The 110,599-nt window shown below is 72.9% G+C and carries 114 protein-coding genes, 3 tRNA genes, 1 pseudogene and 1 riboswitch (1 of these 119 only partly in view); of the genes and pseudogenes, 61 read left to right on the plus strand and 57 right to left on the minus strand.

What is annotated here, in order from left to right; genetic code table 11:
* Window positions 1-493, minus strand: partial view of a hypothetical protein gene (locus DSM112329_RS17070; RefSeq protein WP_354697760.1) — the 5' portion only. It extends 65 nt beyond the left edge of the window; only the first 493 of its 558 coding nucleotides appear in the window; it begins with the start codon at window positions 491-493; the stop codon falls past the left edge of the window.
* Window positions 494-645: 152 nt separating this feature from the next.
* Between DSM112329_RS17070 and DSM112329_RS17075 the strand changes: the two genes are divergently transcribed.
* The 6 genes from DSM112329_RS17075 (at window position 646) to DSM112329_RS17100 (ending at window position 7,402) form a co-directional block, all read left to right on the plus strand.
* A complete protein-coding gene (locus DSM112329_RS17075; protein WP_354697761.1) occupies window positions 646-1,623 on the plus strand; it encodes a MoxR family ATPase in 978 nt (325 codons plus the stop codon).
* Window positions 1,624-1,632: 9 nt separating this feature from the next.
* Window positions 1,633-2,715 carry a DUF58 domain-containing protein gene (locus DSM112329_RS17080; RefSeq protein WP_354697762.1) on the plus strand — a complete coding sequence of 361 codons (1,083 nt, stop codon included), beginning with the start codon at window positions 1,633-1,635 and terminating at the stop codon, window positions 2,713-2,715.
* A complete protein-coding gene (locus DSM112329_RS17085; protein ID WP_354697763.1) occupies window positions 2,708-4,648 on the plus strand; it encodes a transglutaminase-like domain-containing protein in 1,941 nt (646 codons plus the stop codon). The genes DSM112329_RS17080 and DSM112329_RS17085 overlap by 8 nt, the downstream gene beginning before the upstream one ends.
* Window positions 4,649-4,720: 72 nt before the next feature.
* Entirely contained in the window at window positions 4,721-6,352 is a 1,632-nt protein-coding gene (locus tag DSM112329_RS17090) for a GMC family oxidoreductase N-terminal domain-containing protein (protein WP_354697764.1), read from the plus strand.
* Window positions 6,345-6,704 (plus strand): hypothetical protein, encoded by a 360-nt coding sequence (locus tag DSM112329_RS17095; RefSeq protein ID WP_354697765.1) that lies wholly within the window; start codon window positions 6,345-6,347, stop codon window positions 6,702-6,704. Before DSM112329_RS17090 ends, DSM112329_RS17095 begins: the two co-directional genes overlap by 8 nt.
* A gap of 59 nt (window positions 6,705-6,763) precedes the next feature.
* Window positions 6,764-7,402: a TetR/AcrR family transcriptional regulator gene (locus DSM112329_RS17100; protein WP_354697766.1), complete on the plus strand. Its 639-nt coding sequence runs from the start codon at window positions 6,764-6,766 to the stop codon at window positions 7,400-7,402.
* Window positions 7,403-7,426: 24 nt separating this feature from the next.
* Here the strand turns inward: DSM112329_RS17100 and DSM112329_RS17105 are convergent, their stop codons facing one another.
* The 4 genes from DSM112329_RS17105 to DSM112329_RS17120 all read right to left on the minus strand — a co-directional run bounded on the left by DSM112329_RS17105 (window position 7,427) and on the right by DSM112329_RS17120 (window position 11,495).
* Window positions 7,427-8,608, minus strand: coding sequence for a thiolase family protein (locus tag DSM112329_RS17105; RefSeq protein ID WP_354697767.1), 1,182 nt, complete (start codon window positions 8,606-8,608; stop codon window positions 7,427-7,429).
* Entirely contained in the window at window positions 8,605-9,660 is a 1,056-nt protein-coding gene (locus DSM112329_RS17110) for an LLM class flavin-dependent oxidoreductase (RefSeq protein ID WP_354697768.1), read from the minus strand. The genes DSM112329_RS17105 and DSM112329_RS17110 overlap by 4 nt, the downstream gene beginning before the upstream one ends.
* Before the next feature lie 72 nt (window positions 9,661-9,732).
* Window positions 9,733-10,500 (minus strand): enoyl-CoA hydratase/isomerase family protein, encoded by a 768-nt coding sequence (locus tag DSM112329_RS17115; RefSeq protein ID WP_354697769.1) that lies wholly within the window; start codon window positions 10,498-10,500, stop codon window positions 9,733-9,735.
* Window positions 10,497-11,495 carry a nitronate monooxygenase gene (locus DSM112329_RS17120; protein ID WP_354697770.1) on the minus strand — a complete coding sequence of 333 codons (999 nt, stop codon included), beginning with the start codon at window positions 11,493-11,495 and terminating at the stop codon, window positions 10,497-10,499. Before DSM112329_RS17120 ends, DSM112329_RS17115 begins: the two co-directional genes overlap by 4 nt.
* 34 nt (window positions 11,496-11,529) lie before the next feature.
* Between DSM112329_RS17120 and DSM112329_RS17125 the strand changes: the two genes are divergently transcribed.
* From DSM112329_RS17125 to DSM112329_RS17140, 4 genes are read left to right on the plus strand one after another with little or no spacing between them, the layout of a single operon-like run.
* Window positions 11,530-13,125, plus strand: a complete 1,596-nt coding sequence (locus DSM112329_RS17125; RefSeq protein WP_354697771.1) for an AMP-binding protein — start codon at window positions 11,530-11,532, stop codon at window positions 13,123-13,125.
* A gap of 38 nt (window positions 13,126-13,163) precedes the next feature.
* Window positions 13,164-14,693: an aldehyde dehydrogenase family protein gene (locus DSM112329_RS17130; RefSeq protein WP_354697772.1), complete on the plus strand. Its 1,530-nt coding sequence runs from the start codon at window positions 13,164-13,166 to the stop codon at window positions 14,691-14,693.
* A 10-nt stretch (window positions 14,694-14,703) separates the two neighbouring features.
* Window positions 14,704-15,897 carry an acyl-CoA dehydrogenase family protein gene (locus DSM112329_RS17135; protein WP_354697773.1) on the plus strand — a complete coding sequence of 398 codons (1,194 nt, stop codon included), beginning with the start codon at window positions 14,704-14,706 and terminating at the stop codon, window positions 15,895-15,897.
* Complete coding sequence (locus DSM112329_RS17140) at window positions 15,894-16,712, plus strand: SDR family oxidoreductase (protein WP_354697774.1); 819 nt, start codon at window positions 15,894-15,896, stop codon at window positions 16,710-16,712. The genes DSM112329_RS17135 and DSM112329_RS17140 overlap by 4 nt, the downstream gene beginning before the upstream one ends.
* A gap of 27 nt (window positions 16,713-16,739) precedes the next feature.
* Here DSM112329_RS17140 and DSM112329_RS17145 read toward each other — a convergent pair whose 3' ends face one another.
* The 3 genes from DSM112329_RS17145 to DSM112329_RS17155 form a co-directional block, all read right to left on the minus strand.
* Window positions 16,740-17,756, minus strand: coding sequence for an NADP-dependent oxidoreductase (locus DSM112329_RS17145; protein ID WP_354697775.1), 1,017 nt, complete (start codon window positions 17,754-17,756; stop codon window positions 16,740-16,742).
* The gene (locus DSM112329_RS17150; RefSeq protein WP_354697776.1) at window positions 17,753-18,691 is read right to left on the minus strand and encodes a polysaccharide deacetylase family protein; all 939 of its coding nucleotides are present in this window, start codon (window positions 18,689-18,691) and stop codon (window positions 17,753-17,755) included. The genes DSM112329_RS17145 and DSM112329_RS17150 overlap by 4 nt, the downstream gene beginning before the upstream one ends.
* Before the next feature lie 61 nt (window positions 18,692-18,752).
* The gene (locus tag DSM112329_RS17155; RefSeq protein ID WP_354697777.1) at window positions 18,753-19,679 is read right to left on the minus strand and encodes an AraC family transcriptional regulator; all 927 of its coding nucleotides are present in this window, start codon (window positions 19,677-19,679) and stop codon (window positions 18,753-18,755) included.
* A gap of 135 nt (window positions 19,680-19,814) precedes the next feature.
* Here DSM112329_RS17155 and DSM112329_RS17160 point away from each other — a divergent pair, with 135 nt between their 5' ends.
* A complete protein-coding gene (locus DSM112329_RS17160) occupies window positions 19,815-20,102 on the plus strand; it encodes a hypothetical protein (protein WP_354697778.1) in 288 nt (95 codons plus the stop codon).
* Window positions 20,103-20,255: 153 nt separating this feature from the next.
* Here the strand turns inward: DSM112329_RS17160 and DSM112329_RS17165 are convergent, their stop codons facing one another.
* Together DSM112329_RS17165 and DSM112329_RS17170 are read right to left on the minus strand one after the other, a co-directional pair.
* Window positions 20,256-21,614: a HAMP domain-containing sensor histidine kinase gene (locus tag DSM112329_RS17165; RefSeq protein ID WP_354697779.1), complete on the minus strand. Its 1,359-nt coding sequence runs from the start codon at window positions 21,612-21,614 to the stop codon at window positions 20,256-20,258.
* Entirely contained in the window at window positions 21,611-22,294 is a 684-nt protein-coding gene (locus DSM112329_RS17170) for a response regulator transcription factor (protein ID WP_354697780.1), read from the minus strand. The genes DSM112329_RS17165 and DSM112329_RS17170 overlap by 4 nt, the downstream gene beginning before the upstream one ends.
* Window positions 22,295-22,396: 102 nt before the next feature.
* On the opposite strand from DSM112329_RS17170, the gene DSM112329_RS17175 reads away from it, so the two are divergent.
* The gene (locus DSM112329_RS17175) at window positions 22,397-22,888 is read left to right on the plus strand and encodes a hypothetical protein (protein WP_354697781.1); all 492 of its coding nucleotides are present in this window, start codon (window positions 22,397-22,399) and stop codon (window positions 22,886-22,888) included.
* Between the two features lie 163 nt (window positions 22,889-23,051).
* On the opposite strand, the gene DSM112329_RS17180 is transcribed toward DSM112329_RS17175, so the two are convergent.
* Window positions 23,052-23,124 (minus strand) — tRNA-His (locus DSM112329_RS17180).
* Between the two features lie 164 nt (window positions 23,125-23,288).
* Here DSM112329_RS17180 and DSM112329_RS17185 point away from each other — a divergent pair.
* Window positions 23,289-23,867, plus strand: a complete 579-nt coding sequence (locus DSM112329_RS17185; RefSeq protein ID WP_354697782.1) for a hypothetical protein — start codon at window positions 23,289-23,291, stop codon at window positions 23,865-23,867.
* A 292-nt stretch (window positions 23,868-24,159) separates the two neighbouring features.
* Here the strand turns inward: DSM112329_RS17185 and DSM112329_RS17190 are convergent.
* Both DSM112329_RS17190 and DSM112329_RS17195 read right to left on the minus strand, forming a co-directional pair.
* Window positions 24,160-24,233: transfer RNA gene (locus DSM112329_RS17190), tRNA-Arg, on the minus strand.
* A 70-nt stretch (window positions 24,234-24,303) separates the two neighbouring features.
* Window positions 24,304-24,377: transfer RNA gene (locus DSM112329_RS17195), tRNA-Pro, on the minus strand.
* Window positions 24,378-24,464: 87 nt separating this feature from the next.
* On the opposite strand from DSM112329_RS17195, the gene DSM112329_RS17200 reads away from it, so the two are divergent.
* The 4 genes from DSM112329_RS17200 (at window position 24,465) to DSM112329_RS17215 (ending at window position 27,430) form a co-directional block, all read left to right on the plus strand.
* Window positions 24,465-25,745: a DUF1015 family protein gene (locus tag DSM112329_RS17200; protein WP_354697783.1), complete on the plus strand. Its 1,281-nt coding sequence runs from the start codon at window positions 24,465-24,467 to the stop codon at window positions 25,743-25,745.
* Window positions 25,746-25,840: 95 nt separating this feature from the next.
* Window positions 25,841-26,251: an OsmC family protein gene (locus DSM112329_RS17205; RefSeq protein WP_354697784.1), complete on the plus strand. Its 411-nt coding sequence runs from the start codon at window positions 25,841-25,843 to the stop codon at window positions 26,249-26,251.
* 10 nt (window positions 26,252-26,261) lie between these two features.
* Complete coding sequence (locus DSM112329_RS17210; RefSeq protein WP_354697785.1) at window positions 26,262-26,912, plus strand: CoA pyrophosphatase; 651 nt, start codon at window positions 26,262-26,264, stop codon at window positions 26,910-26,912.
* 167 nt (window positions 26,913-27,079) lie between these two features.
* Entirely contained in the window at window positions 27,080-27,430 is a 351-nt protein-coding gene (locus DSM112329_RS17215) for a hypothetical protein (protein ID WP_354697786.1), read from the plus strand.
* Between the two features lie 4 nt (window positions 27,431-27,434).
* Here DSM112329_RS17215 and DSM112329_RS17220 read toward each other — a convergent pair whose 3' ends face one another.
* Together DSM112329_RS17220 and DSM112329_RS17225 are read right to left on the minus strand one after the other, a co-directional pair.
* Complete coding sequence (locus tag DSM112329_RS17220) at window positions 27,435-27,959, minus strand: hypothetical protein (protein ID WP_354697787.1); 525 nt, start codon at window positions 27,957-27,959, stop codon at window positions 27,435-27,437.
* Window positions 27,956-28,357, minus strand: coding sequence for a hypothetical protein (locus DSM112329_RS17225; protein ID WP_354697788.1), 402 nt, complete (start codon window positions 28,355-28,357; stop codon window positions 27,956-27,958). Before DSM112329_RS17225 ends, DSM112329_RS17220 begins: the two co-directional genes overlap by 4 nt.
* Before the next feature lie 40 nt (window positions 28,358-28,397).
* Between DSM112329_RS17225 and DSM112329_RS17230 the strand changes: the two genes are divergently transcribed.
* From DSM112329_RS17230 to DSM112329_RS17250, 5 genes are all read left to right on the plus strand, one after another.
* The gene (locus DSM112329_RS17230; protein WP_354697789.1) at window positions 28,398-29,558 is read left to right on the plus strand and encodes an acyl-CoA dehydrogenase family protein; all 1,161 of its coding nucleotides are present in this window, start codon (window positions 28,398-28,400) and stop codon (window positions 29,556-29,558) included.
* Window positions 29,555-31,153, plus strand: a complete 1,599-nt coding sequence (locus DSM112329_RS17235; RefSeq protein WP_354697790.1) for a 3-hydroxyacyl-CoA dehydrogenase family protein — start codon at window positions 29,555-29,557, stop codon at window positions 31,151-31,153. The genes DSM112329_RS17230 and DSM112329_RS17235 overlap by 4 nt, the downstream gene beginning before the upstream one ends.
* Window positions 31,154-31,239: 86 nt before the next feature.
* A complete protein-coding gene (locus DSM112329_RS17240; protein ID WP_354697791.1) occupies window positions 31,240-31,752 on the plus strand; it encodes an RNA polymerase sigma factor in 513 nt (170 codons plus the stop codon).
* The gene (locus DSM112329_RS17245; RefSeq protein ID WP_354697792.1) at window positions 31,749-32,366 is read left to right on the plus strand and encodes a methylated-DNA--[protein]-cysteine S-methyltransferase; all 618 of its coding nucleotides are present in this window, start codon (window positions 31,749-31,751) and stop codon (window positions 32,364-32,366) included. The genes DSM112329_RS17240 and DSM112329_RS17245 overlap by 4 nt, the downstream gene beginning before the upstream one ends.
* Window positions 32,367-32,689: 323 nt before the next feature.
* The gene (locus tag DSM112329_RS17250) at window positions 32,690-33,886 is read left to right on the plus strand and encodes an AMP-binding protein (protein WP_354697793.1); all 1,197 of its coding nucleotides are present in this window, start codon (window positions 32,690-32,692) and stop codon (window positions 33,884-33,886) included.
* Window positions 33,887-33,892: 6 nt separating this feature from the next.
* On the opposite strand, the gene trxB is transcribed toward DSM112329_RS17250, so the two are convergent.
* From trxB to DSM112329_RS17265, 3 genes are all read right to left on the minus strand, one after another.
* Window positions 33,893-34,882 (minus strand): thioredoxin-disulfide reductase, encoded by a 990-nt coding sequence (gene trxB, locus DSM112329_RS17255; RefSeq protein ID WP_354697794.1) that lies wholly within the window; start codon window positions 34,880-34,882, stop codon window positions 33,893-33,895.
* Window positions 34,883-34,955: 73 nt separating this feature from the next.
* On the minus strand, window positions 34,956-36,080 hold the full coding sequence (locus DSM112329_RS17260; protein WP_354697795.1) for a lysylphosphatidylglycerol synthase transmembrane domain-containing protein: 1,125 nt from the start codon (window positions 36,078-36,080) through the stop codon (window positions 34,956-34,958).
* The gene (locus DSM112329_RS17265; protein ID WP_354697796.1) at window positions 36,077-36,898 is read right to left on the minus strand and encodes a phosphatase PAP2 family protein; all 822 of its coding nucleotides are present in this window, start codon (window positions 36,896-36,898) and stop codon (window positions 36,077-36,079) included. The genes DSM112329_RS17260 and DSM112329_RS17265 overlap by 4 nt, the downstream gene beginning before the upstream one ends.
* A 120-nt stretch (window positions 36,899-37,018) precedes the next feature.
* Between DSM112329_RS17265 and DSM112329_RS17270 the strand changes: the two genes are divergently transcribed.
* Together DSM112329_RS17270 and DSM112329_RS17275 are read left to right on the plus strand one after the other, a co-directional pair.
* Window positions 37,019-38,017: an SDR family NAD(P)-dependent oxidoreductase gene (locus DSM112329_RS17270; RefSeq protein WP_354697797.1), complete on the plus strand. Its 999-nt coding sequence runs from the start codon at window positions 37,019-37,021 to the stop codon at window positions 38,015-38,017.
* A 10-nt stretch (window positions 38,018-38,027) separates the two neighbouring features.
* On the plus strand, window positions 38,028-40,049 hold the full coding sequence (locus DSM112329_RS17275) for a protein kinase (protein ID WP_354697798.1): 2,022 nt from the start codon (window positions 38,028-38,030) through the stop codon (window positions 40,047-40,049).
* A gap of 57 nt (window positions 40,050-40,106) precedes the next feature.
* Here DSM112329_RS17275 and DSM112329_RS17280 read toward each other — a convergent pair whose 3' ends face one another.
* Complete coding sequence (locus DSM112329_RS17280) at window positions 40,107-40,811, minus strand: FHA domain-containing protein (protein ID WP_354697799.1); 705 nt, start codon at window positions 40,809-40,811, stop codon at window positions 40,107-40,109.
* Window positions 40,812-41,004: 193 nt separating this feature from the next.
* Here DSM112329_RS17280 and DSM112329_RS17285 point away from each other — a divergent pair, with 193 nt between their 5' ends.
* A complete protein-coding gene (locus DSM112329_RS17285) occupies window positions 41,005-41,586 on the plus strand; it encodes an RNA polymerase sigma factor (RefSeq protein ID WP_354697800.1) in 582 nt (193 codons plus the stop codon).
* Between the two features lie 63 nt (window positions 41,587-41,649).
* On the opposite strand, the gene DSM112329_RS17290 is transcribed toward DSM112329_RS17285, so the two are convergent.
* Window positions 41,650-42,372 carry a gamma-glutamyl-gamma-aminobutyrate hydrolase family protein gene (locus DSM112329_RS17290; protein ID WP_354697801.1) on the minus strand — a complete coding sequence of 241 codons (723 nt, stop codon included), beginning with the start codon at window positions 42,370-42,372 and terminating at the stop codon, window positions 41,650-41,652.
* A 150-nt stretch (window positions 42,373-42,522) separates the two neighbouring features.
* Here DSM112329_RS17290 and DSM112329_RS17295 point away from each other — a divergent pair, with 150 nt between their 5' ends.
* From DSM112329_RS17295 to DSM112329_RS17320, 6 genes are all read left to right on the plus strand, one after another.
* The gene (locus DSM112329_RS17295) at window positions 42,523-43,338 is read left to right on the plus strand and encodes an enoyl-CoA hydratase (protein ID WP_354697802.1); all 816 of its coding nucleotides are present in this window, start codon (window positions 42,523-42,525) and stop codon (window positions 43,336-43,338) included.
* Between the two features lie 52 nt (window positions 43,339-43,390).
* Complete coding sequence (gene coxB, locus DSM112329_RS17300; protein WP_354697803.1) at window positions 43,391-44,305, plus strand: cytochrome c oxidase subunit II; 915 nt, start codon at window positions 43,391-43,393, stop codon at window positions 44,303-44,305.
* A 12-nt stretch (window positions 44,306-44,317) separates the two neighbouring features.
* Entirely contained in the window at window positions 44,318-46,036 is a 1,719-nt protein-coding gene (ctaD, locus tag DSM112329_RS17305; protein WP_354697804.1) for a cytochrome c oxidase subunit I, read from the plus strand.
* Between the two features lie 40 nt (window positions 46,037-46,076).
* A complete protein-coding gene (locus DSM112329_RS17310; protein WP_354697805.1) occupies window positions 46,077-46,976 on the plus strand; it encodes a heme o synthase in 900 nt (299 codons plus the stop codon).
* Between the two features lie 138 nt (window positions 46,977-47,114).
* A complete protein-coding gene (locus DSM112329_RS17315; protein ID WP_354697806.1) occupies window positions 47,115-47,348 on the plus strand; it encodes a hypothetical protein in 234 nt (77 codons plus the stop codon).
* A 137-nt stretch (window positions 47,349-47,485) separates the two neighbouring features.
* Window positions 47,486-48,976 carry an acetyl-CoA acetyltransferase gene (locus DSM112329_RS17320; RefSeq protein WP_354697807.1) on the plus strand — a complete coding sequence of 497 codons (1,491 nt, stop codon included), beginning with the start codon at window positions 47,486-47,488 and terminating at the stop codon, window positions 48,974-48,976.
* A gap of 99 nt (window positions 48,977-49,075) precedes the next feature.
* On the opposite strand, the gene DSM112329_RS17325 is transcribed toward DSM112329_RS17320, so the two are convergent.
* Complete coding sequence (locus tag DSM112329_RS17325; RefSeq protein ID WP_354697808.1) at window positions 49,076-49,483, minus strand: CBS domain-containing protein; 408 nt, start codon at window positions 49,481-49,483, stop codon at window positions 49,076-49,078.
* A 146-nt stretch (window positions 49,484-49,629) separates the two neighbouring features.
* Here DSM112329_RS17325 and DSM112329_RS17330 point away from each other — a divergent pair, with 146 nt between their 5' ends.
* From DSM112329_RS17330 to DSM112329_RS17360, 7 genes are all read left to right on the plus strand, one after another.
* Window positions 49,630-50,013, plus strand: a complete 384-nt coding sequence (locus tag DSM112329_RS17330; protein ID WP_354697809.1) for a helix-turn-helix transcriptional regulator — start codon at window positions 49,630-49,632, stop codon at window positions 50,011-50,013.
* 120 nt (window positions 50,014-50,133) lie between these two features.
* Window positions 50,134-51,222 (plus strand): cytochrome c oxidase subunit II, encoded by a 1,089-nt coding sequence (gene coxB / locus DSM112329_RS17335; RefSeq protein WP_354697810.1) that lies wholly within the window; start codon window positions 50,134-50,136, stop codon window positions 51,220-51,222.
* Between the two features lie 10 nt (window positions 51,223-51,232).
* Window positions 51,233-53,185, plus strand: a complete 1,953-nt coding sequence (ctaD, locus tag DSM112329_RS17340) for a cytochrome c oxidase subunit I (RefSeq protein ID WP_354697811.1) — start codon at window positions 51,233-51,235, stop codon at window positions 53,183-53,185.
* Window positions 53,186-53,209: 24 nt separating this feature from the next.
* Window positions 53,210-54,040, plus strand: a complete 831-nt coding sequence (locus DSM112329_RS17345; protein WP_354697812.1) for a hypothetical protein — start codon at window positions 53,210-53,212, stop codon at window positions 54,038-54,040.
* Window positions 54,041-54,065: 25 nt separating this feature from the next.
* On the plus strand, window positions 54,066-54,683 hold the full coding sequence (locus DSM112329_RS17350) for a cytochrome c oxidase subunit 3 (protein WP_354697813.1): 618 nt from the start codon (window positions 54,066-54,068) through the stop codon (window positions 54,681-54,683).
* Window positions 54,684-54,842 carry a hypothetical protein gene (locus DSM112329_RS17355; RefSeq protein WP_354697814.1) on the plus strand — a complete coding sequence of 53 codons (159 nt, stop codon included), beginning with the start codon at window positions 54,684-54,686 and terminating at the stop codon, window positions 54,840-54,842.
* 86 nt (window positions 54,843-54,928) lie between these two features.
* Window positions 54,929-55,465: a PRC-barrel domain-containing protein gene (locus DSM112329_RS17360; protein WP_354697815.1), complete on the plus strand. Its 537-nt coding sequence runs from the start codon at window positions 54,929-54,931 to the stop codon at window positions 55,463-55,465.
* A gap of 83 nt (window positions 55,466-55,548) precedes the next feature.
* Here the strand turns inward: DSM112329_RS17360 and DSM112329_RS17365 are convergent, their stop codons facing one another.
* Entirely contained in the window at window positions 55,549-56,262 is a 714-nt protein-coding gene (locus DSM112329_RS17365) for a c-type cytochrome (RefSeq protein ID WP_354697816.1), read from the minus strand.
* 85 nt (window positions 56,263-56,347) lie between these two features.
* On the opposite strand from DSM112329_RS17365, the gene DSM112329_RS17370 reads away from it, so the two are divergent.
* Both DSM112329_RS17370 and DSM112329_RS17375 read left to right on the plus strand, forming a co-directional pair.
* Window positions 56,348-56,614: a hypothetical protein gene (locus tag DSM112329_RS17370; RefSeq protein WP_354697817.1), complete on the plus strand. Its 267-nt coding sequence runs from the start codon at window positions 56,348-56,350 to the stop codon at window positions 56,612-56,614.
* A 17-nt stretch (window positions 56,615-56,631) separates the two neighbouring features.
* Window positions 56,632-57,117 carry a hypothetical protein gene (locus DSM112329_RS17375; protein ID WP_354697818.1) on the plus strand — a complete coding sequence of 162 codons (486 nt, stop codon included), beginning with the start codon at window positions 56,632-56,634 and terminating at the stop codon, window positions 57,115-57,117.
* 43 nt (window positions 57,118-57,160) lie between these two features.
* Here the strand turns inward: DSM112329_RS17375 and DSM112329_RS17380 are convergent, their stop codons facing one another.
* Window positions 57,161-57,832, minus strand: a complete 672-nt coding sequence (locus DSM112329_RS17380; RefSeq protein ID WP_354697819.1) for a hypothetical protein — start codon at window positions 57,830-57,832, stop codon at window positions 57,161-57,163.
* Window positions 57,833-57,917: 85 nt separating this feature from the next.
* On the opposite strand from DSM112329_RS17380, the gene DSM112329_RS17385 reads away from it, so the two are divergent.
* The 3 genes from DSM112329_RS17385 to DSM112329_RS17395 are packed head-to-tail and all read left to right on the plus strand — an operon-like array spanning window position 57,918 to window position 60,429.
* Window positions 57,918-58,886 carry an ATP-binding cassette domain-containing protein gene (locus DSM112329_RS17385; protein ID WP_354697820.1) on the plus strand — a complete coding sequence of 323 codons (969 nt, stop codon included), beginning with the start codon at window positions 57,918-57,920 and terminating at the stop codon, window positions 58,884-58,886.
* Entirely contained in the window at window positions 58,886-59,671 is a 786-nt protein-coding gene (locus DSM112329_RS17390) for an ABC transporter permease (RefSeq protein ID WP_354697821.1), read from the plus strand. Before DSM112329_RS17385 ends, DSM112329_RS17390 begins: the two co-directional genes overlap by 1 nt.
* Window positions 59,668-60,429 carry an ABC transporter permease gene (locus tag DSM112329_RS17395; RefSeq protein WP_354697822.1) on the plus strand — a complete coding sequence of 254 codons (762 nt, stop codon included), beginning with the start codon at window positions 59,668-59,670 and terminating at the stop codon, window positions 60,427-60,429. Before DSM112329_RS17390 ends, DSM112329_RS17395 begins: the two co-directional genes overlap by 4 nt.
* Before the next feature lie 18 nt (window positions 60,430-60,447).
* Here DSM112329_RS17395 and DSM112329_RS17400 read toward each other — a convergent pair whose 3' ends face one another.
* The 3 genes from DSM112329_RS17400 to DSM112329_RS17410 all read right to left on the minus strand — a co-directional run bounded on the left by DSM112329_RS17400 (window position 60,448) and on the right by DSM112329_RS17410 (window position 62,418).
* Entirely contained in the window at window positions 60,448-61,071 is a 624-nt protein-coding gene (locus DSM112329_RS17400; RefSeq protein WP_354697823.1) for a hypothetical protein, read from the minus strand.
* Window positions 61,072-61,192: 121 nt separating this feature from the next.
* Window positions 61,193-61,975 carry an enoyl-CoA hydratase/isomerase family protein gene (locus DSM112329_RS17405; RefSeq protein ID WP_354697824.1) on the minus strand — a complete coding sequence of 261 codons (783 nt, stop codon included), beginning with the start codon at window positions 61,973-61,975 and terminating at the stop codon, window positions 61,193-61,195.
* Window positions 61,972-62,418 carry an HIT domain-containing protein gene (locus DSM112329_RS17410; protein ID WP_354697825.1) on the minus strand — a complete coding sequence of 149 codons (447 nt, stop codon included), beginning with the start codon at window positions 62,416-62,418 and terminating at the stop codon, window positions 61,972-61,974. Before DSM112329_RS17410 ends, DSM112329_RS17405 begins: the two co-directional genes overlap by 4 nt.
* Window positions 62,419-62,479: 61 nt before the next feature.
* On the opposite strand from DSM112329_RS17410, the gene DSM112329_RS17415 reads away from it, so the two are divergent.
* A complete protein-coding gene (locus DSM112329_RS17415) occupies window positions 62,480-63,706 on the plus strand; it encodes a M28 family peptidase (RefSeq protein ID WP_354697826.1) in 1,227 nt (408 codons plus the stop codon).
* Here the strand turns inward: DSM112329_RS17415 and DSM112329_RS17420 are convergent.
* The 8 genes from DSM112329_RS17420 to rplM form a co-directional block, all read right to left on the minus strand.
* Window positions 63,696-65,090, minus strand: coding sequence for an HD domain-containing protein (locus DSM112329_RS17420; RefSeq protein WP_354697827.1), 1,395 nt, complete (start codon window positions 65,088-65,090; stop codon window positions 63,696-63,698). The genes DSM112329_RS17415 and DSM112329_RS17420 overlap by 11 nt on opposite strands.
* Window positions 65,087-66,172 carry an alanine racemase gene (gene alr / locus DSM112329_RS17425; RefSeq protein ID WP_354697828.1) on the minus strand — a complete coding sequence of 362 codons (1,086 nt, stop codon included), beginning with the start codon at window positions 66,170-66,172 and terminating at the stop codon, window positions 65,087-65,089. The genes DSM112329_RS17420 and alr overlap by 4 nt, the downstream gene beginning before the upstream one ends.
* Window positions 66,172-66,630, minus strand: coding sequence for a CBS domain-containing protein (locus DSM112329_RS17430; protein WP_354697829.1), 459 nt, complete (start codon window positions 66,628-66,630; stop codon window positions 66,172-66,174). The genes alr and DSM112329_RS17430 overlap by 1 nt, the downstream gene beginning before the upstream one ends.
* Window positions 66,627-68,162, minus strand: a complete 1,536-nt coding sequence (locus DSM112329_RS17435; protein WP_354697830.1) for an NAD(P)H-hydrate dehydratase — start codon at window positions 68,160-68,162, stop codon at window positions 66,627-66,629. The genes DSM112329_RS17430 and DSM112329_RS17435 overlap by 4 nt, the downstream gene beginning before the upstream one ends.
* Window positions 68,159-68,533, minus strand: coding sequence for a holo-ACP synthase (locus DSM112329_RS17440; protein WP_354697831.1), 375 nt, complete (start codon window positions 68,531-68,533; stop codon window positions 68,159-68,161). Before DSM112329_RS17440 ends, DSM112329_RS17435 begins: the two co-directional genes overlap by 4 nt.
* 153 nt (window positions 68,534-68,686) lie before the next feature.
* Window positions 68,687-70,021, minus strand: coding sequence for a phosphoglucosamine mutase (glmM, locus tag DSM112329_RS17445; protein WP_354697832.1), 1,335 nt, complete (start codon window positions 70,019-70,021; stop codon window positions 68,687-68,689).
* Window positions 70,022-70,100: 79 nt separating this feature from the next.
* Complete coding sequence (rpsI, locus tag DSM112329_RS17450; RefSeq protein ID WP_354697833.1) at window positions 70,101-70,898, minus strand: 30S ribosomal protein S9; 798 nt, start codon at window positions 70,896-70,898, stop codon at window positions 70,101-70,103.
* Window positions 70,898-71,332, minus strand: coding sequence for a 50S ribosomal protein L13 (gene rplM / locus DSM112329_RS17455; protein WP_354697834.1), 435 nt, complete (start codon window positions 71,330-71,332; stop codon window positions 70,898-70,900). Before rplM ends, rpsI begins: the two co-directional genes overlap by 1 nt.
* A 122-nt stretch (window positions 71,333-71,454) precedes the next feature.
* Window positions 71,455-71,615, plus strand: a riboswitch (cyclic di-AMP (ydaO/yuaA leader).
* A gap of 58 nt (window positions 71,616-71,673) precedes the next feature.
* Between rplM and DSM112329_RS17460 the strand changes: the two genes are divergently transcribed.
* Window positions 71,674-72,894: a peptidoglycan DD-metalloendopeptidase family protein gene (locus DSM112329_RS17460; RefSeq protein ID WP_354697835.1), complete on the plus strand. Its 1,221-nt coding sequence runs from the start codon at window positions 71,674-71,676 to the stop codon at window positions 72,892-72,894.
* Between the two features lie 791 nt (window positions 72,895-73,685).
* Here the strand turns inward: DSM112329_RS17460 and guaA are convergent.
* The 8 genes and pseudogenes from guaA to DSM112329_RS17500 form a co-directional block, all read right to left on the minus strand.
* The gene (guaA, locus tag DSM112329_RS17465; RefSeq protein ID WP_354702490.1) at window positions 73,686-75,269 is read right to left on the minus strand and encodes a glutamine-hydrolyzing GMP synthase; all 1,584 of its coding nucleotides are present in this window, start codon (window positions 75,267-75,269) and stop codon (window positions 73,686-73,688) included.
* Window positions 75,270-75,463: 194 nt separating this feature from the next.
* Window positions 75,464-76,567 (minus strand): annotated as a pseudogene (locus tag DSM112329_RS17470) (GuaB3 family IMP dehydrogenase-related protein); the annotation flags it as partial.
* Window positions 76,568-76,744: 177 nt separating this feature from the next.
* Entirely contained in the window at window positions 76,745-77,707 is a 963-nt protein-coding gene (locus DSM112329_RS17475) for a 1-phosphofructokinase family hexose kinase (RefSeq protein WP_354697836.1), read from the minus strand.
* Window positions 77,704-78,975, minus strand: coding sequence for a D-alanyl-D-alanine carboxypeptidase family protein (locus tag DSM112329_RS17480; protein ID WP_354697837.1), 1,272 nt, complete (start codon window positions 78,973-78,975; stop codon window positions 77,704-77,706). Before DSM112329_RS17480 ends, DSM112329_RS17475 begins: the two co-directional genes overlap by 4 nt.
* A 14-nt stretch (window positions 78,976-78,989) precedes the next feature.
* Entirely contained in the window at window positions 78,990-79,307 is a 318-nt protein-coding gene (locus tag DSM112329_RS17485) for a LysM domain-containing protein (protein ID WP_354697838.1), read from the minus strand.
* A 39-nt stretch (window positions 79,308-79,346) separates the two neighbouring features.
* Window positions 79,347-80,297 carry an orotidine-5'-phosphate decarboxylase gene (gene pyrF / locus DSM112329_RS17490; protein WP_354702491.1) on the minus strand — a complete coding sequence of 317 codons (951 nt, stop codon included), beginning with the start codon at window positions 80,295-80,297 and terminating at the stop codon, window positions 79,347-79,349.
* Window positions 80,270-80,545 carry an HU family DNA-binding protein gene (locus DSM112329_RS17495; RefSeq protein WP_354697839.1) on the minus strand — a complete coding sequence of 92 codons (276 nt, stop codon included), beginning with the start codon at window positions 80,543-80,545 and terminating at the stop codon, window positions 80,270-80,272. The genes pyrF and DSM112329_RS17495 overlap by 28 nt, the downstream gene beginning before the upstream one ends.
* Before the next feature lie 54 nt (window positions 80,546-80,599).
* A complete protein-coding gene (locus DSM112329_RS17500; RefSeq protein WP_354697840.1) occupies window positions 80,600-80,911 on the minus strand; it encodes a hypothetical protein in 312 nt (103 codons plus the stop codon).
* A gap of 23 nt (window positions 80,912-80,934) precedes the next feature.
* On the opposite strand from DSM112329_RS17500, the gene DSM112329_RS17505 reads away from it, so the two are divergent.
* Window positions 80,935-81,078 (plus strand): hypothetical protein, encoded by a 144-nt coding sequence (locus tag DSM112329_RS17505; RefSeq protein WP_354697841.1) that lies wholly within the window; start codon window positions 80,935-80,937, stop codon window positions 81,076-81,078.
* A gap of 69 nt (window positions 81,079-81,147) precedes the next feature.
* Here the strand turns inward: DSM112329_RS17505 and DSM112329_RS17510 are convergent, their stop codons facing one another.
* The 4 genes from DSM112329_RS17510 to DSM112329_RS17525 are packed head-to-tail and all read right to left on the minus strand — an operon-like array spanning window position 81,148 to window position 83,636.
* Window positions 81,148-81,720: a non-canonical purine NTP pyrophosphatase gene (locus DSM112329_RS17510; RefSeq protein WP_354697842.1), complete on the minus strand. Its 573-nt coding sequence runs from the start codon at window positions 81,718-81,720 to the stop codon at window positions 81,148-81,150.
* Entirely contained in the window at window positions 81,717-82,463 is a 747-nt protein-coding gene (gene rph / locus DSM112329_RS17515) for a ribonuclease PH (protein WP_354697843.1), read from the minus strand. The genes DSM112329_RS17510 and rph overlap by 4 nt, the downstream gene beginning before the upstream one ends.
* Window positions 82,460-83,326 (minus strand): glutamate racemase, encoded by an 867-nt coding sequence (murI, locus tag DSM112329_RS17520; RefSeq protein ID WP_354697844.1) that lies wholly within the window; start codon window positions 83,324-83,326, stop codon window positions 82,460-82,462. The genes rph and murI overlap by 4 nt, the downstream gene beginning before the upstream one ends.
* 52 nt (window positions 83,327-83,378) lie before the next feature.
* Window positions 83,379-83,636, minus strand: coding sequence for a hypothetical protein (locus DSM112329_RS17525; protein ID WP_354697845.1), 258 nt, complete (start codon window positions 83,634-83,636; stop codon window positions 83,379-83,381).
* Window positions 83,637-83,753: 117 nt separating this feature from the next.
* On the opposite strand from DSM112329_RS17525, the gene DSM112329_RS17530 reads away from it, so the two are divergent.
* Genes DSM112329_RS17530 through DSM112329_RS17540 form a run of 3 tightly spaced genes read left to right on the plus strand, consistent with a single transcriptional unit; the run spans window position 83,754 to window position 86,520 of the window.
* Window positions 83,754-84,743, plus strand: coding sequence for a glycosyltransferase (locus DSM112329_RS17530; protein ID WP_354697846.1), 990 nt, complete (start codon window positions 83,754-83,756; stop codon window positions 84,741-84,743).
* Entirely contained in the window at window positions 84,740-86,020 is a 1,281-nt protein-coding gene (locus DSM112329_RS17535; RefSeq protein ID WP_354697847.1) for a zinc ribbon domain-containing protein, read from the plus strand. Before DSM112329_RS17530 ends, DSM112329_RS17535 begins: the two co-directional genes overlap by 4 nt.
* Window positions 86,017-86,520 carry a hypothetical protein gene (locus DSM112329_RS17540; protein WP_354697848.1) on the plus strand — a complete coding sequence of 168 codons (504 nt, stop codon included), beginning with the start codon at window positions 86,017-86,019 and terminating at the stop codon, window positions 86,518-86,520. Before DSM112329_RS17535 ends, DSM112329_RS17540 begins: the two co-directional genes overlap by 4 nt.
* Before the next feature lie 208 nt (window positions 86,521-86,728).
* On the opposite strand, the gene DSM112329_RS17545 is transcribed toward DSM112329_RS17540, so the two are convergent.
* A complete protein-coding gene (locus DSM112329_RS17545; RefSeq protein ID WP_354697849.1) occupies window positions 86,729-87,400 on the minus strand; it encodes a histidine phosphatase family protein in 672 nt (223 codons plus the stop codon).
* A gap of 244 nt (window positions 87,401-87,644) precedes the next feature.
* The gene (locus DSM112329_RS17550) at window positions 87,645-88,682 is read right to left on the minus strand and encodes a histone deacetylase (RefSeq protein ID WP_354697850.1); all 1,038 of its coding nucleotides are present in this window, start codon (window positions 88,680-88,682) and stop codon (window positions 87,645-87,647) included.
* A 53-nt stretch (window positions 88,683-88,735) separates the two neighbouring features.
* Here DSM112329_RS17550 and DSM112329_RS17555 point away from each other — a divergent pair, with 53 nt between their 5' ends.
* From DSM112329_RS17555 to DSM112329_RS17595, 9 genes are all read left to right on the plus strand, one after another.
* Window positions 88,736-90,163, plus strand: coding sequence for an FAD-binding protein (locus DSM112329_RS17555; protein WP_354697851.1), 1,428 nt, complete (start codon window positions 88,736-88,738; stop codon window positions 90,161-90,163).
* Between the two features lie 183 nt (window positions 90,164-90,346).
* The gene (locus tag DSM112329_RS17560; protein WP_354697852.1) at window positions 90,347-90,778 is read left to right on the plus strand and encodes a hypothetical protein; all 432 of its coding nucleotides are present in this window, start codon (window positions 90,347-90,349) and stop codon (window positions 90,776-90,778) included.
* A 95-nt stretch (window positions 90,779-90,873) separates the two neighbouring features.
* Window positions 90,874-92,826, plus strand: a complete 1,953-nt coding sequence (locus DSM112329_RS17565) for a hydantoinase/oxoprolinase family protein (protein WP_354702492.1) — start codon at window positions 90,874-90,876, stop codon at window positions 92,824-92,826.
* A complete protein-coding gene (locus DSM112329_RS17570; protein WP_354697853.1) occupies window positions 92,823-94,346 on the plus strand; it encodes a hydantoinase B/oxoprolinase family protein in 1,524 nt (507 codons plus the stop codon). Before DSM112329_RS17565 ends, DSM112329_RS17570 begins: the two co-directional genes overlap by 4 nt.
* On the plus strand, window positions 94,343-94,912 hold the full coding sequence (locus tag DSM112329_RS17575) for a TIGR00730 family Rossman fold protein (protein WP_354697854.1): 570 nt from the start codon (window positions 94,343-94,345) through the stop codon (window positions 94,910-94,912). The genes DSM112329_RS17570 and DSM112329_RS17575 overlap by 4 nt, the downstream gene beginning before the upstream one ends.
* A gap of 260 nt (window positions 94,913-95,172) precedes the next feature.
* On the plus strand, window positions 95,173-98,502 hold the full coding sequence (locus DSM112329_RS17580) for an AAA family ATPase (protein ID WP_354697855.1): 3,330 nt from the start codon (window positions 95,173-95,175) through the stop codon (window positions 98,500-98,502).
* Between the two features lie 21 nt (window positions 98,503-98,523).
* Window positions 98,524-99,420, plus strand: coding sequence for an NAD(P)-dependent oxidoreductase (locus DSM112329_RS17585; RefSeq protein ID WP_354697856.1), 897 nt, complete (start codon window positions 98,524-98,526; stop codon window positions 99,418-99,420).
* Between the two features lie 218 nt (window positions 99,421-99,638).
* Window positions 99,639-100,271: a DUF1802 family protein gene (locus DSM112329_RS17590; protein ID WP_354697857.1), complete on the plus strand. Its 633-nt coding sequence runs from the start codon at window positions 99,639-99,641 to the stop codon at window positions 100,269-100,271.
* A 76-nt stretch (window positions 100,272-100,347) separates the two neighbouring features.
* Entirely contained in the window at window positions 100,348-101,103 is a 756-nt protein-coding gene (locus tag DSM112329_RS17595) for a hypothetical protein (protein ID WP_354697858.1), read from the plus strand.
* Between the two features lie 15 nt (window positions 101,104-101,118).
* On the opposite strand, the gene DSM112329_RS17600 is transcribed toward DSM112329_RS17595, so the two are convergent.
* The 6 genes from DSM112329_RS17600 to moeB form a co-directional block, all read right to left on the minus strand.
* Complete coding sequence (locus DSM112329_RS17600; RefSeq protein ID WP_354697859.1) at window positions 101,119-101,571, minus strand: hypothetical protein; 453 nt, start codon at window positions 101,569-101,571, stop codon at window positions 101,119-101,121.
* A 77-nt stretch (window positions 101,572-101,648) separates the two neighbouring features.
* Window positions 101,649-102,050, minus strand: coding sequence for a M67 family metallopeptidase (locus DSM112329_RS17605; RefSeq protein ID WP_354697860.1), 402 nt, complete (start codon window positions 102,048-102,050; stop codon window positions 101,649-101,651).
* Window positions 102,051-102,117: 67 nt separating this feature from the next.
* Window positions 102,118-102,306 carry a twin-arginine translocase TatA/TatE family subunit gene (locus tag DSM112329_RS17610; RefSeq protein WP_354697861.1) on the minus strand — a complete coding sequence of 63 codons (189 nt, stop codon included), beginning with the start codon at window positions 102,304-102,306 and terminating at the stop codon, window positions 102,118-102,120.
* A 97-nt stretch (window positions 102,307-102,403) separates the two neighbouring features.
* Window positions 102,404-103,378, minus strand: a complete 975-nt coding sequence (locus DSM112329_RS17615) for a cysteine synthase family protein (RefSeq protein ID WP_354697862.1) — start codon at window positions 103,376-103,378, stop codon at window positions 102,404-102,406.
* Between the two features lie 107 nt (window positions 103,379-103,485).
* Window positions 103,486-103,761, minus strand: coding sequence for a ubiquitin-like small modifier protein 1 (locus DSM112329_RS17620; RefSeq protein ID WP_354697863.1), 276 nt, complete (start codon window positions 103,759-103,761; stop codon window positions 103,486-103,488).
* A 72-nt stretch (window positions 103,762-103,833) separates the two neighbouring features.
* A complete protein-coding gene (gene moeB, locus DSM112329_RS17625) occupies window positions 103,834-105,015 on the minus strand; it encodes a molybdopterin-synthase adenylyltransferase MoeB (protein ID WP_354697864.1) in 1,182 nt (393 codons plus the stop codon).
* A gap of 339 nt (window positions 105,016-105,354) precedes the next feature.
* Here moeB and DSM112329_RS17630 point away from each other — a divergent pair, with 339 nt between their 5' ends.
* From DSM112329_RS17630 to DSM112329_RS17640, 3 genes are all read left to right on the plus strand, one after another.
* Complete coding sequence (locus DSM112329_RS17630) at window positions 105,355-106,359, plus strand: sensor histidine kinase (RefSeq protein ID WP_354697865.1); 1,005 nt, start codon at window positions 105,355-105,357, stop codon at window positions 106,357-106,359.
* 85 nt (window positions 106,360-106,444) lie between these two features.
* The gene (locus DSM112329_RS17635; RefSeq protein ID WP_354697866.1) at window positions 106,445-107,077 is read left to right on the plus strand and encodes a response regulator transcription factor; all 633 of its coding nucleotides are present in this window, start codon (window positions 106,445-106,447) and stop codon (window positions 107,075-107,077) included.
* Window positions 107,078-107,095: 18 nt separating this feature from the next.
* Window positions 107,096-107,746, plus strand: a complete 651-nt coding sequence (locus DSM112329_RS17640) for an SCO family protein (protein ID WP_354697867.1) — start codon at window positions 107,096-107,098, stop codon at window positions 107,744-107,746.
* Here DSM112329_RS17640 and DSM112329_RS17645 read toward each other — a convergent pair whose 3' ends face one another.
* From DSM112329_RS17645 to DSM112329_RS17655, 3 genes are all read right to left on the minus strand, one after another.
* Complete coding sequence (locus DSM112329_RS17645) at window positions 107,747-109,192, minus strand: fenitrothion hydrolase (protein WP_354697868.1); 1,446 nt, start codon at window positions 109,190-109,192, stop codon at window positions 107,747-107,749.
* Complete coding sequence (locus DSM112329_RS17650; protein WP_354697869.1) at window positions 109,189-109,683, minus strand: hypothetical protein; 495 nt, start codon at window positions 109,681-109,683, stop codon at window positions 109,189-109,191. Before DSM112329_RS17650 ends, DSM112329_RS17645 begins: the two co-directional genes overlap by 4 nt.
* A gap of 112 nt (window positions 109,684-109,795) precedes the next feature.
* Window positions 109,796-110,539 carry a hypothetical protein gene (locus DSM112329_RS17655; RefSeq protein WP_354697870.1) on the minus strand — a complete coding sequence of 248 codons (744 nt, stop codon included), beginning with the start codon at window positions 110,537-110,539 and terminating at the stop codon, window positions 109,796-109,798.
* Between the last annotated feature and the right edge of the window lie 60 nt (window positions 110,540-110,599).

Genomic DNA, 110,599 nt, shown 5'->3' on the forward strand with positions numbered 1-110,599 from the left:
TCACGCTGGAGCACGGCACCCCGAGGCCATCGGCGATCTCCGAACACGATAGGCCGCCGAGCCGGCTGAGTCCGACGACCTGGGCCGCCTCGGGACCCATGCGGGCGAAGGGCGCGTAGACCTGTCCGCTGTCACGCGCCTCGGACGCGGCGCACCGCTGCACGGTGATGAGCAGCCAGACGACCGCAGGCAGGTCGGAATGCCCGACCGGCAGCCCGCGTGAGGCCGCGACGAAGGCCTGCTCGACGGCGCGTGCGGCACGGTGCGGGTCGAGGCACAGGGCGGCCGCAAGCCGGTAGGCCCGCGGCGCGTGACGGTCGTAGAACTCGGCGCGGGCGGCGCGATCGCCGCGACTCCCGTCCGCGGACAACTCGGCATCCGTGCGTGGGGGCGCTTCGGGGACGACCGTTGCAGCAGCAGACATGGACGGCTTTCGGAGATCCTGCGGGGCCTGCAACACCAGCTCGGCCTGAGCGTCTTTGCGCCAGACCACCCCAGGGTACTCCGGCGGGCGGCGTGAGGGTCACCCCTGCCGCCGGCTCAGCTGCACGCACTCGCCCTCGACGTGCCGGTGAGCGGGCATCAAGGAAGCGCGCTCGGAAGCCGATGCAGGCAGGAGCACTCTTCCCCTGCTCTGGAGCACCTGTGACCGCCGGACCGCTGCACGTCGTCGAGGATCCGATCGAGCGCCGGGCGGCCGCTCACCTGGCCAGAGGCCTCGTCGAAGGCGTCGAGCGGGTCGTGCACGGCCGGCGGCACTCGGTCGAGCTGGTGGCCTGCGCCGTGCTCGCGGGGGGCCACGTGCTCATCGAGGACGTTCCCGGCAGCGGCAAGACGACGCTCGCCCGGGCCGTCGCCCGCACGCTGGGCGGCACCTTCCGGCGCGTGCAGGGCACGGCGGACCTGCTACCCGCCGACATCACCGGCAGCGGCGTCTGGGAACCCGACGAGCACGGGTTCACGTTCGTACCCGGTCCGCTGTTCGCCCACGTCGTCCTCGTCGACGAGCTCAACCGGACACCGCCGCGGACGCAGTCGGCGTTCATGGAGGCGATGGACGAGGCGGCGGTGACGGTCGACGGCGTCCGCCATCCCCTCCCTGATCCGTTCGTCGTGCTGGCGACCCAGAACCCGCTCGAGCAGTTCGGCACCTACCCGCTGCCGGAGGGGCAGCTCGACCGCTTCGCTGTCGCGCTCAGCCTCGGGCCGAACGACCCGGCCACCGAGCGCCGGGTCGTGCGGGAGCAGCTCGAGTCCGCGACCGTCGACGACCTGACGCCCGTCCTGTCGCCGGCTGAGCTCTCGGGCGCCCGGCTGCAGGCGCGGCGCACCCATCTCTCCGAGCCGGTCCTCGACTACGCCGTCCGGGTCGTCGAGGCGACGCGCGGGCACCCGGCCGTCGCCGTCGGCGCCAGCACGCGGGCCGCGCTGGTGCTCGTCCGGACCGCGCAGGCCCGTGCCCTGCTGGACGGACGCGACCACGTGCTGCCCGACGACGTGAAGGCGCTCGCCGGCCCGGTCCTCGGCCATCGTCTCGTCCGGCACGACGGGCAGGGCGGGCCGGTGCACGGGCAGCGCCTCGTGGCGGAGATCCTCGCCGGCGTCGCCGTCACCCTCGCGTAGCCGGCCGGCGTGAGCGAAGCCGTGCCACCCGATCGGCGCTCCGGCACGGGACATACGCGCGCGCTCCCGACGACCGGCCTGCTGCTCGTGCTCACGGCCGGCGCCACCCTGCACCTCCTGGGCCGGACGAGCGCCAGCGGCTGGATCGCCCTGGCCTCGGCGGCGCTGCTCGCGCTGCCCGTCGTGGCGCTGCTCACGCGGCCGCGCCTGGGCGGCCTGCAGGTCACGCGGCTGATCCACGGCCAGCCCGTCGCCGGGCAGCGCAGCGACGTCACGCTCACGCTCAGCAACGCCGGCCGGCGCATGACTCCAGCGACCACCGTGGTCGATCACCTGCCCGGTCACGAGCAGCTCGTCGTCGCTTTCGGAGCCCTGCGCCCGGGGGCCAGCGCATCGGTGCGCGGCGAGCGCCTGGCCGTCCAGCGCACTGCGTCCGAGACGTCGACGGCGACGCTCCGCACGACGTCGCCGGTGGGCCTGATCGGCACCGAGGTCCCCTGCCCCGTCCCCGGACGCGTCGTCGTGCACCCCGAGCCGGCGACGCCGCGCGGGCGGCCGGCCGGCGCCGGTGGCCTGGGCGCCTCCCGGGCGGCCGCCCCGGGACCCGGGACCGAGATCCTCGGGCTGCGCGACTGGCGCCACGGCGAGTCCGCGCGATCGGTCGCCGCGCGCGCCAGCGCCCGTCACGGCCGGCCGCTCGTGCTCGAACGCGAGCGCGAGGACGCGGCCACGCTGGTGATCCTGGTCGGGTTCGGCCACGGTCCGGCCTGGGAGGCCGCCCTGTCGGACGCGGCGTCGATGGCGGTCTCGGCGCTGCGCAGTGGTCGTCCGCTGGCCCTCCACGGGCTGCCGGGCACAGCCCAGACGGCCAAGGGCGTCCTCGACGCATTCGCCGCCGCCGACGACTCACCGGCGCTGCACCGGGCCGCGCTGGACGACGCACTACGGCAGGCCGGACACGGCGGCGTGCTCGTCGTCGTCGCCGGTACGGCGGCCCGCGCCGACACGGACGGGCTGCTCGCCGGCCTCCGCCGGGCCGCCGCTCGCCGGCGGTGCGCGGTCGTCGTCCTGGACGAGCGCGCGGATGACTGAGCGCGTCGCGACGCCGCCGACCCACGTCGACCCGCCGCTCCGCAGCGCGGTCCTCGGCGCCGGGCTCTGCGGGCTGACGGCGACGATGCTGAGCGGGGTCGTCCCCCTGGCGCTGCTGCCCGTCGCCGCGGTTCTGCTGATCGGCGCCGCCCTGCTGGCCGGTGCCGACCCGGAGTGGAGGCAGGGCGCTGAGCGCATCGCGATCGCGGTCGCCGTGGCCTCGGTCGTGTTCTCGGTCCCCGGGATCATGGCCGGCGGCCCCGGCGGGCTCCGCGAGTCGCTCGGACCGCTGCTGATCGGCGTCCAGCTGGCACAGGCGGTGTCGTGGACGACCGTGCGCAACCTGCAGACCGGGCTGCTCGTCGCGGTCGGCCTGCTGCTGACCGGGGCCTCCTTCGCGCCGGACCTCGTGGCCGGGCTGCCGCTGCTGGCGGGCTGGACGGCCTGCCTGGTCGCGGTCGTCCTGCTCGTGGGCCAGCGCGCCCGGGCGTCGGCGCACCTCGTGGCGCCGCAGGCGGCGGTCCTGCCGGCCGGGACCCTGGCGTCGACGGCGGCCCTCGCGGTCGTCATCGGGATGGTGGCATTCCTGCTGGTACCCGTCCCGGTCGACGACACGCTGCAGCGCCGCGCCTCGGCCGGGCGCAGCGATGAGTCCAACGCGGGCCGGGCGCGCGCGTACACCGGCAGCGCCCTCGACACGAGCGTGCGCGGCGAGCTCAGCGACCGGCCGCTCGCGGAGGTCGACCACGCCAGCCCGCGGCTTTGGCGCGACCGCGCGTTCACTGCGTGGGACGGGCGGACGTGGACGGCGACGTCTCCCGAGGTCGGCTATCCCGGGTCGGGGAGCTACCGGCTCTCGGGCGCCGCGATCGGCCGCACCGACACCGTGACGCTCCTGACCCGGGGCGGGACGGTCTGGGCGCCCGGGCAGATCGTCGCCCTCGACGCGGCCGGTCCCTTGGTCGGCGACAGCACCCGGGACGGTGGCTTCCGCCTGCCGCGCGGAACCACCGGGTACCGCGTGAGCACTGCTGCGCAGGACCTGCGCGGACTCGACCGGGACGCGGCCGTGACCGGCGACCCGGCCCTGCTGGCGCTCCCGCGCAGCACGACCCGGCGCACGCGCGAGCTCGCCGCGCAGATCACCAGGACGGCGACAAGCACACACGGCGCCGTCCTCGCGATCGAGCGGTGGCTGGCCGACAACGCGACCTACCGCCTCGACAGCCCGGTGCCGGCGCCCGGCGAAGACGCCGTGGACCGCTTCCTGTTCGTCGACCGGACGGGCTTCTGCGAGCAGTTCGCCGCAGCGGAGGTCGTCCTGCTCCGGGCCGCCGGCATCCCCGCCCGTCTGGTCACCGGCCTGGCCTACGGCATGGACCGCGGTGACGGGACCCGCAGGTTCCGCGAGAAGGACCTGCACGCCTGGGTCGAGGTGCCGTTCGTCCGCGCCGGCTGGGTGGCCTCCGACCCGACCGCCGGAGCGGCACTCGCGGAGGCCGCCAAACGCTCGTTTCGCGAGCGGATCGCCACGGCGATGCGCACCGCCCTCGATGCGACGCTGCGCTTCCCCGGCGGGCGCGACGGGCTCGCCGCCGCGCTGCTCGCGCTCACGGGCGCGGGCTGGCTGTGGCGCCGACGGACCACCAGCCGGCCCGTCGTGGCGAGCACCGTCGCCACGGGCGTCGGCGCCCCGGGCACGGCCCCGCCCGCACTGGCGGCGTTCCTGCGGCTGGACCGCCGCCTGGCGCAGAGCGGGCGGGCCCCCGCCGAGTCGCTCACCGAGCTCGGCGGCCGCCTGGGCGCCACCGGGCAGCGAGCCCGGGCGCTCGCCGTCGTCGAGCAGGAGTGCTACGGCCCCACCGCGCCCGACCCGGCAGAAGCGGTCGCTGTGCTCGACGACTGGAACCCACAGGAAACCGACGCCACGTAGAGCGGATTGACAACACGCGTCGCGAGCGCTTACGGTGTTACTTACCTAGTTAGTTAACATTGGAGAGACACAGTGACCCGCTTCGACAACATCGTGATCGGCGCCGGCACAGCCGGCTGCGTGGTGGCGGCGCGCCTGTCGGAGGACGCGGCCCGCAGCGTGCTGCTGCTCGAAGCCGGCGGCAGCGACCGGCGCCTGGAGATCGTCGTTCCCGCCGCGTTCATCCAGCAGTTCGGGACGACCGTGGACTGGGACTACTGGACCGAACCGGAGCCCACGCTCGACGGCCGCTCGATCCGGTCCCCGCGAGGCAAGACGCTCGGCGGGACCAGCTCCATGAACGCGATGGCGTACATCCGCGGCAGCCGGCTCGACTACGACGACTGGGCCGCGGGCGGCGCCGAGGGCTGGTCCTACGAGGAGGTGCTGCCCTACTTCCGGCGCTCGGAGGACAACCGGGACCTCAACGACCACTTCCACGGCCGGGGCGGCCCGCTGACCGTGGCCCGCGCCCGCTACATCGACCCGGTGACCGAGGCCTTGCTGGAAGGCGCGGTCTCGCTCGGGCTGCCGAGGAACGACGACTTCAACGGCGCCTCGCACGAAGGGGTCGGCCGGATCCAGCTGACCTACCGGGACGGCCGGCGGCTGAACGCGGCGTCGGCGTTCCTGCGCCCCGCGATGCGGCGGCCGAACCTCGCCGTCCAGGCGCGCGCGCTCGTGACGCGGATCGTGGTCGCCGGTGGCCGGACGGTCGCCGTCGAGTACGTCCGCGACGGACGGACCCAGCGGGCCGAGGTCGACGGGGACGTCGTGCTCTGCGGCGGGGCGTTCAACACCCCTGCGCTGCTCCAGCATTCGGGCATCGGACCGGCGGACCACCTCGCCTCCGTCGGGGTGCGGCCGCTCGTCGACCTCCCCGCCGTCGGGCGCCACCTGATGGAGCACCCGCTCGTGTCGGTGCCGTTCGAGCTGGCCGGTGGCGCCGTGGGGTTGGGCGACGCCGAGAACCCGCGCCACCTCGCGCGGTGGTTGCTGCAGCGTCGCGGAAAGCTGTCGTCGAACCTGGTGGAGGCGACGTGCCACTGGCGCAGCGACGCGTCCTGCCCCGCGCCGAACTTCCAGATGATCTTCGCCCCGGGCCACGTCGTCGATCACGGCGCGGAGGTCTGGCCAGTGCCGACGTACACGATCGCACCGTCCTACCTCGCCCCGCAGAGCCGCGGCGAGGTCCTCATCGCGAGCGACGATCCGTCGCGCAAGGCGACGGTCCGCTACAACATGCTCGCGACGGAGAAGGAGGTCGACGAGGTCGTCGACGCCGTGCTGCTGGCGCAGGAGATCGCGGCGTCCGAGCCAATGCGCGGGCTCACCGGGGCCCCGGCCGGCGTCCTCTCCGGGACGCGTGACCGCGCGGCGCTGAGGGCCGGGATCCGGCAGACCTGCCAGCACACCTACCACCCGTCGTGCAGCGCCCGGATCGGAACACCCGAGGACGGTGCGGTCGACAGCGAGCTCCGAGTGCACGGCATCGAAGGGCTTCGCGTCGCGGACACGTCGGTGATGCCGACGATCACCCGCGGCAACACCCAGGCGCCGGCGTACATGATCGGCGAGAAGGCGGCCGACCTCGTGCGGGGCCGGCGAGCCCCGGACCCAAGGACCGCCGGCGTCGAGCCCGCACTGGTGCTCGCCCATGCCTGAGTCCCCGAGTCCAGACCGCAAGGCGACGTTCGTCGGCGTCGGCAGCGGCGTCATCGGTGCCGCGCTGCTGGTCAAGCCCGATGCGCTCGGACCCCTGCTCGGCCTCGCTCGCCGGCGCGACGCCCAACTGGTCGGGGTCGTCGACCTCGCGCTCGCGCCGGGCATCGTGATCGGCCGGCCGCGGTGGCCGTGGATGGCGGCACGCGCCGCGGCGAACGTCGGGATCGCCGCGTTATGCGTCGCCCGCGACCGCGAGCAGCTCGGCCGCCGAGGCCATCATGCAGCGGCCGCGCTGCTCGCGGTCACGCTCGCCGACCTGAAGGTCGCCGGCGACCTCAGGGCCGGGCGATGAGGGGGCGAGGGCGGCGTTTGCCATCATGCCGAGCGTGTCCGCGGCGATAGGTCCACCCGATGGCGCGTAGCCGCGCCACCGACAACGAGGCGCTCGTGCGCGCGGCCGCGGCCGTCTTCGAGTCCCGGGGGTACCGCAACACCACGATCGACGACATCGCCGACGCCGCCGGCGTCTCGCGGCCGACGGTCTACAAGTACACCTCGAGCAAGCGCGCACTGCTGGACCGCGTCGTGGACACCGTCTGCGAGGACCTCGCGGACGACCTGGCCGCCTTGCACCGCGGCTCAGGACCCGCACCGGAGCGCCTGCGGCAGCTCGTGCAGCTGCACGTCACGAGCGCGATCAAGCTGCGGACCTTCTACACGATTCTCTTCAGCGAACAGGCCGAGCTCTCGGACGAGGCCCGGGCGCGCTTCCACGTCTTCTCGCACCAGACCGCCGTCGACATGCAGGCGCTGATCGGGGAATGCCTCGCGCTGCGCCCGGCGGGTCAGGCTCCGGTCGACACGCGGATCGCGGCGAACCTCGTGCTGTCGATGCTCACGTCGCTGTACCGCTGGTACGACCCCGACGGCGAGGTCAGCCCGGAAGCACTCGTGGACGAGATCGTCGGGGTGCTCGCGGGAATCGTTCCGCGCGCCCGCGCCGGCAGGCGGGCGCGGCCACCGGCGCCCCCCCGCGCGGCGGCCGGCTGACCGCCGCTTCCGGGACGGCGCGTCTCAGGCGCCGGCCCGCAGGATCGTGACCGAGGCGACCGCGGCATCGGGCCCGATGTAGCCGCCCGCGTTCTCGGCCAGCCCGATCCGCGCCCCGTCGACCTGCCGGGCGCCGCACCGGCCCCGGAGCTGATCGACGAGCTCGGTCGTCTGCGCAAGACCGGTGGCCCCGATCGGGTGCCCGCGGCTGCCGAGGCCGCCGCTGGGGTTGATCGGCAGGCGCCCGCCGAGCGCGGTCGCGCCGGAGCGCAGCAGCGCCGTCGCCTCCCCGGGCCCGCAGAGCCCGAGCTCCTCGGTGACGATCAGCTCGGCCGGCGAGGCGGCGTCATGGCACTCGACGAGGTCGACGTCCTCGGGGCCGACGCCGGCCATCGCGTAGGCGCGGGCGGCGGTGGCCGGCACGAGCTCGCCGTAGGTGTCCGGCCGCGCGGCCCCGATCACCGTCGCCAGGATCCGGACCGGGTCCGCTCCCCACCGCGCGGCGACCTCCGGCGTGGTGATCACGGCCGCCGCGGCACCGTCGGACATCGGCGCGCACATCGTCAGCGTCAACGGCCCGCTGATCCGCCGCGCGCCGAGGACCTCGTCGACGGTCAGCGTCCCGCCGTACTGGGCCTTCGGGTTGTGCGCGCCGTGGGCGTGGTTCTTGACGGCGACCTGCGCGAAGTCACGCTCGTCGGCGTCGCTGCGCTCCATGTACCACTCGGCGAAGCGCGCGTAGATGTCCATGAAGACCGAGCCGGAGCCGCCGTCCAGATCGGCGCGGATCTCCCCGAGGCGGGTCTGGTCCAGTGCGGACGTCATCGCCAGGAAGGCGCGGGACTTGTCGTCGCTGTTCAGCTTCTCGGCGCCGACGGCGACGGCGACGTCGACCTGTCCGGCGGCGACGGCGAGCCACGCCTGGTTGAGCGCCGTCGAGCCGGAGGCGCAGGCGTTCTCGACGTTGATCAGCGGGATCCCGGAAAGCCCGGCGCTGCGGACCGCGTGCTGACCGCGCACCGACTCCTGGCCCTGGATCAGGCCCGCCGCGGTGTTGGCGTAATAGACGAGCTCCACGTCGGCCGGCCCGGCGCCCGCGTCGCCGAGGGCCTCGCCCACCGCCTCGGCGACGAGCGCATCGAACGAGCGGTCCAGGTGCTTGCCGAAGGACGTCATGCCGACGCCGGCGATCACGACCGGCCTCATGCCGCCACCGCCCGGTCGCGCTGGGCGGGTAGGTGCTCGGCCAGGGCCTCGAGCACCTTCGCGCTGTCCCCGAGCGGGGCGGCGATCAGCAGGTCCACCCCGGCCCGCGCGTAGTCGCCCAGCCGCGCGCCCAGGGTGTCGGGGGTCGCCACGAGGGCGACGAGCCCCAGCAGCTCGTCGTCGATCGCCGCGGCCGCCCCGGCGCGGTCCCCGGCCAGAAAGGCCTCCTGGCAGGCGCGCGCCGCGGGACCGTGCCCGTACCGCTCGGCGAGGTCGACGTAGAAGTTCTTCTCCCGTGAGCCCATGGCGCCGAAGTAGAACGCAACCAGCGGGCGGACCGCGGCGCGCGCCACCTCGATGTCCTCGTCGACCGCGGTCGCCACCAGCGGGGCGACCGTCACGTCTTCCCGTCGGCGGCCGGCCCGCTCGATGCCCTCCAGCAGCGGAGCGGTCAGCAACCCCGAGTGCTCGGGACTGAAAAGGAACGGCATCCAGCCGTCGGCGATCTCCCCCGCCTGCCTCGTGGTCTGCGCCCCGCCGACCCCGAGGTAGATCGGCATCCGCTCCTGAACGGGCGGCGTGATCAGCTTGATCGGCTTCCCCTGCCCAAGGCCACCCTCACGCAGCGGCAGCGTCCAGTGCTTGCCCTCGAACTCGACCGGCCGCCCGCTGAGCGTCCGCCGCACGATCTCCACGTACTCGCGCGTGCGGCCGAGCGCCGCGGTGAACGGAACCCCGAAGAACCCCTCGGAGACCTGCGGACCCGACAGCCCCAGGCCGAGCAGCATGCGGCCGCCCGACAGCAGATCCAGCGTCGCCGCCGCCATCGCCGTCGCCGTCGGCTGGCGAGCCGGGATCTGCATCACCCCGGCACCCAGCCCGATCCGGCTCGTCTGGCCGGCAAACAGCCCGAGCAGCGCAACCGCCTCCTGCCCGTAGCCCTCCGGCGCCCACGCGGAGTGCAGCCCCAGCCGATCGGCGTGACGCACGACCTCGAGCTGCTCCTCGAGCGAGAACCACGGTGGATAGAGAACGGAGACGCCGATGTCCATGGGATGTCCTTTGCTGGGGCGACGGCCCGGGGCCGTCCTGGTCGGTCGGAAGGGTGGGACGGCGGAGCCGCGTCAGCGGCCGGTGAACTGCGGAACGCGCTTCGCGCCGAAGGCGGCGAGACCCTCGGCGAAGTCCGCGCTGGTCGCGTGTTCGGCGACGGCGGCGAGCTCGGCGTTGAGCGCTTCGGCGGCCGGCAGGCGCAGGCCGTCGGCGACCAGGCGCTTCATCCGGGCGATGCCGAGCGGGCTCTTGGCGGCGATCTCCGCGACGAGGGCATGGACGCGCGAGTCGAGGTCCTCGTCGTCGACGAGCTCGCTGACGAGGTCGGTGTGGGCGAGCTCCGCCGCAGGGATCACGGCCGCCGTGTACATCATCCGGCGTGCGGTCCCCGGTCCGACGCGCAGCGGCAGGCGGACGCTGCCGCCGCCGCCCGGAAGCAGGCCGTAGTTGGCATGGCCATCACCGAACGCCGCCGACCGCGCGGCGATCACGAAGTCGCACGCGAGGGCGATCTCCAGGCCGCCGGCGATCGCGAGGCCGTGGACCGCCGCGATGACCGGGACCGGGCTCGCCTCGATCCGGGTCAGCAGCGCGCCGACGTCCGCCAGGAAGCTGCTCAGGCCGCCGTTCCCGACCTGCGTGAGATCGGCGCCGGCGCAGAACGCCGTCCCCGACGCGGCGATCACGAGGACGCGGATCCCGTCGTCCCCCTCGGCGGCGTCGAGCGCCGCATGCAGACCCCGCACGGTGTCCGGCGTGATGGCGTTGAGCGCCTGGGGGCGGTCGAGCGTCGCCCACAGACTCGGGCCCTGCCGCGTGACGGCGACGGCGGCGCTCACGCGAACGTCTCCGCCGCACCGGGGTGCCGGGCGGCGTCGTACTCGCTCGCGATCGCCCCGACGATCTCCGCTGCCGGCTGCGTTCCCGTGACGCCCGACACGGAGTGCCCGGCGCTCACGATGTCTGTCCAGCGCTTCGGCCCCGCCTGCTCGCTGCGTCCGCCGTAGACGGCATCGGCGATCTCGGGCGTGACCTGCTCGTCGAGGTCGTCCGGATCCAGGCCGGCTGCGACGATCGTCGGTCGCAGGTAGTTCGCCGGCAGCCCGGTGAACGCGCGGGTGGTGACGACGTCGTCGATCGTCGACGTGGCCAGCGCCGTGCGGTAGTCATTCCCCGCGTCGCTCTCGGCGGCGGCGATGAAGCGCGTCCCCATGTACCCGAGGTCGGCGCCGAGCGTGATCGCCGCCGCCAGCGACGCTCCGTCGGTCAGTCCGCCGGCGAGGGCGATCGGGCCGTCGTAGAACGCGCGCACCGCCCGGACGAACGCGAACGGGTTCAGCCACCCGGTCTGGCCGCCGGACCCCGCGGTCAGGAGGACGAGACCGTCGGCGCCGGCGGCCACCGCGCGCTCGGCGTGGTGGAGCGTGGCGACGTCCGACAGCACGAACGTCCCCACCTCGTGGAGCGCGTCCAGGACCGGCGCCGGGGATCCGACGCTCGTGATGACGACCTCGACGCGGTGCTCGACGAGCACCGGCAGGTGGGCCTCCACGAGGTCGCGGCGCATGATCAAATTCGCGCAGTGCGCCGCGACGGGCTCGCCCGAGGCGCCGGCGGCAGCCTCGTCCATGCGCGTCAGCCACCCGTCGAGGTTCTCGGCGGTCCGCGCATTCGCGGTCGGGAAGGCGGCCATGGCCCCGGCCCGGCAGGTCGCGATGACGAGATCGGGGCCGGAGACGCGCAGCATCGGCGCCGCGATGAGGGGCACGCGCATGCGGCTGGTCAGGCTGTCGGGCAGGGCCTGGCGGCCCCCGGTCTGGTGTGCGTTCATCATCTCCACTTGCAAAATACTAACTGAGTAGTAAAGAATGCAAGTCGTGATCGAGAACACGACTGTCGAAGGCGCGGGTCCGACGGTTCCGAGCTACATGCGGGTCATCGCGGACGCCCTGTCCCGGTACCCCGACCGGGAGGCGTTCGTGGGCGCGGGCCGGCGCCTGACCTACGCGCAGTCCGCCGACCTGGTGAGCCGCTTCCAGCAGGTCCTCCACGCCAAGGGCCTGCGGGCCGGACAGACCATGGTCGTCCTCAGCCCGAACGCGCCGGAGACCTACTTGGCCCAGGTGGCGGCCGGCCTGAGCGGCTGCCGCTACTCGGGCCTGCACCCGCTCGGCTCGGTGGACGACCACGTCGTGCTCTGCGACGACGCGGACGCCGCGGTGCTCGTCGTCCACCCCGCCTATGCGGAGACCGGCGCAGCGATCGCCGCGCGGGCGAGCACCCTCGCGACGGTGCTGACGCTCGGCCCGGCCGACGTCGGGGAGGACCTGCTCGCACTTGCCGAGCACGTCACCGCCCGTCCCCTGCGCGCCCCCGCTGCCCGGCCCGGGGACGCGGTCTGGCTGCCGTACACCGGCGGGACCACCGGCCGCTCGAAGGGCGTCGTCCACACCCACGCGGCGATGATCGCCGCGATGCACGGGATCGGCACCGCCTGGGAGCTGCCGGCCCGCCCGCGGTACCTGGCGAGCGCGCCGATCACGCATGCGTCCGTGCTCCCGATCGCCCCCACGCTCGTGCGGGGCGGGACCGTCGTCCTGCTGCCGAAGTTCACCCCCGACGAGTGGCTCGCCACCGTGGTCCGCGAGCGCATCGACTACGCGTTCGTCGTCCCCACGATGCTCTACGCCCTCCTGGACCACGCCGCGACGGCGAGCACCGACCTGTCGAGCCTCGAGACCGTCACCTACGGGGCCTCCCCCATGTCCGAGGCGCGGCTGCGCGAGGCGCTCGAGGTCTTCGGCCCCGTCCTGATGCAGGGCTACGGGCAGACCGAGACGCTCGGCCTCGGCACGACGCTGCGCAAGGACGAGCACAACCCCGATCGTCGTCCCGACCTGCTGACCTCGTGCGGGCGACCGGTGCCCGGCGCCCAGGTGGAGCTGGTCGACGCCGCCGGCGATCCCGTCCCCGACGGCGAGGTCGGCGAGTTCCGCCTGCAGGCCGACTTCACCATGACCGGCTACTGGAACCAGCCGCAGCTGACCGCGGACACCCTGCGCGACGGGTGGCTGCACACCGGTGACCTCGCGGTGCGCGACGAGTCCGGCTTCCTCCACATCGTGGACCGCAAGAAGGACCTGATCATCTCCGGCGCCTTCAACATCTACCCGAGCGAGATCGAGCAGGTCCTGGCGGCCGACCCGGAGGTCTCCGCCGCCGCGGTCATCGGCGTCCCGGACGAGAAGTGGGGTGAGGCCGTCACGGCGTTCGTCGTCGCGCGGCCCAGCTGCGCGCTCGACCCCGAGCGCCTGCGGCTGCTGGTCCGCGACCGCAAGGGCGCCCACCAGACCCCGAAGACCGTCCACGTCGTCGACGCGCTGCCCACGACACCCGTCGGCAAGATCGACAAGAAGGCCCTCCGCGCGCGCTTCTGGACCGCCGGCGCGCGCGCCGTCAACTGACCGCTGTTCCGCTGACCCCGTCCCCACCGAGGAGCCCGATGACTTCCCTAGCCGAGACCGACCTGCAGCCCGCGACCTTCGACGTCCGCGCCCCCAGCGATGCGCGCACGATCACGGCCCTGCCCGACCGCAGCGCGGATGAGGTCGCGCAGATCTGCGGTGAGCTGCGCGCGGCACAGGCTGAATGGGAGGCGCTGGGACCGGACGGCCGCGGCCGTCACCTGCTGCGGCTGCGCGACTGGATCCTCGACAACGAGACCCACCTCGTCGACGTGCTGCAGTCGGAGACCGGCAAGGTCCGCCAGGACGCGGGCTTCGAGATCGCCGGCTCGGCGGACGTCATCAGCTACTACGTCAAGCACGCGGGGCGGTTCCTCGCCGACGAGCACCCCCGCCCCCACGGCCTGCTGACGCTCAGCAAGAAGTTCACGATCGCCCGCCGACCGTACCCCTTGGTGGGCGTGATCAGCCCGTGGAACTTCCCGCTCCTCGTCCCGACGGTCGACGCGGTGCCGGCGCTGATGGCCGGGGCCGCCGTCGCCCTGAAGCCGTCGGAGATGACGCCGCTGTCGCTCGTCGAACTCGGCCGCGGGTGGCAGGAGATCGGCGCGCCCGACGTGCTGCGGGTCATCACCGGAACGGGCAGCACCGGTGCCGCGGTCGTCGACCACGTCGACTACCTGCAGTTCACCGGCTCGACCCGGACGGGGCGCAAGATCGCCGCCCGCGCCGGCGAGCGCCTGATCCCCTGCTCGCTGGAGCTCGGTGGCAAGGACGCGATGATCGTCCTCGAGGACGCGAACGTCGAGCGCGCGGTCAACGGCGCGATCTGGGGCGGGTTCTTCAACTCCGGCCAGGTCTGCACATCGGTCGAGCGCGTCTACGTGCACGAGGCGGTCTACGACGAGTTCGTCGCCGGCGTCGCGGCGAAGGCCGGCGCGCTGCGCCACGGGCCCGACACCGTCGCGGGCGACAGCGACGTCGGCGCCATGGCCACCGACAACCAGGTCGGGATCGTCGAGGCGCACGTCGCGGACGCCCTCGCGCGGGGCGCCCGTGCGCTCACCGGCGGCGGCCGTGGCCACGCCAGTGGCTCGTGGTTCCAGCCGACGGTGCTCGTCGACGTCGACCACTCGATGCGCTGCATGCGCGAGGAGACGTTCGGCCCGACGCTGCCGGTGATGAAGGTGAAGGACGCCGAGGAGGCGCTGCGGCTCGCGAACGACTCCGACTACGGCCTGTCCGCCAGCGTCTGGACCCGGGACAGCGCGAGGGGCGAGGCGCTGGCCCGGCGCGTGGAGGCGGGCGCGGTGAACGTCAACGACATGTACACCAACGTCTTCAGCCCGCCCGTGCCGATGTCCGGCTGGCATGACTCCGGCGTCGGCTTCCGCTTCGGCGGCGCGGCGGGCATGACCCGCTACTGCCGGACGCAGTCGATCAGCACCGCACGGCTGCCGATGCGCAACGAGCTGCTCTGGTACCCGTACTCGAAGCCCAAGAGCCGTCTGGCCGCCCGGGTCGTCCGGTTCGCCGTGGGCCGCGGCAAGCGCCGCTTCCGGGCCTAGCGCGGATTCCGTGAGCTCCGTCACCACGGGCGCGCCGCCCTGCATCCTCAGCGACGAGCTCGACGCGTTCCGGGCGAGCGTCCGCGCGTTCGCCCAGGCCAAGCTCGCGCCGGGCTACCTGGAGCGCGCGCTCAGCGACGACTTCCCCGGTGACGTCTACCGCCTGCTGGCCGATCAGGGCCTGATCGGACTCGAGGTGTCCCCCGAGCACGGCGGCCAGGGCGCCGACCACCTGGCCGCGGGAATCGCGGTCGAGGAGCTCGCCCGGGCGGACTTCAGCGCGGCGTACATGGTCTTCGCGGCCACGGTCGAGGGCGGCCTGATCGAGCGTGACCCGACCTTGGGCCCGGAGCTGCTCCCCGCCCTGCTGGCCGGCGAGCTCAAGCTCTGCCTCGGCCTGACCGAGCCCGAGTCCGGCTCGGACGCCGGCGCCATGAAGGCCACCGCGACGCGGGTCGACGGCGGCTGGCTGCTGCGCGGCGAGAAGACATCGATCACCGGGCTGCCGGCCGCCCAGATGGCGATCGTCTTCGCCCGCAGCGCCGGCGGCCCGTCGGCGTTCCTCGTCGACCTCGACGACCCCACGATCACCCGGCAGCGGTTTCGCGACCCGGGGCTGCGCCCGGTCGGCCGCGGGTCGATCACGCTCGACGCCACCTTCGTCCCCGAGACACGCCTGATGGGCCAGGAGGGCCGCGGGCTGGCGCTCGTCCTGCACGAGTTCGACTACACCCGCAGCCTGCTCGGCCTGATGGCGATCGCCACCGCCGAGGCTGCGATCGACATGACCGTCAGGTACACCCAGCAGCGCCGGACCTTCGGGCGGCCGCTGTCGGCCAACCAGGGCGTGACGTTCCCGATCGCCGAGCACCTCACGCAGCTCGAGGCCGCGCGCTGGCTCTGCTATCGGGCGCTCAGCCTGCGGATGGCGGGCCGGCCGCACACGCGGGAGGCCGCCATGGTCAAGTGGTGGGCCCCGCAACTCGCCGTCCGCGCGATCGAGGACTGCGTGATCCTGCACGGCCACGTCGGCTGGTCGGACGAGCTGCCGCTGCAGGCGATGCGCCGCGACGTGTCGGCCTTGCTGATCGGCGACGGCACCCCGCAGATCCAGAAGCTCATCATCGCGCGCGAGACGTTCGGCCGTGAGCCGCGCGGGCCACGCGGAACGGCAGCCGCAACCAGTGACAGGAGAACCGGATGACCGCACAGCCGCAGACCACGCCCAAGCTCGACGGTCTCCTCGACCTCACCGGCCGGGTCGCGCTCGTGACGGGTGGCGGGCAGGGCGTCGGCGCGGCCACGGCCCGGATGCTCGCCGGACTCGGCGCCGCCGTGGCGGTGAACGACTTCCACGCGGACCGCGCGGACCGGGTCGCCGCGTCGATCCGCGACAGCGGCGGGGAGGCGTACGGAGTGCAGGCCGACGTCAGCCACGCGGCCGGCGTCCGCGCGATGGTCGCCGCGGTCGGCCGCGAGCTCGGCCCGGTCGACATCCTCGTCAACAACGCCGGCAACGCCGGCGCCCACCACGACCCGCTCGCCCCGCGGCCACCGTTCTGGGAGTCCGACCCCGCCGACTGGGACCCATGGGTCGCCGTGAACTACACCGGCGTGATGCTGGCCACCCACGCCGTCGTCGGCGGGATGGTCGAGCGCAGCCACGGCCGGATAGTCACCGTGATCTCCGACGCCGGCCGCGTCGGCGAGGCCGACCTCGTCGTGTACTCCGGCGCGAAGGCCGGCGCGGCGGGCTTCACCCGCGGGGTCGCCAAGGCGGTCGCCCGCCACGGCGTCACCGCCAACTGCGTCGCGCTCGGCGCGGTGCGGACACCGTCCCTGGCCGGCATGCTCGATGACCCGCAGGTCGCGAAGCGCGTCACCCGTGCCTACCCGGTGGGCCGGCTCGGTGAGCCCGAGGATCCCGCCGCCCTGATCGCGTTCCTCGCGTCGGACGCCGCCGCCTGGATCACCGCGCAGACCTACCCGGTCAACGGCGGCTACTCCGTCGCGCAGTGAGCGTCGAAGCCATCGCGACCGGCGCACTCACACGGTCGCCCCGGTCACCTCGGTCGCCGGGCGGACGATCGTCTTCCCGAGGTTCCCGCCGCTGAGGAGCGCTATCAGCGCCGCTGGGGCGCGTTCGATCCCGTCGAACGCGGTCACCGGCACGCGAAGCTGACCCGCGCGCATCAGCCGCATGAGCTCGCCCTCGGTCGCCGCCTGTCGCTCGAGGTGGTCGGTGACGAGGAAGCCCTCCAGGCGCAGACGCTTGGTGATCACCGTCGCGATGTTCCGCGGCCCGGTCTGCTCACGGGCGTACCCGGAGATCATGCCGCAGGCGGCGATCCGGCCACCGATCTTCAGGTGGTCGAGGGCGGCCTCGAGGTGATCGCCGCCGACGTTGTCGAAGTACACGTCCAGACCGTCCGGGGCGGCGGCCGCCACCTGGTCTGCGATCCTGCCGTCGCGGTGGTCGAGCACGGCGTCGAGACCGAGCTCCTCGCGCAGGTAGCCGACCTTTCTGGCCCCGCCGGCCGAGCCGATGACGCGGGCGCCGCGGGCACGGGCCAGCTGCGTGGCGACGAGCCCGACCGAGCCGGCCGCGGCGGAGACCCACACCACGTCTCCGGGCCGCACGCGGGCCACGACGTCGATGCCGACCGCCGCTGTCAGGCCCGACGCGCCGAGGGCATGCAGCCACGCGTCCGGTGGCAGCGCCTGCGACGGACGGATCTTCCTCACCGTGTCGCCGGGGACGGCGGCCAGCTCGCGCCACCCGCCGCCGTGCAGGACCCAGTCCCCCACGTCGATCGCGTCGGCGCGGCTGGCCTCGACCCGGCCGACCGCGCGCGCGTCGATCGCCTCGTCGAGCGCGAACCGGGGTGCGTAGGTCGCCACCTTCAGCCGCGGGATCATCGACGGGTCGACGCTGATCGCCACCGAGCGGACGAGGACCTCCCCGTCACGCAGCTCCGGGACCGGTCGCTCGACGACCGCGAACAGCGACTCGTCCAGCTCGCCGGACGGACGCCGCACGAGCTGCACCTCGCGCGAGGTCATGTCCAGCTCCAGTCCCACGTGCCGCCGACGCGATCGACGATGCGCCGCAGGATCGCGTCGTACTCGGCCATCGGGTCCGTGCCATCGGGCAGCCCGGACGTGAGGACCTGGGTCACGAGCTCGGCGGGCGGAGGCGGGACCTCGTCGCCGGCCGCGAGCGCGACCCGCTGCAGGTGGTTGCGGAACAGGTGCGTGACCGGCGACAGCGTCCGGTGGACCGGGTGGCTCATCGCGTCGTCGAGCGGGACGAACTCCACGCCGTCGGCGGCGAAGCGATGAAGGATCTCGCCGAGGACGTCCTGCGCGAGCGCGGTGCCGTGGACGAGCCAGATGAGCGGCAGCTCGGCACCGAACAGCCTGCGCCCGGTCTCGGCGTGCGCGTGCAGTTGGGCCACCGCGGCTTCTACGTAGCTGCCGCGCAGGAACGCCGCCGCCTCGCGATCTCCCGTACCCAGCGCCCGCGCGTACGGGGCGGTCCAAGCGAAGTCGCCGAACCACGCGGTGATCGGCGCGGTCGTGTAGCCGCGCTCCCGCAGGAAGTCCTCGACCTCGCCACGCCGGGCCTCGCTGCGTCCCGTCATGTCCATCGCGTGCCGGAAGTAGCGCGTCGGGGCCGCTTCGAGGAGGTCACCGAGCACGTCCTCCGCGACCCGCACGTCCTCGCAGTACTGCTTGGCGCCGACCCAGTTCAGGCACGCGTGGCAGTGCGTGTGGTTGCCGAGGTGATGCCCGGCGTCGCACCACCGCTCCAGGACCTCGCGTTCGCCCGGACGGTCGGCGACCGGGCTGGTGTGCGCGAAGCCGTACACGCCCTCGATCGCGTGCTCGCGAAGCGCTTGGAGCATGCCGTCGACGACGGTCGTCGCCGTGTAGCCCGGCGGCATCGGCGTGCCGTCCCACAGCAGGAGCTCATCGACGGTCACCGCGATCTTCACCGCCCGAACCTAGGCCGTTCCGTGCGGACCGGCTTGCGGTACCGCGCAGGGTGCTTGCGGCTCAGCGTAAAGCCGGGCGAGCCTCGCTCGGCGTCATGCCGAACCGCTCCCGGAACGCCGTCGAGAACATCGCGTGGGTCGAGAAGCCGCACTCGGCGGCGACGCGCGAGATCGACGCGTGGTGGCCCGGATCGGCCAGCACCGCGCGGGCACGGTCGAGCCGCTCGTCCCGGATGACCTCGGTCATCGTCGTACCGGCCCGGGCGAGCGCCGACTGCACGTGACGCAGGGACCACCCGAGCGCCGCGGCGACTTCCGCCCCGTCGAGTGCGACGTCACCGGCCCGGCCGCGGACCTCGCGCCGGACAGCGGCGACCAGCTCCTCGTGCGGTGCGGACACCGAGCCGGTGTCCGCACCCGCCGCGCCCAGGACCATGAGGTCCAGCAGGCGGTCGCACACCGCGTCGAACCCCGGCCCGTCGAGCGTCTCCCGTTGCTCGACCAGCGCCCCCAGCGTCCCCCATGCGACGCCTCCGAGACCGCCGCGCCGATCCACCCGCAGGACCGCATCCGACACCGCCTGACGACTCCGGACCCGCGCCGCCGGCGCGATGAAGGAGATCGCCTCGCAGACGTCGTCGTGTGCGCAGATCGTGGGCCGGTCCATCGGCACCAGCACCATCTCGCCCGGAACCACCTCCATCCGCTGCCCGCACGACTCGATCCTGAGCACGCCGTGCACGGGGGCGAGGACCTCGCACGTCGCACGCGGATCGGCGCTCAGCTCGGCCTCCTCACGGCTGAGCTGCTCGGCCGCTCCGCGCCAGCGGACCACGCGGTAGGACGGGCTCGCCTGCCACACCAGGCTCCCCGCATACGCGTCGCCGGACCGGCCGCGGACACGCATGGCCCCGTGCAGCATCGACACCGTCGACTCCCACCCCAGCGACGCCGACTCAGAACTGCGGAACGCTCCGACCTCGTACACACGACGATCGTGCCATACCGCGAAGCGCCGGGGGCGACGTGCGGCTAGCCATCGGCGGGGCCACCCGCTCGCAAACCCGACGCGGCAGACAGCCTGTCCCGACAGCATGTATGCGCAGTCGCGTAGGTTGCCGGCATGACCGAGAAGACCACGCCGGCCTCCCCGGTCCTTCGTCCTCGGATGATGGTCGGGGCAAGCTGCGGCTGCGTCGCGGTCATCATCGGCCTGACTGCCGGTGCGCTCTCCGACGCCCGCCTGAGCGCCAGCGCGGGGATCGTCCGCGACGGCGTGACCGCGGGCTGGCAGTGGGCGTTCACCTGCCTCGCGCTCGTGCTGCTCGCGGGCGCCGCGGTCGTCGCCTGGCGCTGCCCACCCCACCCCGTCGAGGACCACGCCCTCGCTGAGCCGGCGGTCGAGCGGTAGCCGTCGACCAGCCGCCTGACCCCGTCGAGGAACTACTCCCCGTCGTCGGCGACCGCGGCGTCGGGCTCGGTCCGTCCGGTCGGAGCGCTGCGCGGCCTCGACTGACGGGTGTGCGAAGAACAATGACCCGCGAACACCACGAGCAGTTCCGCCTCACCGGCGCCCGTCGGCACGATCACCGCCGGGATGGTCAAGGCTGACGCTGAACGTCGTCGCCGTCCGCGGTTCACTGGCGACGGCGACGGTACCGCCCATGCCGGCCACGAGCTCGGCGACGAGCGCCAGCCCCAGGCCGGAGCCGACCGGTCGGTCGCTTCGGAGCCGATCGTGGAGCCAGAAGCGCTCGAACGCGTGGGGCAGCTCATCGGGGGTGAGGCCCGGACCGTCGTCGCGCACGTCGATGCGGCCGGGACGCGCGGTGACGGTGACGGTGCCGGGGGCGGCGGCGACGCGGACCGCGTTCTCGATCAGGTTCGACACGACCTGCAGCATCCGGCCCGTGTCCCCGATGGCCGGCGCCGGCCCGGCTGCTTCGGCGACCAGGGTCACGCCGAGCGCGTCCGCGGCCAGGGCGTGGCGGGCGACGGCGTCCACGACGATCGGGGCGAGGTCGATCCGCTCGCGGGCGACGGTGAAGTCGGCCTGCCGCAGGCGCGCCAGGTCGAGCAGGTCGGCGACGAGCCGCTCCAGGCGGGCGGCCTCCTGGCCGATGACGGCAGCCGCCTGAGCCGACGGGATCGTGCCATCACCGATCGCCTCGGCGTAGCCGCGGACAGCGGTCAGCGGGGTCTTCAGCTCGTGGCTGACGGAGGTCAGGAACCGGCGCTCGGCGTCGCGGGCCTGGTGCAGATCGGCGACCATCGCGTTGAACGAGCGTCCAAGCTGCTGGAACTCGGCCGGTCCCGTCTCGGGGACGGCGAGGTCGGTGCGGCCGGCGGCGACCTCCCCGGCGGCACGGCTGACGGCGGCGACGGGCGCGGTCAGCCGGTGCGTGAGGACGGCGCCGAGCAGCAGCGCGAGGAGCAGGCCGCCGGCACCCGCGAGCACCACGGTCCGGCCGGGCGGCGGACCGGTCAGCGCACGGTCGCCCGACGGGCCGATGAGCACGATGCGGCCGCGGCCCGAGTCGCGGACGGCGTAGACGACCCGGCGTCCGCCGAGGTCCGCAAAGCCCGTCGCGCCCGGGCCGCGGCCTCCGACGGCAGCGAGCACCGCGGCCCGCGCGGTCCCGCGGACCGCCCGCACCCGCGACGCTGCGGCCGTGCTCAGCGCCGGCAGCCGAAAGACGCGAACCCGCTGCGCCGCCCCAGAACCGGACCGGGGGCCGTCGGGGAGCAGCGGGCTGACGACGTCCGCGACACGGCCGATCGAGGCTTTGCGCCGGTCCTGGGCCTGTTGCTCGAGCACGACCGACGCAACCGCCACGGTCAGGACGGTGCAGACCAGGGCCGTGACGGCGAGGGCGGCGAAGACCCGCGCCCGCACCGACGACAGCGGCCCCGTCACGGTCATGAAGCGACCAGCTTGTACCCGACACCGCGGACGGTCTGGATCAGCTCCGGCCGGCCGAGTCGGCTGCGCAGCTGCGCGACGTGGACGTCGACCGTCCGCGTCTGGCCCTGGGCGAGGAACCCCCAGACCGCCTCCAGCAGCTCGTCCCGGCCGACGACCAGGCCGGCGCGGGTCAGGAGGTACGCGAGCAGGTCGAACTCCCGCTGGGTCAGCGTGACCGCGTCGCCGGCAACGGTGACCTCGCGGGCACCCGTGCGCAGCTCGACGTCCCCGGCGCTGAGGACGGCGTTCGCCGCGCCCTGGGAGTCCGTGTCGACGCGGGTCGTCCGGCGCAGGACTGCCCGCACACGGGCGACGAGCTCACGCGGGCTGAACGGCTTGGTGACGTAGTCGTCGGCGCCGACCTCGAGGCCGAGGATCCGCTCGACCTCCTCGTCGCGGGCGGTGAGCATGATCACCGGCAGCCCGTCGGGCAGCCGGCGGCAGACCTCGATCCCGTCGATCCCGGGCAGGCCGAGGTCGAGGATCACCAGCGCGATCGCGTGCCGCGGAACCTCTACGAGGGCGGCTTCGCCGGAGCGGACGAGCACGACGCGGTAGCCGTCGCGCTCGAGGTAGGCGCGCACGAGCGTCCCGATCTGGGCGTCATCTTCGACCACCAGGATCGTCGGGGCGGTCACCGGTCCAGTGTGGCAACGGTCCGCAGGCAGGCGGGACGGAGTTTGCACGCCCCTTACAAACACCGAACCGGCGGCTGACGGAGCGCCTGCACCATGCTGGGCATGACACGCATCCCCACCAAGCTCACCGCCGTCGCGGCGACCTGCGCCGTCCTCGGCGCCGGCGCCGGGACCCTCCTGAGCGCCCAGGCCGCCCCCACCACCGCCAAGACCTCCGCGACCAAGAAGGCGAAATCCGCCAAGAAGGCGAAATCCGCCAAGAAGGCGAAGACCGCCAAGAAGGCGAAGCAGACCGCCCTGACGCGGGCCGCCCGCCGCGCCGTCCACGGCGAGCTGACCGTGGCGACCAAGGACGGCTTCAAGACCGTCACCGTCGATCGCGGGACGCTCAAGGCCGTCACCGGGAACGTGTTGACGATCGACCAGTCGACCAAGAAGCTCACCGGCCGCACCGTCGACGTCACGATCCCGGCCGCGGCGAAGGTCCGCAGTAACGGCAAGGCCGCGAAGCTGACCGATCTGACGGCCGGTCAGAAGGTCGCCGTCCTGCAGCTCCCCCAGCGCACCCTCGTGCGCGCCCACGCCCCGAAGTAGGCGCTGCCCCACCCCGCGACGTCCGCCATGCCGGCTGGCGGACGAGCGGACGTCGGCGTGGGTGTCCGCGACCGGGAGCCTGGTACCTCGTCGGTACCTTGGCGCCGTCGAGAAGAGTCCGTCGCTCGTCGCGACGTCTCCCTCTGCAGTGGACTTCACGAGGGGTGAGCGACGGGACTCGAACCCGCGACCGCCTGGACCACAACCAGGAGCTCTACCAACTGAGCTACGCCCACCGTGCCGACCGGAGGATACCCGGGTCGGGGGCCGCGTGCCCCATGGCCCCCAGGACGTTGCCCGCCCAGGTTCGCGCGCCAGGCGGAACGGTCGTTCCGAGGTTCGGACCACAAGTCGGCAAACTTGAGCGTTAGACCTGCTCAAGGTGGGTAAGTCGAGTGACGTGAACCCAGAGATCGCCACCATCCTCGACGAGGACCCCGACCTGTCGCGGACCATCACCGAGCCCCGGCTTGGCGCCGCTCGACGCGAGTGCCGCGCCGAGATCGTGGAGGTGCCTATCGGCGCCTGGGACGCCGCCAGTGCGCTTGCACCCGTCCGCGGAGGTTACGGCCTGCTCGTGCTCGACGGCGTTCTCGCCCGTCGCGCCGGCCGACGCCGCCGTCACGGTGTCGAGCTCATCGGCCCCGGGGACCTGATCCGGACCGAAGATGCTGCCGCTGACGGCGCGACCCTGCCGTTCGCCGTGACCTGGCGCGCCGTCGAAGGCGCGCGTCTCGCGGTGCTCGACACGGGCTTTGTCCGTCGCTCCGCGCCCTATCCGGAGATCGGCGTGCGCCTCATGGCCCGGGCCACCGGCCGCGCGCGCAACGTGTTGGTACACCTCGCCATCGCGCAGCACGCGCGGATCGACGCCCGCCTCTGGCTGGCGCTGTGGCACCTCGCCGACCGCTTCGGCCGCGTCACGCCCGACGGCGTCCTGCTGCCCCTGCGTCTACGCACGAACTGCTCGCCGACCTGATCGCCGCCCAGCGGCCGTCGGTCACCCTCAGCCTCCAGCAGCTGGAGCGCCAGGGCCGCCTGACGCGCCGCGACGGCTCGATCGTGCTGCTCGGCGATCCGCCGGCCGACGGTCCGATGGCCGCGTCGATGACCCAGGGTGAGGCTCAGCCCGCCTGATCCCTCGGCCGGTCAGGCGGGCTCCCCGCATCGTTTAGGCCGCAAGGCCTGCCTAGGGACTCCGCCTGATCCGGCAGCGAGCCGGGGCGGGTCGGCGCTCGTCCTCGTAGACGGACGCCACATCGCTCGGGCAGCACCCCCGGCAGGACTCGAACCTGCAACCTGGCGGGTAGAAACCGCCTGCTCTATCCAATTGAGCTACGGAGGCGTGGGCGCGCGGCGAAGCGTACCGGCCCACCCTCGCCGGCCGGTGTCCTGCGGCGGGAGCGGACATCGAGTCGGGGCGCCCGGATTCGAACCGAGGACCTCCGCGTCCCAAACGCGGCGCTCTACCAAGCTGAGCTACGCCCCGATGTCCTGCGACCACTGTACGGATCCGGGACCGGGGAGCGCGACGCAGAGCGCCTGATCCCGAGCGCGGGCGATACCGTGCGGGCGGATGGCCGACCTCCAGCCGCTGCGCGCCGTCCGTTACGCGGAGGACCAGATCCCGTCGTTCGCCGCGGTCATCGCACCGCCGTACGACGTCAGCGACCCGGTCCTGCGCGCGCTGCTGCTGCGCCGCACCCCGCTGAACATCATCGCGGCCGACCTTGCCGCCGATCCGGACCTGCCGCTCGACGCCCGCTACGCGCACTCGCCCGAGCTGCTGCAGCGATGGTTCCGCGACGGTGTCCTGGTCCGCGACCCGCAGCCGGCGCTGTGGGCGCTCGAGCAGCGGTTCATGGGTCCGGACGGCCGCATCCTCTCGCGCCGCGGGCTGTTCGGCCGCGTCGGGGTGACCGACTATGGGCCCGGCCTGATCCGGCCGCACGAGCGCACCCACCCCGCCGCCGTCGAGGACCGCCTGCAGCTGACGCGCGACACCCGCTCGAACCTGTCCCCCGTCTTCGCGCTCTACGACGACCCCGACGCGGCCGTCACCGGCCTCTTCGCCTGGATCTTCGCCGCTGCACCGCACGCCTCCGCCATCGACGACGGCGGGACCGAGCACCGGCTCTGGCGTCTCGACGATCCGGGCACCATCGCCGCGCTCCAGACGGCCCTCCGGGGCCGCGAGCTCGTCATCGCCGACGGCCATCACCGCTACGAGGCGGCGCGCCGCTACGCCCGCGGCGGCGGCGTGGCCGCCGGCCGTGCCCACACGCTGATGCTGCTGGTCGCGCAGCAGGACGCCGGACTGATCGTCCAGCCGACGCATCGCCTCGTGCGCGGGCTGGCCGGGGACGCCGGCCGGCACCGTCGCGACGCGCTCGAGGCCGTCCTCGCCAAGCACTTCGACGTCGCCGAGATCGGGCACGCGCAACTGCGCCCCACCGACGAGCCGGGCCCGTTCACCTGTGGCTGGCTGGACGGCTCGAGCGGCCGGGCCTACCGCTGCACGCTACGTACCCAGGCGACGGCGGACGCCGCGATGCCCGGCGTCCCGGACGCCTACCGCCGGCTCGACACCGCCGTCCTGCAGGCCCTGTTCCTGACCGGGGCGCTGGGTCTGACGCAGGAGGACATCGACGGGCTGGACGGCCTCGGCTACGCCCGCACCGACGCGGAGGCCCGCGAGCTCGTCCTGGACGGGAGCTTCGACGGCGCGTTCTTCCTGCGCCCGTGCCCGGTCTCGCAGGTCGCGGCGGTCGCGGCAGAGGGCCTGACGATGCCCGCAAAGACCACCTCGTTCACCCCGAAGGTCCCGACCGGGCTGTTGATCAGCCCGCTGTCCTAGCGCGGGCGCCCGCGTCCGCCGGACACGGTGTGCAGGTTGCGGGTGCGTTCCGCTCCGGAAGGCGTACCATCGAGGGTATGAAGGATCCGGATCGCATGAAGGCAACCTCCACGCGTCAGAGCGCGTTCAAGCAGACGGTGAAGGTGCGCCAGCACCGTCTGCTCGCCGACGAGCCGCTGAACGAGGGCGGCGAGGACGCCGGCCCCTCCCCGCAGGAGCTCCTCGCGGCGTCGCTCGCGTCGTGCACCGCGATCACGATGGAGATGTACGCGCAGCGCAAGGGCTGGGACCTGGGCGCGACCGAGGTCACCGCGCAGTACACCCCGTCCGACCGCGGCTGTCCGACGCGCTTCGACCTGGTGATGCGCTTCCCGGACACGCTCAGCGACGAGCAGGTCTCCCGCCTGCGGGTGATCGCGGCGAAGTGCCCGGTCCACCGCACGCTCGACGGCGAGGTCATGTTCGACGAGCGCGTCGAGCGCGTGGCGCTCGTTCCCTCCGCTTAGTCTGGACGGGGTGACGGACCGCAGCCAGCACGTCGCGCCCGCGGAGCGCGCCGTCCCCACCGAAGATCGCGTGGCCCTCGCCGCCGCGCTCCGCGCGGTGCTCCTCGAGCCGCAGGACGCTGCCGCCCTCGACGTCCACGGCGGGGTCGCGGCCGCGGTGCTCGTCCCGCTCTACATCGCCGCCGACGGTGAGCTGACCGCGGTTCTGACGAAGCGCCGCGACGACATGCGCCGGCACGCCGGCGAGATCTCGTTCCCGGGCGGCCGCCAGGACGAGGGCGAGGACGACCTGCGCGTCACCGCCCTGCGCGAGGCCCACGAGGAGATCGGCCTGGACCCGGCCGGCGTAGAGGTGGTCGGCGCCCTGCAGCCGACGCCGACGATCGCCACGGACTACGCGGTCTACCCGTTCGTCGGGCTGATCGAGCCGGGACTGACCTGGGTCCCGTCCGAGTACGAGGTCGCCGAGGTGCTCGACCTGCCGCTGCGCGCGCTGCGGGACGGGTACGGGCGCCGGCGGTTGATGCGGCGCGGCATCCCGTTCCGCACCGACGTCTACGTCGTCGGCGAGCACCTGGTGTGGGGCGCCACCGCGCGCATGCTGGCCGACCTGCTGGACCGCCTGCCGCCGGAGCTGCTCGGCGCCGCCCGCGTAGCCTGAAGGCAGCCGGAGCGGCCCCGGAATTGCGACGGGCGGCCCGGAGGCCGCCCGGTCACGAGGGATATCGCTGTCATTTCGCGCCGCTGCACGAAATCCTGCACGCCCGCCGGAAAACTTTCTCGGCGCAGCCGTGGCGCACCGACGGCCAAACCGAGGATGATGGTCGGATGGACGACGAGCAGCCCAGCGGCACGGACAAACCGCGCACCGACCTTTCGAGCATCCGCGACCTGCCCCCGCCGGCAAAGCGACCCGAGCGCAAGATCCGCGTCGAGCTGCTGCCCTACGACCAGCGCACCGGCGTCTCCGCCCACGACCGGCTGATGGCCCTGAAGGCCAGCCGCCCGAGCGCCGCGCAGGCGCTCGCGCGGACGCTCGCCGGGTTCGCGGCGGCCGCCGCCGTCCTGGTCGCCATCTTCTTCGCGCTGTCCGCCGTCGACGACGACTCCACCCCGACCGCGCCGTGGGCGAAGCCGGGCGCGCCGATCGTCCAGCCGGACTCCCTCAGCGGCCAGTAGCCGATCAGTGGCGGGGGGCGCCGCCGGCCACCGGGCGGTCGGCCGCCAGCAGCTCCTCGATCGCCGCGCGCGCGGCAGCCGTCCAGCCCGCGACGTCCCGGCCGTCGGCGTCGATCAGGCGGTACGGGATCTCGTTCTTCTCCGCCGCCCACTCGATTTCGTGGACCCCGGACGCGAACGTGGCGTCGTCGAGCGTGCCTGCGGCCTCGTAGACCACACCCCGGACCGTGGTGTCGGTCGTCTTCTCGAGCATCATCTTCAGCCGCGACCCGTGCAGCGCGGCCACGTCCTCCGCGTCGTCCCCGGCCGCGGTGCCGAGGGCCCAGACGAGGATCGTCACGTTCTCCAGGCCGTAGCGGAGCGTCCCGATCCGGTCCGGGGTGCCGATCCAGCACTCGCAGCCGGCATCCTCCAGCTCACCCCGGCGCGCCTCGGTCCGGGTGACCGCACGCACGGCGTGGCCCTCCGCGACCAGGTCGCGCGCGAGCGCGAGGCCACGCTGGGAGCTGCCGACCAGGAAGACCCTCATGCCTGCCCCTCGAGCTCGGCCCGGTACTGGTCCTCGGTGATGGCTGGCAGTCCCTTGCGAGCGCGGCGGCGGTTCTTGATCTCGAGCATCTGGGCGATCTCCTGCGCGGCCGCGTTCTCGTCGGCACGCTCGTGGCTGGCTTTGACGTCCTGGGCGACCGCGAGCCGCATCGATTCCTCGGTGAGCTCGGGCGCGCCCCGCTTGCGGCGGCGGCGGTTGGCGGCTTCGAGCATCTGCTCGAGGTCGTCCACCTCGTTCTGGGCCTCGACCTCGGGCGACCGCGTGGGGTGCCAGTCCAGGATGTCCTGCCCGTTGCCGGGGTAGTACTTCCCGAGCAGCAGGCAGGCGACGATCAGCCCGCCGAGACCTCCGAGGATGATGACCGCAAAAGGGTCCATCGGGCGAGTCTACGGGCACCCCCGCGGATAGGCTCGGGCCATGGACTTCGCCCTGACCGACGAGCAGCTGCTGATCCGCGAGACCGCTCGCGACTTCGCCGACCAGGTCATCGCCCCGCGCGCCCGCGAGAACGCGCGCAACCACCACTTCGACCTCGAGCTCGCGGGCCGGATGGCCGAGCAGGGCTACCTCGGCGCGGTCGTCCCGCGCGAATATGGCGGAGCGGGCCTGGACTACCGCAGCTACGGCCTGGTGGTGGAGGAGGTCGGGCGCGCCGACAGCTCCGCGCGGACCGTGGTCAGCGTCGTGACGTCGCTCGTCTGCACGGCGATCGTCAAGTGGGGCACCGAGGAGCAGAAGCAGCTGTACCTGCCGAAGCTGTGCAGCGGCGAGTGGCTCGGTTGCTTCGCGCTGACCGAACCGGACACGGGGTCGGACGCGGCGAACCAGAAGACGCGGGCGACGAAGGTCGACGGCGGCTGGCGCATCAACGGGGCGAAGATGTGGATCTCGCTCGGGAACGTCGCCAAGGTGGCGCTCGTCTTCGCCCAGACCGACCCGGACCTCAAGCACAAGGGCGTGGCCGCGTTCCTCGTCGACACCGACCAGGACGGGTACCAGCCCTCGCCGATCCACGGGAAGATGGGCCTGCACGCGTCCGACACGGCGTCGATCGCGCTGGACGACGTGTTCGCGAGCGACGACCAGCTCCTGGGCCAGGTCGGGGACGGCTTCCGCGTGGCCATGACCTCGCTGGACTCTGGGCGCTTCAGCGTCGCCGCGGGCTGCGTCGGCGTCTGCCAGTCGTGCCTGGACGAGTCCACGCGCTACGCCACCGAGCGGGAGCAGTTCGGCCGCCCGATCGCCGCGTTCCAGCTGGTGCAGGCGATGCTCGCCGAGATGCGGGTGAAGACGGATGCCGCCCGGCTGCTGGTGTGGCGGGCCGGCTGGCTGAAGGACACCGGGCAGCCGAACACGACCGAGACGTCGATCGCGAAGCTGTTCGCGAGCGAGGCGGCGGTCTGGGTCTCCAACGAGGCGATCCAGGTGCACGGCGGCGCGGGCTACGTGGACGACCACCCGGTGGAGCGGCACTTCCGCGACGTACGCGTGACCACGCTCTACGAGGGCACGTCCCAGATCCAGAAGCTGATCATCGGTCGCGCGCAGACCGGCATCAACGCCCTGGTGCCGTCATGACGGTCGCTGCGCCGAAGGTCCTCGGCGTCGTCGGCGCGGGGACGATGGGCGCCGGGATCGCGCAGCTCGGTGCGCAGGCCGGCATGCGCGTCCTGCTCCACGACCCGGACGGCGCCGCGCTCGGGCGCGGCATCGACGGCGCCCGCGCCGGCATCGCGAAGCTCGCGTCAAAGGGCCGCTTCGACGGTGACCCGGACGCGGCGGGCGCGCTGCTGGAGCCGGCCGCCGCGCTGGAGGACCTCGCCCCCTGCGAGCTCATCGTCGAGGCGGCCCCCGAGCGCCTGGAGCTGAAGCTCGACCTGTTCGCGAAGCTCAGCGCGATCGCACCGACCGCGGTGCTCGCCTCGAACACATCGTCGATCCCGATCACCGCGATCGCGCGCGGCGCCGCGGATCCGGGCCTGGTCGTCGGCCTGCATTTCTTCAACCCGCCGCCGCTGATGAAGCTCGTCGAGCTGATCGCGGCCGTCCAGTCGACGCGGGCGGCGCTGGACCTCGCGCGCGCGGCCGGTGAGGCCATGGGCAAGCGGGTGATCGACGCGTCCGACGGGCCGGGCTTCCTGGTGAACCGGTGCAACCGACCGTTCGGCGGCGAGGCGCTGCGCCTGGTGCAGGACGGAGTGGCCGACATCGCGACGATCGACGCGATCGTCCGCGGCGCCGGGTTCCGCATGGGCCCGTTCGAGCTGCAGGACCTCGTCGGGATCGACGTGGGCTTCACCGTCCAGCAGAGCTTCTACGAGCTGAGCTTCGGTGAGCCGCGCTGGCGGCCGTCGCCCCTCAGCGCGCGGCTCGTCGCGGCCGGGCACCTCGGGCGAAAGACCGGACAGGGCTGGTACGCCTACGACGACAGCGGCCGCCGGACGGACGGCCCGGCCGCGGACGCCGTCCCGTCCCCGTCGCCCACGGGCGGCGCCCGCGGCCTGATCGTCATCGCCGGCGACCTGATGGTCGCCCACGAGCTGCGCGACCTCGCGACCGACGCCGGCTGGGACGTCGCCGAGCCCGGCGACGCCGACGGCGAGGTCCCGTGGCTCGCGATCGACTGCGGTCACGACCCCGAGGCCGAGCCGATCCAGGGCGCACCGCAGGCGATCCTCGTCGCCGACGGGTCGCTGACCCAGCTGGACCAGGGCGGCGGCTGCGTCGGCTTCCACGCGCTCCCGCCGCTCGCCGCCGGCGGGACCGTCGAGCTGACCCGCGGCACGTACACGACGAACGTCGCCGCCGAGCGCATGGCGACGTTCCTGTCCTCCCTCGACCTGCAGCCGCACTGGGTCGGCGACGCCCCGGGCTTGGTCCTCGGCCGGATCGTCTGCCAGCTGGTCAACGAGGCCGCGTTCGCGCTGCAAGAGGGCGTCACCGACGACCCACAGGACATCGACGACGGCCTGCAGCTGGGGCTGAACCATCCGCACGGCGCGTTTGCCTGGGGCGACGCGATCGGCCTGGACCACGTGCTGATGGTCCTCGACGCGCTGCGGGCGGAGCTCGGCGAGGAGCGCTACCGCGCCGCGCCGCTGCTGCGGCGCATGGTCGCCGAGGGCCGGATCGGCATCGCCACCGGCGAGGGCTTCCACCGCTACGAGGACTGACCCCCGGCCCCCGCCCGCGCCCGCTCCGGGAGCGTCGAAGGCTTGATCTCACGTCCGGGCCTTCCGCCACGTTCTACACCGAGACCGTGCCCGCCTCCGCCCCAGCTCCCGCCCCGCCGCCGCACCCCGTCCCGTTCCAGCGGTTCCTCGACGCGCACGCCACGCGCGTCTGGCGCTACCTGGCCGGGATGGTCGGGCCCGTCGACGCCGACGACTGCTTCCAGGAGACCTTCATCGCCGCCCTGCGCGCGTACCCGAAGCTCCGCCGAGGCTCCAACGAGCGGGCGTGGATCCTGACGATCGCGCACCGCAAGGCGCTCGACCACATCAGCGCACGTGGCCGTCGCGCCGTCCCCAGCGACGCGCTGCCCGAGCAACCGCACCACGACCCGCTGCCCGGCGACGACCCGATCTGGGCCCGCGTGCGCGAGCTGCCGCCCAAGCAGCGCGCCGCGGTGACCCTGCGGTACGCCGCCGACCTGACCCACGCCGAGGTCGCCACCGCCCTCGGGACCAGCGTGGAGGCCGCCCGGCGTTCGGCCCACGAAGGACTGAAGCGCCTACGCGCCACCGCTGACGACGAGGGAACCCTCCGATGAACGACCACGACCCCACCCGGCTCCCGCCCCCCGCGATCGACACGACGGCGGCGACCGCCGCCGCCGAGCGGTTCGCCGCCGAAGCCGCCGAGCGCGGCGACGCCGACGTGGCGTACGCCCAGATCGACTCGCCCGTCGGCCGCCTCGTCGCCGCTGCGACCCCGGCCGGCCTCGCGATGCTCTCCTACGAGGACTTCCGCGGCGGACTGGACGCCGTCCTGGACACGCTCGCCGCACGGCTCTCCCCCCGGATCGTCGCCGCGCCGAGGCGACTGGACCCGGTGAAGCGCGAGCTGGACGAGTACTTCGCGGGGACCCGGACGACCTTCGACCTCGCGCTGGACTGGACGCTGACGAGCGATTTCGCCCGCCGGATCCTGCAAGCGACCGTGCAGATCCCGTTTGGCGCAACCGCGAGTTACGGCGAGATGGCCGCCGCCGCCGGGAACCCGAAGGCCTCCCGCGCGGCCGGCCGGGCGCTCGGATCCAACCCCATCCCGATCGTCGTCCCGTGCCACCGGATCATCGGCACGAGCGGCCGTTTGACCGGCTATACCGGGGGAATCGACCGCAAGATCAAGCTGCTCGAGGTCGAGGGGATCAGCCTCGGCTGACCCACGGGCGGCACACCGCCAGCCGGGTCGCATACCCCGAGGTGGGCGTCGTGAATCGAGTTCACCGGAAGGAGAGGCGGCTTCTGTGAGGAACGTCACACGAGGCCGCGGCGTAACACGAGGCCTGTTCAGGCGTTCTCCCTCCAGACCCATCATGAGCACTCACCACTTCACTTACCCCAAGGTCGTCCCGGTCCCCCGGCCCGGCCAGCCCAACTCCGCTGCGCAGAACACGGCAGCCTCGACGGCCGCCGCCGGCACGCGCCGCGCGGCCTAGCGCCGCCGCCGCACCCACTGCAGCCCGTCCGCGCGAGACTGCGCGCATGACGGACGACATTCCGGACACCCCGCCTGCGGGCGACCCCGGTCCCAAGCCCGGCTCACTCGAGTGGCTCGCGGACCAGGATCCCGAACAGGGAGCCACGGTGGAGGCGTCCTCCGGGGCCTGCACCTCGCGAGCCGAGCACGATGCCCTCGCGTCGGGCCTCGCCCGCGGCTTGTCGGCCACGCACGGCGTCACCGCCGGCGACCGCGTCGCGATCGCCCTTCCGCCGGGTCCGGACCTGCTCCGCACCCAGTACGCGCTCGCCAAGCTCGGAGCCGCGCCGCTGCTCCTCTCGCCGCACGCAGCGTCGTCCGCCGGGCGGCGCCTCGCGGCCATCGCCGGCGCCGCCATCCTCATCGCGGACGGGCCTGCGACGACAGACCGGTCGACCGACGGCGACAGCGACGGCGGCCGGCTCAGGGTCGTCCCCCGCTCGGCGCTCGCCGTGTTCGCCGAGCGCCACGCCGACGGCCCGCGGCTGCTGTCCGGCGCCCATCCGCCGGTCGACGGGGTCCAGGTCGCGGCCGCGGGCGACACCGGCGGGCCGGGCCGTGTGCTGGTCCGCGTCCGGACGCCCGACCGCATCGCGCTGCTGGCGCGTCCGTTCGCCGACCTGCTGCGGCGGGTGGCCCTCGCCCCCGGCGCGACGCACCTGCTGGGTCGTCGGGGGCACGCGCCGGAGCCGCAGTTCTGGGCGTCCGTCGCGCTCGTCACCGGCGGCGTCGTGGTCACCGAGCCCGCCGCCGACGCCGCGACCCTCCTGGCGGCGCTCGCCGAGCACCAGGTCGGCTCGACCGTCATGGACCTCGCCACCCTGCGGGCGATCACCACCCTTCCGGACGCGGTCACCGAGGGCGCCGACCTCACCGCGCTGCAGCGGATCATCCTCGACGGCCCGGCCCCGGACGCCGCGCTGGTGACCGCCTGCGCCGACCTCTTCGGGGACGACGTCCTGCACCGCGTGGCGGCCACGCCGCAGACCGGTCCGTACGCCCACGCCGGTGCGGAGGACCTCGCCGCCGACCCGGCCGCGCTCACGCCGCTGGACGGCGTGACGCTGACGCGCTCGCCGGCCGGCGACGTCCATGTCACCTCACCGCTCGCTGCCGATGGCGCGCTCGGCGGCCCGGCCGAGCGCGGCGACTGGCCGGCCCCGCCCGCGTGGACCGGCGAGCCGGTCCCCGCCGACGGCTGAGGTCGCTCAGGCCTGGGCTTCGTCGCCCGCGCCGGCGAGCGGCTTCATGGGCGTGTCGCGCAGGTACCACTCGGCGTCCAGGGCGGCCTGGCAGCCGGAGCCCGCGGCCGTGATCGCCTGGCGGTACGTGTGGTCGACGAGGTCGCCGGCGGCGAACACGCCGGGCCGTCGGGTGCGGGTCGACTTGCCCTCGGTCACGACGTAGCCATCGTCGTCGGTCTCGACCTGGTCGGCCGCGATGCCCGACTGCGGGACGTGCCCGATGGCGATGAACGCGCCGTTGATCTCGATCGTCTTCTCGCTGTCGTCCTCGGTGTTGCGCAGACGCACCGTCTGCAGCTGCGGCTCGCCCTCGAACGCGACCGGCGCGTACGGGGTCAGCAGCTCGAGGTTCTCGACGGCCTTCGCGCGGTCGAGCATGATCGCCGACGCCCGGAACTCGTCCCGCCGGTGCACCACCACGACCTTGGAGGAGAACTTCGCGAGGAAGATGGCCTCCTCCATCGCGCTGTCGCCGCCGCCGACGATCACGGTGGGCTTGTCCTTGAAGAAAGCCGCGTCGCACGTCGCGCAGTAGCTGACGCCGCGTCCGCTGAGCTCCTCCTCGCCGGGGACGCCGAGCTTCTTGTGCTCTGCGCCCATCGCGAGGATGACCGTGCGCGCCAGGATGACCTCGTCGCCGACGTGGACCTCGTGCACGCCGCCGGCCTCGTCGGACAGCTTCAGCTCCGTCGCCTCGTCGGTCATGAAGCGCGCGCCGAAGTCCTCGGCCTGCTCGCGCATCTTCGTCATCAGCTGCGGACCCTCGATGCCGCCGCCGGGGAAGCCCGGGAAGTTCTCGACCTCGGTCGTCTGCTGCAGGAGCCCGCCCCAGAGGTAGCCCTCGATGACGAGCGGACGCAGGTCGGCGCGCGCGGTGTAGAGCGCCGCCGTGTAGCCGGCAGGGCCGCTGCCGACGATGACGACGTTCTCGATGGGGGTCTCGGTGGTGCTCATTAGGTCATCTCTTGGGGGTTCGTGGGCGGATCTGGGACCACTTCACTTTGTATAGTGTAGCGCCCGGTGGGCGTCAGACAGCAGGCTGCAGCGCCTTCTCGGCCAGCCGCTGCTCCTTCCAGCGGTTGACGGTGTGCCTGAGCTGGAAGTACGCGATGGCCCCCGGGATCGATGGCAGCCAGAAGGCGAAGACGCGGTAGATCAGGACGCCCTGGAACGCCGTCGACTCGTCGACGCCGAACGCGATGAACGCCCCGACCATGCCGGCGTCCACCCCGCCGACCCCGCCGGGCAGCGGCAGCAGGTTGCCGAGCAGCCCGATGAAGTAGCCCATCACCAGGGCGGCGACGGTCGGGGCCTCGCCCACGGCCTGGAACGCCGCGTAGAGCACGAGGATGTTGAACGCCCACCAGCTGATGGTCCCGACCATGGCGAGGTCCGGCCGGCGCAGGGACTGCAGCGCGAACCGCACCCCGCCCGACAGCGAGGCCGGACCGGTCGCGAGGCGGCGGACGAACGCGGCCACCTGGGCGTTCTTCGGCTTGTAGCTGTCCAGGCGGCGCTCGAGGTCGTCGGGCACCAGGCCGATCGCGAGCATGATCAGGATCGCCACCGCGGCGAGGATCGCCGGGACGAGCGTGAGCGCGAAGCTGTCCTCACCGGGGAAGACGTGGAAGTACAGGCCGAGGCCGCCGACCAGCAGCGCGGCCATGTAGACGCCGTAGAGCAGGACGAGGAAGGCGATCATGCGCTCGGCCACCTCGCGGCGCGGCATCCCGGACCGCCGCAGCGCCCACGCGGTCAAGGCGACCCCGCCCGCCCCGCCCGCCGCGAACAGGCGCGTCGCGGCCAGGCCCGCCATCGTGATCAGGTAACTCTCGCGGTACGTGATGACCGAGTTCGGCGGGACGTGGATCCCCTGGAAGATCATCACGTAGCTCGCCATCGCCAGGATCTGAAAGACGAGCGCCAGCGCGATCCAGACCGGATCGGCGTCCTTCAGGTTGCCCAGGCCGGCGTTCACGTCCGACAGCTCCGGCAGCACGAAGTAGAGGAACGCGATGACGGAGACGATGAACAGGCCGAGCAGCAACGCGCGGTCGCGCGTCATCTGCATCTTCGGCATCGCCTCGTCGAGGTCGTCGTCCGCAGCGGAGCGCTGCTCGTCGACCTGAGGCGGTGCCGTGTCGCCCGTCATGCCGGCCTGATCTCGTGCTGCTGGACCAGGCTCCCGATGCGTCCGAGCGCGGGCGCGACCACGGGCGCGGCCCGCCGGACCCCCTCCGTCAGGGCCAGCCCCGCGAGCAGGTCGATCACGTAGTGCTCACCCAGGTAGACGAGCGCGACGCCGAGCGTGCCGGCGTACGCGAAGCCCACCGCGCCGTGCTTGGGCCCCACCTCGTCGAGCAGGTGCGCGGCCATCACGGATGTCGCGAAGTGGAGCGAGGGCATTGCAGCCAGGGGATTGCCTCCCAGGAAACCGTACAGGCGATCCCAGTTCTCGCCCCAGAATTCCTCGCCGTGCTCCCGCATCATCCGGCGCATCTCCGGGGCGCGGCCGTGCTGCGCCGCGTACCACGGGGGCGCGGTGGGCAGGGCCCAGTAGCCGATCAGCCCGAGGTCGAAGACCGCGTAGGTGTGCAGTGCGGTGCGCTCGAAGCGGTCGCGGTGCCGTAACAGCATGTACACGACGGTCCCGTGCGGCACGAGGAACCACAGCCAGTGCGACCACACGAGCACCTGCTCGGGAAGGCGCACCGACCCGGGCCGGCCGAACCGTCGCTGCAGCCGCGCGCCCGGCAGCATGCCGAGGCCGAGCAGCCGGTCGATGCGGACCGGGTAGTCGACCCGGACCCGGCCCTCGAGGGCATCGGGGTCGTCGTAGGGCATCTCGTAGTGCGCGAGGTAGCCCCACATCTGCAGCACGCACGTCGCGACGTCCCGCGTGCGGCTGCGCGGGACCGCCACGCAGAGCGCGAACGGCGCCGCCACCGCGGCAGCGGTCACGACAGGCACGGGGAGGCGGGCTTTCCGGCGGATCAGCGGCGCCGCGACTCCGGCAGCCACCACCCCCCAGGCAGCGCCGCGCTTGGCACGGCTGGACAGGCGCAACGCGCGGTGAGTATAGGTACGGGCATGGATGGCCAACCGCTCGCCCAGATCCGCGGCTCCCGTATCGCGGTCACCGGGGCCGGTGGGTTCATCGGCCTCGCGACGTGCCAGCGCCTCGCGGCCGACGGCGCGCACGTCGTCGGACTCGACCTGACGCAGGCGGCCGAGACCGTCGTCCGGGCCGCCGGCGCCGAGTTCCGGGCGGTCGACGTGACCGACGCCGCGGCCGTCCGCAGCGCGGTCGAGGGGTGCGACGGGGTCGTCCACACCGCGGCGCTCGTCGCCGAGCACGGGGCGATGGCGGACTTCGTGCGCGTGAACGTCGGCGGGACGCGGAACGTCCTGGACGCGGCCCGGGACGCCGGCGTCCTGCGGGCCGTCCACCTGAGCTCGGTCGCGACGCTCGGGTACGACGCGGCGCGCGACCTCCCGGAGGACGCACCGACGCGGACCACCGGAGCGGTCTACGTCGACACCAAGACCGCCTCGCACGAGCTCGCGCTCGGCCGCGGGGCCGCCATCGTCCGGCCGGGGGACGTCTACGGCCCCGGCTCGATCCCGTGGACCGTGCGGCCCGTCGGCTTGATGCGCGCCGGCCGCTTCTTCCTGCCCGGCCGCGGCGACGGCATCATCACGCCGATCTACGTCGACGACCTCGTCGACTGCGTCGTCCGCGCCCTCGTGCACCCGGACGCCGCCGGCCGCGCCTACATCGCCCACGACGGCTCCCCGGTCACCGCCGCCGAGTTCTTCGCCCACTACGCGCGCATGCTCGGCAAGGAGGCGGTCCCGACCCTGCCCCGCCCGGTGATGGCCGCCGTCGCCGCCGCCGAGGAGCTGCGCTCGCGGGTGACGGGCAAGCCGCCGATCTTCGCCCGCGCGTCCCTGATCTACATCACGCGCGGGGGTGCCTATCCGAACGCCCGCGCGCGCGACGAGCTCGACTGGGAGCCGCGCGTCGACCTCGCGGCCGGCATGGAGCGCACCGGCGCCTGGCTTCGCGAACAGGGTCTGCTGGGGTAGAACCCAAGGAGTGATCGACGAGCTGCACCCGGGGGACGCGTTCGCCGGGCACCGCATCGACGCCGTCGCCGGCCGTGGCGGGATGGGGGTCGTCTACCGGGCGACGCAGCTCGACCTGGACCGGACCGTGGCCCTGAAGCTGATCGCCCCCGCGCTGGCCGGGGACCCGCTGTTCCGCGAGCGCTTCATCCGCGAGACGCGCGTCGCCGCCGGGATCGACCATCCGAACGTCATCCCCGTCTTCTACGCGGGCGAGAACGAGAGCCGGCTGTACCTGGCGATGCGCTACGTCAGCGGCGAGGACCTGCGGACGCTCGTCCGGCGCGAGGGCCCGCTGGACCCCGCCCGCGCGGTCCGGATCCTCGCGCAGGTCGCCTCGGCGCTCGACGCCGCCCACGCGTCGGGGATCGTCCACCGGGACGTCAAGCCGGCCAACGTCCTGCTCGGCGGCGGCGAGCACGCCTACCTCACCGACTTCGGCCTCACCAAGCGCGTGCACTCCGTGTCCGGCGTGACCCAGGCCGGCGGCTGGGTCGGGACGCTCGGCTTCGTCTCGCCCGAGCAGATCCGCGGCGAGGCCGTCGACGCGCGGACCGACGTCTACGCCCTCGGCTGCGTGCTCTTCCACGCGTTGACGCAGACCCCGCCGCACCAGCGCGACAGCGACGAGGGCACGCTGTGGGCGCACCTGCACGACCCGCCGGCGGCGCTGCCGGACTCGGTGCCGGCCGCGCTCGGCGCCGTGGTCGCGCGTGCGCTCGCCAAGGACCCTGCGGACCGTTACCCCTCGGCCGGGGACCTCGGCCGCGCCATGCAGGCGGCGGTCGGCCAGGCGCCGGCACCGGTGACGCCCGAGCGGACGGTCGCGACCGGGGCCGCGGCACCGCACGGCGGTGAGCCCCCCGTCGACGAGCTGACGATGGCCTCCCCCGCCCCGGCCGCCGGGTCGCAGCCGTCGGTCGCCCCCGGCGAGTCCGCGACCGTCGCCCAGACGCCGCGCGGCGAGCGCCAGACCCACCGCACCCGTCCGCAGACGGCGTTCCTGCTCGTGGCCGCGCTGAGCGTCCTTGCCGTCGTCGGGGTGACCGCGCTGCTGCTGCTGTCCGGCGACGACCCGGTCCGTCCGGACGCGACCACGACGGCCAGGCGCCTGCCCGTCGAGCCCGCCCGCGGATTCGAGCCGGCGAAGCTGACGGCGACCATCCCCGTCGAGGGCAACCCGAACGACGTCGTCGCCACCGCCCGCACCGTCTGGGTCGCCAGCGCCACGTCCTCCCGCCTCGTCCGCGTCGACGCGCGAACGCTGAAGGAGAAGGGCTCGATCGACGTCGGGGTCGGCGTCGGCTCGCTGGCGGCCGGTTACGGGACGCTGTGGATCGCCAAGCAGAAGACCGGGTCGCTGCTGCGACGGGACATCGACACCGGCGCGACCACCGGCTCGCCGGTCCAGCTGCCCAAGGGCCTGCCGGTCGCGGTCGCCACCGGACAGGGCGGCGTCTGGGTCGCGCTGCGACGGCCGAACGAGATCCTGCGGTTCGACCCGAAGACCGGCATCCGCGACCGCCGCATCGTCGTGCCGAAGGGCATCCAGGACATGACGATCGGCTACGGCTCGGTGTGGGTGACGCTACGCCGCGACGACGCGGTGCTGAAGATCGACCCCGACAGCGGGAAGGCGATGCGCATCCCCGTCGGGGGCCTGCCCAAGGGGCTGGCCGCCGGCGACAACTACATCTGGGTCTGCAACAGCGCCGACGGCACGGTGAGCCGCATCGCCGCGCGGTCCGGGCGGGTCCGCGGGACGTTCCCGGTCGGGATCACGCCGACCGGCGTGGACGTCGGCGGTGGGTCGGTCTGGGTCAGCAACCGCGGCGGGGGGACGGTCTCCCGCCTGAGCTCGGCGAAGGGCCCGCAGCTGCTGGAGACGATCAAGGGCTTCTCGAACCCGTTCGCGGTCTCCGCGCGCGGCGGGGACATCTGGATCACCGACATCGCCGCCGGCAACGCCGGCCACCTGCGCGTCGCCCCCTGACCCGGTCCGCGGAGCCCGCCGGGGGTCTGACCCGCGTGATCTTCCGAGGGAGCCGGCTCAGAGGTCGCGGACCGACACGAGGCCGGCCTGCAGCGCCTCGGCGACCAGCCGCGAGCGCTTCTGGTTCTGCGGCAGGTGCTCGATCCCGAAGCGGCCGAACAGCGTGCGCAGGTGCGACTTCACGGCGTCGACCGACAGGTGCAGCTCGTCCGCGATCTCCTGGTTCGTCGCCGGGACCGCGAACTCGTCGTGCTTGTACGGACGCGCGAGCGCGGTCAGGACCTTGCGCTGCAGCGGCGGCAGCTCGGTCAGCGCGGGGCGCCCGGTCCCGCCGGCCACCTGGGTCGGCATCGAGTCCTCCGCCTCCGGGCGCTTGAACGCGATCTGGGTCCGTCCCACCCGGACGACGTCGCCGTCGCGCAGGCGCACCCGGCCGCTGATCCGGCTCCCGTTGACGAACGTCCCGTTGCGGGAGAGGCCGTCGTCGCTGACCGTCCACTCGCCGCCGATCTGCTCGAGCTCCGCGTGCAGGCGGCTGACTTCCGTATCCCATTGCAGGTCGACGTCGTTCTGGGGAGCACGACCGATGCTCAGACGCGACAGCTCCGGCTCGAGGTCGACGATCCGCTGCGGCCGCTGCGGCCCGTCCTCCTCGCGCAGGACCAGGAACGGCCGGCCGCGGCGCTCGGCCTCGATGCGGTCGCGGAGCTCCGCCGGGGAGGCGACGTGGGCCGCCATCGGTGAGCGCGCTGAACCGTCCATCGGGTCACACGATGCCACACCCCCCGGCGCCGCCGAGCAGGTGGGTGTGGCAGCGCAACCCACCCTGGGGTGCGGAAGACGCCACCTCGGGTGGGCAGGCCACACCCTCGGGCGGCTGGGAACGGCGGCCGTCCTGCCCGAATCTGTGACCACAACCAGACCGCCCCGTTCCACCCCAAGGATCACCACCGCCATGACCACCGTCCTCCTTCACCCCGCAGCCCGCACCACCGACGCCGACGCCGCCCTCGTGGCCCGCGTGCGCAACGGGGACGACCAGGCGTTCACGACCCTGGTCCTGCGGCACGAGCAGGCGCTGATCGCCTACGCCCGCACGGTCCTCGGCGGGGCGCACCACGACGCCGAGGAGTGCGTCCAGGACGCGTTCGTACGCGCGCTGACGTTCCTGCGCCGGCAGACCGATCGCGACATCGCGCTGAAGCCGTGGCTCTACACGATCGTCCGCAACGCGTGCCTGGACCGCCTGCGCAGCGGCGCCGCCCGGCCGACCGTCGCGCTCGAGGCGCTGGAGGGGGTCCTGACCGATTCGGCCGGCGACCCGCACGCCGCGCTCGGCCGTCGCGAGCAGCTCCGTGTCATCGTCGGCGGGCTCCAGGAGCTGCCGGCCCGGCAGCGCGCGGCGCTCGTGATGCACGAGCTCGAGGGCCGGCCGCACGAGGAGCTCGCGGGCTCGCTCGGCGTCTCGGTGGGCGCGAGCAAGGCCCTGGTGTGCCGGGCGCGCCAGGGCATGGCGCACCTGCGCCCGGCCGCCTGACCGTCACGGGCGGGACGGGCAGCAGCTTCGCCCACGAACCGCCGTCCGGTCCGTGCCAGGACCTCAGGCCGGGCGCGCCGCCTCGACGACGAATGCTTCGATGACCCGCGAGGTCTCGTCGGCCTCGGGGTGCCACTGCACCCCCAGGGCGAACCGGTGGCCCGGCAGCTCGAGCGTCTCCGGGAGCTCGTCCAGGGCCGACCAGCCCGTCACCACGTAGCCCTCGCCCACGCGGTCGATCGCCTGGTGGTGGTGCGAGTAGGTCGTGTGCCGCACCTCGCCCGCTGCCCGCTCCGCCAGGGAGCCCTCCTGCAGGCGGACGGCATGGTCGTTCCCGGCGAACGTGCCGACGTTCCGGCGATGCCCCTCGTGCCCGAGCTGGTCGGGGATGTGCTGCAGCAGCGTCCCGCCCCGGGCGACGTTCATGACCTGCATCCCGCGGCAGATGCCGAGCAGCGGGAGGTCGCGGGCGAGGGCCCGGTTCGCGAGCGCGATCTCGAAGGCGTCCCGCTCGGGGACGCAGCCCGCCGTCTGCGGCGCCCGCTCGGCGCCGTAGGTGGCCGGGTCGACGTCGACGCCCCCGGCGAGGATCAGGCCGTCCAGGAGGTCGAGGACCGGGTCCGGGTCGGCGACCGCAGCGGGGTCCGGCGGCAGCATGAGCGCAAGGCCCCCCGCCCGCTGGATGGCGGTGATGTACGCGTACGGCGTGAGCGCCGCCGGGTCGTCCCAGGCGCCGAAGCGCGCGCGTTCCAGGGAGGTGCAGATGCCGATGGTCGGGCGGGCCACGCCCAGCAGACTACGGCGCGCCGGACGGTCCCGAACACGTCTGGCGTCACCCTCGCCCGCCCGTCCATAGGATCACGCCATGAGCGCGGAAGGCCTGCACCTGCAGCCCTGTCTTCCGGCGGCGCGTCCGACTACCCGAAAGGCCTACCAGTGAGCGGATTCGAGCTCGTCCAGGAGTACGACACCGTCAACCTCTGGCGCGACGATGGCGCGGCCAAGATCGAGCTCGCCCGCCCGGAGGCGCTGAACGCCTGGAACGCCCAGCTGAGCGCCGACCTCATCGCAGCACTCGCCGTCGTGACCCACGATCCGGACGCCCGCGCCGTCTGCTTCACCGGTGCCGGCCGTGCGTTCTGCTCCGGCGCCGACCTGAAGGACGCCGGGGGCACGGTCACGCCCGCCGGCAAGCCCGACCTCTACAGCGCCCTCGTCGCGCGCTACCACCCCGTGATCACGGCCGTGCGCGCGCTCGACAAGCCCGTCGTCGCGGCCGTCAACGGCGGCGCGGTCGGCATCGGGCTGTCCCTCGCACTTGCCTGCGACTACGTGATTGCGGCTGAAGACGCCTACTTCCTCCTGGCGTTCGTGAACATCGGGCTCGTCCCCGACGGCGGCGCGTCGGCCTTCGTCGCGGCCCGCGTCGGACTGGCCCGCGCCACCGAGATGGCGATGCTCGGCGAGCAGGTCGGCGCCGCCGACGCCGAGCGCTGGGGCCTCATCAACCGCGTCGTGCCGGCCGCCGACCTGGCCGCCGAAGCGGAAAAGATCACGCACCGCCTGGCGAAGGGACCGACCGCCTCGTACGCCGGGACCAAGCGCCTCATGAACGCGTGGCTGCTCTCCGGCTGGCAGGACCAGCTCGAGCTCGAGGCCCGCACCCAGCAGGAGATGGCCGGGACCGAGGACTTCGTCGAGGGCGTCATGGCCTTCATGCAGAAGCGTCCGACCGCCTTCAAGGGGTGCTGACGGTGCCGCCTTCCGACCCCTCGTCCGCTTCGTGAATAGAATCCCGCCCGCCTTGCGACCGAACCGCTTCACCTCACCCCGCTGGCGCTTCGCGCTGGCCGCCGTCGCCGTCGGAGTCCTGTCCCTTTTGGTGACTTCGACCGCGTCCGCCGACTTCTTCACCCCCGAGTCCGGCGGTTCGCCGAACGCGGACAAGATCGACACGCTCTACAAGCTGATCCTCGGGGTCGCTGTGGTCGTGTTCGTGGGGGTCGAGGGCGCGCTCTTCTACTGCCTGTGGAAGTTCCGCGCCAAGAAGGGCGCCGTCGCCGCCCAGATCCACGGCAACACGCGCCTGGAGATCGGCTGGACCGTCGGCGCCGCCGTGGTCCTCGTCGTCATCGCGGGCTTCACGTTCGCCGCGCTGCCCGGGATCCGCAACCCGCCGAACACGGGCCCGAACGGCTTCCAGAGCGCCGACGGCGTCCTGACGGCCGGTGTGTCCAAGCGCCTTCCGCCCAACGGCAAGTCGCTGAACATCGAGGTCAACGGCCAGCAGTACGTCTGGCGGTTCACCTACCCGGACGCCACGCCGAACACGACGCTGGACAACTCCTTCTCCTACGAGGAGCTCGTCGTCCCGGTCGACACGGCCGTGACGCTGGACATCCGCGCCCAGGACGTCGCCCACTCCTGGTGGATCCCGAAGCTCGGCGGCAAGTTCGACGCCATCCCGGGATACACGAACCACACCTGGTTCAAGATCCCCGCGAAGCTCGCGGGCCAGACGTTCGTCGGGCAGTGCGCCGAGCTCTGCGGCCGCAACCACGCCAACATGACCGCTCGGGTCAAGGCCGTGACCGCCGCGGAGTTCGAGGCGTTCCTCAAGCAGCAGCGCGCGGACACGGAGGCCGGCGACAAGGCTGCCGCCATCGCGCGCAAGAAGTTCGAGGACACGCTGGAAACCGACAAGACCGAAACGCCCTAGAGGTCCCTCTTCATGGCCACTCCTGAGATCACCCTCCCGGCGCAGCGCACCGCCGCTCCCGTCCCCCAGATCACCGCGCACTCCGTCGTCAAGGAGAACACCAGCTGGACCTCGTGGGTCACCACGACGGACCACAAGAAGATCGGGATCATGTACCTGGTCCTCACCTTCGTCTTCTTCCTGCTGGGCGGGGTCGAGGCGCTGATGATCCGGCTCCAGCTCGCGCAGGCCGACAACACGCTCCTGACGCCGCAGACGTACAACGAGCTGTTCACGATGCACGGGACGACGATGATCTTCCTGTTCGTCGTCCCGATCATGGCCGGGTTCGGCAACTACTTCGTGCCGCTCATGATCGGCGCGCGGGACATGGCCTTCCCGAAGCTGAACGCGCTGTCGTTCTGGATGCTCGCCGCCGGCGGCGTCGTCTTCTACGGCTCGATCTTCTTCTCCCCGCCCGAGTGCGGCTGGACGTGCTACTCGCCGCTCAGCTCGTCGCAGTACCTCCCCTCCGGCGGCGTGGACGCGTGGATCTTCCTGATCCACCTCACCGGCATCTCCTCGCTCGTCGGCGCGATCAACTTCTACGCCACGATCGTGAACATGCGGGCGCCCGGCATGGGCTGGGGTCGTCTCCCGCTGTTCTGCTGGACGATCCTCACCTACGCGGTCTTGCTGATCCTGGCCCTCCCGGTCATCGGCGGCGCGGTCACGCTGTTGCTCACCGATCGCCACTTCGGGACCCACTTCTACGACGCGTCCAACGGCGGGTCACCGCTGCTGTGGCAGCACCTGTTCTGGTTCTTCGGGCATCCCGAGGTCTACATCATGGTGCTGCCGGGCTTCGGGATCATCTCGGAGATCCTGCCGGTCTTCGCCCGCAAGCCGATCTTCGGCTACAAGGCGATCGCCGCCGCGACCGTTGTCATCGCGTTCCTCGGCCTGCTCGTGTGGGCGCACCACATGTTCTCGACCCCGTCGCCGACGATCGTGCTCGTCTTCTTCATGATGAGCTCCTTCCTGATCGCGGTGCCCACCGGCGTGAAGATGTTCAACTGGATCGCCACGCTCTGGCGGGGAACGATCGAGTTCACGACGCCGCTGCTGTTCTCGGCCGGCTTCCTGTTCACGTTCCTCATCGGCGGCATCACCGGCATCTTCCTCGCGGTGTTCCCGGTCGACTGGCAGCTCACGGACACCTACTTCGTGGTGGCCCACCTGCACTACGTGCTGGTCGGCGGCGCCGTCCTCGCGATCTTCGCGGGCATCTACTACTGGTTCCCGAAGATGACGGGCCGGATGCTCGGCGAGACGCTCGGCAAGATCAGCTTCTGGCTGATACTGATCGGCTTCCACACCACGTTCCTGATCCAGCACGCCATCGGGCTCGACGGCATGCCGCGCCGCGTCTACGAGTACCCGGACGTGGGACACCTCGAGCTCTACAACCTGATCTCCACGATCGGCTCGTTCATCCTGGCGATCGGCGTCGGCGTGACCGTCGTCAACGTGATGCTGTCGCTCAAGAAGGGCGCGATCTCCGGCCCGGACCCGTGGAAGGGCAACACGCTCGAGTGGTTCACGACGTCGCCCCCGCCGGTGAACAACTTCGACACGGTGCCCCGCATCCGCTCGGTCGAGCCGATGAAGGACATCCGCCGTCAGGTCGCGCGCCAGGCGGAGCAGGCTCCGGTGGCAGTCGCCACCGAGAGCGAAGGCTTCACGGGCTAGGGCGCACCGCCCTCCCCCGCGAGTTAGGGTCTCTTCCTTCATGGAGGCATCCACCGTCACCACGGCGCCGGTCCTGCGGTCCGGCGCCCGTCAGGTGTTCGACGACTATCTGCAGCTGACCAAGCCCAAGGTCCAGTCGCTGCTGCTGCTCACCACGGTCACGACGATGCTCGTGGCCGGGTCGCCGTCCGTCGGGCTGATCCTGCTCACGTGCCTCGGCGGCTACCTGTCCGCAGGCGGCGCCGGCGCGGTCAACCACTACTACGACCGCGACATCGACGCCCAGATGGAGCGGACCGCCAACCGGCCCGTGCCGTCCGGCCGGATCGCACCCAAGGCCGCGCTGTGGTTCGGCATCGGTCTGGCGACCGCGTCGTTCGTCCTGATGTCGCTGACGATCAACGTGCTCGCAGCATCGCTGTCGCTGTCGGGCTTCGTCGGCTACGTCTTCGTCTACACGATGTGGCTCAAGCGCCGCACGGTCCAGAACATCGTGATCGGCGGCGCCGCCGGTGCCGTCCCGCCGCTGGTCGGCTGGGCGGCCGTCACGGGCTCGGTCTCGTGGATCGCGGTCTACCTGTTCGCGATCGTGTTCTTCTGGACCCCGCCCCACTTCTGGGCGCTCTCGATCCTGATGAAGGACGAGTACGCCAAGGTCGGCGTCCCGATGATGCCCGTCGTCCGCGGTGAGGAGGAGACGCGCCGGCAGATCATCCTCTACAGCGTCCTGCTGTACGCCGTGACGCAGCTCCCGTTCTGCGCGGGCAGCTTCGGCGCGATCTACCTCGTGGCCTCGCTGGCCCTCGGCGGCGCGTTCATCGTCGGCGCCGTGATGCTGTACCGCCGGGCCGACCGCGCCTCGGCGCTGAAGCTCTACCTCTTCTCCCTCGCGTATCTGGCCGCGCTGTTCCTGGCGATGGTCGCTGACGCGAAGCTCTGAACCCGTTAGAAAGCAGACAACCACATGGACCGTCAACTCGCTCGCAAGAACGTGCGCTCCGGCCTCATCGTCGGCGCCGTGTGCTTCTTCATGTTCGGCATGACCTTCGTCGCCGCTCTCATCTACGTCGCCTGATCCATGAGCGACCTCGAGAAGCCCGTTCCCCCGTCCGGCGAGGAGATCCACCTCCCTGGCGGCTCCCTGCACCCGTTGCTGCTGACGGTCGGCGTCACCGCGACGCTGCTCGGCGTGACATCGTTCAAGTTCCTCCTGGTCGGCGGCATCATCCTGACCGTCGTCGTGCTGTTCAAGTGGATCCAGGAGGCGCGCGCCGAGATGGCGTCGCTCCCGGCCCACCACGCCGACCACTGAGCGGCCACAGCGCGGCCCCGTCGGCCGCCGCCTTCCGTCTCACCTCGGGCCCGCGTCTTGCGGGCCCGTCGTCGTTCCGGCGGGCTCCCGGTCGGGTCGGACGACGAAGCTGAACCCGTTTCAGCTACAACCTCACGATGTCCGCGATCGATCCCCGCACACCGGTCCTCGTCGGCGCCGCCCAGATCACGCAGCGCCCCGGCGACGGCGACGCCCCGTCCACCCCGGCGCTACTGGCCCAGGCCGCCCGCGCCGCGCTCGCGGACGCCGGGGACGGGATCGGCGAGCGGGTCGACGCGGTCGCCATCGTCGAGCTCTTCTCCTGGCCGGTCCCCGACCCCGGCGCCTGGCTGTCCGCCGAGCTCGGCCTGACGCCGTCCGAGACGCTGGTCAGCGCGCGCGGCGGTAACGGGCCGACGGCCCTGCTCGGGGCGCTCGCGGCCGACATCCTGGCCGGCCGCCTGGACGTCGCGCTGATCGCCGGCGGCGAGGCGATGACGCCGTTCATGAAGGCGGTCAAGAGCGGCGGCGACCCGGGCTGGCCCACCCAGCCGGAGGGCACGGCCCCGACCCGGACCGTCGGCGTCGACCGCGACCCGTCGACCCCCGAGGAGCTCGCCGCCAGCCTGATCGCGCCGATCTTCGTCTATCCCCTCTTCGAGCAGGCGCTGCGGCGGGAGGCCGGGCGGTCGATCGAGGAGCACCAGCAGCACCTGGGGCGCCTCTGGGCGCGCTTCGCCGACGTCGCCGGCGAGAACCCGTACGCGTGGACCCAGGACCGGCCCGACGCGGCCACGATCGCGACCGCCTCCCCCGCGAACCGCCAGGTCTCGGCGCCGTACACGAAGCTCATGAACGCGAACATCCAGGTCGACCAGGCGGCGGCGCTCGTGCTGTGCTCCGCCGGCGCGGCCACCGCGGCCGGGATCCCCGAGGATCGCTGGGTGTTCGTCACGAGCACGGCCGGCGCGCACGACCACTGGTTCGTCGGCGAGCGCAACCACCTGGACCGGTCGCCGGCCATCGCCGCGGTCGGCGAGGCGGCGCTCGGCCACGCCGGCCTGACCGTCGACGAGCTCACCCACGTCGACCTGTACTCGTGCTTCCCGTCCGCGGTCCAGATCGCGGCGCGCGAGCTCGGCGTCGACCTCGACGACCCCACCCGGCCGCCGACGGTCACCGGCGGCCTCACGTTCGCGGGCGGGCCCGCCAACGCCTACGTCCTGCAGAGCCTCGCGACGCTGGTCGGCCGCCTGCGCGGGCGGACCGGCGAGCACGCCCTCGCGACCGCTGTCGGCTGGTACCTGACCAAGCACGGCGCGGCGGTCCTCTCGAGCGATCCGCCGTCGCGGCCGTTCGCCGACGCGGACGTCCAGGCACAGGTGGACGCGCTGCCCCGGCGGTCGATCACCGCGGCCGCGTTCACGGCGCCCGTCGAGACCTACACCTCGATCCACGACCACACGGGCACCGCGACGATGGCGATCGTCACCGCGCTCGACGACGACGGCGCCCGCGGGTTCGCGCAGACGCACGACCCGGCGACCGTCGCGGCGCTGCTGGACGGTGAGCCGCTGGACCGCACCGTCGTCCTGGACGGCGCGGCGGGCTTCACGGTCGCCGGCTGATCCGTCCGGCGGGCGGCCTGGTCGCGTCCGCTGTCAGGTTCTGCCCACGATGGGGTGCGCAAGCTGACACCGGAGACGCGGTGGCGGCTCCGGCCAGAGTCAGGCCGCTTCGGCCGGGACGTCGCAGGACGCGCCGTCCCCCGTCCACACCCGCACGATGTCCCGCACCGACAGCACGCCGGTGATCTCCCCGCGGTCGGTGACGATCAGGTGCCGGAACCCGCCACGGACCATGGCGCCCGCCGCTTCCTCCAGGGACCAGTCCGGCGCGGCGAACACGATGTTCGCCGTCAGGTGATCCCCGACGAGCTCGACGTCCGGGTCCTGGCCGTCGCCGATCGCGACGAGCACGTCCCGCTCGGTCAGGATCCCCGGTCCTGCCCCGTCGGGGTCGAGGACGACCGCCGCCCCCACCCGACGCTCCGACATCTGGCGCGCTGCCGCGCGCAACGTGTGGCCCGGCCCCAAGGTGAGCACCACCGTGCTCATTCCGTCGCGTACCTGCATCCCGCCTCCCTCTGGGTAAGTTTGCAACTAATGCCTCAATGTAACGAACGCGGGCGCGCCGAACAAGCGGCTGCGCGCCAACTGAAGGTACGCTGCCAACCACGGAGGCATCCATTCACGCCACACCCGCCGCACACCGTTTTGACATGCAACGGCCCGCCACCATCCGTCACCGCACCAGCCTGCTCGACGACGCGATCGCGATCGTCGAGGTCGAGTACGCCTCGGACCTCGCGCTGGACGACATCGCCCGCAGGGTCGCCTCATCGCGGCGCCAGCTCCAGCGGGCCTACGCCGAGATCGGCGACACGACGTTCCGCGAGCACCTCGCGGCGGTGCGCATGGACCGCGCCGCCGAGATGCTCCAGAACCGCGGGTTGACCGTGCGCGAGGTCGCCCACCGCGTCGGATACCGCCAGCCGGCCCAGTTCGCGAAGGCGTTCCGGCGCCACCATGGCGTCGCGCCGTCGGACTACCGGGCCGGGCGCCGCGGGGAGTCCGCGCGCGCCCTCATGGCCGACGCCGCCTGACGCATTCGCAGCAGGGAGACCTCCCTGCAAAGCGCCGCAGAGCCGGTGGACGGGCACGCGGATGCGTGGACGTCCACCGTTTCATTGCCCTCCGTCGCCCCGGCCGCATAGGATCGGCGCATGGCAGTTGATCCACGCGCCCGCACGAGCAACCGAACCATCGGTCAGATGGTTGTCGTGGGGGTCATCGCTTCGGCAATCGGTGTCGCCTGGGGGCTCTACATCGACTGGTTCCCGATCCAGGGCTCGTCCCAGGCCAAGAAGATCGACGAGCTCTGGGATGTCCTGCTGATCATCGCCGTCCCGGTCTTCGTGATGGTGGTGGTCGTCATCCTCTTCGCGGTCAGGGACTACCGGCAGCGGCCCGGCGAGGAACTGCTCGACGGACCCAACGTCCACGGCAGCACGCGGCTCGAGATCATCTGGACGACCATCCCGGCCGTCGTCATCTTCGTGCTCGTCGGCTACGCGGCGACGATCCTGAGCGACATCGAGGAGGCTCCGGCGAACGCCGCCCAGGAGCTGAAGATCGACGTCACCGGCGAGCAGTTCGCCTGGACCTTCAAGTACAAGGGCGCCGACGGCAAGGACGTGAACACCACGCGCCTCTACCTGCCCAAGGGCCGCTCGGTGAAGTTCAACGTCCGCTCGAAGGACGTCATCCACGACTTCTGGATCCCCGAGATGCGCATGAAGGTCGATGCGGTGCCCGGGATCGTGACCAGCTACCGCATCACGCCGATCCGCGAGGGCAACTACCCCGTGGTCTGCGCCGAGCTCTGCGGCCTCGGCCACTCGGTGATGCGCCAGACCGCGTACGTGCAGTCGGCGGACAAGTTCGACGCCTGGCTCGCCAAGCAGTCCGCCCCCGCGCCCGCGGCGGCACCCGCGGAGGGTGGCGGCGCCGCACCCGCCGCCGCGATCGACGCCAAGAAGCTCTTCACCGACGGCAACGGCGAGTCCATCGCCTGCGGCAGCTGCCACCAGCTCGCCGACGCGGGCACGCCGGCCGGTGGCGTCGGACCGAACCTCGACATGGTCCTGGCGGGTCAGTCCGCCGACATGATCAAGGAGTCGATCGTCGAACCTGAGAAGGTCGCGACGAAGGGCTTCCCGCCCGGTGTCATGCCGCCGAACTACGGCGAGACGCTGAAGCCGGAAGAGCTCGACGCCCTCGTCGAGTACCTCGTGACGTCCACCAAGAAGTAAGGAACGCTTGATGCTTTCAGCAGTCCGTCAGCCCGGCTGGACCCGCGCCATGGCCTTCTCGGCCATCGGTGTCGCGTTCACGTACGCGCTGAGCGTCGGTGCCCGTGCCGGCTTCGACTACAAGCCGTTCCTCGACGGTGAGGCAGTCCTCCAGATCGGCCTCATCTCGGTCCCGTTCTTCTTCATGGTCGGCCTCGGCCTGTTCGACTACTGGGGCTACTGGATGTCGGGTAAGCCGACCCGGCCCGAGGACCACTCAGGCCACGGCGCGAAGAACTGGAAGAGCTACTTCTACCCCAACACCGACCACAAGGTCATCGGGGTCCAGTACGTCGTCCACTCGTTCTTCTACCTGTTCGTCGGCGGCCTGTTCGCCATGCTGATCCGGGCCGAGCTCGCGCAGCCCGGCCGCCAGTTCCTCGACGCGAACACCTACAACGGCGTCTTCAGCGTCCACGCGTCGCTGCTGATCTTCCTGTTCATCATCCCCGTGTTCGCGGGCCTCGCGAACTACGTCCTGCCGCTGATGATCGGCGCGCCGGACATGGCCTTCCCGCGCCTGAACGCCCTGTCGTTCTGGCTGCTGCCGATCGCCGGCGTGATGATGCTGAGCTCGTTCTTCGCGCCGGGCGGCTCCTTCGCCTCGGGCTGGACGGCGTACGCGCCGCTGTCGAACAGCGCGCCGATAGGCCAGGTGTTCTTCACCATAGGCGTGCAGTTCGCCGGGGCCTCGTCGATAGCCACGGCCCTGAACTTCCTGGTGACCATCATCACCATGCGCGCGCCGGGGATGTCGTTCTTCCGGATGCCGCTGCTGGTCTGGGCGAACTTCGCGACGTCGCTGCTCGTGGTCATCGCGACCCCGTTCATCGCCGCCTCGCAGTTCTTCATCCTGCTCGACCGCGCGCTGGGCTTCAACTTCTTCGACAACGGCCAGGGCGGTGACGTGCTGATGTACCAGCACGTCTTCTGGTTCTACTCGCACCCCGCGGTTTACATCATGATCCTGCCGGGCTTCGGGATCATCTCCGAGGTCCTGGCGGTCAAGGCGAGAAAACCGATCTTCGGCTACCGGATGATGGCGTTCTCGCTGCTGGCGATCGTCGTCCTGGGCTTCACCGTGTGGGCCCACCACATGTTCGTCTCGGGGATGCAGAACTGGATCCGTGTCCCGATGATGATCACCACCGCGATCATCGCCGTCCCGACGGGCATCAAGGTGTTCAGCTGGCTCGCCACGCTGTGGCGAGGCGTGCTCAAACTCGACACCCCGATGCTGTTCGCGCTCGGGTTCATCACGATGTTCACGCTCGGCGGCATCTCCGGCGTGATGCTCGCGATGATCCCCCTGACGATCCACGTCAGCGACACGTACTTCATCGTGGCCCACATCCACTACGTGCTCTTCGGCGGCTCGCTCTTCACGGTCTACGCCGGCGTCTACTACTGGTTCCCGAAGATGACGGGCCGGATGTACGACGAGAAGCTCGGCAAGATCCACTTCTGGCTGACGTTCGTCTTCTTCAACGTGACGTTCGCCCCGATGCACCTGATCGGCGTGGACGGCATGCCGCGACGGGTCGCCGACTACGCCGACAAGTACGCGGAGTGGAACCTCGCCATCTCGATCGCGTCGTTCGCGCTCGGGCTGAGCACGCTGATCTTCGCCTACAACATGATCGCCTCCTGGCGTGGCGGCCCGCGGGCCGTCGGCAACCCGTGGCGCGCCCTCACGCTCGAGTGGCAGGTCACCTCCCCACCGCCGGTCTTCAACTTCGACGCGATCCCGACGGTCGTCGGCGGTCCGTACGAGTACGGCGTCCCCGGCGCGGTGCACGGCGTCTTCGCCGACGAGGAGAAGGCGGCGCCCGTGGCCGCCGGTGCGGGTGCGGGTGCGACCGCGACAGCAGGCAGCGGCGGCGCGCCGTCGCTCGAGAAGCCGTCCGCGCCGGACCACGACTAAGCCGACCCAAGGAGCGACAGAACCATGAAGACCATCCTCGCCGTCGCCAACGAGACCATCGGCGGCAAGCAGATCATCGAGCTCATCACCGAGAAGGCCGGGGACGGCAAGGCGCGGCTCGTCATCTGCGTGCCGCGCACCCAGCCGAACCACGGCAACGTGATCTACGACGACGCCGTCTACGATGCCGCGCGCGTCCGGGTCGACCTCGCGCGGACGTTCCTGCGGACGGTCGGCATCGAGGCCATCGGCGAGGTCGGCGACCCCGACCCCTACAGCGCCACCATGGACGCCGTCGCGGAGTACCACCCGGACGAGATCATCATCTCGACGAAGCCCGCGACCAGCTCCGGCTGGCTCAAGCGCGACCTCATCGAGCGGATCCAGGACGCCTCCGGGCTGCCGGTGCAGCACATCGTCACCGACGTCGACACCGAGGGCATCGGCTTCGGGGTCACGCTCGTGGTCGCCAACCGCACCGCCGCGGCGGACGAGCTGCTCACTGAGCTCAAGAAGAAGGCCGGCAGCGAGCGGCACGTGTTCGTCGTGGTCGTCCCCCAGGAGGGCGGCGAGGGCACCGCCGCGCGGCGCGCCCGCGCGCGCCTCGTGCAGCTGGTCGACCGCCTCCGCGCCGCCGACCTGCTCGCGGCGGGCATGATCGCCGACCCGGATCCGTACACGGCCACCATGAACGCGATGCAGTTCTTCCACGTCGAGGACATCGTGATCTCGACCCTGCCGGCCACCCGCTCGGGCTGGCTGCGCGCGGACCTGATCCAGCGCGTGACGAACGCGACCGGCAAGCCCGTCACCCACATCGAGGCCACGCCCGCCGGCTCGCCGGCTGCCGCCTGAGTTCTAGGACGACCAGAGAGAGCACATGGAAGCCGCCGCGATCCACGCCGCCCACGGGCACGACCACCACGGGCCCCCCGAGGCCAACCGCAGCTCCCGCGTCGAGCCGCAGATGCTCGGGATGCTGCTGTTCATCATCTCCGAGATCATGGTGTTCGGTGCGTTCTTCACGGCGTACTTCTTCATCCGGATCGTCGACCAGGACAACTCCTGGTTCCCGCTGGACGGCGTCGAGCTGCCGAAGCTCATCGCCGGCATCAACACCGCGATCCTGCTGAGCTCGTCGCTGACCCTGCACTGGGCGCAGACCTGCGCCAAGAACGGGAACCGGGCCGGCCTGAAGGTCGGCATGCTCACCACGTTCCTCCTGGGCCTGACCTTCCTCTTCATCCAGGTCAACGAGTACATCCACGTCGGCTTCGCGCCGCACGACCACGCCCAGGGATCGATCTTCTACGGCCTCACCGGCCTGCACGGCGCGCACGTCTTCATCGGCCTGACGCTGCTGCTGATCGTCACCATCCGCGCCTATCGCGGCCACTTCACGCCCGAGGAACACGGGGGCGTCGAGATCCCCGGCATCTACTGGCACTTCGTCGACGTCATGTGGATTGTCGTCTACACGTCGATCTACATCCTCTAGGTGGCCCGCCAGCCCCCGTCGTCACCGGACGACCCGTGGTGGCTGCGGGCGATGGAGCCGCTTCGCTCTGAGGCGGCGATGTTCCGCGTGCTGATCGTCGTCGCGGCGGTCTGCGGGGCGCTGATCGCGCTCACGTTGCTGCTTCGCGCCGTCTTCTGACGCGCCATCCGTCCGGCACGGGTTCACCCGTGCCGGGGCGCGGGTACGCCCTGGTCGTCCGACGGCGATCGAAGAACGGAGACGGCATGCAGGTGGAGCACGTGGAGCGATGGATCGGGTGCGAGGTCCTCGACCAGGGCGGCGAGCTCGTGGGCAAGCTCACGGAGGTCTACTTCCGGGGGTCCGAGCCGGTGCTCATCTCCGCCAAGGACGGCCGCCTCACACGCAAGCGCCGCCTGGTCCCGCTCGACGGTGCCGTCGCCTCGCGTGACTACCTCCGCGTCGCGTTCGCCGCCGACCGCCTCGTCGAGACCAAGTCCGGTGACGACGACCTGACGGCGAACGACCTCGCGGTCGTCGCCGAGCACTACGGCGCCGCCCACACCGCGGCCCCCGAGGAGCTCGAGGGCTCGCGTGCCCGCGCCGAGCGCGTCCGTGCCGCGGCAGCCGCCGAGCAGGAGGCCCGGGCGCTCGAGGCCGAGGCGGAGCAGCGCGCGCTGAACGCCGACGATGCGGCCCAGCGAGCGGTCGCCGCGACGGCCGAGGCCGAACGGGCGCAGCGCGAGAAGCAGGACGCGGAAGCCCGCGCCGAGCAGGCCAGAGCGGTCGCGGGCGAGCAGTAGCCCACCGGGGCCGGCCGCTGCGGTCTGCGCGGCGACGTGAGGCGCTACGGGGCCGGCGGCAATTGGCCGCCGACCGCCGGGGACTACTTGACGGTGAGCGTGCCCTTCATGCCGGCCGCCAGGTGTCCGGTGACCTCGCAGATGTACTCGTAGGTGCCGGCCTTGAGGTCGGCCGAGAACTCGCTGATGCCCTTCTCGATGACGGCACCCTTGCCCACGCCCTCGATGGCGATGTTGTGCGGCACGCCGGACTCGTTGTCCATCTCGATCTTGATCTGCCCCGCGGGCGCCTCGGCCTTGCTGTTGACGAACAGCAGCTGGCCGGTCGGATCCGCGGGGATCTTGAGCACGCCGCCCTCGGCGATCGCGGGCTTGTCCGACCCCGCGGCCTTGACCGCCGTGGCCAGGAGCCCGCTGTCCTTTCCGCCTGCCCCGGCGACCTTCGAGACGTAGGCAGCGATGTCGGACGCGCCTTCGCTGTCGACCAGATTCGCAGGCATGAGGCCGTTGCCGGCGACGCCCGCGCGCGACGGGTACTCGATCTGCTTCTTCACGACGCCGCGGATCGCATCCTCGCCGAGGCCGTCCACGCGGGCGCGATGGAACGCCTCGTCGAGGTTCGGACCGGTCACGCCCTTGGTGCCGGCGCGTTCCAGGATGTGGCAGGAGCCGCACTTCTGGACGAACACCTGCTTTCCGGCGATCAGGTCCGGGTTGTCGTCCTTGATCGAGCATCCGCTCACGGCTAGAGCCGCGACGATGGCGACGGTCGGCAGGGCGAAGGTGAAGCCTCTCATTCCGCGACCGATCCTATAGGGGTTCGCCGACGGCGTGCCAGGGCTGCAGGGATTGCCGCCGGGTCAGACGCGGTACAGTTCGCGCGTGAGCACTCCCCTTCGATACCGCATGCGCACGCCGTCGACCGGGCGCGAGGTCTTCATCGCCGCCGAGCCGGGCAAGACCTACCTGGACCGCGACACGGGCGAGCAGCTCGAGGTCGTCGGGAAGGTGCTGCCCCTCCCCCCGTCGAAGTCCCAGTTGCCGTGGGCCGTCGAGAACCTCCGCTTCTGCCCCTGGTGCGACCAGATGGCACAGAAGGACCTGAACGAGTGCCCGACCTGCGAGCGCAGGATGGGCCCGCTCCAATAGCACCGAAAGGCAGCACCATGCTCCCCAGCCGCGCCGCCCTCGCCCTGCTCACCGCCCTGGCCCTGGGGGTCGGCGTGAGCGCCTGCGGGGGCAGCGACTCGGTCGGGGACGTCGTCCCGAAGTCGACCCCCGCGCTGGTGCCGCCGAGCAACTCGAGCCTGGCCCCGGCCGCGGGCTCCGGTGCCGGCGCCGCCGCGAACTCGGCCGCCGGGACGACGAGCACGTCGACCGACGACACGTCGACCGACACGGGCGACGACACCGGCGCTGCGGACACCGGCGCGGCCGACACCGGCGGCGCCACCGCCACCCCGGACGCGACCGCGACCCCGCCCGCCGCAGCGGCTACGCCGGGGACGGACGGCGGCGGCGCAGCGGCGACGCCCGACGCGGGCACCGGCGGCACCGGGGCCGGCGACGCGGGCGCCGACACCGGCGGCGCGGATGCCGGCGGGTTCAGCACGTTCTGCAATGACAACCCGGGGGCGTGCCCCGACCAGTGACGGTGCGCGGCTCGCGGAGCCGCGCCACCTGCGCCGGACCGGCCTACTTCGGCTTCGGGTCCGCCACGACCGTCGCGCTGTAGGCGAGGCGAGCGGTCCGGTACAGGCAGTAGAAGCGCGTGATGTTGTTCGTCTGCGTCTGCGCGCTCTGGCTGTCGAAGTCGTTGCACTGCCCCTTGCCGCGCGACGCGCGCCAGGAGGTCGTGCCCGGCTGCTCGAGCGCGAGGGCCGGCGCCCAGGTGGGCACGGTGATCCCGATGATGTTGCCCTTCTTGACCGGGATCGACTTCTTCAGCGTGAAGGTCACCTTCTGCCCGAAGTACTTCGTGAGCTTCACCGACTCGCCCTGGGCCACCACCCGCGCGTAGAGCTTGTTGCCGGGGCGCAGGATGGTGAGCTGGGCCTGCGCCTCGCCGCCGAGGTTCTCGTTGAAGAACGCAGTCTGCTTCGGGCCGGGCTTGCTGAGCTGGATCGTCCAGGCGACCACGCGGCCATCCGCCTTGACGACGTGCACGGCGCGGTCCTCCCCGACCTTCACCTGGTAGCCGGTCGTGCGCGGGATCGCCTTGCATGGCGGAGCGGGGCAGGCGGGCTTCACATCGCCACCGGCGTCGCCGACCTCGGTGACCGCCGGCGGCAGCACGGCGAAGGCGAGCCCGGGCATCGCCAGCGCGACTCCGGCAACGGCGAGGACGGACTTGTTCGAGCGCTTCATCACCACTATTGAACACCAGGGGGTGCCCGAGTTGCGCCCCTGGCCCGCAACCGATTGCACGCGCAAGTATCTGTAGGCTGCGCGGATGGCGGCGATCGAGGTGTCAGCACTGGAACGCGAGTACCGCAGCGGGTTCAAGGCTGTGGACGGCATCGACCTCCGCGTGGAGCCCGGTGAGGTGTACGGCTTCCTGGGCCCGAACGGCGCCGGAAAGACCACAACGGTGCGGATGTTGGTCACTTTGCTGCGTCCGACGGGCGGCCGCGCGACGGTCGCCGGACACGACGTGGCGACCGAGCCGCAGAAGGTCCGGCGGAAGATCGGCGTCGCGCTCCAAGAGGCCGCGCTGGACCACCTGATGACCGGCCGCGAGCTCATGGAGCTGCAGGCGACCTTGCACGGGATCCCCGCCCGCTCGGTCGCCGATCGGGCCCAGGACCTCATCGGCCGGGTCGGGCTCAGCGACGCGCAGGACCGTCGGGTGGGGACGTACTCGGGCGGTATGCGGCGCCGCCTTGACCTTGCGATGGCGCTCATCCACGCGCCGGAGGTCCTGTTCCTCGATGAGCCGACGACCGGCCTGGACCCGACCAGCCGCGCGACGCTGTGGGACGAGGTCCGCCGCCTGAAGGCCGACGGGACGACGGTCTTCCTCACGACGCAGTACCTCGAGGAGGCCGACCAGCTCGCCGATCGCGTCGGGATCATCAGCGCCGGCAAGATCGTCGCCGAGGGCACCCCGCAGGCGCTCAAGGACGAGGTCGGCCGGCCGCACCTGGACCTCTGCTTCGTCGGGGACGCCGACCTTCCGCGCGCGCGTGAGGTCCTGGCCGGGTTCGGGGAGGTCCGGGTCGACACCGTCGACGGCGTCGACCTCTCGGTCGGCGTCCTGGAGGGCTCGCGCGCGATCGCGCCCGTCATCCGTGCGCTCGACGAGGCCGGGATCGTCGTCGGCCGCGTCGAACTGGTCGAGCCCACGCTCGACGACGTCTTCGCCGCGCAGACCGGCTCGCACCTCGAGGGTGCCGCGACGCCCGCCCCCACCGCCATCTGATGGGCGGACCCTCGTTCACCGCGCGGGTGGTGTGGGCGCTCGCCCGGCGCTCCATCCGCGGCTCGCTGCGGCGACCGCAGTTCCTGGCGCCGCTGGTCATCTTCCCCTCGATGTTCCTCGCCGTGAACGTGGGAGGCCTGACGCGGACGACGTCCCTGCCCGGGTTCCCCGCCGTCGACGGGTTCCTCGACTTCCAGCTCGCCGCGGCGATCACCCAGTCGCTGCTGATCGGCGGAGTCGCGACCGGCATCGCCACGGCCCTGGAGATCGAGGGCGGCTTCTTCGATCGCCTGGTCGCCTCCCCCATCCCCCGGACCGCACTGGTCCTCGGCCGGCTGATCGCCACCGCGGTCACGTCGGCGGGCCAGATCACCTACTTCCTCATCATCGGGCTGATCTTCGGCGCGAGCGTGAAGGGCGGCATCGCCGGGGTCGCGGTCGTCTACCTGATCGGGATCATCGCCGGCGTCGGCTTCGGCGCCATCGGGCAGGCGATCGCGCTCCGGGCCAAGAGCGCATCCACCGTGCAGGGCATCTTCCCGCTCGTGCTCGTCGTCCTGTTCGCCTCGAGCGCGTTCTTCCCGCGCGAGCTCCTGTCGAGCCCGGTCGACGTCGTCGCGAAGTACAACCCGCTCAGCTACATCTCGGACGGCATGCGCAACCCGATCATCGACGGCGTCGGCTCCACCTCGGTCCTCGAAGGGGTCGCGTCCGCGCTGCTCGTCGTGGCCGCCGCCGGCGGCGTGGCCGTGCTGGCCCTGCGCGGAAGGCTGCGTGACGCATGAGGCAGTCGCTGATCGTCGTCCGCGCCCTGGTCCGCCGGGCGCTGAACGAGATCTCGCGCGTTCCCGGCGCCGCCATCCCCGGCGTCCTGGCGCCCACGATCTTCATGCTCGGCCTGTCCAGCGTCTTCGGCAAGGCGTCCGGGCTGGGCGGCTACGGGGCGGACTTCCGCACCTTCATCGTCCCGGTCGGGCTGCTGCAGGGCGCGGGCTTCACGGGGGCCGCGACCGGGGTGAACCTCGCGCGAGACATCGAGCAGGGCTGGTTCGACCGGCTGCTGCTGTGCCCCGCGCCGCGCACGACGCTGCTCACCGGCGTGGTCGCCAGCGCCGGCCTGCGCGCGCTGCTGCCCTCGACCTTCCTGCTGATCGTCGCCTTCTCGATCGGGGTCGACGTGCCGACCATCACCGGGCTGCTGATCGCCGCGGTGCTCGTCATGGGCCTGGCGTGCGCCATGGCGTGCTTCAGCGTGACGCTCGCGCTGCGCTTCCGGACGCAGCAGGCGGCGCCCCTGATGCAGATCGCGAGCTTCGTCGGCGTGCTCTTCACGACGTCCTACGCGCCGAAGCCGCTGCTGACCGACTGGCTGCGCACGGTCTCGGACATCAACCCGGTGACGCACGTCCTGGAGGGGGTGCGCCAGGCCTTCATCGGCGGCGTCGCCTGGGAGCACACGTGGCCGGCGTTCCTGTCGCTGGCGGGGATGATCACCGTGCTCGGCTGGTTCGCCGCGCGCGGACTCAGACGGTACGGCGTGTAGGACGGCCGGTCCGGCCGGCTACCGCTCGGGCGGGGCTTCGAGGCGCAGCGTCAGCTTCTTGGTGCCGGGCGCGTTCGGGACGGTGTCCACGCAGCTGGCCTTGATGCACCCGGGCTTGGTGGCCTCGGCGGCGAAGCGGATGATCGCCGGCTTGCCGACCGCGCTCTGGCTGAAGCGCAGCACCATGCTGCGTTTGCTGGGCCGGGTCACCGTCGCGCTGCCGACGCGCTTGGGGAGCTTGTTGACCTGCTCGGCGAGGATCGACGCGCGCAGCTTCGTGCCCTTGGCGTCCGCCGTGACGCAGATGAGGTAATCGGGCGGCAGGACGCCGGGGGTCGTGGCGGTGTACAGCCGCAGGCACGCGGAGCCCGGCGGCCCGCTCTTGGCGACCAGGTCCTTCGGCGCCAGGTCTGCGCCGAAGCTCATCCCCGCCCGCAGGCGACCGTCGCTCGCGCGCTGCAGCGACACCCGGGTCAGGTCGGGTGCGCCCTCGGCGGCCCCGCCCGCCTTCTCCGTGGCGACGACGGGCGTCTCGGGCGTGGCGGCCAGCGCGACCCCGGCCGCACCGAGCGCGAGCGCGGCGAGCGTGGAGCCGCCGACGCGCAGACGGGCCCGGCGTCGCTGGTCGGTCGAGGACGACACGGTGATCAACTATGACGCCTCGGCGGCGCGCCGTGGCCGCTGCAACCGCGTGTGCGGCCCGGCCTCGGGTCCACCGCCTGGCCCGGCGTGCGCATGCGGACAGCGCGTGCCGGGCTGCCGATCAGCGCCCCTCGTAGGTCGCCTTGCCCGGCCCGACGTCGAGGAACGAGCGCACCGCGCTCTTGAGGTCCTCGGTCGCGAACAGCGGGCCGGACGTCTCGGCGACGATCGCGTCGGCGGCACGCGTCCCCCGCTCGACCTGCTCGCGGACGAGGCGCTTGGTCGCCGCGTGCGCCAGCGTCGGCCCGTTCGCGATCTTCTGCGTGAACGCGAGCGCCGCGTCGGCGAAGCCCTCGTCGGGCAGGACCCGGTTCACGACGTTCCACTGCTCGAGCGTCGCCGCCTTGAACAGGCCGCCGGTGTAGACCAGCTCACGGGCACGGGCCGGGCCCGCGCGTTCGGCGAGGCGCTGCGGCCCGCCCATCGACGGCGTCAGGCCGACGACGATCTCGACGAGGCCGAACTTGGCGGACTCCGCGGCCAGGAGCAGGTCGCAGGCGAGGCTGAGCTCGAACGCGGCGGTCAGGCAGAGCGCGTGCGCGGCGAAGACCGTGGGGAACGGGAAGTCCTCGACGGTGTGGATCAGCTCCAGCAGGTCGGTCCACAGCTGCCCGCCCTGCGTGGCGGTCAGGCCGTCGAAGAGGTGGACGTCCACGCCGCCGCTGACCGCGCGGCCCTCGGCCCGGATCAGGAGGCCGCGGGGCGGATCGGCGGCGACCTGGCGCACGGCGTCGGTCAGCCCGTCGATGAGCGGCTGGTCGAAGAGGTTGAGCGGCGGCGCGGCGAGCGTGATGATCGCCAGCGGGCCGTCGCGGTCGAGGCGGACGGGACTGTCAGTGCTCATGCGGTCAGCTCCTGGGCTGCGGCTTCGATGTCGGCCATGTCGCCCGGCTTGGGGATCCACGGCAGGCGCAGCGGATCGCGCTCCGGGTCGTCCTTGTAGCGCGGGATGACGTGGATGTGGGTGTGGAAGACGGTCTGCCACGCGTCCGCCCCGCAGCAGTTGAGGAGGTTCACGCCGTCGCACTGCAGGCGGTCCTTCATCCGCGCGGCGAGCCGCTGGGCGGACAGGATCGTGGCCTGCAGGTCCGCCGGCTCGATCGCGATCAGGTCCTGGCTGTGGTTGCGCGGGATGACCAGGGCGTGGCCCCGGGTCCCCGGGTTGATGTCCATGAAGCTGAGCGTGTGCTCGTCCTCGTCGAGGACGAACGCGGGCAGCTCGCGCGCGATGATCTTGCAGAAGATGCAGTCGTCGGCGACGTGCTCCGGCGGGGCGAATTCGGCCATGCGCGGGAGGCTATCGGTCGGGCGGGTGGCGGCCGGCCCACGGGCGGATAGCCTGGGGCTCGTGACCGACTCCGCTGTCCCGACCGGCCCCGAACCCGACCTCGCGCTGCTGGAGCGCGCCGTCCACCACCTCGGCGCGATGGACCGCCCGTCCGCCTCCGCCGGCGAGCGCGACGCCGCGTTCTGGATCGCCGAGGCGCTCCGGGCCGAGGGCGCCACGGTCCAGGTCGAGCGCGAGCGCGCGCACGGCGGCTACTGGTGGCCGCTGGGCCTGCTCGCCGGCGCCGCGGGACTGGCCGGGCTCCGCGGCAGCCGCGCCGTCGCGTTCGGTGTCGGCGCGACCGCTGCCGCTGCGATCGCCGACGACATCTCGGGCGGGAAGCAGTGGTTTCGCCGGCGGTTCCTGCCGCAGCGGGACACGCACAACGTCATCGCGACGGTCGGCGACCCCGACGCCGAGCAGACCGTGCTGCTGATCGCGCACCACGACGCCGCGCACTGGTCGCTGATCTTCCACCCCGGGGTCGGCCCGTTCATCGGGGACCGCTGGCCCAAGCTGATCGAGCTGTCGGACGACACGCCGCCGGTGATGTTCCCGGTCTTCGGCGGCCCGCTGCTGGTCGCGCTCGGCGCACTGAGCGGCGTGCGCCGGCTGCGCAAGGCGGGGACGTTCCTGGCGCTGGGGACCGCGGTCGCGATGACCGAGATCGGGTCGCGCTCGACCGTGAGCGGCGCGAACGACAACCTGACGGGGGTCGCGACCCTGCTCGGCGTCGCCCGCGCGCTGAAGGAGCAGCCGGTCCCCGGCCTGCGCGTGATGCTGCTGTCGACGGGGTCGGAGGAGTCGTTCATGGAGGGGATGCAGGGCTTCGCGCGGCGCCACTTCGCCGAGCTGCCCGTCGATCGCACGCACGTGATCTGCATCGACACCGTCGGCTCCCCCGAACTGCTCTGCCTCGAGGGCGAGGGCATGCTGTGGATGCGCCACTACCCCGAGCAGTTCAAGGCGCTGCTGACCGAGCTGGCTGCCGAGCGCGGGATCACGCTGCACCGGGGCATGCGGTTCCGTAACGCGACCGACGGGCTCATCGCGCTCAAGGCGGGCTATCCGTCGGTGATGATCGGGTCGATGAACAAGTACCGGCTGCCGAGCAACTACCACTGGCCGACCGATGTCCCGGAGAACGTGAACTACGAGACCGTCGCCGACTGCGTGCGGCTCTGCGACAGCGTCGTGCGGCGGCTGGCGAGGACGTTGCTGCGTCCGGACGCAGCCGTCAGCTCGTGAGCGCGGCGCGGGCGGCAGCGACGGCGCCCGCCTCGTCGTCGATCTCACCGGCGTAGCGCGCAGCGTCGACCTCGGCGAGCAGCGGGCCGAGCTGCGGCCCCGGGGTGATCCCCAGCGCCCGCGCAAGCACGTCGCCCCGGACGAGCGGCGCCCGGTCGCGATGGTCCTGCCAGCCGAGCGCCGGGCCGATCGTCGCCCGCGCGAGCTCGAGGTGCGCGGCGATCGACGGGCCCGCGTTGTCGCCGCGGGTGGCGACGCGGTCGCAGGCCGACAGCAGCGTGACGTCGACGGGGACGCTCTCGCACGCCAGGAGGTAAGCGTGCTCAGCGCGGGCCGGGAGCGGCCGGTGCTTCACCAGGTACCCGAGGCGCAGGTGATGCCGGGTCAGGGCGGCGACGTGCGTTCGCGTCCGCTCGCTCGCCCGCAGGCGCGTCAGGATCTCGCGGGCGAGGTCGGCGCCTGCGCGGTCGTGCCCCGGGAAGCCGACGAAGCCGCCCTCGCCGAAGGTCCGCGTGGCCGGCTTGGCGATGTCGTGCAGGAGCGCGCCGAACCGCAGGGCCTGGCCGCGGGTGAGCTCGTCGGCGAAGGGCTGCGCGAGCCATGCGGTGATCGCGGGCGCGTGGGCTGCGCCGAAAAGGGCGGCCGGGTCGCGCTCGAGGTCGATCACCGCCTGCAGCACGGCGAGCGTGTGGTCGTACACGTCGAGGTGATGGAAGCGGTTCTGGGCGACGCCCGCGAGCGCCCGCAGCTCGGGCAGGACGGCGTCGGTGACGCCGAGGTCGTCCATCAGCTCCAGGCCGTCGAGCGCGGCGTCCGACCCCACGACCCGCTTGAGCTCCGCGAACACGCGCTCCCCCGCGACCGCGTCGAGGGCGCTCGCGTGGGCGCGGGCCTCGGTGACCGTGGCGTGGTCCGGTGCCAGGCCGAGCTCGCAGGCGAAGCGGGCGAGCCGCAGGACCCGCAGCGGGTCGTCGGGGAAGGCGCGCGCGTCGACCATACGAAGCCGGTGGGCGGCCAGATCGTCTGCGCCGCCGTGGGGGTCGTGCAGCGGGCCGCCGTCCAGCGGCTCGGCGATCGCGTTGACGGTGAAGTCGCGCAGGCCGAGGTCGGCGTCGATCGAGCCGTCGCGCAGCGGGCACAGGTCGACCTGCCAGCTGCGGTCGGGGGCCATCACCCGCCAGGCGCCGAACTCGTCGCTGAGCGGGAAGGCGGGGCCGCCGGCGCTGAGCGCGAGGTGGCGCGCGGCGGCCTTGACGTCCCCCGCGACCACGAGGTCGATGTCACCGAGCGGCCGGCCCATCAGCCGGTCCCGGACGGCGCCGCCCACGAGCCACGCCTGCTGGTCGCGGAGGGCCGCGCGCGCGGCGTCCAGACCGGCGCTCATCGGGCGGCCTGCCCGAGGTAGTCGCGCCGGGTGCGCGGCAGCAGCGCCGTGGTGACCTCGTAGTTGATGGTCTCGCTACGGGCGGCGACCTCCTCGGCAGGGAGGCCCGGCCCGACGAGGACGACCTCGTCACCGACCGCGACGCGCCCGCTCAGGCCGTCCGGTCCGAGGTCGACGGTGATGTTGTCCATGCTGACCGTGCCGACCTGCTCGTGGCGGGCCCCACCGATGAGCACGTCGGCGCGGCCCGTGGTCGCCCGGCGCCAGCCGTCCCCGTATCCCACCGGCACGGTCGCCAGGACGGTGTCGCGGGCGGCTACGAAGCGCCGCCCGTAGCCGGCGCTCTCGCCCGCCGCGCAGTGCTTGATCGCCGCCACGTGGCTCGTGAAGGTCAGCGCGGGACGCAGGTCGTGGGCGGCGGCGTCCTCCCCGAACGGATCGAGACCGTAGACGCCGATCCCGGGCCGGACGAGATCGAAGTGCGCGGCCGCGTCCCGCAGGATGGCGGCGGAGTTCGCCGCGTGGACGAGCAGGTCCGGCCGCTGTTCGCGGATCGGCCCGATCCAGGCGGTGAACCGGGCGAGCTGCTCGTCGAAGAACGCGTCGGCCCGGTCGTCCGCGGTGGCGAAGTGCGTCATCGCGCCGCGCAGGCGCGGCCCGGCCTGCTCGACGAGGCGCGTGGCGGTGTCCGGGTCGCGCGTCCCGAGGCGGCCCATGCCGCTGTCGAGCTTGACGTGGACGCGTGCCGTGGACGGCAGCGTCCCGAGGAACCCCTCGTCCCACACGACGACGTCGGCGTCCGCGGCGAGCGCGATGCCGAGATCCTCCCCGTCCAGCGACCCCATGACCAGCAGCGGACCGTCGATCCCTGCGGCACGGAGCGCGGCGGCCTCTGCGGCACCCGCGACGCCCAGCCAGCCCGCCCCCGCCTGCCGGGCGGCGCGGGCGCACGCGACGGCACCGTGGCCGTACGCGTTGGCCTTCACCACCGCGCACACCTGCGTGCCCGGCGCGGCCGCCGCGAGGACGCGCACGTTGTGCGCGACGGCGTCCAGGTCGACGCGCGCGACGGCCCGGGCCATTACTCCCCGGCCAGCGCCTGCAGGACGTCGATGCGCGTGACGACGCCGACGAGGCGGCCGTGCTCGACGACGGGGATCCGGTTGTGCCCGGAGCTCGAGATCAGCCGCGCGGCGTCCTGGGCGGTCGCGTCGGGCCCGATGGTCGTCGGGTCCTCGGTCATCATGTCCGCCGCGTTGCCGGCGAAGGCCTTGCGCAGGCGCTCCTCGTAGTGGCGCAGCGATTCGACGAAGATCACGCCGCCGAAGAGCTCGATGTAGTGGCGCAGGGAGACGTTGCCGCTCTCGTCGGTCATGACGAGGTCGGCGTCGGTCACGATGCCGACCAGGCGACCGCCCTCGTTGACGACCGGGACACCCGGCAGCTCGTGCTCCTTGAGGGTCCGCAGGACGCCCTCGACGTCTGTCTCGGGACGGACCGTGACGGGGTCGGCATCCATGATCTCGGCGACGGTCCTCATGAGCGCCCAGCGTACCGCGCGCCGGAGATCGCGCCCGGCAGCGCCGCGATCACATCGCTGGCGATCACGCCGTCCGGTCCGTGCGGCGCGGCCGCCGCGCGTCCGGCCAGCAGATGAGCGCGCACCGCGGCGCAGGCGGCTTGGAACGGCTCCAGCCCCGCCGCGAGGAACGCGCCGCAGATACCGGCGAGGACGTCGCCGGTGCCGGCGGTCGCCAGCGCCGGGGCACCGCCCTCGCTGACAGCGACCAGTCCGTCGGGGGTGGCGATCAGCGAGTCGTCGCCCTTGAGGACCACGATCGCGCCGGTGCGCCGGGCCGCGTCGACCACGTGCTCGAGGCGCGCCGCCTCGATCTCGGCGCTCGTGACGCCGAGCAGCCGGCCCAGCTCGCCGGCGTGCGGCGTGAGCAGCGTCGGCCCGGTGCGGGCGCTGAGGGCGTCGGCGTCGCCCGCGAAGGCCGCGATCGCGTCGGCGTCCAGGACGAGCGGGCCGGTCGCCCTGAGGGCGACGTCGCGGGCACAGGCGAGCGCGCCGTCGGTCCGCCCGAGCCCGCCGCCGAGGACCAGGACGCCGTCGCGGGCGTCCACGGCCTCCAGCACCGGCCCCGCAGCGTCCGCCTCCAGGCGCCCGTCCTGCTCGGGGACCCCGCGCGTCATGACCTCGGTGAGCTTGATCTCGAAGACCGGCTCGAGCGTGTGCGGGACGCAGGCCGTGACGTAGCCGACGCCCGCGCGCATCGCCGCGTCGGCGGCCAGGCACACCGCCCCGGTCATGCCGGGCGAGCCGCCGCAGACCACGACGTGGCCGGCCGTGAACTTGGTGGAGCCCGCGGCGCGGGAGGGCAGCGCTTCGAGCACCTCGTCGTCGGTGAGCAGGCCGACCGTCGCGCCCGACTCCGCGCGGACCCCGATGTCGATGACGTTGACGTTGCCGGCGTGCGCCTTCCCGGGTGCGATCCAGAGCCCGGGCTTGGCGGCGCCGAAGGTCACGGTGGCGCGAGCGTGGACGACCGTGTCTGGGTCGGGGACCGCGCCCGTGTCGGCGTCGACGCCGGACGGGATGTCGCAGGCGATGACGGGGATCCCGGAGGCGTGCAGCACGCGGATCGCGCGGGCGACGGCACCGCGGGGCTCGCCCGTGACGCCGGTCCCCAGCAGCGCGTCGATCGCGCCGGCGCAGCCGTCCAGTGACTCGAGGTCGAACGGGCGCGGGCGCAGCGCGAGCCGCGCGAGGTTCTCGGCCGCGTCGCCGGTGGAGTCCTCGCGGGCAGATGTGGTGAAGACCCGCACATCGCGGCCGGCGGCATGAAGCAGGCGCGCCGCGACGAAGCCGTCCCCGCCGTTGTTCCCCTTGCCGCAGAGCACGGCGATCGGGCCATCCGGGATCAGGTGGCCGGCGAGCATCGCCAGCCCACTGCCCGCACGCTCCATGAGCGCAATGCCGGGCGTGCCGGCGTCGATCGCGGCTGCGTCCGCGGCGCGCATCGCGGCCGAGCCGGGCAGCGGCGCGAGCCAGTCAGGGAGCTTCGTCATCCGGCCGGCACCTCGTGGGCGATCGCGACCGCGCCCGCAGTCGTCGGTGTGTGGGTCAGCGAGACACGGACGTCGAGGTGCCGTTCGGCGGCGATCCGCGCCGCCTCGCCGCTGAGCATGATCCCGACCTCGGCGCTCCCGCCGCCGCGGACCTCGATCTCCAGCGGCCGGAAGACGTCCAGCGCCAGCGCCTTGGTGACCGCCTCCTTGGCGCAGAAGCGGGCGGCCAGGTGCTGACCGGGCCGTGCCCGTCGCGCGGCGTAGGCCTGCTCCCCATCGGTGAAGAGCCGGCCGGCGAGGTGCGGGCGCCGCTCGAGCGCGCGCTCGAGGCGGTCGATGTCCAGCAGGTCAAGTCCGATGCCGACGCTCATACCCGGCGCCAGCCTATTGACGCACCCCGCCGCGCGGCATCGCCGCCCCTCTTCTCGGCGCCGAGACCCGACGGGCATCGGACTGGGTGATGAGAAACGGGTTTCGGCGTGTGGGAGGCGGCGAGGGTCGCGACAGGCGCGAGAGCGGGAGGGTCAGGACAAGGCGCCGGGGACGAGCGCGACCAGGCGGGCGCAGACCGCGTCCGTCTCGTCGGCGGTCGGTGCCTCGACCATCACGCGGACCAGCTGCTCGGTGCCCGACGGGCGCACCAGCACGCGGCCGCGGCCTTCCAGCGCTGCCGACTCGGCGGCGACGGCGGCCAGCAGGCCCGCATCGGTCATCGCCGCGTCCCGGTCCCCGACCTTCACGTTGACGAGCTTCTGCGGCAGCTTGTCCATGCCGCGGCGGTCCGCCAGATCACTGCCGGCGAGGGCCTCGAGCGTCAGCAGCGCGCTCGCGATGCCGTCGCCGGACGGGACGAAGTCCATGTCGATGATGTGGCCGGACTGCTCCCCGCCAAGGGCCCAGTCGCGGTCGCGCAGCGCCTCGAGGACGTAGCGGTCGCCCACCCCGGTCGTCTCGACCGCGATACCCGCGGCCGCCATCGCGGTGTGGAAGCCGTAGTTCGTCATCACCGTCACCGCGACGCCGCCGCCGCGCAGGCGGTCCTGCGCGCGCAGGTGCAGGGCGGCGAGCGCGATCAGCTCGTCCCCGTCGACGACGGCACCGGTGCGGTCGACGGCCAGGACGCGGTCCCCGTCGCCGTCGAAGGCGAAGCCCAGGTGATGGCCGCCGGCGACCACGGCGGCGCCCAGCGCCTCGACGTGGGTCGACCCGCAGCCGTCGTTGATGTTGCGCCCGTCCGGCTCGTCGGCGATCACGTGCGTCGTCGCGCCGAGGCGGCGGAAGATCTCGGGCGCGACCCGGTAGGTGGCGCCGTGCGCGCAGTCGAGCAGGACGTCGACACCCGTGAGGTCGAGCGCCTGGAAGCGGGTGTGCAGCTCGCGCAGGTAGTCCTCGTGCGTGCCGTGCAGCGGCCGGATGCGGCCCGTCCCGCCGGCCGGAGCCACGCGGTCGCCCGCGGCGTCGGCCGCGAGGATCGCCTCGATCCGCGCCTCGGTCTCGTCCGTCAGCTTCAGGCCGTCGGCGCCGAAGAACTTGATGCCGTTGTCGCGGTACGGGTTGTGGCTCGCCGAGATGACCGCGGCGACATCGAACCCATAGCGGGCAAGCAGCAGCGGTGCGGCCGGCGTCGGGAGGACACCGCCGAGCAGCACCTCGCCGCCGACGCTGGTGACGCCCGCGGCCAGCGCGGCCTCGAGCATCTCGCCGGACTCGCGCGTGTCGCGGATGACGAGGACGCGCGGGGCGGCGGCCGCAGCGGCCAGGGTGACGGCGCGGCCGAGGGCCAAGGCCAGTTCGGCCGTGAGCACCTCACCCGCGACGCCGCGGACGCCGTCCGTTCCGAACAGGTTCCTGCTGCTCATACTGGTGTTCCTAAGCGGGGACCGCCGGCGAGCGCCCGCACATCGGGCGTCGCGGCAGTCCCGAGGGCACTGAGTGCCCCTAGCGCTTGCTGAACTGCGGCTTCTTACGAGCCTTCTTGAGGCCCGCCTTCTTGCGCTCCTTGACGCGTGCGTCACGGGTCAGGAAGCCGCGGCGCTTGAGCTCGCCACGCAGGTTCGGGTCGGCCTCGAGCAGGGCCTTCGAGATGCCGTGGCGCAGCGCGCCGGCCTGCGACGAGACGCCGCCGCCGTGGATCGTCGCGATGACGTCCATCCGGTCCTCGTAGCCGACGGTCTCGAGCGGCTGGCGGATGTTCCGCTGCAGGGTGACCCGCGGGAAGAACACGTCGAGCGTCTTGCCGTTGATCGTGTAGGCGCCGGTGCCGGGCTTCAGGATGACGCGGGCGACGCCGGTCTTCCGCTTGCCGGTGGCGCGGTAGCGCGCGTCGGCGGACAGGTCGACGTTGGCGACGATCGGCGCGTCGTCGACGACGTCGCTGTCGTCGTCGTCCTGGATGATCTCCTCGCCGTCCTCGTCGTACAGCGTCTCGCGGCCCAGGGGATCCTGACCCTCCGTGACGATGTCGATCTCGAGGTCCATGCCGGGGATCGCCGGCTTGGCGCGCGGGGCGACGGGCTCGTCGTCGTCGCTGTCGTCCGCGTCGTCGATCTCCTCGACGGCGACGGGCTCCTCGGCGTCGGCGGCGGGTGCCGGTGCGGCCTCCTCGGCGGGGGCCTCCGCGACGGGGGTCTCCTCGGCGGCGGGCGTCTCCTCCACGACCTCCTCGGTCGGAGTCTCGGGGGCCACGGCCTCCGGGGTCTCCTCGGGGGTCGCGTCGTTCGGCGTCTCGTCAGCCATCAGGTCTTGATCTCCATCGGGGTCGGGCTCTGCGCGGCGTGCGGATGCTCCGCGCCGGCGTAGACCTTGAGCTTCGTGATCTGCTTACGGGCGAGGCGGTTGCGGGGCAGCATGCCCTTGACCGCGATGCGGATGACCTCTTCGGGGCGACGCTCCAGCATCTCCTCGAGGGTGCGGGACTTCAGGCCGCCCGGGTAGCCCGAGTGGCGGTAGTACCGCTTCTCGGCGCGCTTGTTGCCGGTCACGCTGATCTTCTCCGCGTTGATGACGACGACGAAGTCGCCGGTATCGACGTGGGGCGTGTACTCGGGCTTGCGCTTGCCGCGCAGCGCGTCGGCGATCTGGGTCGCGAGCCGGCCGAGCGTTTGCCCGTTGGCGTCGACGAGCACCCAGTTGCGCTCACGGTCAGTTGTATTTGCGACGTAGGTCTTCACGGCGAGAGAGGCCGCGCTGTCGGCGCGCGGCGGCGGTGGAGTGTAGCGACGGAGTGGCTCCAAGCGCGTTCTGACACGCAGCCGGGACAGGCCTTCCTGCGCACAGGGTATCCTGCCGACGCAATCCATGACTGCCGAGTCCCCTCGCATGCCGCCGCGAGGGGAGCGGGGGACCCATCGGAGCCCTGGCTCCAGGGGCGAATCCGGGCATTTTGCCTGGTAATGCGGACCTTGACCGCATGAGCCCGTCAGCTCACCCCGTAGGCCGTTCAAACAAGGAGCTGAGCTTGCCGCATGACCCGCTGGACCCTCCGCGCCCCGGACGAGGGCGTCGCCTCCGCGTGTTGCGGACGGGTCTGCTCGCGTTCGCCGCGCTGCCCGTGGCGTTCGCAGGGCCCGCGGCCGCGCAGACAGGGGGCGGCGTCACGGCCGACCCGGACGGCAAGCTGACCGACCCGGCGGTCAGCGGCAGCGCGGCAGCAGGTACCACGAAGGTCCCGGTCGTGAAGGCCCGCCCCAAGCCGCTCCTGATCACCTGCCGGACAGCTTGCGCCGGGCTGGACACCGTCCGCCCGGGCGGGGTCGTGCGGGTGACGGGCGACGCCATGGACGGCGCCCGGACCGTGATCTTCAAGGGCGGCAAAGGCGGCAAGGACGACACGAGCGCGCCTGCCGTCCGCGTCGCGCCGGACGCCGTCGACGCGGTTCTCCCTGTCGGCGCAGCCAGTGGACCGGTCCAGGTCCGCGGCGCCGAGGGCGCGGCGTCCCGCACGACCGGCAAGACCATCACCGTCCTCACCCCGGGGACCATGGCGCTCAGCGCGGCGCGCGCGTCGAGCCCTGCCACCGCTCGCGTGGACACCGGCAAGGTCTTCTTCCGCGGCGCCCACCAGGCGACCGTGAGCGTCTTCGTCCCCGAGGGCCCGCCGCAGCACGTCGTCCTCGACCTCGAGCGCATCTCTGACAAAGCGGTGGTCGGCCATTGGGAGCTCGACGCCCCGGGCGGCACCGTCCAGTCGGTCGCCTGGACCGGCGTGGTAAAGGGGAGCGTGCAGTCCGACGGCCGCTACCGATTCCGCATCCAGACCGCCGCCGCCGGCGCTGCGGCGGTCCCGACCTCCGCGGCCTTCACGTTCCTGGGGAACATCTTCCCCATCCGCGGCACGCACAGCTACGGCGAGGGCATCGCCCGCTTCGGCGCCGGCCGCACCGGCCACACCCACCAGGGCCACGACGTCTTCGCGGCGTGCGGGACCCCGATGGTCGCCGCGCGCGGCGGGAAGGTGAAGTTCGCCGGGACCGACGGCAACGCCGGGAACTACATCGTCATCGACGGCGCGGGCACCGGGACGGACTACGTGTACATGCACCTGAAGGGTCCGGCGCTCGCGGTCAAGGGGGACACGGTCTACACGGGTCAGCCGATCGGCGAGGTCGGGGACACCGGCGACGCGAGCGGCTGCCACCTGCACTTCGAGCTGTGGAAGTCCCCGGGCTGGTACACGGGCGGCAAGGTCTTCGACCCCCTCCCGAGCCTGAAGCGGTGGGACAAGCAGTCCTGAGCGGACCGGTGGTCCAGCGCAGGGAGAGGTCGTGCCCGTGCGATGAAGCGATGGGCGTGTAGAACGCGACACAGCATCTGACGACGGCGCGATCGGGACTGGTGTCCGTGGTGGGCGGGGTCGGCGTCGCGGGTGGGCGGTGGGACCTTGCGCGCTGGTGCATGTATGACGTGCACCTGGGCGCAAGGTCGCGGACTGCCGCGGTTCGCCTGGCCGGCCACCCGTCCCACGCCCCGCACCCGAGACCATGCAGCCTGCCAGCGCCCACCGCCATCAGCAGCCCGCAGTTCCTGAAGCCGCCACGACGGGGCGGTCCTCGGCGTCAGCGCCACCGACCTCCCGGCCACGAGGCTCGGGGTCAGCAGGTCCCGTCCACGAGTCCAGGGGTCAGCGCCAACGAGGCAAGGCCCTCTCCGCGCCAAGGGTGCCTCGCTCGAAAGGGCGAAGCGAGCACCCTCACAGAACGCGAAACGGCATCTGAGGACGGCACGATCGGGACTGGCGGCCGTGCGAGCTGCGGTTCCGCAGGTGGTCCTGGGTGGCAGCCGGCGGGGCGGGAGCGGAGTGCGCGCGGAGGTCCGGGAGCTGGACAGCCCGGCTGGGCGTGTGACGCGTGGAGGGTTTCGGGGACATGCCCCGCCGAATCCTCCGCGGACCCGCGCGATCCACCACTCGTCCCGCCCGCCACCAACCCCCCGCGGCGTCAGCACCATCAGCGCCCCACCAGGCTCGGCGCCACCGACCCCAACGCCCCCTTCAGGGCGAGGGAGCGCGTTCCCAGCCGGTGAGCGCTACTCCCACTCGATCGTGCCCGGGGGCTTGGACGTGATGTCCAGGACCACCCGGTTGACCTCGCGCAGCTCGCCGATCATGCGCGCCGCGATCTGCTCCAGCAGGTCGTACGGCAGCCGCGCCCAGTCGGCGGTCATCGCGTCGTCCGACGTCACCGCGCGGATGACCACCACGTAGCCGTAGGTGCGCTCGTCGCCCTGGACGCCGACCGTGCGGACGTCCGGGAGGACACAGAAGGACTGCCACAGGTCGCGATAGAGGCCGGCGCCGCGGATCTCGTCCTGGAGGATCGCGTCAGCGTCGCGGAGCAGGTCCAGGCGCTCCTTGGTCGCCTCACCGCCGACCACGCGGATGGCCAGACCCGGGCCGGGGAACGGCTGGCGCCAGACGAGGCGCTCGGGCAGGCCGAGCTCCGCGCCGACCGCGCGGACCTCGTCCTTGAACAGCGCGCGCAGCGGCTCCACGAGCTCGAACTGCAGGTCGTCCGGCAGCCCGCCGACGTTGTGGTGCGACTTGATGGTCGCCGCGCCTGTCCCGCCGCCGGACTCGATGACGTCCGAGTAGAGCGTGCCCTGGACGAGGTACTTCGCGCCTTCGCCACCGGAGGCGAGTTTCAGCGCCTCCTCCTCGAAGACGCGGATGAACTCGGTCCCGATGATCTTGCGCTTGGCCTCGGGTTCGCTGGTCCCGCGGAGTTTGTCGAGGAAGCGGGTCTCGGCGTCGACGGCGACGAGCGGAACCTTGAAGGTGTCGCGGAACGTCTTGACGACCTGGTCGCCCTCGTTCTTGCGCATCATCCCGTGGTCGACGAAGACGCACGTGAGCTGGTCGCCGACCGCGCGGTGCACGAGCAGCGCGGCGACGCTCGAGTCGACCCCGCCCGACAGTCCGCAGATGACCTTGCGGTCACCGATCTGCTCGCGGATGAGGCGGATCTGGTCGTCGACGATGTTCGCGGCGGACCACGTCATGTCGCAGCCGCAGATGTCCCCGAGAAACTTCTTCAGGATGTCCTGGCCGAACGGCGTGTGGACAACCTCGGGATGGAACTGGATGCCGTAGATCGCCTTCTCGACGGACTCGAAGGCGGCGACCGGCGACACCGTGGAGGACGCCAGCGCGGTGAACCCGGGCGGCGGCGCGTAGACCGTGTCGCGATGGGACATCCAGCAGGCCTGCTCCAGCGGCAGGCCTTCCAGCAGGCGACCTGACTCCTTGACCGTCAGCGTCGACCGCCCGAACTCGCCGACCTCGGCGCTCTGGACGTCGCCGCCCAGGGCCTGGGCGACGAGCTGCATCCCGTAGCAGATGCCCAGGACCGGGATCCCGAGCTCCAGCAGGGCCGGGTCCAGCGCCGGGGCGCCCTTGGCGTAGACCGACGAGGGCCCACCCGACAGGATCAGCCCCTTCGGCTTCCGCCGCGCGACCTCCTCGGCCCCGACGTGGTTCGGCAGCAGCTCGCTGAACACGCCGCACTCGCGCACGCGGCGGGCGATCAGCTGCGAGTACTGACCGCCGTAGTCGAGGACGACGACCTCGTCGGTGTTGCGGGGGACGTCCAGCGGCGCCGACTCGTCTGCCAGTTCGGTGGCAGCGGTCGACGCCGTGACGAGGCCGTCTGGATGGTTCAAGCGCTGGTCTCGGCCAGTGCCGGCGTCTTCTCGACCGGGGCGCCGTGGGTGGACGGGTCCGAGTCACGCGGCGGGGCGGCGGCCGCGCCGCGTGAGCCCATGCCCACGCCCTGCGACTGCTGCAGCAGCTTGCCCTCGGTCTGCAGCGACGGGGCGATCATCAGCTCCGCCCGGTTGAACTCGGCGATGTCCTGGTAGCCGCAGGTCGCCATCGAGGTCCGCAGGCCGCCCATGAGGTTGAACGTGCCGTCGTTCTCGTGGGCAGGCCCGGTGACGATCTCCTCCATGGTGCCGTTCTGCACCGTCTGCACGCGCGCACCGCGCGGGAGCGTCGGGTGGAACGTGGCCATGCCCCAGTGGTAGCCGCGGCCGGGCGCCTCGTAGGCGCGGGCGAGCGGCGAGCCGACCATCACGGCGTCCGCGCCGCAGGCGATCGCCTTGGACACGTCACCGCCGGTGCGCATGCCGCCGTCGGCGATGACCTGGACGTACTCGCCCGTCTCCAGCATGTTCGTCGAGCGGGCACCGGCCACGTCCGCGATCGCGGTCGCCTGCGGGACGCCGACGCCGAGGACGCCGCGGGTGGTGCAGGCCGCTCCGGGCCCGACGCCGACCAGGACGCCGGCCGCGCCGGTCCGCATCAGGTGCAGGCCGGTGTGGTAGCTGGCACAGCCGCCCGCGATGACGGGGATGCCGACCTCGCGGATGAACTCCTTGAGGTTCAGCGGCGTGGACGTCATCGACACGTGCTCGGCGGAGACGACCGTGCCCTGGATCACGAGGATGTCGAGGCCGGCCTCGAGCGCGAGCTCGTAGTACTGCGTCACGCGCTGCGGGGTCAGGGACGCGGCGGTGACGACGCCCTGGTCCTTGATCTCCTTGATGCGCTGAGTGATCAGGTGGGGCTTGATCGGCTCCTGGTAGATGGCCTGCATCTCCCGCGTCGCCACGTCCTTCGGCAGCTGGGCGATGCGCTCCAGCTCCTCCTCCGCGTTCTCGTAGCGCGTGAAGATGCCCTCGAGGTTCAGGACGCCGAGGCCCCCGAGCTTCCCGAGCGTCGCCGCGGTGCGCGGCGACACGACGCCGTCCATCGCGGAGGCGAGCAGCGGGAGCTCGAACCGGTACGGGCCCAGCTTCCACGTGATGTCGACATCATCGGGGTCGCGCGTCCGGCGGGAGGGCACGATCGCGATGTCGTCGAACCCATATGCGCGGCGGGCCTTCTTCCCGCGCCCGATCTCGATCTCCATGGCGTGATCCTCAGTCTGTGTCTAGGACGAAAAGACCCCGCGCAGGCGGGGTCGGGGTGGGACGGGTGAAACAACCTGTGAGGCGGCAACCCAAGGTCTCAGCGAGGATATCAGCGGATCTGGACGGGTCCTTCGCGGCCCCGGACCTGCCCGCTCTTTGCGCCTTTTCGGGTCGTGCTACGGGACTTCGACCGGCGCCGTGAGGCGCTCGATCGCCGTCTCGGCGACGATCTTGTCGAGCTCGCGCGGCTCGATGAGGCCGGCACCGAGGCGACGCGTGGACTCCGCACCGCACGCGACCGCGAACTGCAGGCACTGCGCGGTGGGCTGGCGCTGATAGCGCGCGGCGACGTAGCCCGCGAGGAACGCGTCGCCGGACCCGACCGCCGCCACCGCCTCGTGCGGCTCGATCCACACGCGCGAGAGCTGCCGGTCCCCGCCGGGCTCGAGCATCGAGGCGATGCAGCCGTCCGGCATCGTCATCAGCGCCTCACGGGCACCGAGCTGGATCATCTCCCGCACGGCGATCGCCCGGTCCTCCTCGTCGTTGAACTCGTGGCCGACGAGCTCCTCCGCCTCGAGGACGTTCGGCGAGATCACGTCGGGCTCGGCGCGGACCGCCTGGCGCAGCGGGTCGCCGTCGGTGTCGACGACGGTCAGGACGTCCAGCCGCCGCAGGTCGCGGATGAGGCGCGCGTAGAAGTCGGGCTCGACCCCGCGCGGCAGTGACCCAGCCATGACGACGATGTCGGCGCCGCGCGCCAGGTAGAGGAGCTTGTCGCGGAAGAGCTCGATCTCCTTCGACGTGACCGCGGGCCCGCGCTCGTTGATCTCGGTCTGCTGGCCGTTCGTCGGGTCGTAGACCGCGGTGTTGGTCCGCGACTCCTCGCGGATGCGGACGAAGTCGTTGAGGATCGACTCCTCGGTCAGCCGCTCGACGATCCGCGTCCCGGTCGGCCCGCCGGCGAAGCCGGTCGCGATGACGGGCTGGTTCAGCGTCTTCAGCGTCCGCGCGACGTTGACGCCCTTGCCGCCCGCCATCGTCGTCTGCTCGACGGTGCGGTGCCGGCGCCCGAGCCGGAAGCTCGGCACCGACAGCGACTTGTCGATGGCCGCGTTGAGGGTGACGGTGATGATCATGCGATCTCGGGTGAGTCTCGGCCGGTCACGCTGCCGCCCCGGTGGGAGCGGCGGCGCAGGAGCACGAGGAGGAGGCTACCGCCCACGAACGCCGCGAACAGGAGCAGCGTCTCGGGGCGCCGTCCGTAGTCCGACAGGCGCTCGGTCGCGGTGGCCGCCGGGACGTCGCGCGCCGCGACGAGCGCGATGCGGTCGACGGTCTTCCCACGCTGCCGGACGAGGATGGTGCCGAGCCGGGTCCCCTTGGCCAGCGGACCCTCGATCTCCTTCGGGACGCCGATCAGCCGGGTCGTCAGCTGCTCGTCCCGGCGCGCCGTGCGCTTGACCGAGCGCGACGCCACCAGCTCGAGGCTCTGGCCGTCGCGGTACTTGACGGCGGTCTCGGCGAGCGACTCGCCCTGCTTCACGGCGGTCACCACGCGATAGCGCTGCAGGCCGTAGCGCAGCAGACGCAGCGAGTTGCGGTCGCGGGACTCCTCCGAGCCGGTCCCCAGCACCACCGACACGACCGTGACCCCGTCGCGCGTCGCCGAGCCGACGAGGCAGTACCCGGCGCCGCTCGTGTGGCCGGTCTTCGCGCCGTTGACGAACCCGGCCTTGCGGATCAGCCGGTTGCGGTTGATGACGTGGATGGTGCGGCCGCCGCGGACCTTCAGGTACGCGTCGGGGCGGTTGGTCGTCTCGCGGAAGAAGGAGCTCGTCCGGAGCACCAGGACGAGGGCGGCGAGGTCGGACGCGGACGAGTAGTTCCCCGGCTCGTCGAGTCCGACCGGCGTGGCGAAGTGCGTGTTCTTGAGCCCGATCTTCTTCGCCCGCTCGTTCATGAGCTTCACGAACGCCTTGCGCGAGCCGGCGGTCCGGACGGCGAGCGTCTGGGCGGCGTCGTTGCCCGACGGCAGCAGCAGGCCACGGAGGAAATCGGCCACGGTCATGCGATCGCCGGTCCGCAGCCCGGCGAGCGACTCGGCCCCGGCGGGGTTGTAGGGGACCTGCGAGAGGACGTCCTTCAGGTTCAGCTTGTCGAGCGCGACGAGCGCGGTCATCAGCTTCGTCGTCGACGCGATAGAGCGGCGGTCGTTCGCGCCCCGCTGATAGACGATGTCGCCGGTCGCCGGCTCCACGAGGACGGCGGCGGGGGCGTCAATCGGCGGCGGGCCGGCCGCGTGGGCGGCAGTGCCCGGGCCGACGACCACGCACACCACGGTCAGCAGCGCGACCCACGCCGCGGCGATGTCCCGCCGGAGGGCGGTGCGACGACGAACGACCATCGACCTGCGGCGGGCTACTTGCGCAGCGTCAGCCGGCGGCCGACGCGCAGGGTGTTCACGTCGAGGTTCGCGTTCAGCCGCTGGATGTGCACGATCGTCAGCCCCGTCTTCTGGGCGATGCCGGACAGCGTGTCGTTCCGCTTGACGACGTACGTCTTCGCGCGTCGCAGGCTGTTCGGCGACAGCTTCTTGGCCGTCGTGGCCTGGGTGCTGACGCTCGGCGTCGAAGCCGAGCCGGAGTCCGTCTCCGGCTGCACGAGCGTGTAGACGGCGAACGCGGCCGCGATCAGGGCCAGAGGAGCAAGAAAGCGCGCAGGGCTGCGGTACCGCATGGCCGCAGCAGGATAGTCCGTTCTCCGGAGCGCTGCGCCTCATGCAAGCCCCCATGCGAGCTCGCGGAGCCGCTCGGCCTCCGCGCGGGCGGCGGCCGCGGCCTGCGCCCCCTCGCCGGCCTGGACGATCGACCGCGACGCCGTGATCAGGCCGCCCGCCGGTCCGGGCGCGAAGGCGGGCGCGAGGTCCTCGACGCGGCCGCCCTGCGCGCCGACGCCGGGCAGCAGGAAGGGAGTCCGGGGCATGAGCTCGCGCAGGCGCTCGACGTGCTGGGGCGCGGTCGCGCCCACCACGGCACCGACGTCGGCGATGCCGCCGGCGTCCCCGCTGTCGCCGAGCGCCGCCACGCGCCGCGCGACCTCCTCCCAGAGGCGCCCGCCGTTAGCCAGCTCGAGCTCCTCGAAGTCCGCCGCCCCCGGGTTGGAGGTGCGGACGAGCACGAAGACGCCCGCGCCGGCGGGTCGCCCGACGTCCAGCAGCGGTCCGATGGTGTCCACGCCCATGTACGGGCTGGCCGTCATGGCGTCGGCGCCGAGGCCGGGGATGTCCCCGAACGGCGACGGGGTGACGCCGAGCAGCGACTGCGCGTAGGCGCGGGCGCTGACGTCGATGTCGCCGCGCTTGGCGTCGGCGATGACCAGCAGACCCGCGGCCTGGGCGTGCTCGACGGTCCGCCCGAGTGCGGCGCGGCCCGGTGCCCCGAGACGCTCGAAGCACGCCAGCTGGGGCTTGATGGCGACGACGGCATCGGCGACGGCGTCGATCACCGCACGGCAGTGGGCCTCCACCGCGGCGGCGGCAGCCCCCGCGGGGGTACGTGCGTGCCCCCCGGCGTCAGTGCCCGGCGACGCCGACGCGGCAGGCCAGAGGCGCGCCGGGTCCGGGTCGAGCCCCAGGACGATCTGCGACCGGCGCGCCGCGACCGCAGCGGCCAGGCGATCGCCGAACGGGCCTGGTGCCGTCAGGACCTGACCGCCTTCTTGAGCGATGAGCCGGCCGTGAAGCGCGGGATGCGCGTCGCGGCGATCTCGATGCGCTCGCCGGTCCGCGGGTTGACCCCAGGGCGTGCGCCGCGCTCGGCCACGTGGAACTTCCCGAAGCCGGTCAGCGTGACCTCGCCGCCACTCGCCAGCGACTCCTCGAGGATGGTCAGCGCGGCCTCCAGGGCATCGGCGGCCTGCCGGCGCTCCAGGCCGGTGCGGCCGGCGATCTGGTCCACGAACTCCGATTTCGTCATGCCGCTGCCCCCCGGCCGCGTCGGTGGTCTGCTCGTGCCAGCACGATTTCGACGCTACCAGTCGCGGAGGTCGTCCAAGGTCGCCAGAAGGTCATGGACGACGACCGCCTCCAGTGCGTGCGGACCGACCGCCAGGGCGAGCAGATGCCCGTCGGAGCGGGCCGCGAACAGCGTCCCGTCGCTGTGCGCAGCCTTACGGGCCTCGGCCGGTCCGGCGCCGTCCAGCAGCCGCGTGGCGGCCGGCTCGAGCCCCGCGTCGCCGGCGACCACCTCGCCGTCGGCGGCGACGATCACCGCGGACCGCAGGTCGGCGGACAACGTGGCCAGGTAGGCGAGGGCGATCCGGGCGGGCACGGCATCCGTCATCGAGATGCGGGAGGATACGCGGCGTGGATCTGTCGCGAATCGGGTGGCTGCTCACGGTCGCCACCTGCGCGATCGTCGCGGTCGCCTGCCTGGCCTCCGGGTACCAGGGCTACGCCGCCGTCACCGCCGCCGTCCTGGTGGCCGCGGCGATCAACCTCTTCGACTGAGGCAGGCCCTTCGCCGGAGGGCCGGATAGCCCTCCGGTGCTCGCCCAGGGCACCCGCAGCCCCGGTCGGCTAACGGACAGCGAGCCAGGCCGCCAGCTCGCGTGCGGCGCGGCCGCGGTGGCTGATCGCCGCCTTCTCGGTGGGGCTCAGCTGCGCCATCGTCCGGCCGTCCGCGATGTCGTCGGGGCGGAACGCCGGGTCGTAGCCGAAGCCCTCCGTCCCGCGCGGATCGTCGTCCAGCACCCCGGTGCAGCGGCCCTCGAACGCGACGTCGGTGCCCGTGGCCGGGTCGATCAGCACGATCGCGCAGACGTACGCGACGGGGCTGCCCGCGGGCGCCTCGGCGAGCAGCTTGGCGAGGTTCTCCTCGGCGGTCGCGTCCGGGCCGGCGTAGCGCGCCGAGTACACCCCGGGCCGGCCACCGAGGGCCGCGGCGACGATGCCCGAGTCGTCGGCGATGACGGCGACGCCGAGCGCCGTCGCGGCGGCCTGGGCCTTGATCCGCGCGTTTGCGGTGAAGGTCTGGCCGGTCTCGGGCGGCAGGACCACCTCGTCCGGGAGCGGGGCGACCTCGTGGCCGGCGAGCAGCAGGCCGAACTCGTCGGCCTTGTGGGCGTTGCGGGTGGCCAGGACGAGCCTCATGACGCCGCCGCGGCCAGCGCGGCCTCCTGGGCGATCTGCAGCTCCATGATCCCGGCTTCGGCGAGCTCGAGCAGCACATCCAGGTGCGCTCGCGAGAGCGGCGTGCGCTCGGCCGTGGCTTGCACCTCGATCAGCCCGCCCTCGCCGGTCATGACGACGTTCGCGTCGACCTCGGCGGCCGAGTCCTCGGGGTAGTCCAGGTCCAGGACCGGGACGCCGTCGACCACCCCGGCCGACACAGCGGCGACGGACCCCGTCAGCGGCAGCTGCTTCAGCAGGCCGTCCGTCACGAGCCGCTGACCGGCGAGCGCGAGCGCGACGTACGCGCCGGTGATCGCCGCGCAACGGGTGCCGCCGTCCGCCTGCAGCACGTCGCAGTCCAGGTACACCGTGCGCTCGCCGAGCGCCTTGAAGTCGACGACGCCCCGGACCGAGCGGCCGATCAGCCGCTGGATCTCCACGGTGCGGCCGTCGGCTTTCCCGACGGTGATGTCCCGCCGCTTGCGCTGGCCGGTGGACGCCGGGAGCATCCCGTACTCGGCGGTGACCCAGCCCTCCCCCCTGCCCTTCATCCAGCGCGGGACCTGCTCGTCGACCGACGCGGTGCAGATCACGCGGGTCTCCCCGATCGAGATCAGGGCGCTGCCGGCCGCGGTGCGCACGTAGCCAGGCTCGATGGTGACCGGGCGCAGGCCGTCGGCGGCACGGCCGTAGGAGCGCGTGGGTGTGCTGGTGGTGCTCATCGAAGGGGGCTTCCGTTGGTGAGGGACTGCGTGACGTCGACCTGGGTGACCCCGCCGAGCGGCATCTGCAGGAACCGCGTCCCCATCGCCCGGAAGGGCTCGGGGTCGCCGGTGCAGAGGAAGGAGTAGTCGCCCTCGCCTGTGTCGCTGCGTGTGCTGGCGAGCGAGCGTGACCCGAGGACGTGCGCGACCTGCCGGGCCAGCGGTGCGCCGGAGGCGATGATCGTCACGCCCGGGCCGAGCATCCGCTGCAGCATCGGGCGGACCAGCGGGTAGTGGGTGCAGCCCAGGACGACGGTGTCCACCCCGGCCTCCCGCAGGGGCGCGCAGTAGCGGCGGACGGTGTCGACCACGCGCTGGTCGAACGGGAAGCCGCCCTCGATGATCTCGGTCAGGTCGGGGCACGGGACCTGAACGAGGTCGACGTGGGGGTCGGCGGCGGCGATCGCCTCGGCGTACGCGCCGCTGTCGACGGTCGCGGTCGTGGCCATCAGCCCGACGCGCCCGTTGCGGGTCGCCGCCACCGCGTGGACCGCACCGGGCCGCACGACGCCGATCACGTCGACGCCCAGCGTCGTCTGCATCATGCGCTCCTGCAGCACCGGCAGCGCTGCGGCCGTCGCCGAGTTGCAGGCGACGACCAGCAGCTTGACCTGCCGGCGCAGCAGCTCCTCGGCGATCTCGAGCGAGAACCGCTGCAGCTCGTCCGCCGACCGCTCGCCGTACGGGAAGCGGGCGGTGTCGGCGAGGTAGACGAAGTCCTCCTGCGGCAGCTGGACCAGCAGTTCGTGCAGGACGGTCAGGCCGCCGACGCCGGAGTCGAAGACGCCGATCGGGCGGTCGCGGGGTGTCGATACGGCCACGGGGCCATCGTACGTCGCCCGCCCTTGCGACCGCCCGACCAGGGCGGTGAGCTCACTTCTTCGCGTCGCCACCGCCGACCGTCTCGATCATCGTCTTGAGCTTGTCGCCGATGGTGTCGCCGATGTTAAAGCTCTTGCCGCCGGCGGCGACGACCGCGGTCATGATCGCGCCGACCAGCAGGATGAGGGCGACGTACTCGACGGTCCCCTGCCCGCGGTCGCCGCGCGGGGCGCGGCAGCGCAGCTCGAGCTCGACGCAAGCGCGGCGGGCGAGGTCGGCGGAGGTGGTGGTGAAGCGCTTGGCCTGCATGGTTCGGTCCTCCCGGATCGAAGTGGTCTGGAGGGGCACCGGAGGGGTGCACCCGGGTCGACCAGCAGCGTCCGCCAGGGCGCTGTCACGGGACAACGGCCTTCATGGGGCCAGACCGTGCACACTCTGCGCAAGCTCTTGCGCGCTCTCGTCATCACCAACATGTGGCCGTCCGAGGCCGACCCGGCGTTCGGCGCGTTCGTCGCCGACCAGGTCGCCGCGCTCCGCGTGCTGCCCGACGTGCAGGTCGACGTCTTCCATTTCGGGCCCGGCGGCTACCTGCGGGCGATCCGCGATCTCCGGCGCGCCCACGACGGGGCGGACTACGACGTCCTCCATGCGCATTTCGGCCTCACGGCGATCCCTGCCGTCGCCCTGCGCGGTGCACCACTGGCGATCACGCTGCATGGGACCGACCTGCGCCACCCCCGCTCCGGCCGGGTCACGCGGGCGCTGCTGCCGCTGACCTCGCTCCCTGCGACGGTGTCCTCCGCCCTCGCGCAGGAGGTGAGCGGTGCCGGCGACACGCGGCAGGTCGCGGTGCTGCCGTGCGGCGTCGACCTCGAGCGCTTCCAGGCGATCCCGCGCGAGCACGCCCGCCGCAAGCTCGGCCTGGACCCGTATGAGCCGTGCCTGCTCTTCCCCGCGGACCCCCTCCGTCCCGGCAAGCGGCACGACCTCGCGATCGAGGCCGCGGACGGCGCGCGCCTGCTCTCGCTCGGGGGCGTGGAGCCCGAGATGGTGCCGTTGTGGATCAACGCCGCCAACGCGATCGTCCTCCCGTCCGAGGCCGAGGGCTTCGGGCTCGCGGTCCTGGAGGCGCTCGCGTGCGATGTGCCGGTGGTCGCGACGCCGGTCGGGATCCACGCGGTCGCGCTCGCCGAGATCGACGGGGTGCACTGCGCGCCGTACGACGTGGATGCCTGGCGCGCTGCTCTTGCGCCGCACCTGGCCGCGGCGGAACCGCGGGTCGCCGGTCGCCGCCGGGCCGCGCTGTGGTCCTCCGAACGGATGGCGCGGCGCGTCGCGGCGGCGTGGTCCGAGCTGGCGCCCCCGCGGCTATACTCGGCCGCCGCCGGCCCTCCGGAGGGCCAGCCCCTTTCATGACGTCGCGTCTCTCAAAGCTCCGTCCCCGGCGTAGCGGCACCCCGTCCGCAGCCGACGCGCCTGGCCCCGCCGACGCCGCTCCCGAGCAGCCGACGCACGCGCAGCCCGCTGTGGGACCCACCACGCTCTTCGCCGACCCGGCGGGGGAGGCGACGCCGGCCCCGCTGCCGGCGGACACCACCGCCGCGCAGGAGGCGCAGCCGAGCTTCCGCGACCGCGGGCAGTTCCGGCGGCGCCTGCGGTACCTGCGGCGGGTCCGCGAGCTCGGGTTCCGCGACCTCGGCGGTCTCGTCTTTGACCTGCACCGGTTCCAGCAGCCCGGCGAGCAGCTGATCGCGGGCAAGCTCGCCGCGCTGGCCGCTGTCGACCGCGAGCTGCGCGCGCTCGAGCGCGTGATGAAGGACGAGCAGGACTTCACCGATCTGCGGGAGCCGGGCATCGCCGCCTGCGCCCGCTGCGGCGCGCTGCACGGCAGCGACGCGCGGTTCTGCCCGTCCTGCGGGATCAGCCTCACCGGTCCGCGGACGCTAAGCGAGCTGCCCGTCGTCGCGACGGCCGCGCCCTCGGCAGCCGCCCCGGTCGCGTCCGAGGCCGCCCCGCTGACCTGGGACTTCCCGTCCACCCCCGCCTCGTCGGCCGATCCGTCGCCGGACGCCGGGACGACGGCCGCCGCGACCGCGGCGGCACCGGGTGCCGGTTCGGCCGCGGACCGGCCCGTAGCGGCGCCCGAGACCGCCGAGGCACCGGTCGTCGACCCTGAACCGAGCCCTGCGGCGTCCTCGACCGACCGGCCGATCGTGGCCGGGCCCGCCGACGCGGCCGATCCGGACGCGGCATCCCGCGCGGACCAGGCGACCGGCACCGGACCCGCGGTCAGCGGCCCGGACACCCGTCCGGCCGACCCCGACAGCCAGACGACCGCCGTCCTCCCGGCGCTCGACGACGCGTCCGGCGACCTGACGCCGCCGGCCGCCGCGAAGCCGAAGCCAAAGCCGAAGCCCGCGAAGACACCGCCGCGTGGCGCCCGGCGCAAGCCCCCCGCAAAGCCGGCGCCCGCGACGGCGCCGGACGGCCCGGCAGGCGACCCGCCGTCCGCTCCTGCGGGCGTGGCACCGGCACCCGGGGAGGCACCGGTTCCCGCAGACCCGGGCTCGGCGCCGGTCCCTGGCGCGGCGCCCGCGCCCGCCGACGTCCCGCCGTCCCGGGCCGACGGACCCCCGGTGCCGCCGCCACCGGCCCCGCCGCCACCGCCCGGCGGCGGAGCGAATCGCTCGTGAGCGGTGCCGTGAGCACGCCGCCCGCCGACACCACCGCCGCACCATCGCCCCCTGACGGCTCGATCAGCTGCCCGCGCTGCCAGAGCGTCGTCATCCGTGGGCAGGACTGGTGCCTGGTGTGCGGGGCGCCCGCCCGGACCCGTCTGGCCGCGGCGCCCAACTGGCGCCTACCGGTCGCCGCCGTCGGTGGGCTCCTCACGGCCGCGGTCGTCGTGATCGTCGTGGCGTTCTTCGCCATCACCTCGGGGGACGACGAGCCGACCGGCACCGTCAGCCGGACCGCCGTCACCACCCCGGCGCCGACCCCCGCCGCCCCCGGCCAGACCGTGACCCCGGGTGCGACGACGCCCCCCGGAGCCACGGCGACCGACCCCGGCACGCCGCCCGCGGCGGTCGATCCGTCGACGCCGCCGGCCACCGGTACGACGGAGACGGGCGGCGTCCCGGCGCCGGCCGCGCCGACCACGGGCACGACGCCCGCGGCACCGGCCGCCCCCTGAGCCGATCGAGGCGGCCACGGCCCGGCGCGGAAACGGCCGCACCCAGACGCCGAGCGTCCGTCTTCCCGCGTCCACGCACGGGAGAACCGTCGCTCGGCCCCGGGACGGCCGTGAGTGGCGGATCGCACGGCTCCCAGCCCGGCGAATCGACATTCACCGCCGCGACGCGCCCCGTCCGAGACGCGGCGTCGACCGCGCGCGTCCCCGCTCAGAGGTGCGAGGTGTCGTTGAAGCCCTGCAGCGTGATGCCGCCGTCCGCCCAGACGATGAGCCGGCTGAGGGAGCAGTTCTCCGCGTGGACGAAGGCGAACGCGCGGCTCTCGGTGGCCTGCCGGCAGAGCTCGCCGATCACGCCGCCGTGGACGACCGCCACCGCCCGCTTCCCCGGCCCCGCTGCCGTGGCGACCGCCTGCACCCCGGCCCGGACGCGCCGGCCGAACGCCTCGGAGCTCTCGCCGCCCGGGATCACGTCCCAGCGCTGCTCGGTGAGGACGCGCAGCGCGATCGGGTCGGCGCTCGCCATGCGGATCCGCCACTCGCCGGCCTCCCACTCACCCAGGTGGACCTCCCGCAGCTCCGGGACGACCAGGGGCTCGAGGCCGGTCGCCGCAACGAGTGCCGCCGCCGTCTGGTGCGTGCGGCGGAGCGTCGTCACCGCGATCAGGGACGGCGGGTCGGCGGCGAGCCGGGCGCACGCAGCCGCGGCCTGCGTCTCACCGAGCGGCGAGAGCGGCGGGTCGCCGTGGCCGTCCGGGGTCAGCGGGAACGGCTGACCCGGCACCGCGTCGATCGTCGCGCCGTGCCGCAGCAGCACGACCTCGGTGGCGTTCGGCGGCAGCCGGAAGCGCCGCTGGGCGGAGTTGACCTTGTCGTCGCTCATCGCCGCGCAGCTTCACCCACCGGCCGGGTCCGGCGTCGGCTCGTCCCTCGCAAGGCCGGCCGGAGCGCTCGATGTGCCACCACGTGCGCGGGCGGCGGGTAGTGGCACATCGACGGGCCGCGTAGGCGCGGCGCGGGGTGCACCGGCCGCTGACGCCGGCGTGGCGCTCGTGCAACGACCGGCGACGCCGCCATGGCGCGGGCCGCTGTCACCGGCCGTCGCGGGCCGACAGCACCGCTCGCGATCACTCGCCGCGACGGGCCGACAGCGCCGGCCAGGAGCCGCTGAGCCGCTCCCTCGCCGCACTCGCCAGCGGATGCTCGTCCAGCGTCGGCGCCGGGTCGGCATCCGGCGCCGCGCCTGCCACCGCGGCAAGCGTCGCGCCGAGCCCGCGCGTCAGCGCACCGAGGTCGTAGCCACCCTCCAGGACCACCCCGATCGGCACCCCCGCCGACACCGCGTAGGACCGCAGCGCACCCGCCATACGCGCGTAGCCCGCGTCGGTGACGGCGCAGTCGGCGAGCGGATCGTCGGCGTGCGCGTCGAAGCCGGCGCTGACCAGGATCAGGCCGGGGGTGAACTCCGCGAGCAGCGGCACGATCACGTGCTCGACCAGCGAGCAGAACGTCTCGTCGCCGGACCCGCCCGGGACGGGGAGGTTGACCGTGTAGCCCATCCCGGCGCCGCTGCCCATGTCCTCGACCGGGCCCGTCCCCGGGTACAGCGGCGACTCGTGGATCGAGCAGAAGAGCACCTCGGGGTCGGCCGCGAAGATGTCGTTCGTCCCGTTGCCGTGGTGGACGTCCCAGTCGATGATCGCCACGCGCAGGCCGTGTCCGAGCACCGCGTGCCGGGCCGCGACCGCGACGCTGTTCAGCAGGCAGAAGCCCATCGCCTGGGCAGCCTCGGCGTGGTGCCCGGGCGGACGGTGGACCGACGCGCCGAACGGCTGCCCGGCCACCAGCGCGTCGACCAGCGCGCACGCGCCGCCGGCCGACCGGGACGCCGCCTCGAAGGACGCCTCCGAGGTCACGGTGTCCCCGTCGATCCAGCCGCCACCGCCGGCGCACAGGGCCTGCAGACCGTCGGTGTAGCTCACCGGGTGGACGGCCGCCAGCTGCTCGGCGGTCGCGGCCGGCGACTCGCGGACCGCGTAGCCGAACCACTCCTGCGCAGCCAGCGCCTGGTCGATCGCCTCGAGGCGCGCACGACGCTCCGGATGGCCCGAGCCGGTGTCGTGCTCGAGCGACGAGGGGTGGCGGAACAGGACGCCGGAGGTCACGTCACTACGCTACCGCCATCGCCGCCGCAGCCGACACCCCGCTGACCGCCGACGTGCTCGTGATCGGGGCCGGCGGCGCGGGCCTCTACGCGGCGCTCACCGCGGCGCGGGAGGGTGCCAGCGTCATCCTCGTCGCCGCCACCCCGCTGGCCGAGACGGCCAGCTACTGGGCGCAGGGCGGGCTCGCCGCCGCGCTGGCCGCGGACGACTCCCCCGACATCCACCGCGCCGACACCGAGGCCGCCGGACGCGGCGCCGTGCGGCGAAGCGCGGCGAACGTCCTCGTCCGCGAGGCGCCGCACGCCGTCGACGACCTCGAGCGCCTCGGCGTGCGTTTCGACGCCGACCGCCGCGGCCGCATGGCGCTGAGCCTGGAGGGCGGCCATACCCGGCGCCGCGTCGCCCACGCCGGCGGCAGCGCCACCGGGCGACGGGTCGTCCGGCAGCTCAGCGCGGTCGTGGCCGAGGACCCGCGCATCACCATCCTGGAGCCGGCCCGTGCCGCGGCGATCTGGACCTCCGACGGGCGCTGCGTCGGCGCGGTCCTCGAGGACGGCCGCGCCATCCAGGCGCGCGCCACCATCCTGTCCACCGGCGGGGCTGCTGCGATGTGGGCGCGGACCACGAACCCGCCGGGCTCGCTCGGCATCGGGATGCTGCTCGCGCACGCCGCGGGTGCCGCACTCGCGGACCTCGAGTTCGTCCAGTTCCACCCGACCGCGGTCACCGGCATCCCGGGCCGCGAGGGCTTCCTCGTCACCGAGGCGATCCGCGGTGAGGGCGCGACCCTCCACGACGCCACCGGAGAGCGGTTCGTCGAGGAGCTCGCGCCGCGTGACGAGGTCTCCCGCGCCGTCCACGCGAAGATGCGCGAGCAGGGGACGGCGTCCGTCGAGCTCGACATGCGCTCGGTGGACATGGCCAAGTTCCCGAACGTCGTCGGGGCCCTGCGCGAGTCGGGCCTGGACCCGGCGACCACCCGCATCCCCGTCGCGCCGGCGGCGCACTACGTGATGGGCGGCATCGTCGCCGACCTCGACGGCGCGACAACGATCCCCGGCCTCTACGCGGTCGGCGAGTCCTCCTGCACCGGACTGCACGGCGCGAACCGCCTGGCGTCAAACTCGCTCAGCGAGTGCTTCGTCTGGGGACGGCGCGCCGCCCTCGCGGGGCTGAAGGAGGTCCAGCCGACCGCCGTGCCCTCCGCACCCCCGGCGGCCGCCCCGATCTTGCGCCCGTCCCGCGCCACCCAGGAGGCGCTCTGGGTCGACGCCGGCATCGAGCGCACCCGCGAGGGCCTCGAGCGGCTGCTCGACGACCCGCACCCACTGGCGCGCCTCGTGGCGCGCTGTGCTTTGCTGCGCGAGGAGACGCGTGGCTCCCACCGCCGTCGCGACTTCCCCGAGCTGGACCCGGCCCTGGACGGCCGCCACGCCATCGTGCGCGGCGAGCTGGACCCGGTCGCCGAACCCTGGAGCTGACCCTCCCCCAGCCGGTCCCGCCGTCCCGCCCCGAGCGTCCGCTCCGGAGGGTCGCGGCCGCCTGCTTAACCTCAACTCAACACTGCGCGTGTTCGGGGGTTTATACGAGGCCGGGATAGTCCTTCTTGGGAAAAGCCTGGGCAGGGGGCTTCGGAGAGAGAATCCACGAAGGAGGGTCACTCCATGTATCAGTTCAGCCGCGCGATCTATCGAGAGTTGGCGAAGGACATCGCCGACGTGCACGCCACCGGGCGCAACGGGCACGAAGCCGTGCTCAAGGCGTGCGAAGCGACCATGGACCGACTGTCGACCGACCGGCACTACTTCGCTAAGCCGGCCCGGACCCTGTTCAACGACATCCGCCCATACTTCCCGATGAACGCACAGGCTCGTGTGTGGCTCGTCGTGGAGCGCTACATCGCCTGTGCCGAGGAGTGGCTGCAGCGACAGCCCCGTCACGGCTACGACGCGAACGGCAACCCGCTGCAGTGCCGCGCCACGACACGCCGCGGGACCGCTTGCCAGCGTGAGCCGCTGCCGCGCAACGGCTACTGCCCGTCGCACCAGCACCTCGCCGAGACCGAGCAGTGCGAGGTCCAGGCGCTCGCCGCCTGACGCACCCGACGATGCGAGGGCGCCGGCAGGACGCCGGCGCCCGACCGATGCTGCCGGGGTCGCACCGCGACGCCGAATAGCCTGGCTGCACCTTGATGCTGCTCGGAGTCGACGTCGGCGGGACCTTCACGGACGCGGTGCTCGTCGCCGACGGCCGCGTCTGGACGGCGAAGGCGCCGAGCACGCCCGAGGACCAGTCGGCCGGCGTCCTCGCCGCGATCCGCGCCGTCCTCGCCGCCGCCGGCGGCGCCCGGCCGGCCGACGTGGCGACGTTCGCCCACGGGATGACCGTGGCGACCAACGCCCTGCTGGAGGGCCGTAGCGCGCGCACCGCGTTCGTCGCGACAGAGGGCTTCACCGACGTGGTCGCCCTCGGTCGCCAGGCCCGCCCGGAGCTGTACCGGCTGCAGGCGGCGGCCCCCGCGCCGCTCGTCCCGCCCGAGCGGCGCGTCCCGGTCCCCGAGCGGATGGACGCCGGAGGGACCGTCCTGCGCAGCCTGTCCGACGCCGACGCCGCCGCGGTGGCCGACGCCGTGGCCGCGCTCGACGTCGAGTCGGTCGCCGTCTGCTTGCTCCACGCCGACCGGCACCCGGACCACGAGCGCCGGCTCGGCGACGCGCTGCGAGCGCGTCTGGGCGACGACGTGCACCTCTCGCTCTCGCACGAGGTCGTCGGGACGTTCCGCGAGGCGGAGCGCTTCGCGACGACCGAGGTCGACGCGGCGCTCTCCCCCCTGCTCGCGCGGTACCTGCGGTCGCTGCTGACCCGTGCGGCCGAGGCCGGCCTCCCCGAGCCGCTCATCATGCAGTCCAGCGGCGGGCTCACGGGCGCGGACACCGCGGCGGCCCACGCGGCCTTCACGGTCCTCAGCGGACCGGCCGGAGGTGCCGCCGCGGCGCAGCTGCTGGCGCGGGAGAGCGGCCTGCAGGATCTCGTGTGCTTCGACATGGGCGGGACGTCCTGCGACGTCTGCGTCGTGCAGGACGGCCGGGTGCGCCAGGCCGCAGGTCGTGAGGTCGGCGGGCGCGCGCTGGCGCTGCCGATGGTCGACATCCACACGGTCGGCGCCGGCGGCGGTTCGATCGCCTGGGTCGACGCGGGCGGCGCGCTGCGGGTGGGTCCGCGCAGCGCCGGTGCCCGCCCGGGGCCGGCGTGCTTCGGCCATGGGGGCAGCGACCCGACCGTGACCGACGCGCACGCCGTCCTGGGGTCGGTCAGCGGCGAGCTGCCCGGCGGGATCCCGGTCGACACGGAGGCGGCTCGGCGTGCGGTCTGGTCCCTATGCGAGCCGCTCGGGCTGGAGACCGTCGACGAGGTCGCGGCGGGGATCGTCGCCGTCGCGGACGCGGAGATGCTCGGCGCGCTGCGCGTCATGACCGTGCAGCAGGGCGTGGATCCACGCGGCTTCACGCTGCTCGCGTTCGGCGGCGGCGGCGGGCTGCACGCCTGCGCGCTCGCGGAGGCGCTCGGCATGCGGCGCGTCATGATCCCCGCCGCCGCCGGGGTGCTGAGCGCGCTCGGTCTCGCGGCAGCCGACCGCCGTCGCGACGACGTCCGCACCGTGATGCTGCGCGGGGACGCCCTGACCGCGGCGGCGCTCGCGGCTGCAGCCGCCGGCGACGCAGACGACGCCGAGGCGGACGGCGCCGAGGCGCCGCGCGACGAGGAGGACGACAGCGGCGGCACGACGGTCGAGGTCACGTGGGAGGCCCGCTTCGCCGGCCAGTCGCACGAGCTCGCGCTCGAAGGGATCCCGGCCGAGCCGGACACGATCCGCGCCGCGCTGCGGGCGGGCCACGAGGAGCGCTACGGCTTCGTCCCGGCCGCCGACGCCGCTGTCGAGGTCGTGACGGTGCGGCGGACCGTCCGCCACCCCGGACCGGGAGTGACCCTCGCCACCGGCGAACCCACGGCACCCGACGCGACCGGCACATCCGGGCCGCAGACCGTCCGCCTCCCGGGCGCGACGTTCGCCCTGCGGCCCGGATGGACCATCACCACCGACACCGGCGGCTGGCTGATCGCCGAGCTGGAGACGGACGGATGAGCGCCGTGGACCCGATCACCCTGCAGGTCACGGTCGGCGCGCTGCGCGCCGCCTGCCAGGAGATGGGCGCGGTCCTGATCCGCGCCGCCCACTCGGCGAACATCAAGGAGCGTCACGACTGCTCCACCGCCCTGTTCGATCCAGCCGGCCAGATGGTCATGCAGGCCGAGCACATCCCGGTGCACCTCGGCGCGATGCCCGCCTCGGTCGCGGCGATCCTGGAGCACGAGCAGGCGCCCGGCGTCTCCTGGATCCTCAACGACCCGTTCGCCGGCGGCACGCACCTGCCCGACATCACCGTCGTCACGCCGGTTTACTCGGGCGACGACGACGTGGTCCTGCTCGGCTTCGCCGCCACCCGCGCGCACCACGCCGACGTCGGAGCCCGCGTCCCCGGGTCGATGCCGGCCGACTCGACGACGCTCGCCGAGGAGGGTGTCGTGATCCCGCCGACCCGCCTCACCCCCACGCTCATCGACGAGCTCGCCGGCCGCATGCGCCAACCGGCGCAGCGGCACGCCGACCTCGCCGCCCAGCTCGCGGCCAACCGCGCCGGCGCCGCGCGCCTGCGGGAGCTCGCCGCGCGGGTGGGCGCGGCCGAGCTGCAGGCGGTCACGGACGCGGTGCAGGACTACGCCGAGCGCCGGACCCGTGCCTGCCTGGCCGCGCTGCCCGACGGCGAGCGGCGCGCGGTCGACGTCCTGGAAGGACGTACCGGTGACGACCTCGAGCTGCGGCTGCGCGCCACCGTCGCCGGCGACGAGCTGCGGCTCGATTTCGCCGGGTCCAGCGCCCAGGACCCGGGCAACCTGAACTGCCCGCTCGCCGTCACGGTCTCGGCCTGCCTGCTGGCGCTGCGCGTCCTGACCGACCCCGACATCCCGCCGTGCGCCGGCGTCCTGCGCCCGTTGCACGTGAGCGTCCCGGAGGGCACGCTGCTGAACGCGCGGGCGCCGGCGGCCGTCGCGGCCGGCAACGTGGAGACGTCCAGCCGCGTCGCCGACCTCGTCCTCGCCGCGTTCGGGCAGGCGCTCGGCCAGGGGACGATGAACTCCCTCACGCTCGGGGACGAGACGTTCACGTACTACGAGACGGTCGGCGGCGGACAGGGCGCGAGCGACGCCGCGGACGGACCGTCCGGCGTCCACGTCGCCATGTCGAACACGCGCAACACCCCGGTCGAGGCCCTCGAGCTCGAGTTCCCGCTGCGCGTCACCGAGTACGCGCTGCGGCGCGGCAGCGGCGGCCGCGGTGCCCACACCGGCGGGGACGGGGTCGTGCGCGAGATCGAGGCGCTCGAGGAGCTCACGTACAGCGTCATCGGCGAGCGACGCCGCCACCGGCCACGCGGCGCAGAAGGCGGCGAGCCGGGCGCGGCGGGCCGCACGCTGGTGATCCGGGCGGACGGCACCGTCGAGGACGTCGGCGGCAAGGCCACGGGGACGCTGCGCCCCGGTGACCGCCTGCGGCAGGAGACCCCGGGCGGCGGCGGCCACGGGCTCTATCGTCCCCCGCCGTGACCGATCTGCGCCGCATCTGCGTCTACGCCGCGTCGAGCCCCGGCCCCTCCCCGGCCTACGTCGCCGCGGCCGCCGACCTGGGGCGGACGCTCGCCGCGTCCGGCATCGGCGTGGTCTACGGCGGCGGGCGCGCCGGGCTGATGGGCGCGCTGGCCGACGCGACGCTGGCGGCCGGCGGCGAGGTCACCGGGATCATCCCGGACTTCCTGGACGCCCGGGAGGCGACGCACCGTGGCGTGACGCACCTGCACGTCGTCGGCTCGATGCACGAGCGCAAGACGCTGATGGCCGAGCGTGCCGACGCGTTCATCGCCCTGCCCGGCGGGATCGGCACGCTCGAGGAGCTCGTCGAGGCGATGACGTGGTGGCAGCTGAACCTCGTCCCGCGACCGATGGGCCTGCTGGACGTCGACGGATTCTGGGCGCCGTTCACCGGCCTGCTCGACCACCTGGTGGCCCACGGGTTCATGCCGCAGCGGACCCGCGCGATGCTGCGCGAGGACACGTCCGCAGGCGGTCTGCTGGCGCAGCTCCAGGAGGCCTCAGTGCCGCCGGCTCCGGAGTAAGGGGTCGGTGAGGCGGGAGCGCCGCCAGGTAAGGCACGACGCGCCTCAGGACGCTCCGTTGTGCCGATGTGCGCCGAGCGCCGCGCGAGGAGCATGCAGTCGTGTCCTCACCACGACCCGACTGGAGCCAGATCCCGTGCATTCCGACCTTCACCGCCACCTCGCCGCAGCCCGTGTCGACGACGCCCTCCGCGCCGCCGCCGGCCCCGTCACCCGTCGCCGCGCTTTCCTCCGCGACACCGTCGCGCGATACTGGGGCGATGGCGACGCGGATGACCGCCAGGGCGTTCGTGGGACGAGCGGCGCAGCTCGCCGAGCTGCAAGCGGCGCTCGGCGACGCAGCGGCGGGGCGACCGTCGCTCGTGTTCGTGGCGGGTGAGCCCGGCCTCGGCAAGACCCGCCTGCTGGACGAGCTCCACGACCACGCCCGCGCGCAGCACGGCGTCCGGTCGATCGGCGGCGACTGCGTCCGCCTCGGCGAGGGCGAGCTCCCCTACGCCCCGCTGGTGAGCGCGCTCCGGCCGCTGGCGCGCGCCGAGGACCCCGTCCTGGACGAGCTCAGCCCGTCCGCCCGCGACGCGCTCGCCACGCTCGTCCCCGCCCTCTCGACCGCCGGCGGCGAGGCCACCTGGCGCGCGCCGGCCGACCCGTCCGCGCAGAGCCGCGTCTTCGAGGGGCTGCTGGAGCTGGTCGACCGGCTCGCGACCGGCGGCGCGGTCGTCCTGACCATCGAGGACCTCCACTGGGCGGACTCCTCGACCCGCGCGTTCCTGCGCTTCCTCAGCGCGAACGTCTGCCGTGAACGGCTGCTGCTCGTGGCCAGCTACCGGCCGGACGAGCTGCACCGGCGTCACCCGCTGCTGCCGCTGCTGGCGGAGCTCGAGCGCGACCCACGGGCGCGGCGGGTGACGCTCGAGCCGTTCACCCGCGACGAGCTGTCCACGCAGCTCGGCGACATCCTGGGCGCCGACCCCGACCCGCAGCTCGTCGACCGCCTGCACCGGCGCAGCGACGGCAACCCGTTGTTCGCCGAGGAGCTCCTGGCCGCCGGCCTGGACGGGCGCGGCGCGGTCCCGCCCACCCTGCGCGACGCGCTGACCGTCCGCATGCAGCGGCTGAGCGACGATGCACAGGAGCTGCTCCGGCTCGTCGCGGTGGCCAGGACCATCGATCACGCGACGCTGGCCGCGACCGCCGCCGTCGAGGGCCGCGCGCTTCGCGACGCCCTCCGCGAGGCCGTCGGCGCGCACATCCTCGCCGTCGACGAGGAGGACCGGTACGGCTTCCGTCACGCGCTGCTGCGCGAAGCCGTCGGCGACGACCTGCTCCCCGGCGAGCGCGCGGATCTGCACCTGCGGCTGGCGGGCGCCCTGGAGACGCTGACGCCGGCGAGCGGCGGGGTCCACCGGACGGCAGCGGTGGCGCACCACTACGACGCGGCCGGCGACCAGCCCCGCGCGCTGACCGCCTCCGTGCGGGCGGCGACCCAGGCCGAGGCCGTCCACGCGTACGGCGAGGCGGCAACGCTGCTCGAGCGCGCGCTGGAGCTGTGGGACCGCGTCCCGGACCCGGCCGCGCTGACCGGCTGCACCCAGGTCGCGCTGCTGGAGCGGGCCGCCGAGGCTCACGACGCCGACGGGGACCGCGCACGCTCCGAGACGCTGGTCGAGCGCGCCCTGAAGCTCGCCGAGGACGCGGGGGAGTCGCCACTGGTCCGGTCGGGTGTCCTGGAGCGCCTCGCGAAGGTGCGCTGGTCGCTGAACCGCCAGGACGAGAGCCTCGACACGCTGGACCGGTCGCTGGCCCTGCTGCCGGACGGCCCGTCGGTCGAGCGGGCGTGGCGGCTGGCCACGAAGGCCAAGTTCCTGATGTTGATGGGCCGCTTCCAGAAGGCGGCGCAGGTCGCGCAGGACGCCTGCGACTTCGCCCGGGCGAGCGACGCGCGGCGGCCCGAGGGGCGGGCGATGAACTCGCTCGGGGTCGCGCTCATGGCGCTCGGCGACCTCGACGCCGGGGTCGCCGTGCTGCGCGAGGCGCAGACCATCGCGCTCGAGAGCGGCGAGCCGCTGGACTACGCGGTCGCGAGCGTGAACCTGGCGGACATCCTGCACCTCTCGGGCCGGTCCGGCGAGGCCATCGACGTCGTCAGCGCCGCCGACGACCACGTCCGGCGGACGGTCGGGCGGGACGACCCGTGGCTGCTGACCGCGCTCGCCGAGTTCCAGATCGAGACGGGTGACTGGGCGGCGGCGGCGGACGCCCTGGAGCGGATCGGCCGCCGCCACCAGGGCACGACGCTCGTGAACCTGCTGCTGCGCCAGTCGGAGCTCGCGCTGGGCCGCGGCGACGATGAGGGCGCCCGCGACAGCCTGCGCCGGGCCGCGCGAGCGGCTGAGGGGTCGCGCGAACCGCAGTTCGTGGGCGTCCTGGCGGCGCTGCGGGCGACCCTCGCCACGCGGACGGGCGCGTTCGAGGAGGCCCGCGCGCGCGTCGAGGACGGCCTGGACGCGATCGAGTTCTGCACCGAGGACGTGGTGCGCATCGTGGCGCTCGCCGCGGCGGGTGTCCGCGTCGAGGCCGACATCGCGCAGCGTGCGCGCGATCTCGGCGACGCGGACGGCGCGGTCGACGCGCTGCAGCGGGCGGATCTGCTGATGACCCGCGTGGAGGCCGGCTGCGCCACGGACGAGAGCGCTCTGGACGACGACTACGACGCCCCGGCCGATGATGCCGCGAGCCCCGCACGTCCCGTCGAACAGGCGCACCGCACCACTGCCGTGGCCGAGCGCTCCCGCGCGGCGGGCAAGCCGGATCCGGCGGCGTGGGGTGCCGCCGCAGACGCGTGGCTCGCGCTGGACCGGCCTTACGCCGCTGCGCAGGCGCGCTGGCGCCTGGCCGAGGCCCACGTGCTGGCCGGGGACCGGGACGCCGCCACCCCCGTCGCGGCGTCCGCGGTGGCCGCCGCGCGCGACCTCGGGGCCGACTGGCTCGCGGCCGAGGTCACCGCGCTGGCCGCCCGCGCGCGCCTGCGACTCCCGGCCCCGCCCCCGGATCGCCCCGCCCTGTCCTCCGTCCCCGACCGCACGCCGGCTCCCTCCGGCGCGGCCGCTCCGCCGTCGTCCGTTCGCCCGCCGGCGGGCGACGGCACGACTGGTGGGGACGGCGGCGCGCCGCGGGACCGCGGCACATCGCGGGTCGGGGGCGCGTCGCAGGACGGAAGCACGTCTGGAGTCGACGGTCCGCCGCCGGACACGGGCGCGCAGGGCCGGCCGACCCCGGCAACCGCGGGCGCGGACGGCCGCGCGGCGGCACGCACCGGATCCGGGGCCGGTGGTGCTGACGGCGCCACACGCCCGGTGCCGGACGGCCGCGCCACCGCCGCGACCGACCCGTTCGACCTCACGGCCCGCGAGCGGCAGGTCCTGGCACTGGTGGCCGGGGGCGCGACGAACCGGGAGGTCGGCGCGCGCCTGTACATGGCCGAGAAGACGGCGAGCGTCCACGTCTCGCGCATCCTGGCCAAGCTCGACGTCCGCAGCCGAACGGAGGCGGCAGCGGTCGCGCACCGCCTGGGCCTGGCCGACGGCTGACTCCGGCGTACGATGGGCCCCATGAGAGTCGCCTTCCTGGGCCTGGGGATCATGGGGTCGCGGATGGCCGCGAACCTCGTCGCCGCCGGCCACGAGCTGTCCGTCTGGACGCGGACCGAGGGCAAGGCGGCCGCCTGGGCCGTGGACCTCCCGGCCGGTGACCACCCCGTGCCCACCGTCCACGACACCCCGGCCAGTGCCGCGGACGGCGCCGAGATCGTCCTCGCGATGGTCGTCGACGGGCAGCAGGTCCTCGCGCTGGCGGAGGGACTCGCCGCGGACGGCGGCGAGGGCGCCGGACGCCTGCTCGTCGACATGTCCACGATCGGGCCGGAGAGCGCCCGTGCCGCGGCCACGGTCATCGAGGCGACCGGCTGGAGCTTCATGGACGCGCCGGTGACCGGGTCCTCACCCAAGGCAGCCGACGGGACGCTGACGATCATGGCCGGCGGCGCGGAGGCGGACTTCGACCGCGTGCGGCCGCTCCTCGACGTCATGGGTGCGCTCGTCCTGCACGTCGGGGGCGTCGGCCAGGGGCAGATGGTGAAGCTCATCAACAACGCGGTCGCGGCGGCGAACGCGACCGCCCTCGCCCAGGCGCTCCTCGTCGCGAAGGCCACGGGCGCCGACCTGGACGCGCTCGTGCAGGTGATGGGCGCCGGCTCCGGCGGCAGCACCATGCTGAACCTCAAAGCGGGCCCGATGCGCGAGCACGACTACTCGACGCTGTTCAAGCTCGAGCACATGCTGAAGGACGTGCGGCTGTGCCTCGAGGAGGGTGAGCGCGCCGGCGTCGGCTTCCCGGCGGCCGCGGCGGCGCGCGAGGTGCTCAACGCCGCCATGGGCCGCGGGCTGGCCGATGCGGACTTCGCGGCGCTGTTGGAGCCCCTCGAAGGGCTGGCCGGCATCCGCCTCTGACCCTCGACTTCGCCCGCCGGTCCACACTACGGGTGGCCCCCTTCTCCCACCGGTCGAGCGCCTACGCGCCAGCTACGCACAAGCAAAAACCGTCAATTTGCAGGGAAGTTTTGGGGTTCGCACGATTGTTTGCGACAATGTGACAGGTCCGGGGCCCCCGACTGCTTCTCGCGGTCGCCGCCAACCGGCCTTTCTGTCTCCTAACTCAGCGACTTCGTATGCCAATTGCTTTCAAGGAATGGGCTGTAACCGTTCGCGCGCTCGCCGAAGGCGAGCAGCTGCTGACGCTCCGCAAGGGTGGCATCCGCGAGGATGGCAAGCACTTCGAGCTCCAGCACGACCGATTCTTCCTGTATCCGACCTTCGATCATCAGCGCAACGACCTCGTGCGCGCGTCCCACATGCCCGAGATGCGCCGCGCGCTCGAAGAGGGTGTCTGGCCTGACGGTGAGCCGCCCGCGCACGCTCTGACGCGTGACGGTGGGATCACCCAGCCGGACCGGGTGCGCGTCCGCGCCTGGGCCGAGGTCGCCGCTCATTTCACGGTCTCGGACCCCCGGATCGTCTGTGATCTCTCCCCGTACTACGTGTGGACCACGGACTACGCCGAGAAGCGCCTCTCCTGGAAGCGCCGCGAGCCGCTGCACGTGCTGCTGCTTCGCACGTACCGGATCCCGCGCCCCGTGACGGTCAAGGTCCGTGACGAGTTCGGCGGCTGTCGTTCGTGGCTCGAGATCACCCGTGACCTCCCGTTCGAGGGCACCCCGGTGCTCAACGACGACGAGTTCGCCGGCGCCTCGGCCACGATCCAGGCCATCTGCGAGGGCGCCAACATCCCCTCGTACGCCTGACCCAGCTGTTTCCGTCACTCCGCGGGCCCCGAGCGTGCGCCCGCGGATGTGACGACCTTCGCCTGATGCTCCTCCCATGACCTCCTGGGAGGAGACCGACTCTCCGCACTTCGCCGCGCGGCACGACGAGGCCGACAGCGACGACGTCGTCGGTGTCCTCGAGCTGCTCGAAGGCACCCGGCGTCGCCTTGCGCGGCAGTTCCCGGTCGTGCCGGAGCTCGTCAACGTCGTGCTGCACGGGACCCGCGCGCAGCTGTACGCCGCGCAGCCGGAGCTCGCCGCGGTGGTCCGGCTGACGAACCCGGCAGCGCGCCGCTACGTCGTGGGCTGGCCCACCTCCGAGGGCATCCACCTCCTGGCCCCGCGCCATGTCGAGTCACGCGCGTCCAATGTGCCGGGGTCGCGAGAGATGGCGCTGCTGGCCCCCGCCGCGCTGTACGCGCAGGTCGTGGTCGGCGCCAACAACCCCCAGCTGCCACCGCCGTTCCGGACGCGCTCCACGCGCCAGATGCTGCGCTGGGCCTGGCTCTGGGCGGGGGCCGGCCAGTACTTCGGCGGGCAGACGGTGCACGCCCGTCCGGCGATCGCGCGTCGCCTGCGCGAGGGCGCCGAGCCGTCGTTCCCGCCGGCGGTCAAGGACGCCATGCTGCTCGGCGGCAGCGTCCTGGACCTGCTCGCGCAGGTCCGCGGCGAGGCGGCCGTCGTCGAGCTTGCGTGCCGGCTCCCCGACGGCCAGCCCGAGCGTGCCCTCGAGCAGGCGTTCGGCCAGGCACTCGTCAGCACGGGTGGCGACTGGCGCGCCCACCTGGCCCGCATCGCCGGTCAGCAGTAGGCAACCGGCCCGGTCCTACTGGTTCAGGACCAGCACCAGGAAGAACACCAGCGGCACGATGATGGCGGCAAGCAGCAGCCAGGCGACGGCCCGGCCGGCCGGTGCCGACGGCGTCTCCTCCGCGGGCGCATCGTCCTCGTCCGAATCGGCGGCAGCGGCAGCCACCGCAGCGGCAACGGTTCCCAGGACCTCGCGCGCCACGAGCGCGCCGCTCGCGGGGACCATGACGTCGCGCGGCCCCGCGGCGAGCATGTCGGGGACGTCGAACCCCTGGGTCCGCCGCAGCATCGAAGGCACGCCCTCGTCGAGCAGGAGCATCTGCATCATCTCGGCCTCGACCTGGTTGAACGCCGTGGCCACCCGTGTGAGGTCGCCGTCCAGATACTGCTTCTTGACCTTCCTGGCCCGTTCCTGCGCGGGCGACAGGCGGACGTCGCCCTCGTCCAGGCCCGCGAACACGAGCGGCATACCGCACGAGGGGCAGAACCGCTCGCCGGCCGGCCCCGGGCGGCTGCACCCCGGGCAGACCAGCGGCGCCTCAGGAGTCACGACCCGCCGGTGACCTCGACCGGGACCTCGTCCACGTCGCCGCCTGCGCTGATCAGCCAGCTGCGGTAGGTGACCTCGCCCTTGGTGCCGACGATCAGCCACTCGACCCCCGGCCAGTTGCGGCCGAAGTTCACGTCGGTCTGCGACGGGATCGGGTCCGAGCGCGTGTGCGAGTGGTAGATGACCATGTCCGCGCCGGCGTCGTCGATCTCCGTGTACGTGTCGCGGAGGACCTTCGGGTCGATCTCGAAGCGGAAGGGGCTCGGCGTGGCGTTCTCGAGGACGAACACGCGGTCCACGGTCCCGTCCTTGACGGACAGCATCCCGCAGCACTCGTTCGGCGCCTCACGCAGCGCGTGGTCGATGACGGTCTGGAGCTGCGACTGGTCGATCTTCACGCTCTTGAACCTAGCGCGAGCCCCGTGCGGGCCACCGTGTCAGGCACGGGGCCCAGGACTGCGGGTGCTACTCCGCGGACTTGCTCAGCGAGGCGCGCTCTTCGCGGTCGTCGTCGCCGCCGCCGCTGACGGCTTCCTTGAACTCGCGCATGCCCTTGCCGACGGAGCGGCCGACCTCGGGGAGCTTCTTGGGACCGAGCACGATCAGGGCGATCGCGAGGACGATGATCAGTTCCATGGGGCCGATGTTCGGCATTGCGTCACAACCTTCTGTTCGATTCGGGAACGCGCCTACAGGTGGTAGGCGCGAGAGGCTTCTCCAGTGTTAACGCAAGTCGCGCCAAACTGGGTCACTACCACCAGATGGTGGAGTCCAGGTTCTCGACTTCCTCGACCGGCAGCGTGTAGACGCCGGAGCTGAGGTACTTCCAGCCGTCGTCGCACACGATGAAGACGATGTTGCCCTCGTCCATCTCGTTCGCCATGCGCACGGCGATCGAGGCGATGGCGCCGCTGGAGACGCCGGCGAAGACGCCCTCCTCGTCGAGCAGCTTCCGCGTCCAGACGATGGCGTCGTGGTTCGTGACGAAGATCTTGCGGTCCAGGACGCTGAGGTCGATGATCGGCGGGATGAAGCCGTCGTCGAGGGAGCGCAGCCCCTGAACGGGCTCGCCCTGCATGGGCTCGGCGGCGACGATCTTGACGCGGTCGCCGAGCTCCTCCTTGAAGCGCCGGCCGTTGCCCATCAGCGTGCCACCGGTCCCCAGGCCCGCGACGAACGCGTCCACCTGGCCATCGAGCTCGTCGAGGATCTCGACCGCCGTGCCGTTGTAGTGCGCGAGCGGGTTCGCCGGGTTGCCGTACTGGTAGGGCATGTACAGCGTGGGGTCCGCCGCCGCGAGCTCCTGCGCCATCGCGACCGCGCCGTTGGAGCCCTGGTTGCCGGGCGAGTACACGATCTCGGCGCCGTACATCTTCAGCAGCTGCGTGCGCTCCTGCGTGACGTTGTCCGGCATGACGACCCGCAGCTTGTAGCCCTTGCGGCTGCAGATCATCGCGAGCGAGATGCCGGTGTTGCCGGAGGTCGGCTCGAGGATGACGGTCCCCGGACCGATCATGCCCTTCTCCTCGGCGTCCTCGATCAGCGCACGCGCGACGCGGTCCTTGACGGAGCCCGTCGGGTTGTGCGACTCGAGCTTGGCCCAGATCCGGACCCCGGGCTTCGGCGACAGGCGCTTGAGCTCGACGAGCGGGGTGTTACCGATCGCCTGCACGATGTCGCCGTAGCGACCACCGCAGGGACGGTTCTGGAGCGGGAGAGAACCCATACTTCACAAAGTGTAGCCAGGGACCCTGCGAGCTACGCATGGATCCGGTGAGGATCCGGTGAACGTGACGCCCCGACGGGGTCGGGGCGTCGAACGCGCGACGGCGCTCAGCGCCCGCCGGCCATGGCCGGCAGGATCGTCAGCGAGTCGCTGGCGCCGACCGTGGTCTGCAGCCCGTCGAGCACGCGGACGTCCTCGTCGTTGAGGTAGACGTTGACGTACTTGTTGAGGTCGCCGTCGTCCCCGAACAGCTGGCCCTCGGTCTCGGGGTGCTGGCTGGTCAGCGACCGCAGGACGGCCTCGATCGTGTCGCCCTCGGCCGTCACCTCACGCTCGCCGCCGACGGACGGGCGCAGGACGGGGGGAATGCGGATGGTGGCCATGGTGGTTGCTGGTCCTCGGGAGGGTGGTTCGAGAGAGAAAGGACGGCGGCGCCGGGCGGCGCCGCCGGGAAACTAACCGGCTGCGGCGCAGAACGCCTCGTAGTCCGGGAACACGCCCATCTCGTCGTCCGAGATCGACTCCGGGTCGCGTGAGCACACCGGGCACTCGGGGTCGCGGCGGACCTTGACCTCGTTGGTCGTCGCGTCCAGCGCGTCGTACATGAGCAGGCGGCCGATCAGCGGCGAGCCGGCGCCGATGATGAGCTTCACGACCTCCGTGGCCTGCAGCAGGCCCATCGTGCCCGGGAGCACGCCGAGGACGCCGTTCGCACCGCAGGACGGCGCGAGCTCGGCCGGCGGCGGGACGCGGAAGAGGCAGCGGTAGCACGGGCCCTCGTACGGGGCGAAGATGCTGAGCTGGCCCTCGAAGCCGAGGATCGCCGCGCTGACGACCGGGATCTTCAGCCGCACGGACGCGTCGTTGAGCAGGTAGCGCGTCGGGAAGTTGTCGACGCCGTCGACGATGATGTCGTAGCCGGCGATGATCTCCATGATGTTGGAGGCGTCCAGGCGGGTCTCGTACTTCTTGACCGTCACGTCCGGGTTCAGCGCGTTGATCGCCTGCTCCGCGGAGTCGACCTTCGGCAGGTCGACGGTGTCGGTGCGGTGGATGACCTGGCGCTGCAGGTTGGAGACGTCGACCACATCGTCGTCGACGATGCCGAGCGTCCCGACGCCCGCCGCGGCCAGGTACAGCGCGGTCGGCGAGCCGAGGCCGCCGGCGCCGAGCAGCAGGACCTTGGCCTCGAGCAGCTTGCGCTGGCCCTCCTCGCCCACCTCGGGGAGCAGGAAGTGGCGGCTGTAGCGCTGGCGCTGCTCCGGCTTGAACGCGAACGGCACCTCGACCTCGTAGCCGCGGTCCTTCCACAGCGTGTAGCCGCCGGTCATGGAGTCGACGTGCTCGTAGCCCATGTCGCGGACCAGGGTGTTCGCGGCGAACGCGGACCGGTTGCCGGACGCGCAGTAGAGGATCACGCGCTGGTCGCGGTCGGGGGCGACCGACTCGATGCGGGACTCGAGGAACCCGCGCGGGATGTGGGCGGCCCCGGGCAGCTTGCCGGCGGTGACCTCCTCGGTCTCGCGCACGTCGACCACGACGACGCCTTCGTGGATCAGCTGGTTGACCTCGGACGGGTCGACCTCGCTGATACCGCTCTTGACCTGCTTGAGGAACTCTGCGCCGGACGGGCTCACTGGGGAATCACCTGAATCTTGCTCGGGTTTACTTCACAAAATATAGCGACCTCGTGAGCGGGAACGCAGAAGGCCCCCGGACAGCGCCTTCCCGTGGGTGGCGCCGGCCGGGGGCCGGGGTTCTGCGCAATAGGTACGGCGGGTGAACTCAGGTGCGGTCCAGGCACTGATTCCGGAGGATTTCCCCGCCGCCGGGGTGGTGTGCGGCGGGGAGGTCCTCGTCTGCTACCTGGGTTATCGGGCAGGCCCATGGGGCCCCGCATGGGGTGAGGACCCCAAGTCCCCGGCCGCTGCGGGTCACGAACCGGCAGCCGCGCGCCGATAGGACCTGGAGAGCCCATGCCCAGCCGCCGTCCCACCCTGACCACGCAGCTCCTCGCGATCAACACGCTGCTGATCGCGGCGACGGTGATCGCGACCATCGCCGCCGCGAACCTCGACACGTCCTCGCCCTCGCAGCGCGGCCAGTACGGCGTCCTGGTGGCAGGCATCCTGGCGACCGTCCTCGCCAACGGCTTCTTCCTGCGCCGCCGGCTCGCGCCGCTGCAGGCGATCATCGAGACCATGGAGCACGTCGACCTCAGCGAGGGCGGCCTGCGCGCCAGCGGTCCCGCGGACACCGAGGAGGTCGCCCGCCTCCACGCGGCGTTCAACCGCATGATGGACCGGCTCGAGCTCGAGCGGGCCGAAGCCGCGGACGCCGTCCTGCGCGCGCAGGAGGACGAGCGCGCCCGCCTCGCGCGGGACCTCCACGACGAGGTCAACCAGGCACTCACCGCCGTCCTGCTGCGCCTGCAGGCGACCACGCTCGCCGCGCCGCCCGAGCTCGCCGCCGAGCTGCACGAGACGCAGGCCGTCGCCACCCAGGCCATGGGCGAGCTGCGGCGCCTGGCCCACGAGCTGCGGCCGACCGCCCTCGACGACCTCGGCCTGGCCGCCGCGCTGCGCTCCCAGGTCGACCAGTTCGGCGCCAAGTCGCAGATCGAGACGCGCCTGGTCATGAACGGCGACGTCGACGACTTCCGCGAGGACGAGCAGCTCGTCGTCTACCGCGTCATCCAGGAGGCGCTGTCGAACGCGGCGCGGCACGCGCAGGCGCGGCACGTCACCGTGACCGTCCGGCGCCGGGGCGCCCGCGGCGTCGTGCAGATCTCGGACGACGGCCGCGGCATCGATCCGCAGGCGATCCGGGGGCACGGCCTGGCCGGGATGCGCGAGCGCGCACGCCAGGCCGGCGGCCGGCTCGACGTCCTCAGCACTCCGGGCGGCGGCACCACCATCGAGCTCGAGCTCGGGCGCACCGCGCCGAGCGCACCGCGACAAGCACGGAGGGCCTGGGCGTGAAAACGCTCGCCCAGAGGGCTCGCATTTTCAGGGACGAACTCGCCCAGGGGCTCGTTCGTCCGCCGTCAGAACACGGGGACTTCTCATGAGGCTGATGATCGCCGACGACCACAGCATGGTCCGGGGAGGGCTCAAGCTGCTGCTGGACCGGCAACCCGATTTCGAGGTCGTCGCCGAGGCGGGTGACGGGGCCGAGGCGGTCGCCGTCGCGCTCGAGCACCGGCCGGACCTCTGCATCCTCGACGTCTCGATGCCGAAGCTGACCGGGCTGCAGGCCACGCGCGAGATCAAGCTGCAGATGCCCGACGTCGACGTGCTGATCCTCTCGATGCACGACGACGAGCGCTACCTGTTCGAGGCCCTCAAGGCCGGTGCAGGCGGCTACGTGCTGAAGACGGAGGCCGACCGGGCCCTGGTCGACGCGGTGCGCGCCGTCTCGCGCGGCGAGCCGTTCCTGACGAGCAGCGCCCAGCGCCGGCTCGTCCGCGACTGGATCGCCGATCCGACGTCGGGGCCGAGCGAGCCGCTGAGCCCGCGCGAGCAGGAGGTGCTGAAGCTGATCGCCGAGGCGCACACCAACCGCGAGATCGGCGAGATCCTGCACCTGGCTGAGAAGACCGTCGAGTCCCACCGCGGCAACCTGCTGCGCAAGCTCGGGATGCGCGACCGGGTCGAGCTCGTGCGCTACGCGATCCGCCGGGGCCTCGTCGAGGCCTGATCCTTACCCTGTAGGGCGGTGCTTGCCCGCGTCCAACTCACGCTTGCCGCCGCGCTGGCGCTCGTCGCCCTCGGGCTCGGCGCCATCCTGCTGTTCGGTCCCGACGGCGAGATCCGGGCGTCCGAGGGGCAGGGCCTCTCCGTCGGGCCCTACGGCTGGGTCGGCTCGCTCGCCCCGCCGGACATCCGCCGGCGCGACTTCACGCTGCCCGACGAGAACGGCCGGCCGTTCGCGCTGGCGTCCGCGCGCGGCAAGGTCACCGTCCTCACGTGGATGTACTCGACCTGCCTGGACAGCTGCCAGGCCACGGCTTCCACCATCAAGCTCGCGCTGGACGACCTCGGGAAGACCGCGGACGACGTGCCGGTCATCGCCGTCAGCGTCGATCCGGTCGGCGACACGCGCACCAACGTGCGCAGCTTCCTGCTCAAGCAGACGCTGTTCGGCCGGATGACCTACCTGCGCGGAACGCGGGCGCAGCTGGCCCCCGTGTGGGACGCCTACAAGGTGCAGCAGCAGGGACCGGGGACGAAGCTGAGCGACAGCCATACGGTGTCCGTGCTGCTGATCGGCCGTGACGGCAAGCAGCGGCTCAGCCTGCCGGTCGACAGCATCACGCCGGAGGCGCTGGCCCACGACCTGCGCAAGTTGATCGGCGAGAAGTCCTAGTCACTCTCCCTGGGCGCTCAGCAGCCAGAGGCCGAGGCTCGTGAAGCCCACCATGACCGCGAGCATCCAGTACTGCGAGCGCGTGGCGTCCCGCGGACGGCGGTAGAGCACGAGCGCACGGTCGTGGGCGAGCACGAGCCCGGCCGCATGGCCGAGCACCAGCGCCCCGACCTGCAGGTACCAGATCCCGGTCGCGCTGATGAAGTAGTCGATGCGGTGGTCGGCGGTCCCGAAGAGGTCCGTCCCGTCGCCGAGCGGATCGGACGCGAGGAACCAGATCGCCTGGCCCTGGAACAGCAGCAGCGAGATGTAGTGCGCGACGACATAGGCGAGGGAGATCGGGATCAGCGAGTGGGCGAAGCGGCCCGCGAGGTCGTCCGTGCGGGGCGTCCCCCCCACGCTCTTCATGCCTTCGACCCCGAGGCGGTAGAGGCCGGCGACGAGCAGGACGACCACGACCATGCCGATCGTCTGCGCGACCTCGTACGCCTGCGGGAAGTCCAGGCCGGCGCTCTCGAAGACGTCGGTCAGGTCCGGCGCGAGGTCACGCCACGTCGCTCCGAGCGAGAAGCCGTCGTAGCTCGTGGTGCCGATCATCACGCAGAGCAGCCCGACCGTCCCGGGCACCGCCTTGATCGCGGGCAGCGCGGACAGCCACGGCCGGGTGGCGAGCCGCCCCGCCTCCAGGAACAGCGGCCCGATGCGGCCGTAGAAGGCGAAGACCACACCGAACGCGTCGGCGCGCTCGGTCCAGGCGTCGATGCCGTAGCGGCGCATGCCCACGACCTGGACCACCGCGTAGGCGACGGCCATGGTCGCCAGCTGGCTGGGGTCATCGCGCCCGGTGTAGATCAGCTCGACCCAGGCGAAGACCAGGATGCCCGCCGCCGCCGGCCAGTAGCCCAGGCGCTCGGGGTACGCGCGGGGGGCGGCCGGCGTGCTGTCGGCCCCCCGTACGCGTGCTTCGGCGTGCTGCAGCAGGCGGGCTGCGGTCCGCCACGGGCTGAAGGCGCGGAAGACGTCGCCGAGGACCAGGCTCAGGATCGGGATGCCGATCCAGAACACGACGTAGATGACGGTCGGCGCGAGGTTCGCGGTCGGTGCATCCTGGGTCCCGGCGAACCCGGCATACACCGTGACCAGGAACACGCCCATGCCGAACGCCGCGCAGAGCACCTCGCCCGCCCGTGCCGGCAGCGTGAGCAGCGTGCGGCCCGGCGCGGGCCCCGTGGCGGTCTCCAGGCGCGGCTTGGGCCAGAGGGTCGCGAGCGCGACGAAGGAGACCACGAGCACGGCGGCGGCCGCCCACGCGAACAACCAACGCGGGATCGGCAGGTCGGTCCGGCCGACGAGCCCGTGGGCGTCTGCAAGGGCCGGGCCGGCGGCGGCGAGCGTGACGCTGGCGACTGCGGTGGCGGCGAGCGTCCGCGCCGCCGGGTGCCTCACGGCGTGACCTTCAGGGAGGCGATCTCCACGCCGGCGTCCTCGAGCTCGATCTCGAAGATGCCGTCGATGTCGCCCTTGAAGGAGAACGACGCCTTGCCGTCGGCGGCGACGTCCTTCATCAGGTCGTAGCCGTGGACGTGGACGTGGTCGGCGACGTCCGACTCCACGCGGAAGCGGACGGTGTCGCCCTTGTCGAAGCTCAGCTTCTTGACCCCGCCCACCGGCTCGCCGTCCTTGATCCGGATCAGGGGGGTCGCGGGCGCCGCGGGCTTGACCGGCGTGGACGTGGCGGTGGTGCCCGTCGTGCTGGGGACGGCGCCGGTGCCGGTGCCGGTGCCCGTCGAGACGGTCGTCTCAGGCGTGGACGACTGGGTCGCGGCGACGGAGGTGGTCGGGGTGTCCGCCTCGTCGCCGCCCTGCGCGACCACGAAGCCGATGCCGAGCACGGCGACGGCGAGGACGATCAGGGCGGCACGCCCGGCGGAGCTCATGGTCGCCCATGGTATTGCGGGACCCCGTCCCCGGAGCCGTGGCTGGAGCCCGTACGACGACGGGGCGGGCCGTGTGGCCCGCCCCGTCGGGACAGCGGGTGTCGCGGGTGCGTTACTTGCAGGCCGCCGTGGTCGAGGCCTTCAGCGTGGCACCGTCGGTGAACGTGAAGTCGCCGGCGAACTTCAGCGGCTTCTTGCAGCCGGTCGAGGCGACGTAGGAGACCGTCTTGCCCTTGACCTTGGTCTTGGCGCTGATGAGCGCGCCGAACCGCTGCAGGGTGATCTTGATGCCGAACTGGTTGTAGTACTTCTCGGGGATCGGGACGACGAGCTTGCTGCCGTAGGAGCCCGTGTCCTTCTTGAGGGTCGCGACGATCGTGCCGGTCGCGTTGAACTCACCCGTCGGGGAGGTCAGCTTGAGGATCAGCTTGCCGCCGGAGGCGTTGTAGGCGGTGATGGCCGGGTTCGCCTTGATGGCGGTCGCGCCGGTGCCGCCCTGGGCCTTGGCCTTGCTGGACGAGCCGTCGACCGAGACCTTGGAGCCCTTCGGGCACTTGGTCGCGTCGTTGTTGACCTGTGCCTCGGTGCAGGTCGGGAACTGCTTGTTGTTGAAGACGAGCGCCTTGTCGAAGTGGATGACGGCATTGGTGGTGCCGAACGTGCCGTCGGGCGTCGCGCCCTTGCCGGCGGTGAGCGTCGTGACCGTCAGCTTGACCGCGGAGGGCTTCTTCTTCGTGCCCTTCTTCGCGCCGCTGACGGAGACCTCGAGGCCCTGATCGGCCTCGATCGCCTGGGCGACCGAGACGACGCCGAAGATGGCGGCACAGGATGCGGCCATGATTGCGACCTTGCGCATAACGGGTGTTCCTCCTGGAACGTGGGACAGACAGACAGGGGTTCGGGACAGACCTACGCG

The sequence above is a fragment of the Paraconexibacter sp. AEG42_29 genome (genome assembly GCF_040581415.1).
In the GTDB taxonomy this organism is placed as follows: domain Bacteria; phylum Actinomycetota; class Thermoleophilia; order Solirubrobacterales; family Solirubrobacteraceae; genus Paraconexibacter.

Bases quoted from the DNA above. Each gene is read 5' to 3' on its own strand.
- DSM112329_RS17235 (WP_354697790.1), top strand. From the start codon at position 29,555: ATGACGGTCGCTGCGCCGAAGGTCCTCGGCGTCGTCGGCGCGGGGACG.
- DSM112329_RS17165 (WP_354697779.1), bottom strand. From the start codon at position 21,614: ATGACCGTGACGGGGCCGCTGTCGTCGGTGCGGGCGCGGGTCTTCGCC.
- DSM112329_RS17375 (WP_354697818.1), top strand. From the start codon at position 56,632: ATGCTCCCCAGCCGCGCCGCCCTCGCCCTGCTCACCGCCCTGGCCCTG.
- DSM112329_RS17560 (WP_354697852.1), top strand. From the start codon at position 90,347: ATGTATCAGTTCAGCCGCGCGATCTATCGAGAGTTGGCGAAGGACATC.
- DSM112329_RS17570 (WP_354697853.1), top strand. From the start codon at position 92,823: ATGAGCGCCGTGGACCCGATCACCCTGCAGGTCACGGTCGGCGCGCTG.
- DSM112329_RS17125 (WP_354697771.1), top strand. From the start codon at position 11,530: ATGCAAGTCGTGATCGAGAACACGACTGTCGAAGGCGCGGGTCCGACG.
- DSM112329_RS17395 (WP_354697822.1), top strand. From the start codon at position 59,668: ATGAGGCAGTCGCTGATCGTCGTCCGCGCCCTGGTCCGCCGGGCGCTG.
- DSM112329_RS17590 (WP_354697857.1), top strand. From the start codon at position 99,639: ATGCCAATTGCTTTCAAGGAATGGGCTGTAACCGTTCGCGCGCTCGCC.
- DSM112329_RS17495 (WP_354697839.1), bottom strand. From the start codon at position 80,545: ATGACGAAATCGGAGTTCGTGGACCAGATCGCCGGCCGCACCGGCCTG.
- DSM112329_RS17580 (WP_354697855.1), top strand. From the start codon at position 95,173: ATGGCGACGCGGATGACCGCCAGGGCGTTCGTGGGACGAGCGGCGCAG.
- DSM112329_RS17650 (WP_354697869.1), bottom strand. From the start codon at position 109,683: ATGAGCTCCGCCGGGCGTGCCGCCCTGATCGTCCTCGCCGTCGCCGTG.
- DSM112329_RS17655 (WP_354697870.1), bottom strand. From the start codon at position 110,539: ATGCGCAAGGTCGCAATCATGGCCGCATCCTGTGCCGCCATCTTCGGC.
- DSM112329_RS17145 (WP_354697775.1), bottom strand. From the start codon at position 17,756: ATGACCTCGCGCGAGGTGCAGCTCGTGCGGCGTCCGTCCGGCGAGCTG.
- DSM112329_RS17205 (WP_354697784.1), top strand. From the start codon at position 25,841: ATGAAGGCAACCTCCACGCGTCAGAGCGCGTTCAAGCAGACGGTGAAG.
- DSM112329_RS17350 (WP_354697813.1), top strand. From the start codon at position 54,066: ATGGAAGCCGCCGCGATCCACGCCGCCCACGGGCACGACCACCACGGG.
- trxB (WP_354697794.1), bottom strand. From the start codon at position 34,882: ATGAGCACCACCGAGACCCCCATCGAGAACGTCGTCATCGTCGGCAGC.
- DSM112329_RS17270 (WP_354697797.1), top strand. From the start codon at position 37,019: ATGGATGGCCAACCGCTCGCCCAGATCCGCGGCTCCCGTATCGCGGTC.
- DSM112329_RS17140 (WP_354697774.1), top strand. From the start codon at position 15,894: ATGACCGCACAGCCGCAGACCACGCCCAAGCTCGACGGTCTCCTCGAC.
- rpsI (WP_354697833.1), bottom strand. From the start codon at position 70,898: ATGGCTGACGAGACGCCGAACGACGCGACCCCCGAGGAGACCCCGGAG.
- DSM112329_RS17310 (WP_354697805.1), top strand. From the start codon at position 46,077: ATGGAGGCATCCACCGTCACCACGGCGCCGGTCCTGCGGTCCGGCGCC.
- DSM112329_RS17630 (WP_354697865.1), top strand. From the start codon at position 105,355: ATGCCCAGCCGCCGTCCCACCCTGACCACGCAGCTCCTCGCGATCAAC.
- DSM112329_RS17345 (WP_354697812.1), top strand. From the start codon at position 53,210: ATGAAGACCATCCTCGCCGTCGCCAACGAGACCATCGGCGGCAAGCAG.
- DSM112329_RS17250 (WP_354697793.1), top strand. From the start codon at position 32,690: ATGACGGACGACATTCCGGACACCCCGCCTGCGGGCGACCCCGGTCCC.
- DSM112329_RS17100 (WP_354697766.1), top strand. From the start codon at position 6,764: ATGGCGCGTAGCCGCGCCACCGACAACGAGGCGCTCGTGCGCGCGGCC.
- DSM112329_RS17380 (WP_354697819.1), bottom strand. From the start codon at position 57,832: ATGAAGCGCTCGAACAAGTCCGTCCTCGCCGTTGCCGGAGTCGCGCTG.
- DSM112329_RS17535 (WP_354697847.1), top strand. From the start codon at position 84,740: ATGACGTCGCGTCTCTCAAAGCTCCGTCCCCGGCGTAGCGGCACCCCG.
- DSM112329_RS17635 (WP_354697866.1), top strand. From the start codon at position 106,445: ATGAGGCTGATGATCGCCGACGACCACAGCATGGTCCGGGGAGGGCTC.
- DSM112329_RS17500 (WP_354697840.1), bottom strand. From the start codon at position 80,911: ATGACGGATGCCGTGCCCGCCCGGATCGCCCTCGCCTACCTGGCCACG.
- DSM112329_RS17175 (WP_354697781.1), top strand. From the start codon at position 22,397: ATGACACGCATCCCCACCAAGCTCACCGCCGTCGCGGCGACCTGCGCC.
- DSM112329_RS17105 (WP_354697767.1), bottom strand. From the start codon at position 8,608: ATGAGGCCGGTCGTGATCGCCGGCGTCGGCATGACGTCCTTCGGCAAG.
- coxB (WP_354697810.1), top strand. From the start codon at position 50,134: ATGGCAGTTGATCCACGCGCCCGCACGAGCAACCGAACCATCGGTCAG.
- DSM112329_RS17120 (WP_354697770.1), bottom strand. From the start codon at position 11,495: ATGATGAACGCACACCAGACCGGGGGCCGCCAGGCCCTGCCCGACAGC.
- DSM112329_RS17440 (WP_354697831.1), bottom strand. From the start codon at position 68,533: ATGAGCGTCGGCATCGGACTTGACCTGCTGGACATCGACCGCCTCGAG.
- DSM112329_RS17320 (WP_354697807.1), top strand. From the start codon at position 47,486: ATGTCCGCGATCGATCCCCGCACACCGGTCCTCGTCGGCGCCGCCCAG.
- DSM112329_RS17315 (WP_354697806.1), top strand. From the start codon at position 47,115: ATGAGCGACCTCGAGAAGCCCGTTCCCCCGTCCGGCGAGGAGATCCAC.
- DSM112329_RS17285 (WP_354697800.1), top strand. From the start codon at position 41,005: ATGACCACCGTCCTCCTTCACCCCGCAGCCCGCACCACCGACGCCGAC.
- DSM112329_RS17230 (WP_354697789.1), top strand. From the start codon at position 28,398: ATGGACTTCGCCCTGACCGACGAGCAGCTGCTGATCCGCGAGACCGCT.
- DSM112329_RS17365 (WP_354697816.1), bottom strand. From the start codon at position 56,262: ATGAGAGGCTTCACCTTCGCCCTGCCGACCGTCGCCATCGTCGCGGCT.
- DSM112329_RS17130 (WP_354697772.1), top strand. From the start codon at position 13,164: ATGACTTCCCTAGCCGAGACCGACCTGCAGCCCGCGACCTTCGACGTC.
- DSM112329_RS17565 (WP_354702492.1), top strand. From the start codon at position 90,874: ATGCTGCTCGGAGTCGACGTCGGCGGGACCTTCACGGACGCGGTGCTC.
- DSM112329_RS17280 (WP_354697799.1), bottom strand. From the start codon at position 40,811: ATGGACGGTTCAGCGCGCTCACCGATGGCGGCCCACGTCGCCTCCCCG.
- DSM112329_RS17510 (WP_354697842.1), bottom strand. From the start codon at position 81,720: ATGAGGCTCGTCCTGGCCACCCGCAACGCCCACAAGGCCGACGAGTTC.
- DSM112329_RS17430 (WP_354697829.1), bottom strand. From the start codon at position 66,630: ATGAGGACCGTCGCCGAGATCATGGATGCCGACCCCGTCACGGTCCGT.
- DSM112329_RS17615 (WP_354697862.1), bottom strand. From the start codon at position 103,378: ATGGGTTCTCTCCCGCTCCAGAACCGTCCCTGCGGTGGTCGCTACGGC.
- DSM112329_RS17360 (WP_354697815.1), top strand. From the start codon at position 54,929: ATGCAGGTGGAGCACGTGGAGCGATGGATCGGGTGCGAGGTCCTCGAC.
- alr (WP_354697828.1), bottom strand. From the start codon at position 66,172: ATGGCCCGGGCCGTCGCGCGCGTCGACCTGGACGCCGTCGCGCACAAC.
- DSM112329_RS17620 (WP_354697863.1), bottom strand. From the start codon at position 103,761: ATGGCCACCATCCGCATTCCCCCCGTCCTGCGCCCGTCCGTCGGCGGC.
- DSM112329_RS17410 (WP_354697825.1), bottom strand. From the start codon at position 62,418: ATGGCCGAATTCGCCCCGCCGGAGCACGTCGCCGACGACTGCATCTTC.
- DSM112329_RS17435 (WP_354697830.1), bottom strand. From the start codon at position 68,162: ATGACGAAGCTCCCTGACTGGCTCGCGCCGCTGCCCGGCTCGGCCGCG.
- DSM112329_RS17215 (WP_354697786.1), top strand. From the start codon at position 27,080: ATGGACGACGAGCAGCCCAGCGGCACGGACAAACCGCGCACCGACCTT.
- DSM112329_RS17385 (WP_354697820.1), top strand. From the start codon at position 57,918: ATGGCGGCGATCGAGGTGTCAGCACTGGAACGCGAGTACCGCAGCGGG.
- DSM112329_RS17085 (WP_354697763.1), top strand. From the start codon at position 2,708: ATGACTGAGCGCGTCGCGACGCCGCCGACCCACGTCGACCCGCCGCTC.
- glmM (WP_354697832.1), bottom strand. From the start codon at position 70,021: ATGAGCAGCAGGAACCTGTTCGGAACGGACGGCGTCCGCGGCGTCGCG.
- DSM112329_RS17595 (WP_354697858.1), top strand. From the start codon at position 100,348: ATGACCTCCTGGGAGGAGACCGACTCTCCGCACTTCGCCGCGCGGCAC.
- DSM112329_RS17325 (WP_354697808.1), bottom strand. From the start codon at position 49,483: ATGCAGGTACGCGACGGAATGAGCACGGTGGTGCTCACCTTGGGGCCG.
- DSM112329_RS17245 (WP_354697792.1), top strand. From the start codon at position 31,749: ATGAACGACCACGACCCCACCCGGCTCCCGCCCCCCGCGATCGACACG.
- DSM112329_RS17225 (WP_354697788.1), bottom strand. From the start codon at position 28,357: ATGGACCCTTTTGCGGTCATCATCCTCGGAGGTCTCGGCGGGCTGATC.
- DSM112329_RS17110 (WP_354697768.1), bottom strand. From the start codon at position 9,660: ATGGACATCGGCGTCTCCGTTCTCTATCCACCGTGGTTCTCGCTCGAG.
- DSM112329_RS17405 (WP_354697824.1), bottom strand. From the start codon at position 61,975: ATGAGCACTGACAGTCCCGTCCGCCTCGACCGCGACGGCCCGCTGGCG.
- DSM112329_RS17095 (WP_354697765.1), top strand. From the start codon at position 6,345: ATGCCTGAGTCCCCGAGTCCAGACCGCAAGGCGACGTTCGTCGGCGTC.
- DSM112329_RS17545 (WP_354697849.1), bottom strand. From the start codon at position 87,400: ATGAGCGACGACAAGGTCAACTCCGCCCAGCGGCGCTTCCGGCTGCCG.
- ctaD (WP_354697811.1), top strand. From the start codon at position 51,233: ATGCTTTCAGCAGTCCGTCAGCCCGGCTGGACCCGCGCCATGGCCTTC.
- ctaD (WP_354697804.1), top strand. From the start codon at position 44,318: ATGGCCACTCCTGAGATCACCCTCCCGGCGCAGCGCACCGCCGCTCCC.
- DSM112329_RS17485 (WP_354697838.1), bottom strand. From the start codon at position 79,307: ATGCGGTACCGCAGCCCTGCGCGCTTTCTTGCTCCTCTGGCCCTGATC.
- DSM112329_RS17610 (WP_354697861.1), bottom strand. From the start codon at position 102,306: ATGCCGAACATCGGCCCCATGGAACTGATCATCGTCCTCGCGATCGCC.
- DSM112329_RS17160 (WP_354697778.1), top strand. From the start codon at position 19,815: ATGACCGAGAAGACCACGCCGGCCTCCCCGGTCCTTCGTCCTCGGATG.
- DSM112329_RS17390 (WP_354697821.1), top strand. From the start codon at position 58,886: ATGGGCGGACCCTCGTTCACCGCGCGGGTGGTGTGGGCGCTCGCCCGG.
- DSM112329_RS17480 (WP_354697837.1), bottom strand. From the start codon at position 78,975: ATGGTCGTTCGTCGTCGCACCGCCCTCCGGCGGGACATCGCCGCGGCG.
- DSM112329_RS17220 (WP_354697787.1), bottom strand. From the start codon at position 27,959: ATGAGGGTCTTCCTGGTCGGCAGCTCCCAGCGTGGCCTCGCGCTCGCG.
- DSM112329_RS17585 (WP_354697856.1), top strand. From the start codon at position 98,524: ATGAGAGTCGCCTTCCTGGGCCTGGGGATCATGGGGTCGCGGATGGCC.
- DSM112329_RS17475 (WP_354697836.1), bottom strand. From the start codon at position 77,707: ATGATCATCACCGTCACCCTCAACGCGGCCATCGACAAGTCGCTGTCG.
- rph (WP_354697843.1), bottom strand. From the start codon at position 82,463: ATGAGCACCACCAGCACACCCACGCGCTCCTACGGCCGTGCCGCCGAC.
- DSM112329_RS17600 (WP_354697859.1), bottom strand. From the start codon at position 101,571: ATGCCGCTCGTGTTCGCGGGCCTGGACGAGGGCGACGTCCGCCTGTCG.
- DSM112329_RS17330 (WP_354697809.1), top strand. From the start codon at position 49,630: ATGCAACGGCCCGCCACCATCCGTCACCGCACCAGCCTGCTCGACGAC.
- DSM112329_RS17260 (WP_354697795.1), bottom strand. From the start codon at position 36,080: ATGACGGGCGACACGGCACCGCCTCAGGTCGACGAGCAGCGCTCCGCT.
- DSM112329_RS17525 (WP_354697845.1), bottom strand. From the start codon at position 83,636: ATGCAGGCCAAGCGCTTCACCACCACCTCCGCCGACCTCGCCCGCCGC.
- DSM112329_RS17200 (WP_354697783.1), top strand. From the start codon at position 24,465: ATGGCCGACCTCCAGCCGCTGCGCGCCGTCCGTTACGCGGAGGACCAG.
- DSM112329_RS17420 (WP_354697827.1), bottom strand. From the start codon at position 65,090: ATGAGCGCCGGTCTGGACGCCGCGCGCGCGGCCCTCCGCGACCAGCAG.